Source organism: Streptomyces sp. NPDC006602 (genome assembly GCF_042870385.1).
Lineage (GTDB): Bacteria > Actinomycetota > Actinomycetes > Streptomycetales > Streptomycetaceae > Streptomyces.
Genome location: NZ_JBIAHG010000022.1, coordinates 56,509 through 145,927 on the forward strand (window position 1 = coordinate 56,509; position 89,419 = coordinate 145,927).

The window sequence follows — 89,419 nt, forward strand, 5'->3', positions numbered from 1 at the left end:
ACGGTGCGCTCGCTGCCGCCGGGGGCGATCATCACCATGGAGTACCGCGTGGGGCGGCTGAACTTCGAGGTGAAGGACGGACAGGTGGCCCGCGCCTGGAAGGGCTGACCCATCGACCTGATGACCCGAGGACCCGCCCACGGCGACGGCCCCGGCTCCTGGGAAGGAGCCGGGGCCGTCGCCGTGGGCGGGTGGGACGGTGCGTACCGGGCCCCGCGCTGCCTCGGATCAGCCGCCTGTCAGGGGACGGGCCGTCGAGGCCGTACCGCGCACGACGCGGTCGGTCGGAGCCGGGCGGCGACTGCCGACCGGGGTGACCGGTGTGCGTTCCGAGCGGGCCGTGTGCGGGCCCGGGGCCAGGTAGGCGGGCGCGCGGGCTGCCGCGGCACGGGCCGCCGTCTCGTTCTGGGAGGCCGGGCGCGGCTTGAGCCGCACAGGGGTCTCGACGGGCGACAGGGGCGCCGGTGCCGTCATGCCGCCGCGTGCGCGCCAGCGGTCGCGCAGATCGAAGATCCCGTCCTCGGCGCGGGCGATCAGTGGCTCGAACCACGGCAGCGCCAGCAGGACCAGCAGGCCCGCGACCCAGCCGAGGAGCACGTCGCTCAGCCAGTGCGTACCGAGGTAGACCGTGGCCATGCCGACGCCGAGCGAGGTCACCGCGGACACGGCGGACAGCCAGCGGCGAGCTCTCGGGGTGGAGGCCAGATAGGCCAGGATTCCCCAGGTCACGACGGCGTTGGCAGTGTGGCCGCTGGGAAATATATCGCCGCCCAGACCCATCTCGTTCGAACCGATGGCGGTCGCGTAGTGGGGTCCGAGTCTTCCCATGCCGATCTTGGCGGCACCCACCGTGATGTTCAGCAGCAGCAGCGACGCGCCCAGGGCCAGCAGCGGCCGCAGCGTGTGCTGCCGCCAGGAACGCCAGCCCAGCCAGGCCGCGACCATCACCGCGGTCGGGCCGCGCTGGCCGAGCACCACGTAGTAGTCGACGAACCAGTGGATGCCGGCCCACTGCTGGTACGGGCGGAAGAACATGACCTGCCAGTCGAGACGGACCAGCCATGAGGTGATCACCACGAGCCATACGATCGCCAGGTAGAAGGCCAGGGTTCCGGCGAGCAGCGCGACCCGGTGACGGCTCATTTTCGGCACGTCGATGTTGGCCGGCCGTTCCGGCTCCCGGTCCAGCCTCGCGAACACCCGGTCCAGACGGGTGAGGTTTAGTTCGGTACGCACCCAATCGACGTTACAGCGAGTGAGCTCAGGTCCCGGGCGAATCCACGGCTTTGTGATGACGATGTGATGTGGGATTCCTCTCAGGGAGAGGTTTACTTCCAGCGATTCCGTAATGTCGGCCGCCGGTGCCCGTCAATTCCTTTGATCGTTCTGGGTTGCGGTTTTATTTGGCTTATGAATTCGTTCACCAAATCATGGGGTGGAATTCTCCGGGCGCTCACGGTGTCCCGGCGGCGGTCACGATGGATGTCAGGGCGGGCCGGAGCCGTTCAGCCAGAACGCCCCGTACAGGGCCGATGCCGCGGCGACCGCCCCGATCACCAGGGCCGACCTGCGCGTACGCGGCCGGGCCAGGGCCAGGGCGAGCGGCAGCAGCAGGGGGAAGGCGGGCATCAGCAGGCGCGGTTTCGAGCCGAAGTAGCTCGACGCGCACAGGGCGAGGACGGTGACGACACCCGCGTACACCAGGAGCGGGAGCGGCTGACGCTGCCGTACACAGACGACGTACAGCCAGACGACCAGCCCGACCCCGACGATCAGCCCGAGGCCCGCCAGGGCCGACGGAAACGACGTGAACTTGTCGGCGACGAAGCGGGTGAAGGCCTGGCCGCCGTCGAATCCGTTGCGCCAGCCGGCCTGGACGTCGAGGTAGCCGAGCGGGCCCTTGCCGGTGCGGTGGCCGACCCACAGGACGTAGGCGGCGGCGCCGAGGGGAGCGAGGAGCATGCCGAGGGCGCGGCGTGCGCCAGGGGCGCGTCCTTCTGAGTGCGCGCTGTCCGGTCGCGCCGGGCTACGGTCCGGCACGGACGACGCAGTTGCGGCCGCGCTCCGGTCCCGCAGGAAAGCCGCGATCGCCGCCGCCCACACCGCGGCGACGACCGCGAGGCCCACCGGCCGGGTCAGGCCGGCCAGCAGGGCCAGGGTGCCCGCCGTCAGCCAGCGGCCGGTCAGGGCCGCGTACAGCGACCAGGCGGCCAGCGCCGTGAACAGCGACTCGCTGTACGCCATCGACTGCACGATCCCGACGGGGAGCACGGCCCACAGCAGCACCGCGCAGATTCCCGCCCGACGGCCGTAGACGTGATCGGTGACCGTGAAGATGCCCCAGGCCGCCGCCACCGAGGCGAGCAGGGCGACGGCGAAGCCCGCGTCGGCGTACGACAGCGGGGTCACGGCGGCCAGTAGCCGCTCCAGCCACGGCAGCAGCGGGAAGAACGCGAGGTTCGAGTGCACGTCGCCGTTCGGCAGGCGCACCTCGTAGCCGTAACCCAGCTCGGCGACCCTCGTGTACCAAAGAGCGTCCCAGCGGGCCGTCAGCAGCGTGTACGCGCTCTTGTCGCGCGCGGCGCTCCACAGGGCCAGCGCGAGCAGCCCCAGGGCGCGTACGGCCGCGTACCCGAGGAGGGCCGGCGCCGCCCGGCGCAGGCTCGGGGCGCCGGGCGGGGCCGCGCGCGTCTCAAGATCGGTCACGGGCCCGATTATCGACGGCGTACGGAACCGGACGGCCTGCCGGGGCGCGGTCGCGAGTGAGGGGAGTGGCGTACGCCACACGCGTTCCCCGCAACCTCTGAGAGGTCCGCCACTTGGTACCGGCACGAACTCGCGTACGCTGACGTGTCACTCGCCTTCGTTGCGCGGGCCGGAGACCACCGCTCCTCTCCGGCCGAGTCATGGGGAGTCCCCACCCCGTGAGCCCCGCCGAACGCGAGGGAACATCTGGGAGGTACGTACATGTCCGGGACGACCACGGCCGGCGCTGCGCTGCGCCGTCGGGCGGCCGGGGCCGGTGCCAACCGCTGGGTCGTCCTCGTGGTGCTCTGTGCCAGCCTGCTCCTTGTCGCCCTCGACGCGACCGTGCTGCACGTGGCGGTCCCCGCCGTCACCGAGGACCTGAAGCCCGGCGCGATAGAACTGCTCTGGATCGTCGACGTCTATCCGCTCGTCTGCGCCTCGCTGCTGATCCTCTTCGGCACCCTCGGCGACCGTGTCGGCCGCAGACGAGTTCTGTTGCTGGGATACGGACTCTTCGGCGTCGCCTCGGCCATGGCCGCCCTCGCCGACACCGCCCAAGTGCTGATCGTGGCGCGGGCGCTGCTCGGTGTCGGCGGCGCGATGATCATGCCCGCGACGCTGTCGATCCTCCGCCAGGTCTTCCCCGACCGGCGTGAGCGGGCGCTCGCGATCGGTATCTGGAGTGCGGTCGCGGCGGTCGGCGCGGCGGTGGGCCCGCTGCTCGGCGGCTTCCTCCTCGAGCACTTCTGGTGGGGCTCGGTGTTCCTCGTCAACATCCCGTTGATGCTGATCAGCCTGCCGATCGGGCGGTTGCTGCTGCCCGAGTCGAAGGGGAAGGGACACGGGCCCTGGGACGTGGTCGGGGCGCTGATGGCGGCGGCCGGGCTGTTCTGCCTGGTGCTGGGTGTCAAGCGGCTCGGCAGTGGGGATCTGGACCCGTTCACGCTGGTGCCGCTGGTGGTCGGTGCGGTGCTGATCGTCTTCTTCGTGCGGCGTCAGCGGCGCCGGGCGCATCCACTGGTGGACCTGCGGATGTTCGCGCGGCCGGCGTTCAGCACGTCGGTGGGGTGCATCGTGCTGGCGATGCTCGCGCTGGTCGGCCTCGAGCTGATCGCGGCGCAGTACCTGCAGCTGGTGCTGGGGCTGTCTCCGCTGGAGACCGGTCTACGACTGCTGCCGCTGACCGTCGCCGCTATGGCGGCGGGTCTTGCGGGGGCGCGGCTGCTGCGGCGGTTCGGGCCGCGGCGGATGGTGAGCTGCGGTTTCTGTCTGACGGCGGTGGCCGTGCTGCTGCTGACGGCGATGGGCGGCGAGGACAACACGGGTCTGCTGCTGTTCGGGTTCCTGCTGCTGGGCTTCGGGCTGGAGACGACTCTCTTCGGGGCGTACGAGTCGATGCTGAGCGAGGCTCCGCCGGAGCAGGCGGGTGGGGCGGCGGCGATAGGGGAGACGTCGTACCAGCTGGGCGCGGGCATCGGTATCGCGCTGCTCGGCAGCGTGATGAACGCGGCGTACGCGCCCGGGGTGTCGTCGGTGCCGGGGGTTCCGGCGTCGGCGTCGGCGTCGGCGGGACATTCGCTGGGCGAGGCGTACGAGGTTGCCGGGCGGCTCGGGGGGTCGGCCGGGGTGGCCCTGCGGCGGACGGCTCGGGACTGTTTCGTGCACGGGCTGCATGTGACGTTGCTGGTGAGTGCGGGGTTGTTGCTGCTGGGGGCGGTGATGGCGTTGCGGTTGCCGCGGGTCATGCAGTGCGGGGAGGTGGGCGCGGTGGAGGTGCCTGCACCTCGGGAGGTCGCGGAGTCCCGCGTCTCCGCCTGACGCAGGGCGTCTCCCACCCACGCACCGCCGTGACTGTCGGTCGAGAGGTGGAGCTCTCCTGTGGGGGTAGCACCCTCGGCGGCTGCGGGTCGTCTGTGGTGGGAGATGTCCTGGACGTGCGGGAGACTCCGTCGTAACGTCAGGGTCGGAAGCGCAACTAGCGGTGCTAGTTTTGAGAGGACGTGCTCATGGCCCCGTTCGACCCCGCCGACTTCCTCGGTATCGACGACCTGCTCGAGCCGGAGGACCTCGCCGTCAGGGAAACCGTGCGGGCGTGGGCGGCTGATCGCGTGCTGCCGTATGTCGCCGAGTGGTACGAGAGCGGGGAGTTGCCCGTCATCAGGGAGCTCGCCCGGGAACTGGGCGCCATCGGCGCGCTCGGGATGTCGCTCAGCGGGTACGGGTGCGCCGGTGCGAGTGCCGTGCAGTACGGGCTGGCCTGTCTGGAGCTGGAGGCCGCCGACTCCGGGATCCGGTCACTGGTGTCCGTGCAGGGGTCCCTTGCCATGTACGCCATCCATCGGTTCGGGACCGAGAAGCAGAAGCAGGACTGGCTCCCGCGCATGGCCTCCGGTGAGGTCATCGGGTGCTTCGGGCTGACCGAGCCCGACCACGGGTCCGACCCCGCCTCCATGCGGACGTACGCCAAGCGCGACGCTGGGGGTTCCTCCCGCTCGAGCGGAGCCGAGAGTGGGGGAGACTGGGTGCTGAACGGCCGGAAGATGTGGATCACCAACGGGTCCGTCGCCGGGGTCGCCGTGGTGTGGGCGCAGACCGAGGACGGGATTCGGGGGTTCGTCGTCCCGACCGACAGCCCCGGGTTCTCCGCGCCGGAGATCAAGCACAAGTGGTCCCTGCGCGCCTCCGTCACCAGTGAGCTCGTGCTCGACGACGTACGGCTGCCCGCCGACGCCGTACTGCCGGAGGTGACAGGGCTCAAGGGCCCTCTCAGCTGCCTCTCCCACGCCCGTTACGGCATCGTGTGGGGGGCGATGGGCGCGGCCCGCAGCTGCTTCCAGGCCGCGGTCGACTACGCGAAGACGCGGGAGCAGTTCGGGCGGCCGATCGGCGCCTTCCAGCTGACCCAGGCCAAGCTCGCCGACATGGCGGTCGAGCTGCACAAGGGGATCCTGCTCGCCCATCACCTCGGGCGGCGCATGGATGCCGGCCGCCTGCGTCCCGAGCAGGTCAGCTTCGGCAAGCTCAACAACGTCCGCGAGGCCATCGACATCTGCCGTACGGCCCGGACCATCCTCGGTGCCAACGGGATCTCGCTCGAATACCCCGTGATGCGGCACGCGACGAACCTCGAGTCGGTGCTCACCTACGAAGGCACCGTCGAGATGCACCAGCTCGTGCTGGGCAAGGCGCTCACCGGGCTCGACGCCTTCCGCTGAATTCCCCCAGCAGCGGCAGGGCCGGTGAGCGGCCCTGCCTCAGCTCTGATTGAAGAAACCGTCCGTGCGGTGCGCGGCCGGGTCGCCGTTCACGATCTCCGTGTTGGCGGGGGTCAGCAGGAACACCCGGGTGGACACGCGCTCGATCGAACCACGCAGGCCGAAGATCAGCCCGGCCGCGAAGTCGACGACGCGCTTGGCGTCGCCGGCCTCCATGGCCGTGAGGTTCATGATGACCGGGACGCCTTCGCGGAACAGTTCGCCGATGGCGCGGGCGTCCCGGAAGCTGTCCGGGGTGACCGTGCCGATCCGGCGGCCCTTCTCCTCGGCGACGTCCGAAGCCACCTTGACCCGCGGGTCGGTGACCCAGGCCTCCCCGGGCTGCTCGGTCCCTTCGGAGTAGTCGTCGTCGTAGTAACGCTCGTCATCGTTGTCGTCGACGAGGCCAAGCCAGGCACTTGCCTTGCGTACCGATCCCATGGACGCCTCCTCTCACAGCGGTCTTTTCTGCTTTCCGCATCCCTATGGTCATCCATGATGCGGACGTCGTGCCAAGTGGATAGACGCCGCGCGGGGGGTTTGTGACGGTACTGGTGCAGAGCGAATCCGTCGAGAGTCCAAGTGTCCCAAGGGTCGTTCCCCAAACGGCTGCTGACTGTGAGTGAAATATGATTCTTCACGGCGTATGGGTGATGGGCGGTGCGTACGGGTGAACACGGCGGTCGGTACGATGCCGCAGCTCACCGCAGTTCAACGCCGCAGGCACCACGGGGGATCATCGTGTTCGGAATCGTCAGGCCCTGCCGTCACCGGCTCTCAGAGAGTCTCAAAGCCCAGTGGATGGCGCATTTGTGCGGGCTGTGCCTCGCGCTGCGTAAGGACCACGGGCAGTTCGCCAGGGTCGTCACCAACTACGACGGCTTGCTGATATCGGTTTTGACGGAAGCTCAGGCCGAGAAGGACGGTGGCGGGCGCCGCACGGCGGGTCCCTGTCCGCTGCGCGGAATGCGTAGCGCGTCCGTCGCGCACGGTGAGGGCTCGCGGCTCGCGGCCGCCGTCTCGCTGGTGCTCGCCTCCGCCAAGGTGCGCGACCATGTCGCCGACGGGGACGGATTGCTGGCCCACGGCCCGGTGGCGCTCGCCGCGCGCCGGGTCGCCGCGAGCTGGGGCCGGGCCGGTGAACGGACCGGATCGGACGTCGGGTTCGACACCGCCCTGCTCGTCGACGCCGTGGACCGGCAGGTCGGCATCGAGGCGCTCGCCGGGCCGGGAACGCCCCTGCTCACGGTCACCGAACCGACCGAGACCGCGACCGCCGCCGCCTTCGCGCACACCGCGGCCTTGGCCGGACGGCCCGGCAACGCCGTACCGCTCGCCGAGGCAGGGCGCCTGTTCGGACGGCTCGCGCATCTCCTGGACGCGGTGGAGGACAGGGAGGCCGACGCCGCGTCGGGTGCCTGGAACCCGCTCACCGCCACCGGGACGCCCCTCGCGGAGGCCCGGCGGCTCGCCGACGACGCCTTGCACGGGATACGGCTCGCATTGCGGGAGGCCGACTTCACCGACCCGAATCTCGCGCACCGGCTGCTCGTGCACGAGCTGCGCACCTCCGTGGACCGGGCCTTCGGCATGGCCTCCTGCGCGCACGGGCGCGTGCCGTCGGGCGCGATGCCGTCCGGACCGTACGTTCCGCCCGGCGGGCCGGGAGCACCGCTGCCACCGCAGCCGCCCCGCCGCGACCGGCGCGGGCTGCTCGCCGGGTGCGCGGTGTGGATGGGGCTCGCCTGCACCTGCCAGATGTGCTGCGGGGAGTTCGACGACCCGTGGAGCCGGCAGCGCCGCGAAGGGCTGTGCACCAACGTCGACTGCAGCGGCTGCAGTGATTGCTGCAACTGCTGTGACTGCTGCGGGAACTGCTGCGGTGACGGCTGCGGCTGCGACGGCTGCGACGGGTGTGACTGCGACTGCTCCTGCTGAGCTGCCTGCGCCCCAGCCGTCCTTTGGGGGCGAGTCTTTGGGAGCGAGAAGCGCTGGGTGAGGGGAGGGGTGCGCGTGTGAAGGCGAGGAAGGAAGCGCGAAAGGCGCCCTACGGAATCAGGGCGCGCAGTGGGTCAGCTCAACAGGAAGAGGACCACACGCGACCGAAGTCGATGTGGGAGCGCTTGACCAGCCACTGCTGTGGATGCATGGGCCAAGTGGAACAGGCATACGGTTGCGCGTCAACCGACTTGAGACGTACGGCTCACAGTCTGGACAGCCTTGACAGTGAGGGGAAACGCACCCGTAGTCTCGAAGGGCGGCCCTGCTGAGGGGCTCGGCCGCATGCGTGTGAAGGCACCCGTCTGAGTTCGACGATCCATCGACTCGTTGCCACGGAGCCTTCGCATGTCCTCCCACGCCCTCGCCCAAGCCCCCGCCGCACCGGACACACCGGAGCACGCGGCCCCCCTGCCGACTCCGCGTCCAGGCGAGCGGGCCGCCCGATGAGGTCCTCCCTCGTGATCGTCGGTGCCGGGCCGCGGGGAACCGGCCTGATCGAGCGGATCGCCGCCAACGCGCCCGAGCTCTACGCCGGTTCAGGCCTCGACATCCACCTGGTCGACCCGCATCCGCCAGGCGCCGGACGCATCTGGCGCCCGGCCCAGTCGCCGCTGCTGTGGATGAACTCGCACGCCGAGGACGTCACCATGTTCACCGACGAGACGGTCGACATGGCCGGGCCCGTGCGGGAGGGCCCCACGCTGCACGAATGGGCCGGCATCGACGGCCGTACCTTCGCGGACCGGCGGCTCCAGGGCGCCTACCTGAGCTGGGTGCACGAGCGGGCGGTGGCCGCGCTGCCGCCGGGTGTCGTCGTCCACCACCATCCACGCCGTGCCCTGCGGGTCGGCGGACCGCCCGAGGGGCGTCAACAGGTGTGGCTGGAGGGCCGCGCGCGCCCGCTCCCCGCCGACCTCGTCGTACTCGCCCTCGGGCACCTGGACGCCGAACCGGACGACGAACAAAACGAGTTGGCGGCGTACGCCCGCGCACACGGCCTCGTCCACCTTCCGCCCGACTTCACTGCCGACAGTGACCTGTCCCCGCTCGGGCCCGGCGAACCCGTCCTCGTCCGCGGCTTCGGGCTCGCCTTCGTCGACCTGATGGTGCTGCTCACCGAGGGCCGGGGCGGGCGGTGCGTCGGGGACACGTACGTGCCTTCGGGCAAGGAGCCGGTGCTGTACGTCGGTTCGCGGCGCGGAGTGCCGTACCACTCGAAGATCGCCTACGACTGGACCGGTGAACGGCCGCCGCTGCCCCGGTTCTTCGGGCCCGCCGAGGTGGAGCGGCTGCTTGCCCGGCCGGGGGGCTTCGACTTCCGGCGGGACGTGTGGCCGCTGGTGGACAAGGAGCTGGGCTTCGCGCACTACCACCGGCTGTTCACGGTCCACCCGGAGCGGACGGCCGTGGCCTGGAGTGTCTTCGAGGAGAAGTACGCGACCGTCGACGACCCGGCCGGGCGGGCGGCCCTGGTCGCGTCCGCCGTGCCCGACCCCGCCGACCGGCTCGACCTCGCCGCGCTCGACCGCCCGTTGGAGGGGGTGCGGTACGGGTCCTACGAGGAGCTCCAGGAGGGCCTGCGCCGATATGTCCAGGGGGACCTGAATCGCCGGCACGATCCTTCGTACAGCCCCGACCTGGCCGTCTTCCTCGGGCTGCTCTCCGTCTACGGCCAGTTGGTCCGGCTCGGGGACATCGGGCCCTGGTGGCACGGGTTCTTCAGCTATCTGGCCTCCGGGCCGCCCGGGCCCCGGCTGCGGCAACTGCTCGCGCTGTCCCGCGCGGGCGTGGTGCGGTTCCTCGGCGCCGGCATGACCGTCAGTGCCGAGGGCGGGGTGTTCCGGGCGTCGAGCGCCACCGTGCCGGACTCCGTCGTCGAGGCCCGGGCGCTGGTCGAGGCGCGGCTGCCCGAGCCGACGGTCGCGCGGGCCCGTGACCCGCTGCTGCGCGAGCTGCACGCCGACGGGGTGGCCGAGACGCCGGACGGGCTGCTCCGGGTGGACCCGGTCGACGGGCGGATCCTCGACCGGGCCGGCCGGCCGCATCCCCGGCGCTTCGCCCTCGGACCGCACACCGACGGCCGTACCCCCGGCGCGTTCACCAGGCCGCGCACCGGCGGGCCCGCGTTCCGGCAGAACGACGCGACGGCCCGGGCAGCGCTGTCTTTCCTGAGCGCGCTCTTGGGCCGTGCGGCCGCCTGAGACACCCCCTTCTCCTGCCCTTCTCCTGCCAGGAATCCGTGCCTTCCTCTCCGGGGTCCTCCGAGGCCCACCAAGAAAGGGTTTCCCCCACATGACCTCATCGCACGGCCGGCGCCTGCTGCACCTGGCCGCCGCCGTCGACCAGCAGAGGGTGTACGACGCCGACTCCTACGTCGATCTGGCGCGGCTCGCCGAACGCGGCGGCCTCGACTTCGTGACCCTGGACGACAGCTTCGCCCGCCCGGGCCCCGACGCGCTCTGCGTCCTGTCCCGGCTGGCGCCTGCCACCAGCCGGGTCGGTCTGGTGCCCACCGTCACGACCACGCACACCGAGCCCTTCCACGTCCAGGCGGCCGTCGCGACCCTCGACTGGGTCAGCCGCGGCCGGGCCGGCTGGCGGCTCGGCGTGTCGACCGGCGAGGGCGAGGCCCGCCTCTTCGGCCGGCGGAACGCGGCCCCGGTGGAAGCGCTGTGGCAGGAGGCCGGCGAAGTCGCGGACGTGGCCGCGAAGTTGTGGGACAGCCGGGAGGACGACGTCGGGACACGGGACGTGGCGACCGGCCGTTTCACCGACCGGGCCAAGCTGCACCACGTCGACTTCACCGGCTCCACCTTCTCGGTCAGGGGTCCCTCGATCGTGCCGAGACCTCCGCAGGGTCACCCCGTGCGCGTGGTGGACGCCACCGAGAGCCACGCCCGGCGGACCGCCGCCCGGTACGCGGACGTGGCACTCGTCCGGGCCGTGAGTCCGGCGCAATTCGCTGCCGTACGGGACCAACTCCGGGACACCGCCTCGGCCTTCGGCCGGGACCCCGAAGACCTGCGGATCCTCGCGAGTCTCGTCGTCGACCTCGGTGGCGGCGAGTACGCGGCCGAGCCCGGCCACGGCGGGGGCGGCCCCCGGCAGACCGCCCAGGGCCCGCTGTACCGGGGCGGTCCCGTCGACCTCGCCGAGCTGATCGCGGCCTGGTACACGGACGGCACCACCGACGGCTTCCACCTCATGCCCGCCGAGCCCCGCCGTGACCTGGAGCGGCTCGTCAACGGCACGGTGGCGCTGCTGCAACACCGCGGTCTGTTCCGCACGTTCTACCCGGGCAGCACGCTCAGGGAGCACCTGGGCCTCGCCCGGCCCGCCAACCAGTACGCCGTGACAGGGGGAGCGTCATGACCGTACGGCAGCGATCCACGCGCAAGCGGATCCACCTTGCGGCGCACTTGCCGGGCGTCGACAATCCCACCGTCCGGGCCGATCCCCGCTCCCGGTCACAGATCGAGTTCCCCTCCTACGAGCACCTCGCCCACACGGCCGAACGCGGCCTGTTCGACTTCTTCTTGCTCGCGGAGGGGCTGCGGCCGAGTGAAGACGAGGGGCGGATCCGCGACTTGGACGTGGTGGGGCGTCCTGAGGCGCTCACCGTGCTGGGCGCCCTCGCCGGGGTGACCGACCGGCTGGGACTCGCCGTGACCCTCAACGCCACCTTCCACGAGCCCTACGAACTGGCCCGCAGACTGGCCACGTTGGACCACCTCAGCGGCGGTCGGGCCGCCTGGAACGTGGTGGTCTCCTCCGCCTTCACGGGAGAGAACTTCCGGCGCGGGGGATATCTCGACCGGGCCGACGATGCCTACGCCCGTGCCGCCGAATTCGTAGCCGCCGTGCGGGAGTTGTGGGGCTCCTGGACTCCGGACGGAGTCCCCCGCCCCTTCGCGCACCAGGGGCGGCACTTCGACATCGCGGGCGAGTTCGGCCTCCCGCGCTCGCCGCAGGGGCACCCGGTCGTCATCCAGGCGGCGGACTCGGAAGAGGAACGGGAGTTCGCCGCTGCCACGGCCGACGTGATCTTCAGCCGGCACGGGTCCCTGGAGGCCGGACGCGCCTTCTACGCCGATGTCAAGGGGCGCCTGGCGAAGTACGGCCGTACCTCCGACGACCTGAAGATCATGCCCGGCGTCACGGTCGTTCTCGGCGACACCGCCGCCGAGGCGCGGGAGCGGGCGGCCGGGATCCAGCGGCAGCAGGTCTCCCCGCGGAACGCCCTCCGCACGCCGGAGTGGATCTCGGACGTCGATCTGTCGTCCCACGACCCGGACGGTCCGCTGCCCGAGACCGGCCCGGTGGCGGAGCCGGCGATCACGCAGGAGCGGACCCGGCGCGCAGACAGCGTGGCGGTGGCCGAGAAGGGGCTCCCTCCGCTCGGGCGAACCCGGGAGTGGGGGAGTCCGGTGCCGGCGAAGGCGCAGGGGCTGTCCATCCGGCAGGCCGTGATCGAGGCGGGCGGCGGCCGGCAGCCCTTCGTCGGCACTCCGGAGACGGTCGCGGCCGAACTCGACCTGATCGTACGGCGGGACGCGGCCGACGGCTTCGTTCTCGTCCCGCACCTCACTCCCGGCGGGCTCGACGAGTTCGTGGACCGGGTGGTGCCGCTGCTCCAGGAGCGCGGCGCGTTCCGTACGGAATACGAGGGCACTACCCTGCGCTCACACCTCGGGCTCACCGACCCGGTAGGGAAAGGCTGATCACATGACGACGGACGCATCCGAGGGATCCGGCGCCTGGAAGCAGTGGCACCAGCACCGCGTCGAGACGGTGGCGGCGCCCTACGGACCGCTCGCGCTGACCGGCACACACTGGCTGGAGGACTATCCGGACGGGCGACTTCCGGACACCCCCGGCTCATGGAGCGTCGAGGGCGACGGGGTCGTTCTCACCGCCGCCGCCGGGGACGGTCTCACCGTGGACGGGCAGCCCTTCGCCGGTGCGGTGCGCCTCACCGCCGACGCGGGCCCTGCCGCTGCCGCCCGGGTGGCGTACGGCGAGCGGCGGCTGGTCGTGCTGGTGCGTGAAGGCGTGTGGGGCGTGCGCGACTTCGACCCCGGCTCCGCTGCCCACCGGGCCTTTCGGGGCATCGAGGCCACGCCGTACGATCCGCGCTGGTCGGTGCCGGGGCGCTTCACACCGTACGGCGAGGACCGCACCGTACGCGTCGAGAACGCGGACGGACGGGCGCGCGGTCTCGGCCTTGGCGGAGAGCTGGCCTTCAGTCTGGACGGGCGGGAACAGACGCTCCAGGTGAGCGTCCAGGGTGACGGTTCGCTGTGGGCGGTTTTCGGCGATGCCACGAGCGGCAACGGCAGTTATCGATTCCGGTTCCTGCGGCCCGCCGCACCCGACGCCGACGGTCGTACGACGGTCGACCTCAACCGGGCGCTGCTGCCGCCGTGTGCCTTCGCCGACCACTTCATCTGTCCCTTCCCGCCGCCGGGGAACATCCTCGACGTCGCGGTCGGGGCGGGGGAGCGCAACCTGCTCTGAGGAGCGGTCATCTCGCGTAGACCATAAAGGTCGTTTAAAGGTTGACGGCCGAAAGGCGCCCTTGCGCCTACCGGCCGTTCGGCCGAATATTCCCCACAGCGCTTGTCAGGAGCACGGCGTGTTCGGAATCCGGGCACCCGGCATCCTGGCTGCGCCTCACGGGCCCGACCCCACGAGGGCCCCCGACTTCCCATGTGGAGGAACGAAAAAGTGAGGATCAAGCGCACCACCCCCCGTAGCGGCATCACCAGACGGACCCGGCTGATCGCCGTGACCGCCGGCCTCGCCGCTGCCGCCGCGATCGCGGTCCCCAGCGCGAACGCGTCCGACGCCCCCACCACTTTCAGCGCCACCGCCCTGAAGAGCGCCAGCAGTTCGGTGCTCAAGGCCGACGTCCCGGGCACCGCCTGGGCGGTCGACAGCAAGACCAACCGTGTCGTCGTCACCGCCGACAGCACGGTCTCCCAGGCCGAGATCGCGAAGATCAAGGAGCAGGCGGGCAGCAATGCCGACGCGCTCACGATCAAGCGCACCACGGGCAAGTTCCAGAAGTACATCGCGGGCGGCGACGCCATCTATGCGAGTAGCTGGCGCTGCTCCCTCGGCTTCAACGTCCGTGACAGCTCGGGCAACTACTACTTCCTGACCGCCGGTCACTGCACCGACGGCGCGGGCACCTGGTGGTCCAACTCGAACCACACCACGACCCTCGGCACCACGGCGGGCTCCAGCTTCCCGACGAACGACTACGGCATCGTCCGGTACACCAACACGTCGGTCACCAAGTCGGGCACCGCCGGCAACACGGACATCACCAGCGCCGGCACCCCGAGCGTCGGCACCACGGTCACCCGTGACGGCTCGACCACCGGCATCCACAGCGGCCGGGTCACCGCCCTCAACGCGACCGTCAACTACGGTGGCGGCGACATCGTCTACGGCATGATCCAGACCACGGTCTGCGCCGAGCCCGGCGACTCCGGCGGCTCGCTGTACGGCACCAACGGTGTCGCCTACGGTCTGACCTCCGGCGGCAGCGGCAACTGCTCCTCCGGCGGTACGACCTTCTTCCAGCCGGTCGTGGAGGCCCTGAACGCCTATGGCGTGAGCGTCTTCTAGGACCTCGCCGCAGCAGTACCTCGAACACCAGGAACATCTGCAGCCGGCAGCAGACGAGCCCCCGCACGCAACTGTCGTGCGGGGGCTCGCCCTTGTTCCGCACCGGAGCTACCGTCGTCGTACAGGCGGTCGCATCGGACCCTGGGGGCCGGGATGGTCGAGGAGCTGGTGGCGGCGGGAGCGACGCTCGCGTCCGCCGGGGCGGTGTACGCGATGGCGGCGGCGCGGGTCGTCAAGCAGTACGAACGGGGTGTGGTCTTCCGGCTCGGCAAGCTCCGGCCGGAGGTGCGCGGACCGGGCTTCACCATGATCGTTCCGGGCATCGACAAGCTCCGGAAGGTCAACATGCAGATCGTGACGATGCCGGTACCCGGGCAGGAGGGCATCACCCGGGACAACGTCACGGTGCGGGTCGACGCCGTCGTCTACTTCAAGGTGACCGCGCCGGCCGAGGCGGTCGTCCGTGTGGAGGACTACCGGTTCGCGGTCGCGCAGATGGCGCAGACCTCGCTGCGGTCCATCATCGGCAAGAGCGAGCTGGACGATCTGCTCTCCAACCGCGAAAAGCTCAATGAGGGCCTGGAGTTGATGATCGACAGCCCGGCCGTGGAGTGGGGCGTCACCATCGACCGGGTGGAGATCAAGGACGTCTCGCTGCCCGAGACCATGAAGCGGTCCATGGCCCGCCAGGCGGAGGCCGACCGGGAGCGCCGGGCCCGGGTCATCAACGCCGACGCCGAACTCCAGGCGTCGAAGAAACTGGCCGAGGCCGCCAAGGAGATGTCCGAGCAGCCCGCCGCGCTGCAACTGCGGCTGCTGCAGACGGTGGTGGCGGTCGCGGCCGAGAAGAACTCGACGCTGGTGCTGCCGTTCCCGGTGGAGCTGCTGCGGTTCCTGGAGAGGGCGCAAGCGGGGCCTCCCGTGGCGCAGCAGCCGGGGCCTTCGGTGGCGCAGCAGCCGACGCCTCCGGGGGTGCCTCAGCCGACGCCTCCGGGAGTACAGCAAGCGACGCCTCCGGCGGTGCGACAACCGGAGCCTTACGAGGTGCAGCAACCGGTGCAGGAGCAACTTCCGCCCGTCGAGCCCCGGCCGAACTCCGGGGTGCGAGGGGCGATTTCAAGACAGGACTAGGCCTCACAGGCTGATGAAGGTTACTCGCGCGTAGTGTTTGCGGTGCGAAGGGCCTGGGGTGACCGTGGACAGTCAAAATCAAAAGGGCGCGCAACCGCGTTCTACGCGCGTCCGGAAGTCGACCTTGTGCGCCCCCTGTGGGGTTCGGAAGAGTGGGCGCTCGTCAACCAGCCTTCCGGTCCGCGAGGTCCCCACAACCTCCGGGCCGACCCCCCACAGGAGGACGCGAGTTGAAGCACCGACGCATACCCAGGCGGCGGGCCGCCGTGGCAGGTGCGGGAATCGCCGCACTGGTCGCCGCGGGAGTCACCTTCCAGACCGCGAACGCCAGCGAGCCTGCGAACACCCCTGAACCACAGGTCCTTTCGGCCCTGGCGGCCGGAAAGCTCGCCTCGACGCTCGGCCAGGACCTCGGCGCCGACGCCGCGGGCACGTTCTACGACGCGAAGACCAAGAGCCTCGTGGTCAACGTGCTCGACGCGGCCGCGGCCAAGACCGTCGAGGAGGCCGGCGCCCAGGCGAGAATCGTCGAGAACTCCCTCGCCGAGCTGAAGAGCGCCCGCGGCACCCTCAAGCAGGACGCGACCATCCCGGGTACCTCCTGGGCAACCGACCCGACCACCAACAAGGTTGTCGTCACCGCGGACCGTACGGTCTCCAAGGCCGAACTGGCCAAGCTGACCAAGGTCGTCGACGAGCTCGGCACCGCGGCCGAACTCAAGACGACGAAGGGGGAGTTCAAGCCCTTCGTCGCGGGCGGCGACGCCATCACCGGAAGCGGCGGGCGCTGCTCGCTCGGTTTCAACGTGGTCAAGGGCGGCGAGCCGTACTTCCTCACCGCCGGGCACTGCACCGAGGCCATCTCCACCTGGTCGGACTCCAGTGGCACCGAGATCGGCACCAACGAGGTCTCCAGCTTCCCGGACAACGACTACGGCCTGGTCAAGTACACCGCCGAGGTGGACCACCCGAGCGAGGTGGACCTGTACGACGGCTCCGCCCAGCAGATCACCGGCGCGGCCGCGGCCACCGTCGGCATGCAGGTCACCCGCAGCGGCTCCACGACCCAGGTGCACGACGGCACGGTCACGGGTCTGGACGCCACCGTGAACTACGGCAACGGTGACATCGTCAACGGCCTGATCCAGACCGACGTCTGCGCCGAACCCGGCGACAGTGGCGGCTCCCTCTTCTCGGGCAGCAGCGCGATCGGCCTCACCTCCGGCGGCAGCGGTGACTGCACCTCGGGCGGGGAGACCTTCTTCCAGCCGGTGACCGAGGCGCTGTCGGCGACCGGCACGCAGATCGGCTGACCCCGGCCCGTACCGGTAACCGGATCGCCTGATCCGGTTACCGCGGTTCGGTTTCGTGAAGTCCCGCCCCGCGCGCGAGGGGCGGGACTTCACGTCGTACGAGAACGGCTTGCGTGGGGGCCGCGAGCGGCACGGCCGCAACCAGGGTGCCCAACATAGTTCGGGGCACCCGGCTGGGCAGGAGTTCTGGCCACAGGAATCGCTCCCGCTCAGTCTTCAGGAGCGGTCTGCGTCATGCCCTCACGGTCCGGGCTGTGGGGCGTTTGTGCAGGTAGAAAGGGCCCGAACGGATGTAGCACACGTATTCGAGAATTGGTCTATGGTGGGGGTGAGGTGGTTGGGAACAGATGTTCGAGAGCTCGCCGGGCTCACGAGTGCGGGAGGTGCGTGTGCCGGGTTTCACGCATCTGCACACCGTCTCCGGGTTCTCCCTGCGATACGGAGCCTCACACCCGGAGCGGCTGGCCGAGCGCGCCTCCGAACGGGGCATGGACGCCCTCGCCCTCACCGACCGCGACACCGTCGCCGGCACGGTGCGCTTCGCCAAGGCCTGTGCGAAGGAAGGGGTCCGCCCGCTGTTCGGCGCGGACCTCGCGGTGGAGACACCCGGGGGCGAACGGCAGGAGCGGCGCCGCACCCCCGTGCGCGGAGGTGCCTTCATCGACGAGTCGACACCCCGCGTCACCTTCCTCGCCCGGGACGGCGCCCGCGGCTGGGCCGACCTGTGCCGGCTCGTCACGGCGGCGCACGCGGGGGAGGGCGCGCCCCTGCTGCCCTGGGCCGACAACAAGGCGGACGGCCTGACCGTCCTGCTCGGCCCCGCCTCCGACGTCGGCCGCGCCCTCGCCGCGGGGCGCCCGGACCGGGCCGCCCAGCTGCTGGCCCCCTGGCGGGAGGTATACGGCGACGCCCTGCGCCTCGAAGCCGTCTGGCACGGCCGCGAGGGCACCGGCCCCGGCTCCCTGCGCCTTGCCGCCCGTACCGTCGGCTTCTCCGCCGAGCAGCGGATCCGGCCCGTGCTCAGTAACGCCGTCCGCTACGCCGACCCCGGCCTCGGCCCGGTCGCCGACGTCCTGGACGCCGCCCGCCGCCTGGTGCCCGTCGACGCGACCGGGGAACTGGACTCCGGCGAAGCCTGGCTCAAGGACGCGGGCGCCATGGTCCAGGCCGCCGAGCGGGTCGTCGAGGCCGCCGGCTTCCGGCGCGACACCGCCCACCGCCTGCTGGAACAGACCCGGGCGACCGCTGCCGAGTGCCTGGTCGACCCCGAGGACGACCTCGGCATCGGCACCGTCCACTTCCCCGAGCCGCACCTGGTCGGCGCGGGCCGCCGCACCGCACAGCGGGCACTGGCCTCGCGGGCGGCGGCGGGGATGGTGCTGCACGGTTACGCCGGGAAGCGCCCGTACTGGGACCGGATGCACCAGGAACTGGACATCATCGCCCACCACGGCTTCGCCTCCTACTTCCTGACGGTGGCCCAAGTGGTGGACGACGTACGGGACATGGGCATCCGGGTCGCCGCCCGCGGCTCCGGCGCCGGTTCCCTCGTCAACCACCTCCTCGGCATCGCGCACGCCGACCCGGTCGCGCACGGGCTGCTGATGGAGCGCTTCCTGTCCAAGGAACGGATCGTCCTGCCGGACATCGACATCGACGTGGAGTCCGCGCGCCGCCTGGAGGTCTACCGCGCGATCATCGGCCGGTTCGGCACCGAGCGGGTCGCGACGGTCGCGATGCCGGAGACCTACCGGGTGCGGCACGCGATCCGTGACGTCGGCGCGGCCCTGTCCATGGACCCGGCCGACATCGACCGCATCGCCAAGTCCTTCCCGCACATCCGCGCCCGCGACGCCCGCGCGGCCCTCGACGAACTGCCCGAACTCAGCCAGTTGGCGGGGGAGAGGGAGCGGTACGGCGGGCTCTGGGAACTGGTCGAGGCCCTCGACGCCCTCCCGCGCGGAGTCGCCATGCACCCCTGCGGGGTCCTGCTCTCCGACGCCTCCCTGCTCTCCCGTACGCCGGTCATGCCGACCAGCGGCGAGGGGCTGCCCATGGCGCAGTTCGACAAGGACGACGTCGAGGACCTCGGGTTGCTCAAGCTCGACGTGCTGGGCGTGCGGATGCAGTCGGCGATGGCGCACGCGGTCGCGGAGGTGGAGCGGGCGACGGGGGAGCGGATCGACCTGGACGCGGTGCAGGGCGGCGACCCGGCGACGTACCGGCTCATCCGTTCCACCGAGACCTTGGGCTGCTTCCAGATCGAGTCGCCGGGTCAGCGGGACCTGGTGGGGCGGCTGCAGCCGGCCACCTTCCACGACCTGGTCGTCGACATCTCGCTCTTCAGGCCCGGTCCGGTCGCCGCCGACATGGTGCGGCCGTTCATCGAGGCACGGCACGGACGGGCGCCGATCCGCTATCCGCACCCGGACCTGGAGAGGCCGTTGAAGGAGACGTACGGTGTCGTCGTCTTCCACGAGCAGATCATCGACATCGTCGACATCATGACCGGCTGCGGGCGCGGGGTGGCGGACCAGGTGCGGCGCGGGCTGTCCGACCTGGAGTCGCAGGGGCGGATCAGGATCTGGTTCGCGCAGCACGCGGCGGCGAAGGGCTATGACGCAGAAACGATTCAGCGGACCTGGGAGATCATCGAGGCCTTCGGCTCGTACGGCTTCTGCAAGGCGCACGCGGTCGCCTTCGCCGTACCGACATACCAGTCGGCATGGCTGAAAGCGCATCACCCGGCCGCCTTCTATGCCGGACTGCTCACGCACGACCCCGGGATGTACCCGAAGCGGCTGCTGCTGGCGGACGCGCGGCGGCGCGGGGTGCCGATCCTGCCGTTGGACGTGAACAGGTCGGCGGTCGCCCACCGTATCGAACTGGTGTCTGAATCAAAGGCGTGGGGACTGCGGTTGGCCCTCTCCGACGTCCACGGCATCAGCGAGGCCGAGGCGGCGCGGATCGCGGACGGGCAGCCGTACGCCTCGCTGCTCGACTTCTGGGAACGGGCCCGCCCGAGCCGGCCGGTCGCCGGGCGGCTCGCGCAGGTCGGCGCGTTGGACGCCTTCGGTGCCAACCGCCGTGATCTGCAACTGCACCTGACCGAGCTGCAGCGCGGCGCCCGGGGCGCGGGCGGCGGTCAGCTCCCGTTGGCCGGTGGGCGGAAGACCGCACCCGCCGGGCTGCCCGACCTCTCCCCGGCGGAGAAGCTGAGTGCCGAGCTGGGTGTGCTCTCCATGGACGCCTCACGCAACCTGATGGACGATCACCGGGCGTTCCTCGACGAGCTGGGCGTGGTGTCGGCGCGGCGGCTGCGGGAGGCGCGGCACGGGGAGACCGTACTGGTCGCGGGCGCCAAGGCGGCCACCCAGACGCCGCCGATCCGGTCCGGCAAGCGGGTCATCTTCTCCACCCTGGACGACGGCACCGGCCTGGTCGACCTCGCCTTCTTCGACGACTCCCACGACGCCTGCGCGCACACCGTCTTCCACTCCTGGCTGCTGCTGGTGCGCGGGGTGGTGCAGCGCCGCGGCCCGCGCAGCCTCAGCGTGGTGGGCTCGGCCGCCTGGAACCTCGCCGAACTGGTTGAACTGCGAGCCGAGGGCGGGCTCGACGTGGTGGCGGCACGGCTGGCGGAGCCCATGCCGGAAGGAGGCGGCGATTCGACGGGCGGCAGGCGAATCCAGATGCCCACCGGATACGAACTGCATCCGTGGGCCGATCTGCGCCCGGCGGGCGAAGAGCCCGCGAAGGTACGGAAGTTGTGGCATCAGAGTCCGGGGAGTGCGGGATGACCATCCTCTGCGTACGTTTCCAGCTGCCGCCGACGCACGAGGCGGCCCTGCCGGGGCTGCTCGGATTGCTCGAGGAGTTCACGCCCGTCGTCGAGGCGCTGCCGCCGGACGGGGCACTGGCCGATCTGCGGGGCGCCGAACGCTACTTCGGGCGCAGCGCGGTGGAGCTGGCGTCGGTGATCCGGGTCCGGTCGCTCGCGCTGTACGGCGTCGACTGTGTGATCGGCGCCGGGCCGGGCCCGATGCTGGCCCGCATCGCGCTGCGCGCTGCCGAGCCGGGGGTGACCTGCGCGGTGCCCGAGGACGCCGTCGAGGAGTTCCTCGCGGGGAAACCCGTCGCCGCGCTCCCCGGCGTCGGCGTCGCCACCGCCCGCACGCTGGGCGAGTACGGCCTCGACACCCTCGGCCTGGTCGCCGCCGCACCCCTGTCGACACTCCAGCGTCTGGTCGGTGCGAAAACAGGCCGTGAACTGCACGAGAAGGCGAACGGCATCGACCGCGGCCGGGTCGTGCCGAACGCCGTGTCCCGTTCCCTGGCCGCCGAACGTCCCTTCGACCGGGACGAGCTGGACGCCGACCGGCACCGCCGTGCCCTGCTCTCGGCCGCCGAGGAACTGGGCGCCCGGCTGCGCGCCCTCGACAAGGTCTGCGGCACCCTGACCCTCACCGTGCGCTACGCCGACCGCTCCTCGACGAGCCGCACCCGCACCCTCAAGGAACCGACCGCGCACTCGGCCGCGCTGACGAAGGCGGCCTACGGCATGTACGAGGCCCTCGGCCTCCAGCGCGCCCGGGTCCGCTCGGTCACCCTCCGCGCCGAGGCCCTCGGCCCCGCCGAACAGGCCTCCTACCAGCTCGCCTTCGACCCCGTGGACGAGAAGGCCCGCCGCATCGAGGAGGTCGCGGACCGCGCCCGAGCGAAGTTCGGGCCGCGTGCGGTGATGCCTGGGACGCTGGCCGCGTAGGGATCAGTTGGCCCACGGGGGTGTGATCCGGGTGCCGTCGGCGAGTTCCGCCTCCAGGCCGATGGAGGTGGTGACCCAGGAGGTGGCGACCTCGGTCGTCGGGTTCTCGACGGCGAGGGTCGACCCGGGGTTGATGATCACGGTGTCGCCCGCGGTGACGCGGTGGGTGTGGCCGTCGAGGGTCATCAGCAGTTCGCCGCTGAGCACATGGAAGATCTCCTCCCGGTTGACGGTGTGCGCGGGGGCCTTGGTCCCCGCCGGGATCTCGCCGCGCCAGGCGCACAGTTCCTTGCTGCCGGTCAGGGGAGTGGCGTGCGAGACGAAGCGGGCGCCGTGGATCTCGTGGGTGACGGCTTCGGACGGGCGGATGACGGGCATGGGCTCTCCGATGGATAGATGGTCAAGCTGCTTGACTACTTCTTGGTTCATAGTCAAGCAGCTTGACCATCCAGTCAAGAGTGTTTCAATGCCTCCGTGGAGAACTCCGAAGCCATGGCCCTGTCCGCCGCCCTGCTCGCCGTCGCCGGTGAGCTCACGCAGCGCATCAACGAGGGTGTCGTCGCCCGTGGCTTCGACGGGATCAGGCCCGCGCACGGCTTCGCGTTCGTCCGGCTCACCCCGGACGGGGCGACGGTCACCGAGCTCGCGGCCCACCTCGGGGTGACCAAGCAGGCCGCCAGTCAGCTGGTCGACGAGATCGTGCGCAAGGGGTACGCCGAGCGCCGTCCGCATCCCGGCGACGCCAGGGCCCGGCTGGTCGTGCTGACCGGGCGGGGTTGGGCCTGCACCCGTGCGGCGGAGGAGGCGGCCGCGGAAGCCGTGGGTGCGTGGGTGGCGCTGCTCGGTGAGGGTGAAGTGCGCGCGTTGCGCGACCGATTGGGGCGCATTGCACCCTATGGTCCCATCAAGCCCGCCTGGTGACGATTCGTCAGTGCCTTATCAGTGGCTCCAGTCGTCGATGGTTACCACTGGAAGTTTTTACTGACGCGTAACTTCACAAGTGCACTACTCGCCCGTAACTTGACGAGTGAACAGCATCCTCGTGATCCGGATCACAGGGCGTAGAGCCGTCGCAACTCCCTTGAGCCGCAAGGAGATCACACGATGCTGCCCTGGAACCGAGTGCTCAGACCCCTCACCGCGCTGCTGCTGACCGCCGCGGTCGCCGTCGTCCCCGCCACCACCGCCCAGGCCGCCGATGCCCCCAGCCGCGGCTGGAACGACTACACCTGCAAGCCGTCCACCGCCCATCCCCGCCCCGTCGTCCTCGTCCACGGGACCTTCGCCAACTCCGTCGACAACTGGCTGGGTCTCGCGCCGTACCTCAAGAACCGCGGTTACTGCGTCTTCTCGCTCGACTACGGCCAGCTCCCCGGTGTCCCCCTCATCCACGCCCTCGGCCCCATCGACAAGTCGGCCGAACAGCTGAAGACCTACGTCGACAAGGTGCTCGCCGCGACCGGCGCCGCCGAGACCGACCTCGTCGGCCACTCGCAGGGCGGCATGATGCCCCGCTACTACCTGAAGTTCCTCGGCGGAGCCGCCAAGGTCAACGCCCTCGTCGGCATCGCGCCCAGCAACCACGGCACCACGCTCTCCGGGTTCACCCACCTCCTGCCGTACTTCCCCGGCATCGAGGACCTGCTCACCACCAACACCCCCGCCCTGGCCGACCAGGTCGCCGGCTCCGCCTTCCTCACCAAGCTCAACGAGGGCGGCGACACCGTGCCGGGCGTCCAGTACACGGTCCTCGCCACCAAGTACGACGAGGTGGTCACGCCGTACCGGAGCCAGTTCCTCAGCGGATCCGGCGTGCGCAACGTCCTGCTCCAGGACCTGTGCGCGCTCGACCTCTCCGAGCACGCGGTGATCGGGCTGCTCGACCGCGTCGCCTTCCACGAGGTGGCCAACGCCCTTGACCCGGCGCACGCCACCCCGACCACCTGTGCGTCGGCGGTCGACTGAGTGCCGCCGGGGCCTGTCCGGCCTGAGCCGCCGGTCAGGCCCCGGAACCCCTCGATCAGCGACCGTGCCGACCGCCGCTCACCGCACGCCGGCGGACCGAGGCGAACAGGACCGCCGAGCCGAGCGCCAGCGTCGCCGCGCCGCCCACGGCGAGGTACGGCGTGCTGCTGTCGCCGCCTGTCTCGGCGAGGTTCTCGGTGCTGTCGGCCGCCTGCGGCTCGTTCGGCACGGAGCTCTCGGCCCGCGCGACCGGTTCCGCTTCCTGCCGCGCTTCTTGCTGCGCTTCCGGCTGCGCCGACGTGCCGGCGTCCTGGTCACCGTGGCCGTCGTGCTCGACCGTCGACTTGTCGCCGCCGTCCTCGATCTGCTCCTCGGAGGGTGCGGAGGCGGTCGGGACGGGCGACGCGCTGCTCGTCGTACCCCCGTCGCCGCTGTTCCCGCTGTCGGTGCTGCCTCCGAACGCCACGTCCGAGCACGAGTAGAACGCCTCCGGGCTGTCCGAGCGCTGCCAGATCGCGTACAGCAGCTGCTTGCCGGAGCGTTCGGGGAGGGTGCCGGAGAAGGTGTAGAAGCCGCCGGACGCGGCCGGGTCGGTGACCGTCGCCACCGGGTCGCCAAGGTCCAGGTCGTCCCAGGCGAGCGGCCGCGCCGGGTCGTAACCGGCCTTGGTGATGTACACCTTGAAGGTCCCCTTGTGCGGGGCGGTCACGCGGTACTTGAAGGTGTACGACCCACTGCTCACGCTCGTCGCCGGCCAGTCGGCGCGGGCCAGGTCGAGCCCCTTGAACTCGGCGTTGTTCGCGCTGCACAGCCTGCCGTCCGGGATCAGCGCCTGGTGCTGTCCGTCCGCGTTGCCGATGCGGATGCCGTTCCAGTCGTAGAGCGCCTGCGTGCCGCCGGCCGCGACCGCCGCCCCGCACGCGTCCGACGCCGGGCTCTCGGGACCTTCCGCGTAACACTGGGCGACCCGGCTGACCGGGTCGCCCATCGACCCGTGCGCGGACGCGGGGGCCGCGCCGAGTGCGGTCAGGGCGAGCGGGGCCAGGCCGAGAGCGGCGACGGTGGCGGCCTTGCGGCGTGCGGGCATGGGGGATCTCCTCGGAACCGGAACTGATGGGTGCCGGATCAAAGAAACCGTGAAAATGCCTGCTGGGGGCGGCCGGTGGCGATCTTTATGGCCGCCTTAAGGGAGTGCTGAGACTGAGATCAGGTAGGAGCATGCACCCATGACGAACGAGGAGATCCGGCCCGCCACGGCAGCCGACGTGCCCGCTGTGAAAGCCGTCACCGACGCCGCGTACCACCACTACATCGAGCGCATCGGGAGACTGCCGAAGCCCATGGAGGCGGACCACGCGGCGAACGTGGCCGAGGGGAAGGTGTTCGTGACGGGGGAGCCAGTGATCGGGCTGGTGGTGCTCGAGGAGTACGAGGACCACCTGTACCTGGACAACATCGCCGTCCACCCCGACGCGCGCGGACAGGGCGTGGGGGGACGGCTGCTGCGTTTCGTGGAGGCACGCGCGCGTGCGCTGCGTCTCCCCGAGGTCAGGCTCTACACGAACGCGATGATGTGGGAGAACCAGAAGATCTACCCGAAGTACGGGTACGAGGTCGTGGGGCGGCACGTCGACGGGCCGTACGACCGCATTCACTACCGAAAGCGGCTGGACTGAGGGAGCTTGTGCCCCTCACCCGTCCGGCCACCATGTGCGTGCGATGTCCTTGCGGATCTCCGGACGTCCCGAGGGGCGCTCGTCGGCCTCCTCGCGGACCTGGCGGGAGTCCGTCTTCTTCAGGGGCTTCTGCACGGTCATACGGCGCATGGCTGCCTCCTTCGAGGTCTACCGAGTTCCGCGTTCTCACGGAGGTAGACCCGTTCAGGGAGAGTTCCTCATCGGTTGCCGTTCTGTCAGTGGCGGCTGTCACGATTCGACTGTCAGTGGCGGGTGTCACTCTTGGGCGCATGACGAACGAGAGTGACGGCACGACCTCGGCGGATGTCGACTGGGACGCACAGGCAGCCACCTTCGACGACGAGCCCGACCACGGCCTGCGCGACCAAAGAGTGCGCCACGCCTGGGCCGGGCGGCTGCGCGACTGGCTGCCCGAGCGCCGCTGCGACGTCCTCGACCTCGGCTGCGGCACCGGAAGCCTGTCGCTCCTCGCGGCCGAACAGGGACACCCGTCACCGGCGTGGACAGCTCCCCGGCCATGGTCGACCTGGCGCGCGCCAAGCTGGCCGGCCGTGACGCCGTGTTCCTCGTCGGTGACGCCTCGGAGCCGCCCGTGGGCGAGGAGCGCTTCGACGTCGTGCTCGTACGGCACGTGCTGTGGGCGCTGCCCGACCCCGGCCGCGCCCTGCGGCACTGGCGGGAGCTGCTGCGTCCGGAAGGGCGGCTGGTGCTGGTCGAGGGCGTGTGGGGGACGGCCAGCCCGGTGGGCATACCCGCCGACCGGCTCACCGCACTCCTCGCGCCGCTCGCCGGGCAGGTGCGCATGGACCGGTTGTCGGACGACGCGCTGCTGTGGGGGCGGGACGTGGCGGACGAGCGCTATGCGGTGGTGGCGGTGGTCGGCTGAGAGCGGGTCACATGAGGAGAGTGCCGAGGGCGGGTCACGCGAGGAGAGTGTCGAAGTCGCCCGCTCGCGCCAGCGACTCCAACTCGTCGAGGGCGGCCACGGCGGCGGCCGCGGCAGCCGGATCCCGGTCCGCCAGACCGCTCTGCGCGAACTCGTCCTCGTCCAGGCGGATCACGTCCGTTCCGTCGGCGGAGAGCCACAGGTCGAGGTCGAGATCCTCCACGACGACTTCGGCGCCGGACCGGGTGGCCGGGCGGGCGACGTCGCAGTACCAGCCCTTCAGCGCGCCCGTGGAGTCGCGGACCTCCTTCACCGAGTACCAGCGGTCCCGCCAGTAGTACTCGGTGAAGACGTCGCCGGGCTCGAAGCGGACGAAGCCGAAGTCGCGGACGCTCCCGCCGGCCCAGGGGGCGCGGACGGCGAGCCGCGTGCCGTCGTCGTCGAGGAGTTCGGCCTCGTAACGGATCTTCGTACGGCCCGCCTTGACGAGGACGACCTCCAGGAGCAGCGAGGACTCAGCCGAGTTCGCGGACATACCGCACCTCCGTAGCGCAGATTTCGTACCCGAACCACTTGTTGATCGCGATCATCGGGCTGTTGCCGGTGTCGTTGCCCGTGAACGCCTCCGTGAATCCGGCCGCGCGGGCGCGGTGCAGGGAGTCGTTCTTGGCGAGCTTGGCCAGGCCCTGGCCGCGGAAGGCCCGGGCGGTGCCGGTCATGACGGTGCCGTAACGGGTGCCGCCGTCCGTGCGGGCCATGCTGAAGGCGGCGGGGCGGCCGTCGGCCACGGCGACCGAGGTCAGCTCGGGGCTGAAGAGAGGGTGGCGCCAGGTCTCCTCCAGCCAGGCCTCGTAGTCGGTGAACTCGTAGGCGATGTCGCTCGGTTCGTCCGACATCGTCTCCGAGTCCAGCTCGAACAGCGGGCGCGGATCGGTTGCGAAGTCGGCGCCCGTGCGGAGTTCGACGCCTGGCGGAACGGACTGGAGCGGCGGCAGGGTGCCGTTCGCCAGGTCCAGGCGGAGGAAGTGCGCGGAGCGGCTTTCGCGGTAGCCGTGCCGCTCGGCGAAGGCGCGGTTGCCCGGCTCGTCCAGGACCCAGGCGAAGAGCTTGGCCGCGCCCCGGGCTGCCAGGTGCTCCTCGGCGGCGCGGACCAGCAGCGAGCCGGCGCCGCGGCGCGTCCGGCCCGGGTGCACATAGACGTTGACATAGCCGAGGCCGGGCTCCGGACTGTCGTGGACGATCCCGACCTGGGCCGTGCCGATCACCTCGCCGTCCTCCTCCGCGACCAGGGGCCGGTAGTGGGCCTCGGGGCGGGCGTGAGCGAGGTCGTAGGCGAGGGAGTCCGGGGTGACGAGGAAGAAGGGAAGCGCGAGATGGCGGACGCGGGCGAAACCCTCGACGTCGGCTCGGACCTCGGGAGCGAGGTCGCGCACGATCACAGTCATGTACGCGCACGCTACGGGGGAGATGCACCGCGGTGCCTCTCATTTTCGGGCGGGTGCGGGACAATCACCCCGTGACCTTGAAGATCCACATCGATGACAGCGCCCCGCCGTACGAGCAGGTGCGGGCGCAGATCTCCGAGCAGGCGCGGTCGGGAGTGCTGCCGGTCGGGTACCGGCTGCCCACCGTGCGAGGGCTTGCCGAGTCGCTCGGCCTCGCCGCGAACACGGTCGCCAAGGCATACCGGGCGCTGGAGGCGGACGGGGTGATCGAGACGCGGGGGCGCAACGGAACGTATGTCGCTGCCGCGGGCTCGGCGGCGGAACGGGAAGCCGCGCTGGCTGCGCAGGCGTACGTCGAGCGGGTGCGACGGCTCGGGTTGAACGAGGATGCGGCGCTTGTCGCGGTGCGGGATGCTCTGCGGGCGGCTTACGGGGAGGGTTGAGCCGGCTTCGGCACCTCCCCCACTTGCGGCGGAGGGGAAAGAGGAACCAGCGGCGCAGCGGAGTTTCAGGTCCGCTCGAGGTGTTCCGGGACGCGGGTGACCTCCAAGCCCTCCGCCCGTGCCGCCCTCGCGAAGGTCATCGCGTCCTCCACTGCCGCGCCCGTCGGGTCGTTGTTGAAGTACGCGTACACGTCCTGCCTGTCGGACCACGACTCCGCGATCCGCTCGGCCCAGGTCTTCAGGGACTGTCGGCCGTAGTGCGGCCACGCGCGGGCGCGGCCCACGTGGAAGCGGACGTAGCCCCAGTCGGCGGTGCGCCAGAGCGGGGTCGCCGGGCGGGAGCGCACGTCGGCCCAGCACAGGGCCGCTCCTCGCGCCTCCAGCACCTCGCGCACCTCGTCCGTCCACCACGAGTCGTGGCGTGGTTCGACCGCCACCCTCGTGCCCGCCGGGAAGCAGGACAGGCAGGCATCCAGCAGCCCCGCGTCCGCACGCAGTGTCGGTGGCAGTTGGAGCAGGACCGGGCCCAGGTGGTCGCCCAGGCCGGCCGCGTGGCTCATCAGGCGCTGCACCGGCTCCTCGGGGTCCCGCAGCCGCTTGATGTGGGTCAGATAGCGGCTGGCCTTGACCGCGACGACGAAGTCCGGCGGGGTGCGCTCCCGCCAGGCCTCGAAGGTCTCCCGGGTCGGCAGCCGGTAGAAGGCGTTGTTGATCTCGACCGTCGCGAAGCGCGTCGCGTACTCCTCCAGCCACAGCCGGGTGGGGCACCCGGCGGGGTAGAGGACGCCCCGCCAGTCCTTGTACTGCCACCCCGACGTGCCGACGAACAGGGTCATACCCTCATCAAACCACTACAGGTACAGGCCCGCGTCCGCCCCCGTCCGCGGGTCCGGCACCGACGTCGGCGAGGTCCCCCGGCGCAGCGCGTACAGCTCCGCCAGCGTCGCGCCCTCGCGGCTCACGCCCTCCTCGGTGCCCAGCCAGTTCACTGCCTCCCGGCGGGTCAGCGGACCCACCTCGATGCGGGCCAGACAGCGGCCGGGCCGGACCACTGCCGGGTGCAGGCGCTCCAGGTCCTCGTTGGTGGTGACGCCGACCAGGACGTTGCGGCCCTGGCCGAGCAGACCGTCGGTCAGGTTGAGCAGCCGCGACAGGGCCTGGCCCGCCGTGTGCTTCGCCTCCCCGCGGATCAGTTCGTCGCAGTCCTCGAGCAGGAGCAGCCGCCAGCGGCCCTTGCCCGCGGCGTCCTCCTCGCCGATCGCGATGTCCATCAGGTAGCCGACGTCGGAGAAGAGGCGCTCCGGGTCCAGGACGCAGTCCACCTGGCACCAGTCCCGCCAGGAACGCGCCAGCGTCCGCAGCGCCGACGTCTTGCCGGTGCCCGGCGGGCCGTGCAGGAGCAGCAGCCGGCCCGCGATGTCCTTGGGGGTCGTCTTCATCACGCGGTCCATCGCGTCCGCGACCGGTGCCGTGTAGTTGCCCCGCACCTCGTCCCAGGTACCCGCGGAGATCTGCCGGGTGGTGCGGTGCGGGCCGCGCCGCGGAGAGACGTACCAAAAGCCCATGGTCACGTTCTCCGGCTGCGGCTCCGGTTCGTCCGCCGCGCCGTCCGTGGCCTGGTCGAGGACCTTCTCGGCCAGCTCGGGGCTGGTCGCCGTCACGGTGACGTCGGCGCCGCGGTTCCACCGGGAGATCAGCAGCGTCCAACCGTCTCCCTCGGCGAGCGTCGCGCTGCGGTCGTCGTCGCGGGCGACGCGCAGCACCCGGGCGCCCGCGGGCAGCAGCGTGGCCCCGGACCGGACGCGGTCGATGTTGGCCGCGTGCGAGTACGGCTGCTCGCCCGTCGCGAAGCGGCCGAGGAACAGCGCGTCGACGACGTCGGACGGAGAGTCGCTGTCGTCGACGTTGAGCCGGATCGGCAGAGCGTCGTGTGGGTTTGCAGACATGCCGCCATGATCGGGCACCAAGGCGCCCGTCGCACCGGATTTCCGCAGCCCGTCCCGGTATTCCCGGACCTGTGCGCCCGCTCGGGTGCCCTTCGGCCGGGGTTCGGGGTCGTCCCAGGGAAGGTGCGGCACGGCTGTGTGCCCACGACATCTGCCACACGCGCCGCCGATCCGGCTACCGTTGCCCCTGATGGGACGTCATGGGTGGAATTCGGGGGTGGTGCGGTGGCGGCTCACCGCGCTGCTCGGTGTCGGCGTGGCCGCTCTGGCCCTGGTGGTGACCCTCCTCAACACGCTGCCCGGGGGCTCGGGCACCGAGGGCACCTCGCGCGACGGCGACAAGGTGCACGGCACGCCCACCGCTACGCCGGACGCGACCCGGCCGGACGTGGGCTGGGGCTTCACCCACACCCAGTTCAGCGCCGACGAGGGCGGTGCCGCCGCCGTCGAGCGTGTCGAGGGCCGGCTGTCCGCGGACGGCGGCCTGCCGCAGATCCAGCACCTGATGGGCTGGGGCGCCGACAACCCCGAGCCGGTGAAGGGGCGTTACGACTTCGAGGCGATGGACCTGCGCGTCGACTTCATGCGCGCGTCCGGCGGCACGCCCGTCATCACCCTGTGCTGCGCCCCCGACTGGATGAAGGGCGGCAAGGCGGGTGTCGACAACACCGACTGGAGCCAGTCCGCCCTCGAGACCGCCCCCGACCGTGAGCACTACCAGGACTTCGCCGATTTGGCCGCGACCGTCGCCAAGCGGTATCCGGACGTACGCCACTTCATCGTCTGGAACGAGTTCAAGGGCTTCTGGAACGACGCCGAGGCCCGCTGGGACCACGAGGGGTACACCGAGTTCTACAACCTGGTCTACCAGGCGCTGAAGAAGGTCGACCAGGACATCATGGTCGGCGGACCTTACTTGGTCATGGACAGTCTCGACCCGAGGTCGCACGAAGCCTCCGCGACCTTCAAGGGCCCCTGGGGCGCCATGGACCAGCGGGTCCTGAACGCCTTCGAGTACTGGAACAAGCACAAGGCGGGCGCCGAGTTCGTGGTCGTGGACGGGTCGAGCTACACGCAGGACGACGAGTTGCTGCCCGACGAGTTCGCGGCCACCGACAAGTTCACCGCGGTGGGCGACTGGGTGCGGGCGCGGACCGGTGATCTGCCGCTGTGGTGGGCCGAGTACTACGTCGAGCCGGCCGACGGCAACGACGAGCGCGAAGGCTGGTCCGAGACCCGCCGCGTCGCCGTCCAGGCCGCCGGGATGATCGCCATGGTCAAGGGCGGCGCCTCCTCCGGCTTCTACTGGAACCCGGAGAAGGAGAAGGGCACCGACTGCCCCGGCTGCCTGTGGACCCCCACCCACAGCCGCAGCGGCGGCGAGAAGCTGCCCATGTACGACCTGGTCTCGCGCTTCAGCCGCGAGTTCCCGCCGGACACCGCCTACCGGACGGTGCCGGTCGACTCGCCCGACGTCCGCGTCCTGGCGACCGACGAGGTGATCCTGGTCGTCAACACCCTCGACCGCTCGACCAGCGCGAAGATCGACGGCAAGAGGGTCGGGATGCAGGCGTACGAGGTGAAGTGGCTCGACCGAAAAGCCGGCTGAACCACCTCACCACGTCACTTCATGGTCAGGAACCGCTGCACCAACGCGGCCAGGAACACCGCCAGCAACGGCAGTGAGAACCAGAAGCTGCTCTGCAGCCACCGCAGTTGCCGCACACTCGGCCGCACGGCGACCCGTACGACCTCGCGAGCCGACAGCAGCACGATCAGCGCCAGTGCCGCGAGCGCCCCGACGACCGACCACGGCGTCCACGTCACCTGCGGCCCGATCGGACCCGGGTCCGCGGCCGGGACCTTGCCCTCGGGCTGCTTCGCCAGCGCGTACATCGTCACGTCGTCGTTGACGAAGACCTTCTTCAGTTCCTTCCGCGCGTCCAGGTTCTTGATCAGCCGCGGCTCCCAGCCGGCCGAATAGCCCACGTCCAGCCGGAGATAGACCACCTGACTGCGGTTGATCATCAGGTACGAGTTCGGGCCCGCGTCCTTGAGCGCCTTGACCAGGCCGGACACCAGCACCGGGTCGGTCGGCGCGAGCGTGGGCAGGTACTCGACCTTCTCCATGTCCCTCGAGCCCCATGGCAGCGACGGCGTCACCACGTTCACCGTGTCGTTGCTCAGCCACAGCAGACGTGCCGTCGGATCGTCGTGCGCGTACACGTACTCCATGGCGGCGATCTCGCCCGGCAGGGTCCGCTCGAAGGGCTCGTTGCCCCACCGGGCCACCAGGAAGCCGCCGATAAGCATCAGGCCCGCCATCAGCGCGGCCACCGGGGCGAGGCTCACCCGGTCCTTGTCACGCTCCTTGGCCGTGACGCCGGTGCGCGGGAATAGGGCGAGTCCGGCCAGCAGGGCCGCGCCCGGCAGGGCGAACATGAAGACCCGCAGGGCCATCTCACCGCCGTACGACTGCATGCCGAAGCCGAGGAACGGCACGAAGGTGAGGACCAGCAGCGACCGCTCGCGGTACTTGTTCTCGCGCCGCCGGTACCAGCCGTAGCAGGCGAAGGCCATCACACCGCCGGCGAGCAGCACGCGCGCGTACAGGACGAGTTTGTGGGTCGAACTGCCGCCCTCGATACGGCCGGACACCGACGACGACACATTGCCGCCGACCCCGCCGACCCCGCCGAACATCTCGTTGAAGTGTCCTGACCAGTACGGCTCGGCCATGAAGCCCACCCAGACGGTCACCAGGACGCCGAACAGAACGGGTAGCCCACGCAGTTCGCTGCGGCCGACCAGGACGAGCACCGTCAGCACGCCCAGCATCACGAACGGGGTGAGCTGGTGGGCCGGGACGCTCGCCGCGAACAGGCCGATCACCACCATCAGCAGCACGGCACGCTGCCGCCGGTCCGTCGGCTCGACCTCGATCTCGCCGGGGCGCCGCTTGGTCCAGATCACGCCCGGTGCCCGGAACCAGACGAGCAGGATCGCCACGAAGACCAGGTAGAGGAGATACGTGAAGCCCTGCGGGGAGAAGTAGTCCTGGCCGACCCAGCCGCTGAGCACGAAGATCCAGATGCCGGTCCACTTGGCCCGCCAGCTCGCCCGCATCGAGCGCACGAGCAGGAACATCGGCGCCAGGTAGAGGAGTTGGATTGCCAGCGGCCACCAGCGGATGACCTCGGTGAAATCGTCGACCCCGCAGGCCTTCAGCACGAAGGCGGCGGCCGCGAAGAAGCCCGGCCAGCTCCAGCGCGCGTCCAGGTCGGGCACCGCGGACCCGGTCCGGTCGATGTAGTCGAGGAAGCCGAGGTGCTGCCAGGCGGTCGCGAAGCGGGGCTCGGTCTCGATCACGGCGGGCAGCGCGTGCAGCGAGACCACAGTCGCCAGCAGCGTGACCAGCAGCAGCGCCCGGTGCTCGCGGCCCAGCCACAGCAGCGAGGCGAAGACCACGACCAGCAGCCCGGCGCCGAGCAGCGTGGCCTTCGGCAGCACGGAGATCAGCCCGAGCCCGCCCATCCGGTCCAGGTCGGCCTCGCCGAGCCGCACCGCGGGCACCCAGTACAACAGGAGCGCGGCGGTCAGCAGACACCCGAGGACCACACCGACACGGGTGGGCAGCAGACTCGCCCGCCACGACAGCGGCTGCGCTTCGGGCTCCGGTGCCTCTTCCCCCACGACCTCTTGTCCGACCTCTTGCACGGCCTCTTCTACGTCCGCCTCCCGCTCCTCGAACGGCGCGTCCACCTCCGCCTCGAGAGGCCCCGACGACGCCTCAAAGCCAGGTTCCCGCGCCTCGACCGGCAGCCCCAGCTCGCGCTTGCGCGCCCAGGTGGGCCGGTGGTCCTCGGGCACCACGGGCGTGCCCGTGGGCGGGGTGCCGGGACCCGGCCGTACGTCGGGCCGGCGTTCCAGGTGGTCGAAGTCGACGTGGATGCCCAGGGCGAGGGTGTCCTGGTCGAGCCCCCAGCCGGGCCCGCGCTTGTGCGGCGCCGGGGCGGGGACCTCGCGCGCCCCCAGGTCGGCGAGGTCCCCGTCGGGTGCCGCGCCGTCGGCGACGGCGGCGTCCGACGCACCCCGGACGATCTTGTACAGCCTGGGTGCGGCGAGTGCGACGATGACCGCGAGGGCCGAGATCTCCGCGACGCCCGCGCCGGTCAGCCCCATGCGGGGGAGCAGCAGCAGCGTCAGGCCGAGCACCAGGAGGCACAGCAGGCCCTGCAGCCAGGCGAGTCCGGCGGTGCGGCTCTGCGCGCGCAGCACCGCGAAGTACGTCTCCATGACGACCCGCAGGAGCCCGCCGACCGCGAACCAGCGCAACAGCGGGGTGGCCGCGTCCGCGTAGCCCGCGCCGAAGACGCCGAGGATCCACGGCGCCCCGAAGAACAGCACCCCGGCCACCGGCAGCATGATCCGCGCCATCCGCTTCAGCGCGGCCCGGGTGTTGGAGGCCAGCCGCCGCGGGTCGTGCGAGCCCTCGACGGTCAGGGAGGCGCCCATGTTGATGGCGAGCAGGTTGACCGTGCCGCCGATGGTGGCGGTGATGTAGAAGTACGCGTTGTCCTCGGAGCTGACCTGCGAGGCGATGATCACCGGGATCAGGTAGACCACGGCGAGCGAGAACAGCGAGCCGGTGTAGTCACCGGCCAGGAACCGCCCGATCTCCTTCCAGGAGGGCGGATGCGCGTGCTCCGGGGTGGCCTTCACCTGCCGGGGCACCAGGCGCCGGAACACCAGCCAGCCCAGCGGCAGCACGGAGAAGGCGATCGCCGCGACCCACGACACGAACACGCCGCTCGTCGGGACGGCCACCGCGAACGCGACCAGCAGCCCCAGCTTCACCGCGGAGAACACGGTGTTGCCGACCGGCACCCACAGCGCGCTGCGCAGCCCGGTCAGCACCCCGTCCTGCAGCGTGAGCAGGTTCCAGGCGACGATGGCCACGACGAAGCCGAGCCCGTTGACCGGCCCGTTCAGGAAGCGGTACGACGGACCCCACATGTCCAGCGTCAGCAGGAAGACACCCGCGGCCAGCGCCACGACCACCGAACTGCCCGCGTACGTGCGGAGGATCAGCCGCCCGGTGGCCCGGCCCGCGACCGGTATGAAGCGGGCCAGCGCCCCGGTCAGGGTCACCGCGGTCAGACCCGCCAGGAGCTTCATCGCGGCGATCGCGGCGGAGCCCTGGCCGACCGCCGCCTCGGAGTAGTAGCGGGCCGCGGCCAGCCAGAACCCGAGGCCGAGCACCGCGGAGATGCCGGTGTTGAGCATCAGGGCGTAGGCGTTGCGGAACAGCGGGCTGCCCCCCGGCGACCGGCCCAGCCCGGGCAGCCGGAGCCGGCGCCCCGACTGCTCGGGCGCCCCGGTCGCGGGCGAGGTGTCCTCGGTCGTGGTCGTGGTGGTGTCAGACACGGGAACGGATGGCCTTCCGGCGGACCTGACGTGCTCTGCGGACCAGGGCGTACCCCTTGGTGAGGGCACGGTCCTTGGCGAAGTTCCGGGCGATCGCACGGCCCTCGACGAGCCGCTCGAACTCCTCGACGCCCGTGCTGCGGCGCACGGTGACCCGTTGCAGGGCGTACGGCCCCTGGCGGCGGCGCGCGAGGCTGTTGCCGACGGCGAGCGCCTGGCCGTACCCCGTCTCCCGCACCGCCTGCCGCACCCGGCGGCTGGAGTAGCCGTACGGGTAGGCGAAGGAGGCCGGGACGGTGCCGAGTTCGTCGGTGACGATCTCCTTGCAGTGGATCAGCTCGTGGCGCAGCGCGGCGTCGTCGAGCTGGTCCAGCTGCGGGTGGGTGTGGCTGTGCCCGCCGATCTCCACGTCCGCCGCGGCGAGCTCGCGCACCTGGTCCCAGTCGAGCATGGTGTCGAGGCTGCCGCCGGTGTCGTGCGGACCGCGGATCCAGCCGGTGGAGACGAACACCGTGGCGGCGAAGCCGTGCTTGGCGAGGACGGGCAGGGCGTGCCGGTGCACGCCCTCGTAGCCGTCGTCGAAGGTGATCAGGACGGGTCGCGCGGGCAGCGGTCGGCCACCGCGCCAGCGGGCGGCCAGATCGGCGGTGGTGACCGGGGTCAGTCCCAGGTCACCGATGAGCGCCATCTGGGCCGCGAAGCCTTCGGGTGTGACCGACAGTTCGCGAGTGGCCTCGTTCGGGTCGGTGGCGATCGCGTGGTACATGAGGATCGGCACGGGTGCCTCAGTCATGTCTTCCCCCCTCGCTGTCCGACAGCCGAGCCACCGAGAAGGTTGCCCCGCCCCGGCGCGCCCGGACACTTCCCACCACGTACCCGCCCGCCGCCGTGAGCACCCCGGCCACGATCGCGCCCGCCCGGCCCGCACCGCCCGGCCGGGCCAGCAGGGCGTCCCGCAGCCCGCGCGCCACCCCGGCCGGCAGGACCCGGGTGGCGTACCGGCGCTCCGACTCCAGCCCCTTGTCGGCGCCGACACTTCGCGCCACCAGGGCCTTCGACAGACCCTCGGCGTACGCGCGCGTGCGGAAGTACCCGAAGTGCTCGCGCGCTTCGGGCACCCGGTGGTGGATCACCGCCCGGTCGTCGATCAGGAGGACGGCGTCCGGCCGGGCCCGGGTGAGGCGGATGCACAGCTCCGTCTCCTCGCAGCCCAGCGGCCGTTTGTCGCCGTCGCGTCCGATGCCGGTGGCGAAGCCGCCCGCCGCGTCGAAGGCGCTGCGCCGGAAGGACGCGTTGCCGCCGAGCACGTTGCGCACCTTCACCAGGCCGGGCGGCAGCCCCTTGTACGTGCAGCCCACCACCCAGTCGAACTCCGCGGGGAACCAGTCCGGCCGGCGCCCCGACGCCCAGATCGGCTCCGTACGACCGCCCACGGCCATCACCCGCGGATCGGCGTACGCCGCGGCGAAGTGCGCGAGCCAGTCCCGCTCGGCGACGGCGTCGTCGTCGAGGAAGGCGATGACCTCACCGCGTGCGGCGGCGATGCCGGTGTTACGGCCGGCGGACAGGCCGCGGGGACCCGCGTTGGCGAGCACCCGCACCACCGTGCCTGCTGCGGACTCCTTGTACTCCTTGTACTCCTTGGTGAGCCGGTCCAGGAGCGCCGCGTTGTGGTCGACGACCAGCAGGGTCTCCAGGGCCGGCCGGGACTGCGCCCGCACCGAGGAGACCGCCGCGAGGATGTCCTCCCAGCGGTCCTCGGTGTAGACGCAGATCACGACGGAGATGTCGGGACCGCTCAAGACACGTCTCCCCGGACCGGGTCGACCATCGGGGACTGGTGCGTTCGGCTGCGCAGCGCACGCCGGTTGGAGCGCTCCCGCAGGATCACCTTGAGCACCCTGATCCCGTCCCGCACGGCTCGCAGGTTGCTCGTGCCGTGGATACGGAGGTACTCGTGGCTGGGTATCTCCTGCACCTTGAGCCCTGCCTTGACGACCCGGATGTTCATCAGGGTCTCGACCTCGAAACCGGTGCAGTCGAGGTCGATCTTGTCGAGGCAGTGCCGCCAGAAGGCGTTGTAGCCGTAGCAGAGATCCGTGTAGCGGGCGCCGAACTTGCGGTTCACGGCCGTGCACAGCGCCCAGTTGCCGAGCTTGCGGATGAAGGTCATGTCGTCGGTGCCGCCGCCGTTGGCGAAACGGGACCCCTTGGCGAAGTCCGCGCCCGACACGAGGGCGGAGACGTACGACACGATCTCGTTGCCGTCGGCCGAGCCGTCGGCGTCGACCATCACGATGATGTCGCCGCTGCAGGCGTTGAACCCGGTGATCAGGGCGTCGCCCTTGCCCTTGCCGCGCTGTTCGACGACCTTGACGTCCGGCCACAGCTCCCGGGCGACCTCGACGGTGTTGTCGGTGGAGTTGCCGTCCACCAGGACCACTTCGTGGATCCAGTCCGGAAGGGTCTTGAAGACGTAGGGGAGATTCTCCGCCTCATTCATGGCGGGAATCACCACGCTCACCGGCGGCGCGATGGCCAGGTGAGAGGAGATCGGTCGGTAATGGCTGGCTACTAAGGCGTCCTGGCCCGATGTGGCCGGTCGCAGATCGAAGCTCATGAGTCTGGTCCCTCTCGTCCGGTGGACCGCCCGCCCCTGGGCGGCCCGCTCTGTGTCCGGTTCGAAAGGGGGGTTTCTCACGCACGGCGCCACGGAATGGAACTCCGTACCCGCCGGGTGAGCTGGCAAAGCTGGCCGGCCCCCGAAATCGGTTGCCGACCGCGCGGCACGACTCGGTCACAAGTACGGTCACCGAGCACGGCACCCCCCTACCGCGCCCCGCGCCGGGCCATCGCGGTCCTTGAGCCCTCCCCTGGAGCCGCGTAGTGATGGACCGATGCGGGTGAGATGTACGACGGTATTGACGATTGAACCCGTATGGCAAGACCTATAACGAGGCCTCACGTTTTTGTTGGTTTGACCGTTACCGACGGGACGAACGGAACTTTCCCGCCCGTTTGAGCAGTCTGTCGGCCGGCTCGAACAGTTCCGGCCGGGACACCACCGCGTTGCGCAGTGCCCGTACGGGGGCCCGGCGGACGCGATGTCCGACCGCGACCGGGTGACGCCTGGTCACCCACCCCTCCGACACGTGCAGCTCACGCGTCTTCAGGGAGTCCTTGTACTCCTTCTGGCCCCGCCCCAGATCGAGATAGGCGATGCCGTCGGCGGCGGCCGCCTCGGCCATCCGCAGATGCAGCACCAGGCCGGGGGAGTATTTCGAGAACGCCGGGTCGTACGCCGGGAACCAGCATGCCAGCACCCGCTCGGTGCGCAGCCCGAAGTGCGCGGCGATCGGCTTGCCGTCCGCGTACAGCACGGACAGGATCCCCGCGAACGACTCGGAACGGGTGTGGAACAGGTGCTGCACGAGCTGGGTGATCCAGTCGTGCGCGAAGCGGTCGCTGCGCCCGGTCCTGCGGTACTGCGCGGACTTCCAGTTCATCAGGGTGCGCAGGGCGGCCGGATCGCGTTCGTCGTGCACGTACGTCACCTCGCCCACGTCCCGGCTCAGCCTGCGCTCCTTGGCCAGTGTGGTGCGGGTGAACTTCGGTGACTGCTGGCGGAGCTGGGTCAGATAGGCCTCGTAGCCCTGGTCCACGTCCATCACCGGCGACGGGAAGGTGCCCGTTGCCCCGGCCTCGAACGCGCTCTGCCCCTCCACCAGGTGGTCGAACTCCCACAGGGCGAGTCCACAGGCCCGCAGCAGCTCCCGGGCGTCCCAGGTGAAGCCGGGCCGGTGCACCACGCCCTGCGCGTCGGAGACGCCGAGCCCGATCGCCCGGCCGATGCCACTGGCGGTCCGCTGGTACGGGAAGAACGCGGCGACGTCGCCGGCCTCCCGCGCCACCGCGATCCGTACCCCGCGCCGGTACCTGCCCACCGCGAGCGTGAACTCGGGGGACAGGAACGGGTTCGCCAGCTCCGGCGAGCCGAGCAGATGGGCCTTGGACTGCATCGCCGTCCACGCCGTCCGCTCGGCCGAGCTCAGCTCGCCGGTACGGTACACGCTGATGTCCACGTCAGACGCCCTGCCTTGTCGTCGTACGGCCACGCGGCCGTCGTAGCAGAACCAGGAGAAGAAGAACACAGCTGATCGCGGTCACGGCGACGATCCCGCCGCGCACCGACCAGACGTGCAGGGCCAGCATGCCCTGGGCGACCAGCATGTCGACGACGACCGAGCCCGCGAGCGCGGCGATGGTCCGGCCGAACGGTTCGAGGCCGCGCAGCGCGGCGGCGATGGCCGCGGCAGGTGCCGCGAGCAGGAAGAACAGCGTGAGCGGTCCGCGCAGGGGTGAGTCCGAGCCGGCGAGTGCGAGGACCGCGCCGAACCCCCCGACGGCCGTCCCGGCACCCGCGAGCAGCGGCGCCAGGTCCCTCCCCGGTCCTGGTCGCGCCCCCTCGGCGCCGTCCGCCGACGCTGTTGAAGATGTCTTGCCACGTATGGTCTGCATTGGCGACTTTGCCCCCCGAAGCGCCGGATGCCGGGCTTCAATGTCGCGCAGTCGCGCGGGGGCCGTCAAGATGCCGAAACCCTCGGCACGGGCGGAATCGGATTCGGTGCACGCGTTCCCCGAAGGCGACCTGCGCCTCCGGGGAACGGCCGTTCAGATCAAGCGAGTTGCTGTGACGGGGCTCACGGCACGATCTTCAGCAGCCGGTTCGGGGAGCCGGTGCCCGCGCTCGTGACCTTGCCGGTGGTCGAGCCGTTGACGAGCGCGGTGGCGACCTGGGCCGGGGTGGACGAGGTGTGGTTCGCCAGGTAGACCGCGGCGGCGCCCGCGACGTGCGGTGTCGCCATCGACGTACCGGAGATGGTGTTCGTCGCGGTGTCGCTCGTGTTCCAGCCCGCCGTGATGGAGGAGCCGGGAGCGAAGATGTCCAGGACCGAACCGTAGTTCGAGTAGCTGGCCTTGGCGTCGGTGCTGGTGGTGGCGCCGACCGTGATCGCCGAGGCGACGCGGGCCGGGGAGTACGAGGAGGCGTTGGCGCTGCTGTTGCCGGCCGCGACGGCGTAGGTCACGCCGCTCGCGATGGAGTTGGCGACCGCCGTGTCCAGCGTGGTGGAGGCGCCGCCGCCGAGCGACATGTTGGCGACCGAGGGGCCCGAGTGGTTGTCGGTCACCCAGTTGATGCCCGCGATCACGCCGGCGGTAGTGCCGGAGCCGGCGTTGTCGAGCACGCGGACCGCCACGATCTTCGCCTTCTTGGCGACGCCGTAGGTCGAGCCCGCGATGGTGGTGGCCACATGGGTGCCGTGGCCGTTGCCGTCGGAGGCGGTGGTGTCGCCGTCGACCGCGTCGTAGCCGTACGAGGCACGGCCGCTGATCTGGGAGTGGGTGATCCGCACGCCGGTGTCGATGACGTACGCCGTCACACCGCTGCCGCCGGTGTCCGGGTAGGTGTACGTGCCGGACAGCGGCAGCGAGGTCTGGTCGATGCGGTCCAGGCCCCAGGGGGCGCTGGACTGCGTGGTGTCGGTGAGCTGGACGCGCTGGTTCTGCTCGACGACGGCCACCGACGGGTCGGCGGCGAGTCTCTTGGCCTCGGTGGCGGAGAGGGTGGCGGTGTAGCCGTTCAGCGCGGCGCCGAACGTCTTCTTCACCGAGCCGCCGTACTCCTTGATCAGGCTCTTGCCCGCGCCGGAGGACGCCTTGAAGCCGGCGTCCTTCTTGAGCGTGACGATGTAGCTGTCCTTGATCGCCGTGGGGGATCCGGCGGCCAGGACCTTGCCCTCGGCCGGGGCGGCCTGGGCGGGGAGGGTGGTGAGTCCGCCCACGAGGGCGGCGGTCGCCAGGCTGGTTATCGCGGCGAGCCGGACCTTGTTGCTACGCAGTTGTGCCATTCGAGGGAGTCCTCCTCATAGGCGACGCGTGCCTGGGTGGGGCGCGCGTCCGTGGGGGGTGCGCGCGTCGTCGCACGCACGGCCGTGGAGCGTCGCGTTCCGCCCCATGGCTGAGTAAAGAATCAGTGGTCTACGGGTGTAGATCAAGGGACTTGAGGCTCTGTCACATGTTTGTCATGGACGCGTAATTGAACGTGTCATGAACGCGCCTGAAAAGTCTTGGCATGGACACTTCCCGTCAACACGCGTAGTTGGTACGACGGTTGTGGCAGAGATCCTGCTAAAGGGAGGTTCCATGAGACGTTCCCGATTTGCCGCTTACGTCGGCTCGCTCCTCCTCGCCACCGTCACCGCCCTCACCGGGGCCACGACCGCGCAGGCATCCCAACTCGCCGCCCCCGGCGGCTATGTGGCCCTCGGCGACTCCTACTCCTCCGGGGTGGGCGCCGGCAGCTACCTCTCCGCGAGCGGCGACTGCAAGCGCAGCACGAAGGCCTATCCGTACCTCTGGGCCGCCGCCCATTCACCCTCGTCGTTCGACTTCACCGCCTGCTCGGGCGCCCGAACGGGTGATGTTCTGGCGAGTCAACTCACCCCGCTCAACGCCGCAACCGCCCTCGTCTCGATCAGCGTCGGGGGCAACGACGCCGGTTTCGCCGACGTCATGACGACCTGTGTGCTCCAGTCCGACAGCGCCTGCCTCTCCCGGATCGACACCGCGAAGGCGTACGTCGACTCGACGCTCCCCGGCAAGCTCGACAGCGTCTACTCGGCGATCCGCTCCAAGGCGCCGAGTGCCCGTGTGGTCGTGCTCGGTTACCCCCGCTTCTACAAGCTCGGCTCCACCTGCGTCGGCCTCTCCGAGACCAAGCGGAAGGCGATCAACGGCGCGGCCGACTATCTCGACACCGCGATCGCCAAGCGCGCCGCGCACTTCGGCTACGTCTTCGGCGACGTCCGCACCACCTTCACCGGCCACGAGATCTGCTCCGGCAACTCCTGGCTGCACAGCCTCAACTGGCTCAACGTCGGCGAGTCGTACCACCCCACGGCGGCCGGCCAGTCCGGCGGCTACCTGCCGGTGCTCAACGGTCTGGCCTAGGGCCTGACCGTCACGAGGAAGGCGAAGCGGAAGCGGAGGCCCCGTCCGACGGGGTCTCCGTCACGCAGGTCAGTGAGAACGGCACCGAGTTGGACGTCGTCTCCACCGGAGAGCGGACCTCGACACTGATCTCGTTCTCGAGGCTGCCGTTCTCGTCGTTCGTCGTCACGAACGCCGTGTCCTGCTTGGTCAGGCCGCCACCCTCCGGGAACGAGAGGGTCTTCCACCCCTGATCCATGATCTGGCCGTCCTTCGACACCCAGCGATACGTCACCTCCGACGGCAGGCTGCCCACCGTGAGCGTCGCGGTGAAGGCGGGCGCCTCGCCCTGCGGGGGCGGGCAGATGCCGGTGTACTCCGTGTGCGAACCGGCCAGCGTGACCTTCACCGACGGGGGCGGGGCGGCCGTCGTGGGGCTGCTGCTCGGGCTCGGGCTCGGACTCGGGGAGCGGCTCGGCTCGGCCGTGTCACTCCGGTCGGGATCGCTCACCGACGGCGAACCAAGACCGGATGTCTCACTCTTGGGGCCGCCGGCCTCATCGCCGTCGTCGCGGTTGAGCAGCGCGTAAGTCAGTCCGGCGATCGCCAGCGCGAGGGCGGCGAGGCCGGCGATCAGAACGAGGGCGGCGCGGCGGTTGCGGCGGGGCTGTTCGGCCGTGGTGGTCGTGCCGGGTCGTGTCCAGGGCGGCGGAACCGGTGCCGTCGGCGGTGACTGGTCGTGGGTGGGCTGGTGCGTCGGCTGGTACGGCGGCTGCTGGTGTGCGGCGATCGTCGGGGCGTAGGGGAAGGCCTGCACGGCGTCCTCGCCGAGTGTGCCCCCGGCGCCGATCACCCGCAGATCCTGCTCGGCCCGGTCGGCGGGCAGCCGCTCGGCCGGGTCCTTGCGCAACAGCCCCTCGATCACGGGGGCGAGCGGACCGGCTCGGTGCGGCGGCGGCAGCTCCTCGTCGACGATCGCGCGCAGGGTACTGAGCGGGGTGTCCTGCCGGAAGGGCGAGTTGCCCTCGACCGCCGCGTACAGCAGCACGCCGAGCGACCACAGGTCGGACTCCGGGCCGGGCTTGCGGCCCAGCGCCCGCTCCGGTGCCAGGAACTCGGGTGAGCCGATGACCTCGCCGGTCATCGTCAGCGCGGAGCTGCCCTCGACCATGGCGATGCCGAAGTCGGTGAGCACCACGCGTCCGTCGTTCGACATCAGGACGTTGGCCGGCTTCACGTCCCGGTGCAGCACCCCGGCCTCGTGCGCGGCCCGCAGCGCGGACAGCACCTCGGCGCCGACGTGTGCCGCACGCTGCGGGGAGAGCGGGCCCTCCGCCTCCAGGAGCTCGGCCAGCGAGATGCCGCGGACCAGCTCCATGACGATCCAGGGACGGTGGTCCTGGGTGGCCACGTCGTACACCGTGACCACGTTGCGGTTGGAGATCCGGGCCGCCGCCCACGCCTCCCGCTCCAGCCGCGCGTACATCCGCTCGATGTCAGCGCCCGGCAGTCCGGAGGGCGCGCGTACCTCCTTGACGGCGACCTCGCGGTTGAGCAACTCGTCGCGGGCGCGCCACACCGTCCCCATGCCGCCCTCGCCGAGCGGGGACAGCAGACGGTAGCGGCCCGCGATCAGACGTTCACTGCCCGATTCTTCGGACACGGGCGCCCCCTCTTCGCATCCGCGAGATTTCTCCCCAAAAGTAGCTCAGCCGAGTGCGGATGCCGCCCCCTTGAGCACCAGTCCGGCCCCAAGGGCCACGACGACGAGCGCGGACCCCAGGGGCAGGACCCGGCGGACCAGGGCCGTCAGCGGGCTGCTCGTCCAGCGCGGGCGTTTGTCCAGCACCCGGGTCACTCCGGTACCCAGCTTGACGACGGCGAAGCCGGCCGCGGTGAGGGTGAGGGCGAGCCCGACGCCGTACGCCACGACGAGCACCAGCCCGAACCATGCCTGCCCGAGCGCCGCCGCACCGACGAGCACGACGACGGCGGACGGACTCGGCACGAGGCCGCCGGCGAAGCCGAGAAGGATCGTGCCGCGGAGGGTGGGGGCGGTGGCGTGGGTGTGGGTGAAGCCGCCGTGGGTGTGTTCGACGGTGTGGGGGTGGGCGTGGGGATGGCCGCCCTCGTGATCGGGGTGGGGATGGGGATGGGGGTGCGGGTGGTCGTGCGTGTGGCGGGTGGGACTGGCCTGGCTGTGGGCGCCGACCAGGACCGGGGTGCGGTCATGGGCGTGCTCGCCGTCGTGCGGGTGCGGGTGCGGGTGCGGGTGTCCGTGATCGTGTGGCTGGTCGTGGTCGTGGTCGTGATCGTGGTCGTGCGGGTGGGCGTGTCCGCGTGCCTGCGGCCGGTTTCGCCAGGCCCGTCGTAGCAGGGTCGCGCCCGCCACCGTCACCAGGACCCCGCTCGCGATGCCCAGCCAGGCGATCACCGAGGGGGCCGCCGCCGAGCCGGCCGTGACGAGGAGGCCGAGGGCGACCACGCCGAGGGTGTGGGTGACCGTCACCGAGGCGGCGAGGGGCAGGACGTCCTTCATGCGGGCCCGCCCGCCCCGTGCCGCGGCCACGGCCGCCATCAGGGTCTTGCCGTGGCCCGGCGCCAGGGCGTGCAGCGCGCCGAGGGCGACCGCGACGAGCATGGCGAGCGCGGCGAAACCGACGGTGAGGTCGTGGCGGGCGACCAGGGAGTCCAGGGCCCGGGTCCAGCGGTCGGCGCCGCGCGGCAGGACGGAGGCGGCGGGCGCGTCCGCCTGCTCCTCGGCGAGGGCCGGGCCGCCGGGGCGTACGCGCAGGGCGGCGGTGGTGGTGTCGGCCGGGGAGGAGAGCAACTCCCGGGGGTACTCGGTCAGTTCGCGGGACAGCGACTTCGTCGGTACGTCCGACTCCGTGAGCGTCGTGCGGTCGCCGCGCGCGGTGATCTCCCGCCAGCCGGGGCCGGAGTCCGTGGCCGAGCTGCGGAAGCCGAGGGTGACCGTGTCGTCCTCGGGGAGCGGCGCCGTGAGGCGGCACTCCACGCGCAGGGTGTCGAGGCCGGCCTGGCCGGGCCGCACGCGCGCGTGGCTGCTTTCCGCGGTGAGGGCGACCGTACGCCCGTCGACGGTGGCCCGGCTGTCGTCGGCGGCCCGCGCACACCGCTGCCGGGCCCACTCGGTCATCCCCAGCTTCTCGATGTCCGGTCCGGCCTGCGTCGCCGGGATCTCGGCGAGGTCCTCGACGTGGTCGACGCGCAGTTCGCCGGGGGCGGTGACGAGACCGTCGTAGTGGTTGACGGTGAAGTTGCCGAGGGGATGGGCGGCGGCGGTTGCCGAAGGCACGAGCACCAGCGCGCAGGCCGCCGTGAGGACGGCCGCGGCGGGGGCGAGGACGCGACGGACGCGACGGACGCGACGAGGGGGCCGGGGCTTCACTTGGTGGCCTCCAGCGTCTTACGGGCCTCACGGGCGCCCAGGGGCGAGAAGCCGGGGTTGAGGTCCAGGGCCGCCTTCAGGTGGGTGCGAGCGTCCTTCTCGTTGCCCGTCGCGTGTTCGATCACGCCGCGGTGGTAGAGGAAGGCGGCGTTGCGGTAGCCGGTGGCCGTCGCCCGGCGGGCGTACGGGAGGGCCTCCTCGTCGCGGCCGTTGACGTGCAGGGCCCAGGCGAGGGCGTCCGCGGTGTGCACGGTGTGGCGGCGGGCCCATTCGGCGCGGGCCGCGCGCAGGGCCTCGGCCTGGTCGCCGTGGTCGGCGGCGGCGAGCGCGGTGTCGAGGTCGGCGTTGACGCCGCCGGCACGGGCGAGTGCCGTCCAGGCGTCCACGAGGGCGTACTGGTCGCCGGCCTTCGCCCGGTCGCCGTCGGCGCCGCGGGCCTCGTACAGCTCGCCGAGTTCGACGAGCGGTCCGGGCAGTGGGTAGCGGGCCACCACGGCCTCCATGCCCTTGATCGCGGTGGCGCGGTCGCCGTTCGCGGCCTGGGTGCGGGCGCGGCCCTCCAGGGCGGGCAGGTAGGTGTCGTCGGCGGCGAGGGCGCGGGCGTAGTGGTTCAGGGCACTCACGTACTCGCCCTGGTTCCATGCGAGTTGGCCGAGCGCGGTGGCCACGTACGCCACGTCTCCGGGGGTGGTGGCGGAGGCGAGCGCCTGCTCCAGCACCCGGCGCGCGGTGCTCACGTCGCCGCGCAGCTCGTGCACGTACGCGTACCGCGTGAAGACGGGGATGCCCGGTCGGCGTGTGTCCGCGAGGTCGGCGGCCTTCGACGCGTCGTCGTAGCGGCCCAGTTCGACGAGCGCGTCGATACGGGAGGACAGGGCGCGCTCGCTGTAGGGATTCTGCTCCAGGGCCTGGTCGGCGTACGTCAGCGCGTCCGCGAACTCGTGGCGGGCCGCGGCGAGGGCGGCGCGGCCGGTGAGAGCCTGGACATTGTCCGGCTCCAGGCCGAGGGAGCGCTTCAGGGCCCGCTCGGCCTGCGGATAGCGGGACGGGTCGCCCTTGGTCCTGGCCTGCTCGACATAGGCGAGACCAAGAGTGGCCCAGCCGCCGAAGTCCCGTGGCTGCGAGCGCAGGTGACCCTGCAGCGCGGTGATGCTCGCGTCGAGGTCACCGCCGGTGAGCAGTTCGGGCGACAGGGCAGCGGGTGCGGAAGCGACCGCCGCCGATCCGCCGTCCCGCACGGCACCGACCGCGATGGAACCGGCGGTGAACGCGATGGCCAACAGCACCGCACTGCCGGCGAGTCGAGCAGTCCGCCAGCGCCGCCCGGCATCCCCGACCCGCCGCACGGCGGCGACACGCTGGTCGACGGAGGCGGACCCGTCGGAACCGACCCCACCCACGGTCTTCGCGCCCGCCCCGGGGACGCCGGGATCCGCATCGCCTTCCGGGGCGGGGGACTCCGGGGCGGCTTGGGCTTTTGGCGCGTCGTCCGTCCCTGGCCGAGGCCCGCCCTCCGGCGCGGGGGCCTCCGGCGCGGCTCGGGTGCCGGGCTGGGGGCCGGTCGGCGCGGCTTCCGGCTCCGGCCCGGGTGCGGTCCCCGGCCGGGCCGCTTCCACGTCGTCCGGTGCGCTGTCGTTCGTACGCCGGGACATGCCCTCTCCTCGGTCGGCTCGGTGTGAAGGAAGCTGCGGCGCGGCCCGCGCCGTGGGGGATGGTGGGTGCGGGCCGCGCCAGTCGGTGGAGAGTACGGATCAGTACGCCCGGCCCCTCATCCGGCGCCACCACATGAGGGCCGTGCCGATCAGGAGGATTCCGGCCGCGCCGGCGCCCGCGGAGGCGGCGATCAGTGTGGTGTCGTCGGAACCGCCCGCACCGGCCGGCTGAAGCGCGTCGCCGATCTGGCTGCGGACGTCGTTGCCGTCGGTCGTGCCCTTGGCGAGCGGGCCGCGGGAACCCTCGGTCGGGAGGGCGACGTACGGGAAGGCCTGCTCGAAGTCCTTGTCGTTCTTGTCGACGGCGTCGCCCAGGTCGTTCTTGGCGCCGAGCAGTTCACCCTCGACGACCTGGAGCGAGGCGTCGATCACGTCGTCGCTGAGGCGGCGTCCGTTCGGGAAGCCCGCGTTGTCGCCGTCGAGGACGCCGAGGCGCTTGGGCTCGTGCGTCGGCTTGATCGAGGTGTTCAGGCGCAGTTCCTCCGCGGCGCGCACGTGCGGCGGCTGGTTGAGGCCCTTCACGCCCTTGAGGAAGACGTCGACGAGGTCGTTGCGCGGCTCGTCGGGCGCGTCGATCTTGTAGATCGCCTCGATGAGCTTCGGCAGCTCCGGGTTGGTCACGTTCTTGAGGAACTGGCCGTCGTCCCAGGGCGCGGACGCGTTGAACTTGTCCTTGTCCTTGATCGGGTTGACGACCTCGTTGACCAACGGCATACCGAGTCGCGAGACCTGGGAGTAGTAGCCCTGCGCGTTCTTGCGCTGGGTCGTCGACCAGATGCCGACGATCGGCTGCTCCGCCGACTCGGTGAGCATGTGGGTCGGGACCTGGAGGGCGATGGAGTTGACGTTGTAGCCCTTGAGCGTGTCGTTGCCGACCTCGGTGAGGTTCCCGCCGTACAGCAGGTCGAAGACGCGCAGGTCCAGGAAGAACGGGTCGTCGGCCTGGCCGGCGAACGTCGTCGAGCCGCCGGGCAGCTCGTGCACCGCCTGGTCGCGCAGCTTGGCGTAGTCCGGCATGGACGCCTTGCCGACGTTCGACGGCGCCACCGGCACGTCGTCGGCGACCTTCGTCTTCGACACCAGACGCTGGTGCTTCAGCTTTATCAGCTCGATGTCGTACGTCTGCGTGATGTTGAGGTCCGGGTCGTCGAGGCTCTCGACCGGCCCGGTGTTGTACAGGAACGTCTTCTTGTTCTTGACGTGCGTCTTGAAGGTGAAGCGGTACAGCAGTTCGCCCTGCGCGTCACCGTTGTTGTCGATGTGGAGGTCGTACTGCGCGTCCTCGGCGAACGGGAAGAAGTTCGGACCGCCGGCCGGCTCCTCGAAGGGGATCCAGTTCGCCACGATCGTCGTCGTGTCGGGCTTGTCCGGGCTGACGAACGCGTACACGTCCGTGTTGTCGTACTGGGGCTGCCCCGAGATCAGCGGGGCCTCCCGGTGGCTGGAGGCGGCGGCCGCCCCCGGTTCCAGCGCGGTCACGCCGGCGGCTGCGAGCCCCCCGGCGGCCAGCGCGCCACATACGAGGGTCGCGAGGTGCTTGCGTCCCGCACCGCTCCTGGAGATAGGTGTCATGCCGTCCGTCCTCAGTCCCAACTTGCCTGACGCCGGGGATTCGGAGCGGGGGGCGGGCCGGATTGGTCGAATCTGAAAAGTCTTTTTCTGCCTGCTCGACCCGCGTTTTCGGCCCGCTGATCCGTAACCCCATCCGGAGGTGTGTTCGTTGCGAATACCGCGTGGGACGGGGCGGGCCGGGTGCGGCATGCGGAGAGGGGGAGCCGGGGTGGAGGCGGACGAACTGCTGGTGCTCGTGGCAGGCGGTGACCAGAAGGCGTTCGAGGAACTGTACGGACTGGTGTCCGGGCCCGTGTTCGGGCTCGTGAGACGGGTCGTACGGGATCCGGCGCAGTCGGAGGAGGTGTCGCAGGAAGTGTTGCTCGAACTCTGGCGGTCCGCCGGGCGGTTCGACCCGGGTCGGGGCAGCGCCCTGTCCTGGATCCTCACCCTCGCCCACCGCCGGGCCGTCGACCGGGTGCGCAGCGCCCGCGCGGCCGGCGAGCGCGAGCAGCGCGAGGCGAGGCGTTCCCACCACCCGGCCTTCGACCAGGTCACCGAGGAGGTGGAGGCCGGCCTCGAACGCGAGTGGGTGCGCCGCTGCCTGGACCGCCTCACGGCCCTGCAGCGCCAGTCCGTCACCCTCGCTTATTACGAGGGCTATACGTACCGTGAAGTGGCCGAGCGGCTCTCGTTGCCGCTCGGCACGGTGAAGACACGGATGCGTGACGGGCTGACCCGCATGCGCGACTGCCTGGGAGGTGTGGCGTGAGCCTCTTCCGCCGAGAGGACCTCCACTCCCTGGCCGCGCCCTACGCCCTGGACGCCCTCGAACCCGACGAGCGCCGCCGTTTCGAGAAGCACCTGAAGAAATGCGACAGCTGCGCCGCCGAAGTGCGCGCCCTGGCCGAGGACGCCGTCCGGCTCGCCTGGTCGGAGGCCGCTCCGCCGCCGGCCGCGATGCGTGAACGGGTTCTGGCCGCCGTACGCGCGACTCCCCAGGAGTCCGCCCGGCAGGACGTGACACGCGCGCGTACGCCCCAGTTGCCGCCGCACGTGTGGGGCATGCAGCCGCCGCCGCGCACTCGTGAGCGGCGGCGGACCCCCCTGTTCGTGCCCTTCGCGACGGCCACCGCCGCCGCGGCCCTCGTGGTCGCGTCCCTGTTCGCCGTCCAGGCGGGGCAGACGGAGGACCAGTTGAACGCCGAGCGGGCCCAGGCGCGTGAGATCGCCCACGTTCTCGCAGCTCCCGACGCGCGTGCGACGACGGGCCGGGACACCGAGGGCCGCAGTATCGGAGTGATCGCCTCCGCATCGGAGGGGAGCGCGGTCGTCACCCTGAGCGGATACGGCGACCTGCCGAGCGACCGCGTGCGCCAGCTGTGGCTCATGCGCCCCGACGCGCAACCGCGCTCCCTGGGCCTCTTCGACGACGACACGCCCTTGGTCGCGTCCGGTCTCGACACCTCCGCCACGTCACTCGCTGTGACCGTCGAGCCCGACGGCGGATCACCGCAGCCCACTACCCAGCCGGTTGTCCAACTCGCCCTGAAATCGGTTGGATTCGGAGAGTGATCGAAGAGGGGTCGTCAACCTCCTTATGGGGAAGGTGAATCCTGTGACCGCGATACACGAGTGCCCCAAGGGGGCGATAGGGTTACCCTGCCCGGGCCGGGTGGACTCGTACGGGTGGGGAGTGACATGGAACAGATAACAGTGAGCAGCAGGGCGAGGGTCCCTGCGATCACGTGCGGGAGCAGCGCGACCAGTTCGCGCCTCGACCGCCATCTCTCGGTGCTGGGCGGTCCTGCCGTCCCCCAGCGGGAGACAGTCGAGGCGACCTCTTTGATGCGTGAGCTGACCGCACGTGACACACGCGAGCGCAGCCCCAGGGGTGCGCGAGTGAGGCGGCTCTCGCTGTTCGCACCACTGCGCCGACTGAGCCGTTCGCTGTTCGGCGGGCGCTGAGCCTCAGCGTTCGGAGTTCCTGCACCCGCGCTCAGGCGGGCACACCGTCCCGGAGCAGTGCTGCGATCCCGTCGTCCGTCATCCCCACGGCATGCAGCGTGCGTCCAGGTGTGTCCGCCGGGCGCGGGTGCGTCTCCTTCCCACTCACCTCCCGCCTGCCCCGCGTACGTTGCGGTCCCAAGTTGCCTCAACCGGTCCCGCACATCCAGGAGTTCAGCGCTCGCCGTGCGCGTACCGCCGCACGGCGAGCGGCACGAACACCGCGAGGAGGACCGCGCACCAGGCCAGCGACCCGGCGACGGGATGCGCCACCGGCCAGGCCGCCCCCTCCGGCACGGGAGCGTTGCCGAACAGGTCCCGCAGGGCCGTCGTCACCGCGCTGATCGGATTCCACTCGGCGACCGTCCGCAGCCAGCCCGGCAGCCCGTCGGCCGGGATGTACGCGTTCGACAGCAGCGGCAGCAGGAAGGTCGCGCCGCCGAGCTGGCCCGCGGCCTCCTCGTTGCGGGTGAGCAGACCCAGGAAGATCCCGATCCACGTGGTGGCGAACCGGAACAGCAGCAGTAGGCCGAAGGCGCCCACCGCCTCCAGAGCGCTCCCCTCCACCCGCCAGCCCACCGCGAGCCCGACGAGCAGCAGCGGCACCGTCCCGGCCGCCGTGACGACCAGGTCCGCCACCGCCTGCCCCAGCGGCACGGCCGCCCGGCTCATCGGCAGCGTGCGGAAGCGGTCCATCACGCCGCGGTGGGTGTCCCCGGCCGCCTGGAACATCCCGGTCATGATCCCGTTGGCGGCGGTCGCCACCAGCAGGCCGGGCAGCAGGAACGCGCGGTAGTCCTCGCCCGGCATGGCGAGGGCGCTGCCGAAGACGTAGCCGAAGAACAGCAGCATGCTGATCGGCATGGTCTGGGTCAGGATCAGCAGGCCCGGGTTGTTCCGCATCCGCCGCAGCTGGCGGCCCAGCATCGCGGTCCCGTCGTAGGCCAGTGTGGTCATGCCGCACGCTCCTTGTGGTCGTTGTGACCGTCGTGGTCGTCGTGGCCGTCGGTGAGTCGGAGGAACACGTCGTCGAGGGTCGGCGGGCGCAGGCTCGCGTCCAGCAACGGCACGCCCGCCGTGTCCAGTTCGCGCACCAGGCGGGGGAGCGTGAGCGTCGAGTCCCGGCTGACCGTGCCGACCGCATTGCGTTCCCGGTCGAACGACGGCTGGGTGCCGGTGAGTTGATCCAGCACGTCTGCCGCCTTCCCCATCACGTCGGCATGCGCGACGACGACCTCGACATGGGTCCCGATGAGCGACTTGAGCTGGGCCGGTGAGCCCGTGTGTGCGACCCGCCCCCGGTCCACCAGGGCGATGTCGTGGGCGAGCTGGTCGGCCTCCTCCAGGTACTGCGTGGTCAGCAGCACGGTCGTGCCGTCCGCGGTGAGGTCGCGCACGGCGGCCCAGATCAGGTTCCGGCTGGCCGGGTCGAGTCCGGTGGTCGGCTCGTCCAGGAACAGCACCTCGGGGCGGCGTATCAGGCTCGCCGCCAGGTCCAGCCGGCGCCGCATTCCGCCCGAGTACGTGGACGCGGGCCGGTCGGCGGCCTCGGTCAGCCCGAAGCGGTCCAGGAGCTCGCCGGCCCGCTCGGCGGGTCCTGGCACCCGGTGCAGCCGGGCGAACAGGCGCAGGTTCTCGCGCCCGGTCAGGTCCCCGTCGACCGACGCGTACTGCCCGGTGACGCCGATCCTGCGCCGTACGGCCGCCGCTTCCCGTACGAGGTCGTGGCCGGCGATCCGCGCGGAGCCCGCGTCGGGGCGCAGCAGCGTGGTGAGCAGTCGCACGGCCGTGGTCTTGCCCGCCCCGTTGGGGCCGAGGATTCCGCAGACGGTGCCGGTCGCCACCGCGAGATCCAGGCCGCGCAGGGCGTGGACGGCCCCGAATCGCTTCTCCAGACCTTCACTAAGTACAGCGTACGTAGTAGTCATGCACCGACCATAGCGCACTACGTACGCTGTACGTAACTAGGATGGTGGCCAGAGGTGATGATCGATGGCTGGCCGAGCGGCCGTACCCGAAGTGATCTGGGCCCGTCCCGAGCGGACGGGCCGGGGGCCGAAGCCGGCGTTCACGCGCGCGGACGTCGCGGCGGCGGCCGTGCGGATCGCCGACGCGCAGGGGCTGGACGGCGTCTCCATGCGGCACGTCGCGGCCGAACTGGGCTGCGGAACGATGTCGCTGTACAACTACGTGCCGCGCAAGGAGGACCTGTACGAGCTGATGCTGGACGCGGTGGGCGCCGAGCACCAGATGGGCGAGCCGTCGGGCGACTGGCGCGCCGACATGCTCCGCAACGCCCATGAGACCCGTGCCATCATGCGCCGTCACCCGTGGGTGCCCCGCCTGATGGCGGGGGTCTACGGCTTCAGCCCCAACACCCTGCGCTATCTGGAGCACTGCCTGGCCTGCCTCGAACCGCTCGAGCAGCCGTACAGCATCAAGATGGAGCTGGTCGCGCTGCTCAACGGCGTCGTGACGACGTACACCGCGAACGAGCTCGCCACCGCCGAGCGCACCCGCTCCATGCCCTGGTCCGAGGAGGAGGAGAACGCGGTCCGTATCGCCTACCTCGGCAGCCAGGTGGCCACCGGTGCCTATCCGCGGCTGGCGGCTGCCTTCATGGAGGACTCGGGGCCGATCGAGCTGGAGGCGGTGTTCGAGCGGGCCCTCCAGCGGGTCATGGACGCCTTCGAGCCGAGGGGGTAGAGGCCAGGTCCAGGTCTAGATCAGGGTGAACTGGCCTTCCGGGCCTTCCTCGTGGTGGTCGAAGACGGACGCCGGCCTGCGGGCCGACTCCGGCACCGGCAGCACGCCCGCCTTGCGCAGCTCCCACGCGGTGATCGGCGCCGTCACCGTCAACTCCTGCTGCCGCGGCCTCAGTTCGGCCAGCAGTGCCAGCACCGTGATCAGTTCCAGCAGCTCCGAGGTCCACGCCTGCGGCCATGTCGTCGGGCGGATCGCCTCCAGGGTGCCCGGTTCCGGCTCGGCGGTGCGGGTCGTGAACCACTGTTCCAGTACGCGTGTTCCGCCCACCTCGAAGTCCCAGGACTCCGGCGGCACCGGAGAGACGCGGCCCTCGTCGAGATGCAGGGTCTCCGCGTCGCGGTCGTAGTGCACCGAGAGGGGACGGGTGGGCAGGGGTGCGCGGACGTACGGGCGGCGGCCGCCCGGCAGCTTCGGGCGGCTGCCGTCGCGGCGCATCAGCCACAGGACGCGGTGGCCGAGTTCGACGCCGTGCGCCCACAGTCCAGGGTCCTCGGTGAGGGGGACGGTGAGGCCGGGGCGTACCGCCGTCACGGTCCAGGCCAGGAGGTCCTCCGGGGTGGGGGAGAGGCCGAGACGGGCGGACAGGTGGTCCAGCAGGCCCGGTGCGAGGTTGGGCTCCGCGCCGCCGGGGCGGCGGTACAGGGGCCGGATGCGGCCGGGGCGGTGAAGGGGGAGCAGGGAGGTGGCGAGGAGGAGGTGGCCGGGGGTGTCCGGCGACTCCGTGACGAAGATCTGGTGCTCGTCCGCCACTCGCCACAGCTCGGGCCGGGCCGCGTCGATCAGCCGGTGGTCGGGGATCAGCCACTGTTCGTCGAAGGGCGCGTGCAGCACCCGTACGGGCTCCGGGCACGGTCCCGAGGCACGGACCAGCTTGTCCGTGCTGCCGGACTGGCCCGGCAGCTGGCCGACCGCCGAACGCAGACTCCGCGAGCGGGTCGGCTGGAACAGGGCCTCCCGGTCCGGCCCCTCGGCCTTCATCAGGGCGTCCCAGCGGGCCCTGAGGGATGCGGCATCGGGACCCGTCGGCCACCCCCGGCCGAGCCGCGGCGGTGCGACGGACCACGGCATCAGGTCCGCCAGCGGCGGAGCATCGTCGCGCGTCACGCTGGGAATGGTACGACGTACCGCCGACAGGCAGTGGCAGACAGTGAGGTCAGGTGGCGTCCAGCGTCACCGTGAAGGAGAAGCGGTCGCCCCGGTAGTGGATGACCGCCGCGTCCAGCACCTGCCCGTCGGTGTCGTAGGTGACGCCCGTGTAGTGCAGGATCGGGCTGAGCAGCGGGACTTGGAGGAGACGGGAGGTCTCCGGGTCCGCCAGCCGGGCCTGAACGGTGTCCGTGATGCGGCTGATGTCCACCCCTACGACATCCCTGAGCACCTTGGTCATCGGCCAGCGGACCAGATCGTCCGGGTCGATGCGCGCGGCGAGTTCGGGACGGACGTAGTTGCGGGCGTGGTTGGTCGGCTCGCCGGTCTTCTCGTCGCCGCGCAGGCGGTGGTACGTCGCCACCTCGGCGAGATCCGGGTAGTACTCGGCGAGTTCGGCCGGCACGGGGGCCATGCCGTGGTCGAGCAGCCGGGTCGCCATGCCGGACTGCTGGGCCACGATCGCGTCGACCGAGCCGAGCAGCCGCACGGGGGCGCCCCGGCGGGCGTCCGGGTCGATGAACGTGCCGCGTCTGCGGTGGCGCGTGATCAGGCCTTCGTCCTCCAGCTCCTTCAGCGCCTGCCGCATGGTCAGCACGCTCACCCCGTAGTGCCCCGCCAACTGCTCCTCGGTGGGCAGCCGCAGCGGGTCCAGTGGTGAGCGGCCCAGTATCGAGGCACGCAGCGACTGCGACACCTGGTACCAGAGCGGCAGTTTGCGGTTCAGGACGATCGAGTCCGGGGCGAAGGAGGTCACGGGGCCATCCGTACCGGTAGGCAATCTTGAGTGCAAGGGGCGGAAACCCGGTAGGGACTCCTCAGCGCAAGGGGCGGAAGTGCCGCTCCAGGCCCTGCCACACGTCGTCGTAGCCCTGTTGCAGATGTTCCGCCCGAGCCGCGTGCGGGGTCAGGGTGACCGGCCAGCGGGTCTCGAACATGAACGCCAGCCCGTCGTCGACCTTCTGCGGCCCGAGCTCGGCGGCGCTCGCCCGGTCGAAGGTGTCCCGGTCCGGCCCGTGCGCCGACATCATGTTGTGCAGGGAGCCGCCGCCGGGCACGAAACCCCCCGGACCTGAGGTCTTCGCGTCGTAGGCGCCCTCGATGAGCCCCATGTACTCGCTCATCACGTTCCGGTGGAAGTACGGCGGCCGGAAGGTGTCCTCGCCCACCAGCCAGCGCGGTGCGAAGACGACGAAGTCGACGCCGGCCAGGCCGGGGGTGTCCGACGGCGACGTCAGGACCGTGAAGATCGACGGGTCGGGGTGGTCGTACGAGATGGTCCCGAGCACATTGAAACGGCGCAGGTCATAGACGTAGGGCACATGGTTGCCGTGCCAGGCGACGACATCGAGCGGCGAGTGGTCGTACGTGGCCGTCCAGAGGTTGCCACAGAACTTGTTCACCACCTCCACCGGGCCCTCGACGTCCTCGTAGGCGGCGACCGGCGCGCGGAAGTCCCGGGGACTGGCGAGGCCGTTGGCGCCGATGGGGCCGAGGTCGGGGAGGCGGAACGGCGACCCGTAGTTCTCGCACGCATAACCGCGGGCCGACGCATCCAGCAGCTCCACGCGGAAGCGGACCCCACGGGGGATCAGCGCCACATGTCCCGGCTCCACGTGCAGCAGCCCGAACTCCGTGCGCAGCAGCAGCCCGCCGCGTTCCGGCACGATCAGCAGCTCGCCGTCCGCGTCGCTGAAGACGCGGTCCATCGAGGAGTCGGCGTGGTACAGGTGCACGGCCATGCCGGTGCGCTGGGTCGCGTCGCCGTTGCCGCCGAGGGTCCACAGGCCGGCGAGGAAGTCGGTGCCCTCCGTGGGCTCGGGCAGGGGGTCCCAGCGCAGCCGGTTCGGGTCCGGCTCGGACTGGGTGAAGGGCGCCGTGCGAAGCCGGCCGTTGTGCGTGCGGGTGAACGCCGGGTGCGCGGCAGAGGGGCGGACGCGGTACAGCCACGAGCGGCGGTTGTGGGCCCGGGGCTCGGTGAACGCCGTACCGCTGAGCTGCTCCGCGTACAGCCCGAGGGGGGCGCGCTGGGGCGAGTTGCGGCCCTCGGGCAGTGCCCCCGGGACGGCCTCCGAGCTGTGCTCGTTGCCGAAACCGGAGAGGTAGGTGAGTCCCTCGGCGGTCTTCCGCGCTGCCCCACGCTCGAACCCGCTCGCGCGGGAGGTACCCCCATCGCTCATGATCGCTCCCTTGCGCTCCGATTCCTATGTATCACCGTAGGATTGCGTTTTCTCGGACGCAAGAGGGCCGCGGCGACCTCCTGGCGCCGCCTCTCGTCCTGCGGGCCTCCTCTCGGAGGACGAGGGGGGCGGCCGGAACCAGACTCCAGGGGGATACGAGGTGTCGTACCGGTGTTCTAGGCTCGCGGCATGTCGTGGACGCGGGCACTTCTCGCCGCGCTCGCCGTCTGTGTCCTGCTGCTGACCGGATCCGCGGGCTGCGGAACCAGTGGTACGGATGAACAGAAGAACGGCGGCGACTCGCCCGCACCCGTGGGCAAGGTCCTCAAGGACACGGACCAGGAAGGTCGCCACTACCGGGAAGTGGGCAAGAAGGACGCGCCCGACGTCGGCATCGAGGTGCAGCCGAACGCCGACGACAGCTGGCGCGTCCGGCTGACCCTCGAGGACTTCCGCCTCTCGCCCGCCGGCGCGAAGGCGAAGGCGGTGGCCGGCCGCGGGTTCGTCCGCCTGTTCGTGGACGATCGCCCCGTCGCCCGGCTGCGCACCCTCGAGTGCCGCCTCTCCGCCCGCTTCGTCCCACACGGCACCCATCACGTCACCGCGCGCCTGTACGCCGACGACGGCACGGTGTGGGCCGTGGACGGCGAGCCGGTCGAGAGCACGGCGGACATCACGGCGTCGTCGCTGTCGGCGCCGTCGGGGACCGGCGGGTCGCCGGACCCCGACGGGACTGCGAGCGGCGCGCTGAGCGCACCGGGCCCCACGTTCCGTACTGAGGGGCGAGGTTCCCCGGACCGCGGCGGAAAGGCATCATGAAGCCCGTGCCCCAAGCGACATCGCTCCGCCGAGCGCCCGTGCAGCGGCGCAGTGCCGAACGGCTGACCAGGATCCTCGACGCCTGCGCCGACCTCCTCGACGAGGTCGGCTACGACGCCCTCAGCACCCGTGCCGTCGCCCTGCGCGCTGGCGTCCCCATCGGCTCGGTCTACCGCTTCTTCGGCAACAAGCGCGCGATGGCCGACGCGCTCGCCCAGCGCAACCTGGAGCACTACACCGTTCGCGTCACCGAGCGCCTCCAGGAGGCCGGCGAGGGGGGCTGGCGGGCGGCCATGGACGCCGTACTCGACGAGTACCTGGCCATGAAGCGCACCGCACCCGGCTTCACCCTCGTCGACTTCGGCAACCAGATCCCGGTCGGCTCCCGCTACGCCGAACCCAACCACCGCGTCGCCGACCGCCTCACCGACCTCCTCTCCGGCTACCTCGACCGCGAACCGGACGAGGACCTGCGCCGTACCTTCCTCGTCGCCGTGGAAGCCGCCGACACCCTCGTCCACCTCGCCTTCCGGGTCGCTCCGGAGGGCGACGAGAAGATCATCGGGGAGACCCGGGAGCTGCTGCGGGCGTACTTGGCGCGCGTGCTGGACTGACGGCTCGCGAATTCCCGACGTCACCCCCGACGAACCCTCCCCTCCATGCGTACCGGTCGGTATGCTCGGCCGGAGTTCGAGCGTCACTGTCGCCGCCATCCTCCGGGAGGACCCGTGTCCACCATCGACTCCCGCACCGCCCTGCGCATCTGCCCCCTCTGCGAGGCCACCTGCGGCCTCACCCTCACCATCGAAAGGACCCGGGTGACCGGCGCCCGTGGTGACCGGGACGACGTGTTCAGCCGCGGGTTCATCTGCCCCAAGGGGGCCTCCTTCGGGGCCGTCGACGGCGATCCCGACCGGCTGCGCACCCCCCTGGTGCGCAAGGACGGCGAGCTGCGCGAGGCCACCTGGGAGGAGGCCTTCGACGCGGTCGCCGCCGGGATCCGGACCGTCGTCGAGCGGTACGGCGCGAACTCCGTCGGCGTCGTCCTCGGCAACCCCAACGTGCACACCATGGCCGGCGCGCTCTACCCGCCGGTGCTCCTCGCGGGCCTGGGCACCCGCGGCGTCTTCACCGCGTCCACGGTCGACCAGATGCCCAAGCACGTCTCCAGCGGCCTGCTGTACGGCGACGCCAACGCGATCCCCGTACCGGACCTCGACCACACGGACCACCTGCTGTTGCTCGGCGCCAACCCCCTGGAGTCCAACGGGAGTCTGTGCACCGCCCCCGATTTCCCCGGCAAGCTCAAGGCGCTCAAGGCCCGCGGCGGCACGCTCACGGTCGTTGATCCCCGCCGCACCCGCACCGCCAAGCTCGCCGACCGGCACATCGCGATCCGGCCCGGCACCGACGCCCTGCTGCTCGCGGCGATGGCTCACGTCCTCTTCGAGGAGGGCCTCGTGGACCTCGGTGACCTGGCCCCCCATGTGCAAGGGGTCGACGAACTCTCCGCATCCGTACAGGACTTCACCCCCGAGGCCGTGGCCGACGCCTGCGACGTGGACGCCGTCACGATCCGCACCCTCGCCCGCGAACTCGCCGCCGCCCCCACCGCCGCCGTATACGGCCGCATCGGCAGCTGCACAGTGCCCCACGGCACCCTCGCCAGCTGGCTCGTCGACGTCCTCAACATCCTCACCGGCAACCTCGACCGCCCCGGCGGCGCCCTCTTCCCGCAGGCGGCCACCGACAGGACGCCGCGCCCCGCCGGGCCCGGCCACGGCTTCGCTCTCGGGCGCTGGCGCTCCCGGGTCAGCGGTCACCCGGAGGCGAAGGGGGAGCTGCCGCTCTCCGCGCTCGCCGAGGAGATCGACACGGCCACCGAGGAGGGGGAGCCGATCCGCGCGCTCGTCGCCGTCGCCGCCAACCCGGTGCTGTCCGCCCCCGACGGCGACCGGCTCGACAAGGCCCTGGACTCGCTCGACTTCATGGTCAGCGTCGACCCGTACCTGAACGAGACCTCGCGCCACGCCCACGTCGTGCTGCCGCCGCCCCCGCCCTCCCAGAGCCCGCACCACGACTTCGCCTTCAACACCCTCGCCGTCCGCAACCAGGTCCGCTACACCCGCCCCGCCGTGCCCCTGGAGCCCGGCCGGATGGCCGAGACCGAGATCCTGGCCCGGCTGATCCTGGCCGCGACCGGCATGCACGGCGCCGACCCGGCCGCCGTAGACGCGATGGTCATCGACCAGACCCTCGGCAAGGCGGTCAAGGAGCCGCACTCCCCGGTCCACGGCCGCGACCCCCGCGAACTCGCCGCACAGCTCACCGGTGGGACCGGCCCCGAGCGGCGGCTCGACCTGATGCTGCGCCTCGGACCGTACGGCGACGGTTTCGGCGTACGACCTGACGGACTGAGCCTGGAGAAACTGCTCGCACATCCGCACGGCATCGACCTCGGGCCGCTGAGCCCGCGCCTGCCGCAGCCGCTGAAGACCCCGAGCGGCAAGGTCGAGCTGCTGCCGCAGCCGATCGCCGGCGACCTGCCCCGCCTCCGCCGGGCCCTGCACGAGCGACCCGCCGGCCTCGTCCTCGTCGGCCGCCGCCATCTGCGCTCCAACAACAGCTGGATGCACAACGTGCCCGCCCTGACCGGTGGCACCAACCGCTGCACCCTGCACATCCACCCCGAGGACGCCGAACGGCTGGGCGTACGGGACGGGGCACCCGTGCGCGTCAAGGGCGCCGGGGGAGAGGTGACCGCCCCCGCCGAGGTCACCGACGGCGTGCGCCGGGGAGTGGTGAGCCTGCCGCACGGCTGGGGTCACGACCGGCCCGGCACCCGGCTCAGCCACGCCGCCGCCGACCCCGGAGTCAACGTCAACCAGATCCTCGACGGCAGCCAGCTCGACCCCCTCTCGGGCAACGCCGTCCTCAACGGAGTGCCCGTCGAAGTCGCCGCCGTGACCGAAAAGTTCCCCGCTCTGACCTGAGCAAAGCTGTGACCAGGAGTTTTGCGCTTATTGCTCGCACGTCAACGTCTTGTTAACGCCATTTGACGCGGCCTAACGTCATCGCACCGCCGGCCCTGGTGGGAGTTCAAGGGCGAACGTTAGGTATCCACTCATGTTGACCATCCTCGGCTTCGCCATGATCGCGACCTTCCTGGTCCTGATCATGCTGAAGAAGATGTCGCCGATCGCGGCGCTCGTACTGATCCCGGCACTGTTCTGTGTGTTCGTGGGAAAGGGCGCCAAGCTCGGTGACTACGTCATCGACGGCGTCACCAGCCTCGCCCCCACCGCGGCGATGCTCATGTTCGCGATCGTCTACTTCGGTGTGATGATCGACGTCGGCCTCTTCGACCCGGTCGTGCGCGGGATTCTGAAGTTCGCCAAGGCCGACCCGATGCGGATCGTCGTCGGCACCGCCGTACTCGCCGCGATCGTCTCGCTCGACGGCGACGGCTCGACCACCTTCATGATCACGGTCTCGGCGATGTACCCGCTGTACAAGCGCCTCAAGATGAGCCTGGTCGTGATGACCGGTGTCGCCGCCATGGCCAACGGCGTGATGAACACCCTGCCGTGGGGCGGCCCCACCGCCCGCGCCGCCACCGCGCTCAAGCTGGACGCCAGCGACATCTTCGTCCCGATGATCCCGGCCCTGCTGGTCGGCCTCCTCGGCGTCTTCATCCTCTCCTACGTCCTCGGTGTGCGTGAGCGCAGGCGGCTGGGCGTGCTGACGCTGGGCGAGGTCCTGGTGGAGGAGAAGGCCGAGGAGAAGGAGACCGAGACGGTGCTCGTGGGCGCCGGCGGCTCCGGCGACGCCAAGGCACCCGCCCGCACCGGCGGCGCCGGCTCCGGCACCGACGCGGCGGACGACGACGAGGACGACGACTTCCAGGGCCTCGACCAGAACCGGGCCACCCTGCGTCCCAAGCTCCTGTGGTTCAACGCGCTGCTCACGGTCGTGCTGCTCACCGCCATGATCATGGAGTACCTGCCGATCCCGGTGCTCTTCCTGATCGGCGCCGCGCTCGCGCTCACCGTGAACTTCCCGCACATCCCCGACCAGAAGGCCCGCCTCGCCGCCCACGCGGACAACGTCCTCAACGTCTCCGGCATGGTCTTCGCCGCCGCCGTCTTCACCGGCGTCCTCCAGGGCACCGGCATGGTGGACCACATGGCCAAGTGGATGGTGGACGTCATCCCGGAGGGCATGGGCCCGCACATGGCCCTCGTCACCGGCGTCCTGAGCCTCCCGCTCACCTACTTCATGTCCAACGACGGCTTCTACTTCGGCGTCCTCCCGGTCCTCGCCGAGGCCGGCGCGGCGCACGGCGTCTCGCCGCTGGAGATGGCCCGTGCCTCGCTGGTCGGCCAGCCGCTGCACATGTCGAGCCCGCTCGTCCCGGCCGTGTACGTCCTGGTCGGCATGGCCAAGGTCGAGTTCGGCGACCACACCAGGTTCGTGGTCAAGTGGGCCGCGCTGACATCTCTGATCATCCTCGGGGCAGGGATCCTCTTCGGGATCATCTGATGGACCCCTCGACCGACTCTCCATGGAGGGAACGACCGTGAGGCCCGGTGGGAACCGCGGCTGGCTGCTCCGCCTCGTCATCGCCTTCAGCTTCGCGCAGGGGGCGGTGTCGATGGCCCGGCCCGCCGTGTCCTACCGGGCCCTCGCGCTGGGCGCGGACGAGCGGGCGATCGGCGTGATCGCGGGTGTGTACGCGCTGCTCCCGCTCTTCGCCGCGGTACCGCTGGGCCGCCGCACCGACCACGGCCGCTGCGCCCCACTGCTGCCCGTCGGCGTGGCCTTGATATCCGGCGGCTGCGCATTCAGCGGCCTCGCCAACTCCCTCTGGGCGATGGCGATCTGGAGCGGGGTGATGGGCCTCGGCCACCTCTGCTTCGTGATCGGCGCCCAGTCGCTCGTGGCCCGCCAGTCCGCCCCGCACGAACAGGACCGCAACTTCGGCCACTTCACCATCGGCGCCTCCCTCGGCCAGCTCGTCGGTCCGATGGCGGCGGGCGCGCTGATCGGCGCCCCGGACATGGCGGGCACCAGCGCACTCGCCCTGCTCGTCGCGGGTGCGGGAGCCGCGGTCGCGTTCACGTCGCTGTGGCGCATAGAGGACCGTACGACGGTCAAGTCCCGTCCGGGACAAGGCGACCGCGTCCCCGTCCAGCGCATCCTGCGCGCCGGGGGCGTACCCGCGGGCATCTTCATCAGCCTCTCCGTGCTCTCCGCGACCGACATCCTCACCGCCTACCTCCCGGTGGTCGGCGAACACCGTGGGATCGCCCCCTCCGTGATCGGCCTCCTGCTCAGCCTGCGCGCCGCGGCCACCATCGCCTGCCGCCTGGTGCTGACGCCGCTGCTGCGGCTGCTGGGCCGGGCGCTGCTCCTCACCGTCACCTGTCTGCTGGCGGCCGTGCTGTGCGCCGGCATCGCGCTGCCGGTGCCGGTGTGGGCGCTGGCCCTGATACTCGCCGCCCTCGGCTTCTGCCTCGGCGTCGGACAGCCGCTGTCCATGACGACGGTCGTCCAGGCCGCCCCCGACGGCGCCCGCTCCACCGCCCTCGCCCTGCGCCTGACCGGCAACCGTCTGGGCCAGGTCGCCGCGCCCGCCGCGGCGGGCCTGATCGCGGGAATCGGGGGGGTGGCGGCGCCGTTCGTGATGCTCGGCGCGCTGCTGCTCGTGTCCTCCGGGGTCGCGCTGCGTTCGCCGGGCGGGCCGACCGGGGGGCGGGCGCCGGACGCCGAGCCCCGCAGGGCGGCGGTCGCACTGGACCGGAAGAGGGATGTCTGACGGGAGGTAGGGCGCTGCTCCCACCATCCGCGGCGCGGACGTGAAAAAGAGTCAGATCAACCGGGATTTGTATGAAAATGTTCTGACTCAGAGGGGCCTGTATGTCCACCGCGCTTCTTCCGCGCCGCGCCGGCACGCGCACCGCCGTCCTCGCGGCGCTCACCGTCACCGTCGGCGCTCTGGCGGGGACGACGCCGGCCGTCGCCGTGCCGGCCGCGCCCAGTGACCCCGACACCGTCAGGATTCACAGCGTGGAGGCGTTGCGTACGACGCCACCCGGCGACACGAAGGACGAAGAGAAGGTCTGCAAGTTCTACATCGACGCCACCGGGTTCGACATCAACCAGGCCGTCAAGTGGTCCGTCGTGACGCAGCCGCTCGTGCCGGGCGGCGCGACCCGCGACGGCCTTCTCGATCTCCCGGACGGCACGGGCAGCAGCGAGATCGTGTCGCTGCCCGACGGCATCCACAAGCTCACGTGGAACTTCGTCGGCGCGGCTGGTGCGGGCAAGACCAAGGTGTTCACGGTCGATTGCCCGGCGTCGACCACGTCCTCGGCCCCCAACGGCGGTCCGCCCGCCGCCGGCGGCCTCGCCCGCGCCGACGCCTTCACCCCGGTCGCCGGTGCCGCCGCCGTGGGCCTGGCCGCCCTCGGCGGGGTGGCCTGGTTCCGGCTCGCCGCTCGTATGGCGCCGCGTGTGCGCGGCCGCCCGGAGCCCGCGCGGCCGCCCGGGCGGCCGCGACCCGTCGGCCCCCGCCGCCCCCCAGGTCCGGCCGACGCCCGCCCCCGCCCCCGCACCGCCCCCTGCCACGCTTCCGCGCCACCCGACTGGCCATCCCCTACCTGGACCTCGAGGCCCCGGGCACGGCCCTCCGGCTCGCCCGGCGCCTCCCCACGCCCCCCGGACGACCGTCCGAACCTGGTGGGCTGGTACGCAGACGGCCCGTGCGGCGAACCCGGCAGGACCGCCCGCGCCCGCTGAACGTGGCCGTCCGCTTTCTCACCGACTGGACCGGAGTGCCGGATCCCGCCCCCTCTCTTCCCCCGACCGGGCACCGTCCGTTAACTTCCGTGACGCACAATCCCGTACGACCCGCACGGGACTTTCGACCGCGGAGCACCAGCGCCCAAGTCAGCCCCCGGGGGCCCTGCCATGACACGCGCCATCTCCCTGCACGACGTGAGCAAGACCTACACGCGAGGCGTCCGCGTGGTGGACCGGCTGTCGCTGGACATCGCGCCCGGCGAGTTTCTCGTGCTGCTCGGCCCCTCCGGCTGCGGCAAGTCCACGGTGCTCAGAATGATCGCCGGCCTGGAGGAGATCACCGGGGGGCAGCTGCTGCTCGACGGCGAGTACGCCAACGACCTGCTCCCCTCCGAGCGGGACATGGCGATGGTCTTCCAGAACTTCGCTCTCTACCCGAACATGACGAGCCGCGGCAACATCGGCTTCCCGCTGCGCATCGAGGCACCCGGCGAGGACCCGAACCCGCGCGTGGACGCCACCGCCCGCATGCTGGGCATCGAGGACCTCCTGGACCGCCTGCCCGCCCAGCTCTCCGGCGGCGAACGCCAGCGCGTCGCCATGGGCCGGGCGATCGCCCGCCACCCCTCCGCCTTCCTGATGGACGAACCGCTGTCCAACCTGGACGCCAAGCTTCGCAACCACCTGCGCGCCGAAATCGCCGCCCTCACCCGGCAGCTGGGCGTCACCACGGTGTACGTCACCCACGACCAGGCCGAGGCCATGTCGCTCGGCGACCGGGTCGCCGTCCTGCGCGGCGGGGTACTCCAGCAACTGGACACCCCCCGCAGGGTGTACGCGCTGCCGCGCAACGTCTTCGTCGCCGCCTTCATCGGCACCCCGCGCATCAACCTCCTGCGCGGCCTGGTCCGCGCCCCGCTGGACGGCGCGATGACCATCAGCCTCGGCAAGCAGTACCTGCGGCTGCCCGAGCCCCTCTGCCTGGACCACCAGCTGCTCCGCGTCCAGCAGGGCCGCGAGGTCATCGTCGGCCTGCGCTCGGAGGCCGTCCGCATCGCCAAAGCGGCCGACGCCCGCCCCGGCGAGGTGGCGATCAGCGGGCTGGTCGAGCACGTGGAGTTCCAGGGCCACGAGGTCCTCGTCCACTTCAACACCGGCTCCCGCCCGGCCCTCGTACCGGACCTGGAGGCCCCACGCCCCGCCGCCCCCGCGGACCGGCGCCGCCGCCGCGAGGGCACGGTCCTGGACCGCTTCCGGGAGCGGGCGGGCGCCCTGCGCGCCGGCCCGGTGGTGGTCCTGGACGACCCGACGGATGCCGCCCCCGAACCCGCCCAGGCCGACGGCCGTCTCCCCGGCGACCTCGTCGTGCGCACCACCCCCGACATGGACCTCCGCCGGGGCATGCACGTCCCCCTCCTCGTCGACATCGCCCATCTGTTCGTCTTCGACCAGCACGGCGAACGTATTTCCCCGGCCCCGGCGCGGCTGCCCGACCTGGATGAGTGACGCCCGCCAGGTATGGGCACATGAACGTTCGGCTGACCCGGACACGGGCCATCATCACGACCGCCGCCGTCCTGCTCCACCGACGCGCAGTTCACGCGCTTCGTCGTCCGGAAGGGGCAGGAGGCCGTGGCGAGGGTGGACGACAGGGTGCGGGTCGACTTCTGATGGCGTGAGGTGCCCGGCCGATCCCATGAACGTCTGGCGCCCAAAAACTAACGCCGCTAGTTTATGTGGCGGACGACGCAGCCCCGCCCAGGAGGACGCACGATGAAGGCACACGACGGCATGTACATCGACGGTGAGTGGCGCCCCGCCACCTGCCCGGACTCGATCGAGGTCGTGAACCCGGCCGACGAACAGGTCGTCGGACGGGTCCCGGCAGGCAGCGCCGAGGACGTCGACGCCGCCGTACGGGCCGCCCGTGCCGCCCTTCCGGGCTGGGCCGCGACCGCCCCCGCCGAGCGGGCCGCGCGCCTGGCCGCCCTCCGGGACGTCCTCTCGGCCCGCAAGGACGAGATCGCCGAGACGGTCACCGCCGAACTCGGCTCGCCCCTGAAGTTCTCGCAGGCCGTCCACGCGGCCGTGCCGATCGCCGTCGCCGGTTCCTACGCCGAGCTGGCGACGACGTACGCCTTCGAGGAGAAGGTCGGCAACTCGACCGTCCTCCACGAGCCCATCGGCGTGGTCGGCGCGATCACGCCCTGGAACTACCCCCTGCACCAGATCGTCGCCAAGGTGGCCCCGGCGCTGGCCGCGGGCTGCACGGTGGTCCTGAAGCCCGCCGAGGACACCCCGCTCGTCGCCCAGCTCTTCGCCGAGGCGGTCCATGAGGCGGGTGTCCCCGCGGGCGTCTTCAACCTGGTCACCGGCCTCGGCCCGGTCGCCGGACAGGCCCTCGCCGAACATCCGGACGTCGACCTGGTCTCCTTCACCGGCTCCACGGCCGTCGGCCGACAGATCGGCGCCACGGCCGGTGCCGCCGTCAAGAAGGTCGCCCTCGAACTCGGCGGCAAGTCCGCCAACGTCATCCTGCCGAGCGCCGACCTGGCCAAGGCGGTCAACGTCGGCGTCGCCAACGTCATGTCCAACTCCGGGCAGACGTGCAGTGCCTGGACGCGGATGCTCGTACACCGGGAGCAGTACGACGAGGCCGTCGAGCTGGCCGCCGCGGCCGCCGCGAAGTACGGCGACCGCATCGGCCCGGTCGTGAACGCCAAGCAGCAGGCACGGGTGCGGAGTTACATCGAGAAGGGCGTGACGGAAGGCGCCCGGCTGGTCGCGGGTGGACCCGAATCCCCCCGCGAACAGGGGTACTTCGTCAGCCCCACCGTCTTCGCCGACGTCACCCCTGACATGACCATCGCCCAGGAGGAGATCTTCGGCCCGGTCCTGTCGATCCTCCGCTACGAGGACGAGGACGACGCCCTGCGCATCGCCAACGGCACGGTCTACGGCCTCGCGGGCGCCGTCTGGGCCGGCGACGAGGAGGAGGCGGTGGCCTTCGCGCGCCGCCTGGAGACCGGGCAGGTCGACATCAACGGTGGACGCTTCAACCCCCTTGCTCCCTTCGGCGGTTACAAGCAGTCGGGCGTCGGCCGCGAACTCGGCACGCACGGCCTCGCCGAGTACCTCCAGACCAAGTCCCTGCAGTTCTGAGGAGCGTTCACGTGGTTCGTGCCGCCGTACTCCCCGCCGTCGGCGCTCCTCTGGAGATCGCCGAGATCGACCTCCCGGACCCCGGCCCCGGCCAGGTCCGCGTCCGGCTCGCCGCCGCCGGGGTCTGCCACTCCGACCTGTCCCTGTCCAACGGCACCATGCGCGTCCCTGTCCCCGCCGTCCTCGGCCACGAGGGCGCCGGCACGGTCGTCGCCGTCGGCGAAGGGGTCACGCACATCCGTTCCGGCGACGCCGTGGTCCTCAACTGGGCGCCGTCCTGCGGAAGTTGCCACGCCTGCTCACTCGGCGAGGTCTGGCTGTGCGCCAATGCGCTGAACGGCGCCGCCGATGTGTACGCGCGTCGTACGTCCGACGGCGGCGACCTCCACCCCGGTCTGAACGTCGCCGCGTTCGCCGAGGAGACGGTCGTCTCGGCGGCCTGCGTCCTCCCGGTCCCGGACGGCGTCCCCCTGGCCGACGCCGCCCTCCTCGGCTGCGCGGTCCTCACCGGCTACGGCGCCGTCCACCACTCGGCACAGGTCCGCCCGGGCGAGACGGTCGCGGTGTACGGCGTCGGGGGAGTGGGCCTCGCCGCCCTCCAGGCGGCCCGGATCGCGGGCGCGTCCAGGATCGTCGCGGTCGACGTCTCCCCGGAGAAGGAGGAGCTGGCGCGAGGCGCGGGCGCCACCGACTACGTCGTGGCCTCCGACACCACCGCACGCGAGATCCGCGCCCTCACCGACAAGCAGGGCGTCGACGTGGCCGTCGAGTGCGTGGGCCGAGCGGCGACGATCCGCACGGCCTGGGACTCCACCCGCCGGGGCGGCCGTACGACGGTCGTCGGCATCGGCGGCAAGGACCAGCAGGTCACCTTCAACGCCCTGGAGATCTTCCACTGGGGCCGGACCCTGGCGGGCTGCGTCTACGGCAACTCCGACCCTGCCCGGGACCTGCCGGTGCTCGCCGAACACGTCCGGGCGGGCCGCCTGGACCTGGGCGCGCTGGTGACGGAACGGATCGGCCTGGAGGGCATCCCGGCGGCGTTCGAGAACATGCTGGCGGGGAAGGGCGGCAGGGCGCTCGTCGTGTTCTGAGGCCTGTGGGGCGCCCGGAGCCCTCAGGTGCTCCGGGCAACCTTCCCGCACGACCGTTGACCACATACCGTCCGGTCAGTATGTTCCCGGGAACGTCCCCACCGCACCCACCGGAGCGTGCACGCATGGACACAGCACCACCCGCTCACCCCGCCGGCACCTCGATGGCCGTCTCCGGCTACATCATCGGGCTCGCGGTGATCGCCCTGCTCTCCACCAAGGTCCTTGCGGACCGGGCTCGTTCACGCTGACGGCCCGGCCGCCTTCTGGGCCCGCGGCTCCGCAGCCGCTCCCGGAGCCGCGGGCTTCGGCGTGCGCGAGCGCGACACCGCGACTCCGGCCAGGCACAGCAGTCCGCCCGCCAGGGTGAGCAGCCCCGGCACCTCGCCGAGCGCCACCCACGACATGAGGACGACCAGGGCGGGCACGGCGTACGTGGTCGCGCCCATCCGGCTGGCGGTCGTCCGGGACAGGGCGTACGCCCACGTCGTGAAGGCCAGCGCGGTCGGGAACACGCCCAGATACGCCATGTTGAGGGTCGCCGAGACCGGCGCGTCGGCGGCCTCGTGGACGAGCTGACCGGCGAAAGGCAGACACACCACGGCCCCGACCAGACACCCGAACGTCGTCACCTGCAACACGCTCGCCCGGCCCAGGGCGGGCTTCTGCGCCACGACTCCGGCCGCGTAGCCGACCGCGGCGAGCAGACACAGCACCACGCTGAGCACCGACGACCCGCCGCCGCCCGACATCGACAGCCCGACCGTGACCGCACCCGCGAACGACACCGCCATCCCCGCGAGCAGCCGCGGCGGCATGACATCCCCCAGCAGCCGTGCACCCAGCAGGGCGATCAGGATCGGCCCGATGTTCACGACCAGGGCCGCCGTACCGGCGTCCACCTGCTGCTCGCCCCAGTTCAGGGCCACCATGTAGAAGCCGAACCACAAGACCCCGGATATCGCGATCCCCCGCCACGCCGACCGCGGCGGCAACCCCTCCCGCCGCACAAGACAGATCACCCCCAGCGCCAGCGCCCCCGCGAGCAACCGCCCGAGCGCCAAGGCCCCCGGCGAGTACGCCTCACCCGCACTGCGGATCGACACGAACGCGGAGGCCCACAGCACGACGGTGACGGTGGCGGCACCGGCGGCGAGTAGCTGGGAACGACGGGCGGGTCGATCCGCAGTGCGGGAGAGGCTCATCATGCTCCAGAGGCTAGAAGGGAAGTGGGGTCGAGGGCTCGCGGATTTCGGACGTCGAAGGGGGCCGGGTAACAGGCCGTGTCACTGGGCATGGGAACCGCGGTGCCTGGAAGCGGCGTGCAACCGCGCCCCCCAGGGCCTGCGGTGCCCGGCAAGCGGGCCTGCGCCGCACCCCCCAGGGGCGCGGGGAACTGCGCGACCAGCCCGCACGCACCCGCACCCGGCACACCGCACAAGCGCCCACCCCCGCAGCCGCCCGCCCAAGCTCAGCGCAGCGCAACCGCCGAGATCCCCAGCAGCTCCGACAGCGCCCGCTCACCCGCCGCCGTCACCTTCACCGCCCGCTCGGACCCGATACGCACGCACCACCCCGCGTCCAGGGCGTGCCGGCACAGCGCCGCACCCGCCACACCCGCAAGATGAGGCCGACGTTCCGTCCAGTCCAGGCAGGCACGGGCAAGCGGGCGACGGCTCGTACGGTCGAGGCGGATTCCGGCGGCGTCGAACCAGCCCAGACCCGCGTCCGTGAGCGCGAAGCCGGTGTCCTGGCGGAGCAGTTCCCGCGACGTCAGGGCGTCGGTGACCGCGATGCCGAGCCGCCCCGCGAGATGGTCGTAACAGGTGCGGCCGCGGGCCATCGCCGACCCGGCGCTGGACTCGCGCAGGTTTCGGGGCCGTACGGCATCGCCGCCGGGGGCGACCTGCGCGGCGAGGTCCTCCACCAGCTGGGCGACCCGCGCGTCGGCCAGGCGGACGTACCGGTGCCGCCCCTGACGCTCCTCGGCCAGCAGCCCGCCCGCCACGAGCCTGCCGAGATGCTCGCTCAGCGTCGACGCGGCGACGCCCGCGTGCCGGGCCAGTTCACCGGCGGTCCACGCCCGCCCGTCCAGCAGCGCGAGCAGACACGCTGCCCGGGTCTCGTCGGCGACGAGACCGGCGAGACGGGCCAGTGGGGCCGCCCGTGGGTCCTTGGTGGTCATGCCTTCCAGCATGGAGCACGGACACTTCGGCGCCGGCCGAACTATGCGGTGCGCCGCACCTGGTCGTACTGCTGCACCAGCCCGTCCAGCAGCGCGGTCAGCCCCGTTTCGAAGGCCCGCTCGTCGATCTTCTCCTGCTGCTCGGCGAGGAGGTGGGCCTGCCCGAGGTGCGGGTACTCGGCGGGGTCGTACGCGCCGGCGTCGTCCACGAAGCCCCCGGCGAAAGAGCCGAGCGCGGAACCCATGACGAAGTACCGCATCAGCGCGCCGATGGAGGTGGCCTGCGCCGGCGGCCAGCCCGCCTCGACCATCGCGCCGTAGACGGCGTCGGCGAGACGGAGCCCGGCCGGGCGGCGGCCGGGGCCGCGGGCCAGCACCGGGACGATGTTCGGATGGTCCCGCAGAGCCGCCCGGTAGGAGACCGCCCAGTCGTGCAGCGCGGTCCGCCAGTCCCGCCCGCCCTCGAACATCGACAGGTCGACCTGCGCGCTCACCGAGTCGGCGACCGCCTCCAGGATCTCGTCCTTGGTGCGGAAGTGGTTGTACAGCGAGGGCCCGCTGACCCCGAGCTCGGCGGCGAGCCGACGCGTGGAGACGGCTGCCAGGCCCTCCGCGTCCACCAGCACGCGGGCGGCCTCGACGATCCGGTCGGTACTGAGGAGGGGCTTGCGCGGTCGGGCCATGGCGCACATAGTAGGGCTGCGGAAAGAAACTAGCAGTGCTAATTTAAATGTACGGCCTCACGTGGGGGGACTGGACATGAACCTCGAGCTCAGCGAGGAGCAGGCGGCCGTCCGGCAGCTGGCCAGGGACTTCGTGGACCGCGAGATCGCCCCCCACGTCATCGCCTGGGACCGCGCCGAGGAAGTCGACCGCTCGATCGTCAAGAAGCTCGGCGAGGTCGGCTTCCTGGGGCTGACCGTCGACGAGGAGTACGGCGGCTCGGGCGGCGACCACCTCGCGTACTGCCTGGTCACGGAGGAGCTCGGCCGCGGCGACTCCTCCGTGCGCGGGATCGTCTCCGTCTCACTCGGGCTGGTCGCCAAGACCATCGCCGCGTGGGGAAGCGAGGAGCACAAGCGGCAGTGGCTGCCGGGCCTCACCTCCGGCGCGTACGTCGGCTGCTTCGGCCTCACCGAGCCGGGCACCGGGTCCGACGCGGGCAACCTCTCCACACGCGCGGTGCGCGACGGCGACCACTGCCTCCTCACCGGCACCAAGATGTTCATCACCAACGGCACCTGGGCCGACGTCGTGCTCCTGTTCGCCCGCTCCACCGACGCCCCCGGCCACAAGGGCGTCTCCGCATTCCTCGTCCCGACCGACACCCCCGGCCTGACCCGCCGCACCATCCACGGCAAGCTGGGCCTGCGTGGCCAGGCGACGGCGGAGCTGGTCCTCGAGGACGTGCGCGTACCCGCCTCCGCGATGCTGGGTGCGGAGGGCAAGGGCTTCTCGGTCGCCATGTCGGCCCTGGCCAAGGGCCGGATGTCGGTGGCGGCGGGCTGCGTCGGCATAGCGCAGGCGGCCCTGGACGCGGCGGTCCGGTACGCGACCGAGCGCGAACAGTTCGGCAAGGCCATCGCCCACCACCAGCTCGTCCAGGAACTGATCAGCGACATCGCCGTCGACGTGGACGCGGCCCGCCTGCTGACGTGGCGGGTGGCCGACCTGATCGACCGCGGCCTGCCCTTCGCCACCGAGTCCTCGAAGGCCAAACTCTTCGCTTCGGAGGCGGCCGTCCGTGCCGCGAACAACGCCCTCCAGGTCTTCGGCGGCTACGGCTACATCGACGAGTACCCGGCGGGCAAGCTGCTGCGGGACGCCCGCGTGATGACCCTCTACGAGGGCACCAGTCAGATCCAGAAGCTGGTCATAGGCCGGGCCTTGACGGGGATCTCGGCGTTCTGAGGTCTTCTGAGGTCTTCTGAGGTCTTCTCTGAGTACGCCTCTGAGTACTTCGGCGGATGTGGCACGGCCCACGTCCGCCGATCCTTGTCCCCATGAGTGACACACAGGGCAAGCAGCAGAACACGGCCGCCTTCTACGGACAGGCCGTCGCGTCCTTCTCCGTGGCCATGGCGGCCACCGGCATAGGCATCTACAACCTTCACGGTGACGCCTGGGTGCGCGGCTTCCTCGCGATCGCCGTCCTGTACCTGGTGACCTCCACCTTCACTCTGTCGAAGGTGATCCGGGACCGCCAGGAGGCGGCGAGCGGGGCGTACAACCCGTTCGAGAAGCTCTGAACCCGTTCCGCGCAGCGCTGAGCGGCCGCGCTAAGCGCCCGCTCACCTTCGGCGGTATGGTGTGGGTCGTACAGCGGAGAGGGGTCAGTGATGAGTACGGCGGAGGAGACGGCCGGCGGCGAGACGTCGGCGTGGGGCGAGGTCACGCCCGACGCGGCCCGGCGGCTGCTCGTCGCCGCGGTGGAGGCCTTCGCCGAGCGCGGCTACCACGCCACGACGACCCGTGACATCGCGGGCCGCGCGGGCATGAGTCCGGCCGCGCTCTACATCCACTACAAGACCAAGGAAGAACTGCTCCACCGCATCAGCAGGATCGGCCACGAGAAGGCCGTGGAGATCCTGCGGGTGGCGGCCGGCGGTGAGGGCAGCGCGGCCGAGCGGCTCGCCGACGCCGTCACCTCCTTCGTCCGCTGGCACGCGGGTGGTCGTACCACCGCGCGGGTCGTGCAGTACGAACTCGACTCGCTCGGCCCGGACGCCCGCGCCGAGATCCTCGCCCTGCGCCGACAGTGCAACGCCGAGGTGCGCGGCATCCTCGAGGACGGCGTGGCGACCGGCGAGTTCGACGTCCTCGACGTCCACGGCACGACGCTCGCAGTGCTCTCCCTGTGCGTCGACGTGGCCCGCTGGTTCAACGTCAACGGTCCCCGGACCCCCGAGGAGGTCGGCGAGCTCTACGCCGACCTCGTGCTGCGGATGGTGGGGGCGAAGTAGCCCGCCGGCGCGTCAGAGGTAGTACCGGGACACGGACTCCGCGACGCACACCGGCTTGTCCCCGCCCTCGCGCTCCACGGTGAAGGCGACGGTCACCTGCACGCCACCCGGCACATCGTCGACGCCGGTGATGGCGGCGGTCGAGCGCAGCCGGGAGCCGACCGGGACCGGAGCGGGGAATCGGACCTTGTTCGTCCCGTAGTTGACGCCCATCTTCACGCCCTCGACCTTGATCAGCTGGGGCCCGAAGAGCGGGAGCAGGGACAGGGTCAGGTAACCGTGCGCGATGGTTGTTCCGAACGGCCCCGACGCGGCCCGCTCCGGATCGACGTGGATCCACTGGTGATCACCTGTGGCCTCCGCGAACAGGTCGATCCGCTTCTGGTCGACCTCCAGCCAGTCGGTGTACCCCAGCTGCTCGCCCACTGCACCCTTCAGGTCGTCGGTGGACGCGAAGATCCTCGGCTCTGCCATGTCCCGGCCTTTCGTGTGATGTCTAAGCGACTGCTTAGCATGGTCGGCCGCGCACCTCATGTCAACGGACCGGCACGATGAGCGGGTGGGTAGGCTTCCAGGGGTGCCCCAGATCCACGAGAAGATCCATGAGCTCACGGTCGGCCAGCTCGCCGCCCGCAGCGGCGCCGCCGTCTCCGCCCTGCACTTCTACGAGTCCAAGGGCCTGATCAGCAGCCGCCGCACCACGGGCAACCAACGCCGCTACTCCCGGGACACCCTGCGCCGGGTCGCCTTCGTCCGCGCCGCCCAACGCGTCGGCATCCCGCTCGCCACGATCCGCGAGGTCCTCGCCCAGCTCCCCGAGGAACGCACTCCCACCCGCGAGGACTGGGCCCGCCTCTCCGAGGCCTGGCGCTCCGAACTCGACGAACGCATCAGGCAACTCAACCGCCTCCGCGACCACCTCACCGACTGCATCGGCTGCGGCTGCCTCTCCCTGGACACCTGCGTCCTCTCCAACCCGGACGACGTGTTCGGCGAACGGTCGACGGGGTCGAGGCTGATGGCGGAACACGGCGGGGACCGGCCGAAGCCGCAAACGCGCGAACGCGCCCCGGAGGACAGCCGCTGACCGCCGCACCCGGCGCCTGTGCGTGCGCCGACTGGGGGCTCCGCCCGCAGACCCCCGGGCCTATGCCCACCCACCACCCGACTCGGTCGGACAAACCCTGACCGCCGCCCGACCGCCACCGGCGCCGCAAGGTGGACGCTCCCGCACCCGCGTACGGCGCGAAGGGGCCGTGTCCGGGAGGGCCGCCCACCGTCCGGCTAGGTGGGTCGAGGTAATCATGGGCAAGGTGGACGCTCCCGCACCCGCGTACGGCGCGAAGGGGACGTGTCGGGGGGTGTCCGCCCGCAGGGTTGGCGCGTCAACACCGTCACGTTGGTGAGCGACCGATTCCGCGCCGTTCCGAGGACGGACACCCCCCGACACGGCCCCGACCCCAACGAAACCGAAGGCACTACAAGCACCATTGGACCAGCCCCTCCGCCACCAACTGTGCGTTGGACAAGGCCCGTCGCCCGTCCGGCAGGACCAGCGTGTCCTCCAGCCCTATGCGGGTCGCCAGCCCCAGCCGCCCGGCCAGCCGCAGCACCGGCCACGCCCCGCCGCCCTCACCGTGCAGCAGCACCGGACGCCCATGCGCGGAACCCAGGTCGGCCAGCAGGACACGCGCGGTGCCCGCGCCGTTTCGGACGCCGGGTCCGTCACCTCCGCGAGCACCCGCAGCACCTCAGGGCCGACCGACGAGACGGCGAACCGAGCCGCGGCGTCCGTACCCGACCAGATGCCGGCCTCGACCCCCACCCCGAGGTCGATCAGCGCGGCGGCCACCTCCTCGGCGCCCGGCTCGTGCCAGTTGACCGAGGCGTGGTCGGGCAGGACGGTCCAGCTCCGGACCCGCTCCAGTCGAGCCGCCGGCTCAGGCTCCGCCCAGGCACCGGTGGTCACACCGACCGGCACCGACACCCGCGCACGTATCGCCTCCACAGTGGCCGCGACCACGCGCGGCGACAAACTGTCCTGCCCGCAGGGCGTCTTGGGATGGACATGGACATCCGTGGCCCCGGCCGCGACGGCCTCCGCCGCGGAGTCGGCCAACGCCTGCGGCGTGAGCGGCACCACCGCACCGTCGGCGGCCCCGCGCGGTCCGTTCAAACACACCTGCACCACGTCTCGATGGTGCCAGTCACCACTGACAGAACAGGGGGTGCGGCATCCCCGGCGCACCCCCGCACGCACGGTTCCCTAGGAATCTCCGACCAGTTCGACCAGTTCGACCAGTTCGGTCAGCGCGGTCAGGCCGACACGAGCAACCGTCCGCGCCTGGCGTCCGCCAGGGCCTCGGGTGTGAGCACAGGACGCGGTACGAGAATTCCACAGTCCGTGCAGACCGGACCCGTAGAGGGTTCGTGGTCCAGTTCGTACTTCCAGACGAGGCGCTCCCCGCCGCACACCGGGCACTCGGCGCCCGGCTTTCGCTCCAGCGCGGAGATCAGCCGGCGCAGCACCTCCGCCAGCGGCTCGTGCGGATGGACCCGTGGGTCGTCGCACCAGGCGACTCCGAAGCCGCCCCAGGTCAGCCGGTGCCAGTCGTCCACGGTGCCGGGCCTGCGCAGCCCGTCGTGCTTCTCCTTCTTGCGTCGCTCGGCGAATCCGACCTCGTAGGCCAGCCAGACCGAACGCGCCTCTTCCAACTCCTCCAGTGCGGCCACGAGCCGCGCTGGGTCGGGGGACCGGTCCTCGGGACCGAACCCGGCCCGGGAGCACAAATGGTCCCAGGTCGCCCTGTGCCCGTAAGGGGCGAACCGCTCAAGGCACTTGCGCAGCGAGTAACGCCGCAGCGCCAGATCGCATCGCGGATCGCGCACCTGTCTCGCCAGACTCCGGAAACCGGCCATCGCCCTGCACCTCCGTCACACCTGCACCTGTACTTCGGTCAGTTCGGCGTCGTCGTAGGGACGTTGCCGAATAGACGTATCGACAAGCGATTCGGCTCCATCCGATTTCCGATGCCCCCCATAACCGATGCCGCCGACTTGCCGCCGACCCTGATCCACCCTCACCTCGATCCTCACCGACTCTGAAAAGTGACGCATGTTCATCTTCAATCCCGGGGATACCGGCGGTAACATCCGGCCCACCCCCGTCGGTAGGAGTTGCCATGCCTCGGCGCACCTCACGCACCGCACTCGACAGACTGAGAACTCCCGGCGGAATCCCCGGGTTCCTGAAGACCGCATCCGTATGCGCCCTGATTGCCGGACTTTTGTCCCCGCTTTCCCAGGCAGCCGCGGCAGCGGACACGGCGGCCGTCGCGACCGCCGCGGCAGCGGACACGGCGGCCGTCGCGACCGCCGCGGCGAACGACCACTGCGGCGGCCAGTGTTCCGACATCCTGCCGCCCGGCCAGAACGGCAACGCCACCCTCGCGCAGATCCTGCTCAACCAGGCGTTCGGCACCCAGCCCGATCACGCCGAGGACCAGCTCGGCCCGTACGCCAACCTGGCCAAGGGCTATCCCGCGCTCACCAACGCCACGATCAACAACTTCTTCAACGACGCGTCTTTCGGGGTCAACGCCGATCAAGTCGCCTCCACGGTCAAGCCCGCCGGTCGCAGCGACGTGACGATCGTCCGCGACAAGAAGACGGGCGTACCGCACATCACAGGTACCACCAGATACGGCACGGAGTTCGGAGCGGGCTATGCCGCGGCTGAGGACCGGCTGTGGCTCATGGACGTCTTCCGCCACGTGGGACGCGGTCAGCTGACCCCCTTCGCGGGCGGCGCCCCGTCCAACCAGGGCCTGGAGCAGCAGTTCTGGCGCACCGCCCCGTACACCGAGGCCGATCTCCAGGCGCAGATCGACAACGCGGTCGCCACCAACGGAACCCGCGGCAGGCAGGCCCTCGCCGACGTCAACGCCTACGTCGCCGGCATCAACGCCTACATCGACGCCTCCGACAGCGGCCGCTACTTCCCCGGCGAGTACGTCCTGACCGGTCACAAGGACTCCGTCACCAACGCCGGCACGATCGACCACTTCAAGGCCACCGACCTGGTCGCGCTGGCCTCGGTCATCGGCGCGCTCTTCGGTTCGGGAGGCGGCGGCGAGGTCAACAACGCCCTCTCGCTGATGGCCGCCCAGCAGAAGTACGGCGTGACCGAGGGCACCAAGGTCTGGGAGTCCTTCCGCGAACGCAACGACCCCGAGGCGGTCCTCACCGTCCACGACGGCAGCTTCCCGTACGCGTCCGCACCCGCCGACCCGCAGGGCGAGGCCCTGCCCGACCCCGGCTCGGTGGCCGAGGAGCCACTGGTCCACGACGCCACGGGCACCGGCGGCGACGCGAGTGCCAGGGCCGGTTCCGCCACGGCGACCGCGACCGCCCTCAGCTCGGCCAGGCGCGGCATGTCCAACGCCCTCGTCGTCAGTGGCGACCACACGGCGAGCGGCCACCCGATCGCCGTCTTCGGCCCGCAGACCGGTTACTTCGCCCCGCAGTTGCTCATGCTCCAGGAGATCCAGGGCCCCGGTCTCAGCGCCCGCGGCGCCTCCTTCGCGGGCCTGAGCATGTACGTCGAGCTCGGCCGCGGCCAGGACTACGCGTGGAGTGCCACCACCTCCGGCCAGGACATCATCGACTCCTACGCCGTCGAACTGTGCCAGGACGACTACCACTACCTCTACCGCGGCACCTGCACCGCGATGGAGAAGATCGAGCAGAAGAACGCCTGGACCCCGACCACGGCCGACGGCACCGCGGCCGGGTCGTACACGATGCGGGTCTGGCGTACGAAGTACGGCCCCGTCGAGTACCGCGCGACCGTAGGCGGCAAGAAGGTCGCCTACACCATCCTGCGCTCGTCCTTCATGCACGAGGCCGACTCGATCATCGGCTTCCAGATGCTGAACGACCCGGACTACGTCAACAGCCCGCAGACCTTCCAGAGCGCGGCGCAGCACATCAACTACACCTTCAACTGGTTCTACGCCGACTCCGAGCACACCGCGTACTACAACAGTGGCGACAACCCGGTGCGCGCGACCGGCGTCGACGCCGAGTTCCCGGCGTGGGCGCGGCCGGCGTACGAGTGGCGGAACTGGGACCCGACGACGAACACCGCGCAGTACACCCCGGCCTCGGCCCACCCCAACTCGATCGACCAGGCCTACTACGTCTCCTGGAACAACAAGCAGGCCAAGGACTACACGACCGCCTCCTGGGGCGACGGTTCGGTCCACCGCGGCAATCTCCTCGACGACCGGGTGAAGAAACTGGTCGCCGCGGGCGGGGCCACCCGGACCTCGCTGGTGAAGGCGATGGCCGATGCCGCTCTGGCCGACCTCAGAGCGGAGGACGTGCTGCCGGACCTCCTGAAGGTGGTCAACAGCTCCACGGTGACCGACTCGACGGCCGCCGCGGCGGTGAGCAAGCTCCAGGCATGGGTGACGGCGGGCACCAAACGCACGGAGACGACGGCCGGTTCGAAGACGTACGCCAACGCCGACGCGATCCGCATCCTGGACGCATGGTGGCCGCTGCTGGTGAAGGCCGAGTTCGAACCGGGCCTCGGCAGCGACCTGTACACCGCCTTCACCGGCAACCTGCCCGTCGACGAGACCCCGTCAGCCGCCCACGGCCCGACCGGCGCGCACGCGGGCAGCTCCTTCCAGTACGGCTGGTGGAGCTATGTCGACAAGGACATCCGGGCCGTGCTGGGCGAGTCGGTCCAGGGACCGCTCGCGCACAAGTACTGCGGCGGCGGCAGCCTCAGCGCCTGCCGGGACCTCCTCATCAGCACGCTGAAGGAGGCGGCCGGCAAGACCGCGGCCCAGGTCTACCCCGGTGACGACCTGTGCTCGGCGGGCAACCAGTGGTGCGCCGACTCGATCGTCCAGCGCACGCTGGGCGGCATCAAGCACGGCAACATCAGCTGGCAGAACCGGCCGACGTTCCAGCAGGTCGTGGAGTTCACGTCACACCGTTAGGGCACCACCGGCGGCGGGTCAGCGGATGCGGCCCGCCGCCACCACCAGCTGCGCCAACTCCCGGTGCAGGATGTCGCTGTGCGCACCGGACGGCGCCCCACCCCGTTTGACCACCCGGGCAGCGTCTACGTTCACACACCCCGAGGTGGGCAGCTTGACCTTCAACGCGGCGGCGAGCTCGAACGCCTGCGTGCCCGGCACCGCCTGCACGCCGTCGTACCCCATCGCCCCCCACTTGGCCCCCAGGCCACGCGCGAGGGCCAGTTCGGCGGCGACCCCCTGTGCGTCGCCCGCCATCCGCGAGGCCAGCGGATAGATCGACCCGAGGGCCGAGTCGTGCCGGGAGTGGCAGCACACCAAGGGGCCGTCGATCCGTAGGTGCTGCCCCTGAAGCACCCCTCCCGCGCGCGGGTCGTGCGGCAGCCGTGCCGCGAAGGCGTAGTGCGAGAAGGCCCCTTGGAGCAGCGTCACGGACTTCACGGTACGCACGCCCTCCGGCAGCCCGCGCAGCGCGAACGAGACCAGCCGTGCGCCGAAGCTGTGCCCCACGAGGTGCACCCGCACCTTCGGCGCCTTCGCGGCCAACTGCCCGATCACCCGCCCCAGTCCGCGCTCGCCGACGGTCCCCGCTCGCCGCTTCATGGCGTAGTACGTCGCCTGGCGCAACAGCTCGTGCGCGCCGTCCCACGGGTTGGGCAGCGAGAACTGGGCCGCACCGCCCGGGGATTCGAGATCCGCCAGCGCCCGCGCGAACTCCTCGCAGATCTCCGCCGTGGACCCCGAGAACATCAGAGGCTCGTTCTGCGGCACCCCCTCCGCCAGAGTGTCCGCCGCGAACAGCACCTGCGGCCCCGGCGGCACCACGTCCACCAGGAGTCGCACCAGCCGCCCGAACTCCTCCAGCTCACTCGCCTCGCGCGGCTGCTGGTCCAGCATCCGCGCGACCTGGTCGATCACGGTCGCCCGCCCGGGAAAGGTCTCCAGCAGCGCGTGCCGGCTGTCCTTGTCGAGCGCGGGCCGCGGGGGCAGCTCGGCGGCCACGGCCCGCGGGAAGTCCGGGATCGGCTCGTCGGAGAACCGCATGGAGGGCCATACGACACCCACGTACCCGAGCCTGGCCGCCGGGGCGAGCGCCGGGATCGGCGCGAAGAAGCGGCTGTAGAGCCGGGTCGCCCCCGAACGGTCGCTGTTCCAGCCGTGCGAGAAGACCACGAGGTCGCGCACGTCGTGTTCCGCGACCCCGGCCAGCAGCCGGTCGCGCTTCCCGCCGTCCGTGTCCCCGTCCGCGTCGAAAGTGAGCTCCCAGTACGGGCTCACGCTCATTGCCGGCTCCACCATGACAAGCCCCCTCGTCCCCCGGAGTGGTGCGATGTGCGCGCATCGTCCTGCTACCGGTCGGAGTTGGCCATACGTCATGACTCATACGGGTGATTCATCAGCTCACCGGTAGACGAGGTACTCCCGCCGCACCCTCCGGAACGCCGCCAGCTCCTCCTCCCAGCCCGCCACGACCTCGTCGGCCCCCGCCCCCGCCTCGATCATCGTGCGCACCAGCGTGGAACCCGTGAGCTTGTCGATCCAGTTGTCCGAGCGCCAGGCGAACCCGCTCCACACCTTCTTGGCGGTCACCAGAAGCGCGATCCCGGTGCGTACCGGGTCGTAGGCGTCCCGGTCGTGCACATGGACCTGCACGCCCCCGATCGTCTTACCCTGGAACTTGGAGAAGGTGGGTGCGAAGTACGCCTCCCTGAAGTGCACCCCGGGCAGCCCGAGTTCGTTCGCCGCCACGGCCCACCGCCCGTCGAGGCCCTCCGCGCCGAGCAGTTCGAAGGGCCGGGTCGTGCCGCGCCCCTCCGACAGGTTCGTCCCCTCGAAGAGGCAGGTTCCCGAGTACACCAGGGCGGTCTCCGGAGTCGGCATGTTCGGGCTCGGCGGCACCCAGGGCAGTCCCGAGTCGTCGTACCAGTCGGACCGCTTCCACCCGCTCATCAGCACGACGTCCAGCTCCACCGGCGCGGCCAGGAACTCCCCGTTGAACAATCGCGCCAGCTCCACGACCGTCATCCCGTGCGCCTGCGAGACCGGCTGCCGTCCGACGAAGGTCGCGAACTCCTTGTGCAGTACGGGACCCAGCGCCGCCCGCCCGGTCACGGGGTTGGGCCGGTCCAGGACCACGAACCGTTTGCCGGCGAGCCCGGCGGCCTCCATGCAGTCGTACAGCGTCCAGATGTAGGTGTAGAAGCGCGCGCCCACGTCCTGGATGTCGAAGACGATGGTGTCCACACCGGACGCGGTGAAGATCTCGGCGAGCGGCTGGCCGCTCTTCAGGTACGTGTCGTAGACGGGCAGCCCGGTCGCCGGGTCGTCGTAGCGCCCCTCGGAGCCGCCCGCCTGCGCGGTGCCCCGGAAGCCGTGCTCGGGGCCGAAGACGGCGACCAGGTCGACACGGTCGTCGGCGTGCATGACGTCCACGATGTGGCGTACGTCTCTGGTGACGCCGGTCGGGTTGGTGACGATGCCGGTGCGCCGGCCGCTGAGCTCGGAGTAGCCGTGCGCTGCGAGGCGCTCGAAGCCGGTTTGCCTTCGGCGGTCGGCCGGGGAAGCCGGGGACGCCGTGGGGAGCGCTGCTGTTGCCGTTGTTGCGGCGAGGAACGTCCGTCTGGGCAGGTGCATGTGACCTCCTTCAACGTGGACGTCGGCATGGGCACGGTATTCGCTCCCGCGGGTTGTGTGGAAGCTGCGGGTAGTCCGTGGCTGGTCGCGCCCACGCGGCGGAGCCGCACATTGACACAGCCCCGAGCCCCTCAGGGCGTTGCAGTGACCCCTTCCTCTCAACATACCGACCGGTTAGTCTGGCCGTTGCGGGGGCAGAGCCGAATCTTGTCGTGCCGAAGGAGACCGATGGTGGAAGCCGTGCAGGATGCGGGAGTGGTCGTCACCGGAGCGGGGGGCGGCATCGGGGCCGCGCTGGCCCGTCGCTTCGCTGCCGAGGGGGCCCGGGTCGTCGTCAACGACCTGGACGCCGACCGGGCGAAGGCCGTCGCCGAGGAGATCGGCGGCATCGCCGTGCCGGGCGACGCCTCGGCGATCGTCACCGAGGCGCGTGAGGCGCTCGGCGGCACGGTCGACGTCTACTGCGCCAACGCGGGCGTCGCCTTCGAGGGCCAGGGCACCGGCGAGCCCTTCGACGAGCGGCCCTGGGCGCTGTCCTGGGACGTGAACGTCATGGCCCACGTCCGTGCGGCCCACGAACTGCTCCCGGGCTGGCTGGAGCGCGGCAGCGGCCGTTTCGTCTCCACCGTCTCCGCCGCCGGACTGCTCACCATGATCGGCGCCGCGCCCTACAGCGTCACCAAGCACGGCGCGTACGCATTCGCCGAGTGGCTGTCGCTGACGTACCGGCACCGCGGTCTGAAGGTCCACGCGATCTGTCCGCAGGGCGTGCGCACCGACATGCTGGCGGCCACCGGCAGCGCGGGCGACCTGGTGCTCCAGCCGACCGCGATCGCTCCGGCGGAGGTCGCGGACGCCCTCTTCAAGGGCATCGAGGAGGACCGCTTCCTGATCCTGCCGCACCCCGAGGTCGCCGGGTACTACCAGGCCAGGGCCGCGCATCCCGACCGCTGGCTGACGAACATGAACCACCTCCAGCAGAAGTGGGAGGCGACCCCGTGACCGGCTCCCGCTACGCGGCCAAGCCCTGGCTCGGCCTGCTCAACGACGCCCAGCGCGCCCCGATCGACCCCGAAGACTCGCTGGTGCACGCCCTGCTCCAGGCCGTCGCCGAGACCCCGGACCGCACCTTCCTCGCCTACTTCGACGGCCGCCTGACCTACCGCGAGGTCGACGAGCTGAGCGACTCTGTCGCCGGCCACCTCGCCGCCCGCGGCCTGGAGCGCGGCGACCGTGTGGCGATCCTGCTGCAGAACTCCCCGCACTTCGTGCTCGCCCTGCTGGGAGCCTGGAAGGCGGGCGCGATCGTCGTGCCCGTCAACCCGATGTACAAGTCGGGGGAGGTCGGGCACGTCCTGCGGGACGGCGAGGTGGCGGCGCTGGTCTGCTCTGACCGGGCGTGGGAGACGTATCTGCGCGACACGGCGGCCGACTCGCCGGTACGGATCGTGCTGACCGGCTGTGAGCTGGACTTCCAGACCCGCCAGGACGCGCGCGTGCTGACCTTCGAGCGGCTCCCGCAGGCAGCGGACGCCGACGACCTGACGGCCGTCGCCCGCGCCGGTCACAAGGCGCCCGGGGACCGCGACCCGGTCCCCGCCGACATCGCCCTGATCAGCTACACCTCGGGCACCAGTGGCGCCCCCAAGGGCGCCACCAACACGCACGGCAACATCATGTACAACGCCGAGCGGCAGCGGACCGCCCTGGCGCTGCCCGAGGCGCCCGTCTACTTCGCGATGGCGCCGCTGTTCCACATCACCGGCATGGTCTGCCAGCTCGGCGCGTGCCTGAACAGCGCGGGCACGCTCGTCCTGGCGTACCGCTTCGACGCGGGAGTCGTCCTGGACGCCTTCGCCGAGCACCGGCCGCACTACACGGTCGGCCCCTCGACCGCCTTCATGGCCCTGGCCGCCCATCCCGCGGTCACCCCGGACCACTTCTCGTCCTTCGTGAACATCTCCTCGGGCGGCGCCCCCCTGCCGCCCGCCCTGGTGGAGAAGTTCCGGGCCGGCTTCGGGCCGTACATCCGCAACGGCTACGGGCTCACCGAGTGCACCGCGCCCTGCGCCTCCGTACCGCCGGACCTTCAGGCGCCCGTCGACCCGGTCTCCGGGACGCTGGCCGTGGGCTCGCCCGGCCCCGACACGGTCGTACGGATCGTCGACGACCGGGGCGCCGAGGTCCCCTTCGGGGAACAGGGCGAGATCCTCGTACGAGGGCCGCAGGTCGTCCCCGGCTACTGGCGGCGCCCCGAGGCCACCGCCGAGACCTTCCCGGACGGCGAGCTGCGCACCGGGGACATCGGGTTCATGGACGAACAGGGCTGGCTGTACGTCGTCGACCGCAAGAAGGACATGATCAACGCGTCCGGCTTCAAGGTGTGGCCGCGCGAGGTCGAGGACGTGCTGTACACCCATCCGGCGGTGCGCGAGGCGGCCGTCGTCGGCGTCCCCGACGGGTACCGCGGGGAGACCGTCAAGGCGTACATCAGCCTGCGTCCCGGTGCCGAGACGGACCCCGGTGCGCTCGCCGCGTACTGCAAGGAGAGACTGGCCGCCTACAAATACCCGCGTCAGGTGGAGATCCTGCCCGACTTGCCGAAGACGGCTAGTGGGAAGATCCTCCGGCGGGAACTGCGTTCCCGCCCGAACGGCTAGACGCAGCAACAAGCGGCTAGACACAGCAACAGAAGAAAGACTCGGAAGGCAGGTGGCGCCAGTGCCCAGGACGACGGACGGAACCCCCGTACCCCAGCGGCTGCTGGCCGCCGCCACCCGGCTCTTCGCGGAGCAGGGCTACGACCGCACCTCGGTACAGGAGATCGTCGAGGCGGCCGGCGTCACCAAAGGGGCGCTGTACCACTACTTCGGCTCCAAGGACGATCTCCTGCACGAGGTGTACGCGCGCGTGCTGCGCGTCCAGCAGGAGAGACTCGACGCGTTCGCGAACGCCGACGAGCCGATCGAGAAGCGCCTCAGGGGGGCGGCGGCCGATGTCGTCGTCACCACCATCGACAACCTCGACGACGCGTCGATCTTCTTCCGCTCGATGCACCACCTGAGCCCCGAGAAGAACAAGCAGGTACGCGCCGAGCGCCGGCGCTACCACGAACGCTTCCGCGCGCTCGTCGAAGAGGGTCAGGAGGCGGGAGTGTTCTCGAAGGCGACTCCGGCCGACCTGGTCGTGGACTACCACTTCGGCTCGGTCCACCACCTGTCCACCTGGTACCGCCCCGACGGCCCCATGAGCCCCCAGGAGGTCGCCGACCACCTGGCCGACCTCCTGCTGCGCGCGCTGCGGCCATAAGAGAATGGGTAAGGGGCGATCGCAAAAAAGCGATCGCCCCTTGCCCATGTGCTCACAGGTACTTCTTCAGCTCCCGCCGCGCCAGCGACCGCTGGTGCACCTCGTCCGGCCCGTCCGCGATCATCAGCGTGCGGGCTCCGGCGTAGAGCTCGGCCAGCGGGAAATCCTGGCTGACGCCGCCCGCGCCGTGCAGCTGGATGGCCCGGTCGATGATGTCGACGACCGCGCGGGGCGTGGCGATCTTGATGGCCTGGATCTCGGCGTGCGCGCCCCGGTTGCCGACCGTGTCCATCAGCCAGGCCGTCTTCAGCACCAGCAGCCGCAGCTGCTCCACGGTGACCCGCGCGTCGGCGATCCAGTTGTGGACGACGCCCTGCTGGGCCAGCGCCTTGCCGAACGCCGTACGGGACACGGCCCGTCGGCTCATCAGCTCGATCGCCCGCTCGGCCATGCCGATCAGCCGCATGCAGTGGTGGATCCGGCCGGGCCCGAGCCGGGCCTGGGCGATGGCGAAGCCGCCGCCCTCCTCGCCGATCAGGTTGGACACCGGCACGCGCGCGTGGTCGAAGATCACCTCAGCGTGTCCGCCGTGGTAGTGGTCCTCGTATCCGAAGACCTTCATCGCCCGCTCGACGGTCACCCCGGGGGTGTCACGAGGCACCAGCACCATCGACTGCTGACGGCGGATGTCGTCCCCGTCCGGGTCCGTCTTGCCCATCACGATGAAGATCTTGCAGTCCGGGCTCATCGCCCCGGAGATGTACCACTTGCGGCCGGTGACGACGTACTCGTCGCCGTCCCGCTCGATCAACGTGGTGATGTTCGTGGCGTCCGAGGAGGCCACCTCCGGCTCGGTCATCGCGAATGCCGAGCGGATCTCACCGGCGAGCAGCGGCTCCAGCCACTGCTTCTTCTGTTGCTCGTCGCCGAACTGGGTCAGTACCTCCATGTTGCCGGTGTCCGGAGCCGCGCAGTTCGTCACCGTGGGCGCCAACTGCGGGGAGCGGCCGGTGATCTCGGCGAGCGGCGCGTACTGGAGGTTGGTGAGGCCGGCGCCGTACTCGGTGTCGGGCAGGAAGAGGTTCCACAGGCCCTGCCTGCGTGCCTCGGCCTTCAGCTCCTCGACCACGGCCGGGGTGTCCCACGGCGAGGCGAGCAGGGCGCGCTGCTCCTCCGCGACCGCCTCGGCCGGGTAGACGTGCTCGTCCATGAAGGCGAGCAGCTTGGCGCGCAGCTCCTCGGTGCGTGCGTCGAACGCGAAGTCCATGTTCTGTCAGCCTTCCTGAAGAGTGGTCAGGCCGTGCCCGATGAAGACGGGGACCAGGTCACCGATGCGGTCGAAGCCCCGGCCGACCGTCTGGCCCAGGGTGTAGCGGTAGTGGATGCCCTCCAGGATCACGGCGAGCTTGAACCACGCGAACGCCGTGTACCAGGCGACCGCGGAGACGTCGCGCCCCGAGCGCGCCGCGTACCGCTCGATCAGCTCGGCGGGGCTCGGGTGCCCGGCGGCCTCGGCGGTCGTGGACACGGGGGAGTCGGGCGAGCCGAGCGGAATGCTGTACATCACCAGCAGGCCGAGGTCGGTGAGCGGGTCGCCGAGGGTCGACATCTCCCAGTCGAGGATCGCCTTGATCTTGTCGTCGTCGCCGACCAGGACGTTGTCGAGCCGGTAGTCGCCGTGCACGACGGCCGGGGCGGGGGACTGGGGCAGCTGCCGGCCGAGAGCCGCGTGCAGCTCGTCGATCCCGGCCAGCTCACGGTTGCGGGAGGCGTCCAGCTGCTTGCCCCAGCGCCGCAGCTGCCGGTCCAGGAAGCCCTCCGGGCGACCGAACTCGCCGAGGCCCACCTCGGCCGGGTCCACCGCGTGCAGTTCCACGAGCGTGTCCACCAGGGCCAGCACGGCGCCCCGGGTGCGCTCCGGCCCGAGCGGGGCGAGCTGGTCGGCCGTGCGGTACGGCGTGCCGTCCACGAACTCCATCACGTAGAACGGCGCTCCCAGCACCTCATCGTCCTCGCACATCAGCACGGTGCGCGGCACGGGCACGTTCGTCGGCTGCAGCGCGCTGATCACCCGGTGCTCACGCTTCATGTCGTGCGCGGTGGCCAGGACATGGCCGAGCGGGGGCCGCCGTACGACCCACTTCGAGGCGCCGTCGGAGACCGCGTAGGTCAGGTTCGACCGTCCGCCCTCGATCAGCCGACCGGTCAGGGGGCCGTGCACCAGGCCGGGCCGCTCACGGTCGAGCAGGCCGCGCAGCCGGTCGAGATCGAGGCCGGGCGGATGGTCGGGGCTCATCGTTGCTCCTACGGACGGGTTAACACGACGGGACCAATGATGCCGACCGGTCGGTATGTCGTCCAGTAGTGGAGCGGAACGTGATCGGAGCCACGATAGGCCGACAGCCCCCCGAACAGGGCGCCGGAGAGCTGTCGGAGCGACTTCTCAGCCAGGTCGGCTCAGTGGTCGTCCCAGTGACCCTCGTGCTCGGCGTGCCGATGCCCGTCGTGGAGATAGTCCACGTGGTCGCCGTGCAGGACGCTCGCGTGCCCGCAGTCCTGGCCGTGCCGGTGGTCATGGCCCTCGTGCGAGACATGCCCGGCGGTTTCGCACTCGTCCCAGTGACCGCCGTGCTCACGGTGCATGTGCCCGTCGTGCGCGTAGTCGACGTGGTCGTCGTGCGGCACCTCGGCGTGGCCGCAACCCGGGCCGTGCGTGTGCGTATGAGAGGCGTGTTCCTGGTGGAGGGTGGTCATGGCGCTCACCTTCGAAGCTGCGGGTGGAGATGACGTCGGACAGGCTGCCACGCGAACCCCGCGTATCCGACGATTCCGGCCTGCGTGGCGTCCGGGTACCCCCGCCGCCCGACCACCACCGGCGTCGCAGCAAGGTGGGCGCTCCCGCAGGCGCGTACGGCGGCAAGGGGACGTGTCGGGGGGTGTCCGCCCGCAGGGTTGGCGCGTCAACACCGTCAAGTTGG

77 protein-coding genes and 2 pseudogenes (1 of these 79 cut by a window edge) are annotated in these 89,419 nt (G+C 71.1%); 42 read left to right on the forward strand and 37 right to left on the reverse strand.

Annotated elements, in window-relative coordinates:
* Positions 1–108, forward strand: the final stretch of a protein-coding gene (locus tag ACFYO2_RS36100) for an I78 family peptidase inhibitor (protein ID WP_388357857.1). It extends 108 nt beyond the left edge of the window; only the last 108 of its 216 coding nucleotides appear in the window; its start codon lies beyond the left edge, outside the window; its stop codon occupies positions 106–108.
* A 120-nt stretch (positions 109–228) separates the two neighbouring features.
* On the opposite strand, the gene ACFYO2_RS36105 is transcribed toward ACFYO2_RS36100, so the two are convergent.
* Both ACFYO2_RS36105 and ACFYO2_RS36110 read right to left on the reverse strand, forming a co-directional pair.
* Positions 229–1,236: a phosphatase PAP2 family protein gene (locus tag ACFYO2_RS36105; RefSeq protein WP_388357859.1), complete on the reverse strand. Its 1,008-nt coding sequence runs from the start codon at positions 1,234–1,236 to the stop codon at positions 229–231.
* 249 nt (positions 1,237–1,485) lie between these two features.
* Positions 1,486–2,706 carry a hypothetical protein gene (locus ACFYO2_RS36110; protein ID WP_388357862.1) on the reverse strand — a complete coding sequence of 407 codons (1,221 nt, stop codon included), beginning with the start codon at positions 2,704–2,706 and terminating at the stop codon, positions 1,486–1,488.
* Positions 2,707–2,967: 261 nt separating this feature from the next.
* Here ACFYO2_RS36110 and ACFYO2_RS36115 point away from each other — a divergent pair, with 261 nt between their 5' ends.
* The gene (locus ACFYO2_RS36115; RefSeq protein WP_388357865.1) at positions 2,968–4,566 is read left to right on the forward strand and encodes an MFS transporter; all 1,599 of its coding nucleotides are present in this window, start codon (positions 2,968–2,970) and stop codon (positions 4,564–4,566) included.
* 188 nt (positions 4,567–4,754) lie between these two features.
* Positions 4,755–5,963, forward strand: coding sequence for an acyl-CoA dehydrogenase family protein (locus ACFYO2_RS36120; protein ID WP_388357868.1), 1,209 nt, complete (start codon positions 4,755–4,757; stop codon positions 5,961–5,963).
* A gap of 39 nt (positions 5,964–6,002) precedes the next feature.
* On the opposite strand, the gene ACFYO2_RS36125 is transcribed toward ACFYO2_RS36120, so the two are convergent.
* Positions 6,003–6,443: a cell division protein SepF gene (locus tag ACFYO2_RS36125; RefSeq protein WP_388357871.1), complete on the reverse strand. Its 441-nt coding sequence runs from the start codon at positions 6,441–6,443 to the stop codon at positions 6,003–6,005.
* A 300-nt stretch (positions 6,444–6,743) separates the two neighbouring features.
* Here ACFYO2_RS36125 and ACFYO2_RS36130 point away from each other — a divergent pair, with 300 nt between their 5' ends.
* From ACFYO2_RS36130 to ACFYO2_RS36175, 10 genes are all read left to right on the forward strand, one after another.
* Positions 6,744–7,940 carry a DUF5685 family protein gene (locus ACFYO2_RS36130; RefSeq protein WP_388357874.1) on the forward strand — a complete coding sequence of 399 codons (1,197 nt, stop codon included), beginning with the start codon at positions 6,744–6,746 and terminating at the stop codon, positions 7,938–7,940.
* 506 nt (positions 7,941–8,446) lie between these two features.
* Positions 8,447–10,204: an FAD/NAD(P)-binding protein gene (locus ACFYO2_RS36135; protein WP_388357877.1), complete on the forward strand. Its 1,758-nt coding sequence runs from the start codon at positions 8,447–8,449 to the stop codon at positions 10,202–10,204.
* Between the two features lie 91 nt (positions 10,205–10,295).
* Positions 10,296–11,375, forward strand: a complete 1,080-nt coding sequence (locus tag ACFYO2_RS36140) for an LLM class flavin-dependent oxidoreductase (protein ID WP_388357880.1) — start codon at positions 10,296–10,298, stop codon at positions 11,373–11,375.
* Positions 11,372–12,724: an NtaA/DmoA family FMN-dependent monooxygenase gene (locus ACFYO2_RS36145; RefSeq protein ID WP_388357883.1), complete on the forward strand. Its 1,353-nt coding sequence runs from the start codon at positions 11,372–11,374 to the stop codon at positions 12,722–12,724. Before ACFYO2_RS36140 ends, ACFYO2_RS36145 begins: the two co-directional genes overlap by 4 nt.
* A 4-nt stretch (positions 12,725–12,728) precedes the next feature.
* On the forward strand, positions 12,729–13,520 hold the full coding sequence (locus ACFYO2_RS36150) for a DUF1684 domain-containing protein (RefSeq protein ID WP_388357886.1): 792 nt from the start codon (positions 12,729–12,731) through the stop codon (positions 13,518–13,520).
* Positions 13,521–13,730: 210 nt separating this feature from the next.
* Entirely contained in the window at positions 13,731–14,639 is a 909-nt protein-coding gene (locus tag ACFYO2_RS36155) for a S1 family peptidase (protein WP_388357889.1), read from the forward strand.
* Between the two features lie 153 nt (positions 14,640–14,792).
* Positions 14,793–15,770, forward strand: coding sequence for a slipin family protein (locus tag ACFYO2_RS36160; protein ID WP_388357891.1), 978 nt, complete (start codon positions 14,793–14,795; stop codon positions 15,768–15,770).
* 230 nt (positions 15,771–16,000) lie between these two features.
* Complete coding sequence (locus tag ACFYO2_RS36165; protein ID WP_388357893.1) at positions 16,001–17,083, forward strand: S1 family peptidase; 1,083 nt, start codon at positions 16,001–16,003, stop codon at positions 17,081–17,083.
* Between the two features lie 389 nt (positions 17,084–17,472).
* Entirely contained in the window at positions 17,473–20,883 is a 3,411-nt protein-coding gene (locus tag ACFYO2_RS36170) for a DNA polymerase III subunit alpha (protein WP_388357896.1), read from the forward strand.
* Positions 20,880–21,848: a hypothetical protein gene (locus tag ACFYO2_RS36175; protein ID WP_388357898.1), complete on the forward strand. Its 969-nt coding sequence runs from the start codon at positions 20,880–20,882 to the stop codon at positions 21,846–21,848. Before ACFYO2_RS36170 ends, ACFYO2_RS36175 begins: the two co-directional genes overlap by 4 nt.
* A 3-nt stretch (positions 21,849–21,851) precedes the next feature.
* Here the strand turns inward: ACFYO2_RS36175 and ACFYO2_RS36180 are convergent, their stop codons facing one another.
* Positions 21,852–22,226: a cupin domain-containing protein gene (locus ACFYO2_RS36180; protein ID WP_388357899.1), complete on the reverse strand. Its 375-nt coding sequence runs from the start codon at positions 22,224–22,226 to the stop codon at positions 21,852–21,854.
* Between the two features lie 96 nt (positions 22,227–22,322).
* Between ACFYO2_RS36180 and ACFYO2_RS36185 the strand changes: the two genes are divergently transcribed.
* Both ACFYO2_RS36185 and ACFYO2_RS36190 read left to right on the forward strand, forming a co-directional pair.
* Positions 22,323–22,769, forward strand: coding sequence for a MarR family winged helix-turn-helix transcriptional regulator (locus tag ACFYO2_RS36185; RefSeq protein ID WP_388357902.1), 447 nt, complete (start codon positions 22,323–22,325; stop codon positions 22,767–22,769).
* A 183-nt stretch (positions 22,770–22,952) separates the two neighbouring features.
* Positions 22,953–23,813, forward strand: coding sequence for an esterase/lipase family protein (locus tag ACFYO2_RS36190; RefSeq protein ID WP_388357905.1), 861 nt, complete (start codon positions 22,953–22,955; stop codon positions 23,811–23,813).
* A gap of 55 nt (positions 23,814–23,868) precedes the next feature.
* Here the strand turns inward: ACFYO2_RS36190 and ACFYO2_RS36195 are convergent, their stop codons facing one another.
* Complete coding sequence (locus ACFYO2_RS36195) at positions 23,869–24,900, reverse strand: lytic polysaccharide monooxygenase (protein ID WP_388357908.1); 1,032 nt, start codon at positions 24,898–24,900, stop codon at positions 23,869–23,871.
* 139 nt (positions 24,901–25,039) lie between these two features.
* Between ACFYO2_RS36195 and ACFYO2_RS36200 the strand changes: the two genes are divergently transcribed.
* Positions 25,040–25,489, forward strand: coding sequence for a GNAT family N-acetyltransferase (locus ACFYO2_RS36200; RefSeq protein WP_388357911.1), 450 nt, complete (start codon positions 25,040–25,042; stop codon positions 25,487–25,489).
* 15 nt (positions 25,490–25,504) lie between these two features.
* Here the strand turns inward: ACFYO2_RS36200 and ACFYO2_RS36205 are convergent, their stop codons facing one another.
* The gene (locus tag ACFYO2_RS36205) at positions 25,505–25,639 is read right to left on the reverse strand and encodes a hypothetical protein (RefSeq protein ID WP_388357914.1); all 135 of its coding nucleotides are present in this window, start codon (positions 25,637–25,639) and stop codon (positions 25,505–25,507) included.
* Between the two features lie 140 nt (positions 25,640–25,779).
* Between ACFYO2_RS36205 and ACFYO2_RS36210 the strand changes: the two are divergent.
* Positions 25,780–26,396 (forward strand): annotated as a pseudogene (locus ACFYO2_RS36210) (class I SAM-dependent methyltransferase).
* Positions 26,397–26,430: 34 nt separating this feature from the next.
* On the opposite strand, the gene ACFYO2_RS36215 reads toward ACFYO2_RS36210, so the two are convergent.
* Entirely contained in the window at positions 26,431–26,931 is a 501-nt protein-coding gene (locus ACFYO2_RS36215) for a DUF402 domain-containing protein (protein ID WP_388357917.1), read from the reverse strand.
* Entirely contained in the window at positions 26,912–27,841 is a 930-nt protein-coding gene (locus tag ACFYO2_RS36220; protein ID WP_388357920.1) for a GNAT family N-acetyltransferase, read from the reverse strand. The genes ACFYO2_RS36215 and ACFYO2_RS36220 overlap by 20 nt, the downstream gene beginning before the upstream one ends.
* A gap of 71 nt (positions 27,842–27,912) precedes the next feature.
* On the opposite strand from ACFYO2_RS36220, the gene ACFYO2_RS36225 reads away from it, so the two are divergent.
* Positions 27,913–28,284: a GntR family transcriptional regulator gene (locus tag ACFYO2_RS36225; protein WP_388357923.1), complete on the forward strand. Its 372-nt coding sequence runs from the start codon at positions 27,913–27,915 to the stop codon at positions 28,282–28,284.
* Positions 28,285–28,349: 65 nt separating this feature from the next.
* On the opposite strand, the gene ACFYO2_RS36230 is transcribed toward ACFYO2_RS36225, so the two are convergent.
* Positions 28,350–29,120 (reverse strand): DUF72 domain-containing protein, encoded by a 771-nt coding sequence (locus tag ACFYO2_RS36230; RefSeq protein WP_388357926.1) that lies wholly within the window; start codon positions 29,118–29,120, stop codon positions 28,350–28,352.
* 15 nt (positions 29,121–29,135) lie between these two features.
* Positions 29,136–30,230, reverse strand: coding sequence for a DUF5925 domain-containing protein (locus ACFYO2_RS36235; RefSeq protein WP_388357928.1), 1,095 nt, complete (start codon positions 30,228–30,230; stop codon positions 29,136–29,138).
* A 190-nt stretch (positions 30,231–30,420) separates the two neighbouring features.
* On the opposite strand from ACFYO2_RS36235, the gene ACFYO2_RS36240 reads away from it, so the two are divergent.
* Positions 30,421–31,839 (forward strand): xylan 1,4-beta-xylosidase, encoded by a 1,419-nt coding sequence (locus ACFYO2_RS36240; protein ID WP_388357930.1) that lies wholly within the window; start codon positions 30,421–30,423, stop codon positions 31,837–31,839.
* Positions 31,840–31,853: 14 nt separating this feature from the next.
* On the opposite strand, the gene ACFYO2_RS36245 is transcribed toward ACFYO2_RS36240, so the two are convergent.
* The 7 genes from ACFYO2_RS36245 to ACFYO2_RS36275 all read right to left on the reverse strand — a co-directional run bounded on the left by ACFYO2_RS36245 (position 31,854) and on the right by ACFYO2_RS36275 (position 41,566).
* A complete protein-coding gene (locus tag ACFYO2_RS36245; protein ID WP_388357933.1) occupies positions 31,854–35,657 on the reverse strand; it encodes a lipopolysaccharide biosynthesis protein in 3,804 nt (1,267 codons plus the stop codon).
* Positions 35,650–36,450, reverse strand: coding sequence for a polysaccharide deacetylase family protein (locus tag ACFYO2_RS36250; protein WP_388357936.1), 801 nt, complete (start codon positions 36,448–36,450; stop codon positions 35,650–35,652). The genes ACFYO2_RS36245 and ACFYO2_RS36250 overlap by 8 nt, the downstream gene beginning before the upstream one ends.
* Positions 36,443–37,459 carry a glycosyltransferase family 2 protein gene (locus tag ACFYO2_RS36255; protein ID WP_388357938.1) on the reverse strand — a complete coding sequence of 339 codons (1,017 nt, stop codon included), beginning with the start codon at positions 37,457–37,459 and terminating at the stop codon, positions 36,443–36,445. Before ACFYO2_RS36255 ends, ACFYO2_RS36250 begins: the two co-directional genes overlap by 8 nt.
* Positions 37,456–38,277 carry a glycosyltransferase family 2 protein gene (locus ACFYO2_RS36260; protein WP_388357940.1) on the reverse strand — a complete coding sequence of 274 codons (822 nt, stop codon included), beginning with the start codon at positions 38,275–38,277 and terminating at the stop codon, positions 37,456–37,458. Before ACFYO2_RS36260 ends, ACFYO2_RS36255 begins: the two co-directional genes overlap by 4 nt.
* Before the next feature lie 364 nt (positions 38,278–38,641).
* A complete protein-coding gene (locus ACFYO2_RS36265) occupies positions 38,642–39,739 on the reverse strand; it encodes a GNAT family N-acetyltransferase (RefSeq protein ID WP_388357942.1) in 1,098 nt (365 codons plus the stop codon).
* Position 39,740: 1 nt separating this feature from the next.
* Positions 39,741–40,175 carry a hypothetical protein gene (locus ACFYO2_RS36270; protein WP_388357945.1) on the reverse strand — a complete coding sequence of 145 codons (435 nt, stop codon included), beginning with the start codon at positions 40,173–40,175 and terminating at the stop codon, positions 39,741–39,743.
* 182 nt (positions 40,176–40,357) lie between these two features.
* Entirely contained in the window at positions 40,358–41,566 is a 1,209-nt protein-coding gene (locus ACFYO2_RS36275) for a S8 family peptidase (RefSeq protein ID WP_388357948.1), read from the reverse strand.
* A gap of 295 nt (positions 41,567–41,861) precedes the next feature.
* Between ACFYO2_RS36275 and ACFYO2_RS36280 the strand changes: the two genes are divergently transcribed.
* Positions 41,862–42,668 (forward strand): SGNH/GDSL hydrolase family protein, encoded by an 807-nt coding sequence (locus ACFYO2_RS36280; RefSeq protein WP_388357950.1) that lies wholly within the window; start codon positions 41,862–41,864, stop codon positions 42,666–42,668.
* Positions 42,669–42,678: 10 nt separating this feature from the next.
* Here ACFYO2_RS36280 and ACFYO2_RS36285 read toward each other — a convergent pair whose 3' ends face one another.
* From ACFYO2_RS36285 to ACFYO2_RS36300, 4 genes are all read right to left on the reverse strand, one after another.
* Entirely contained in the window at positions 42,679–44,310 is a 1,632-nt protein-coding gene (locus tag ACFYO2_RS36285; protein WP_388357953.1) for a serine/threonine-protein kinase, read from the reverse strand.
* A 45-nt stretch (positions 44,311–44,355) separates the two neighbouring features.
* Entirely contained in the window at positions 44,356–46,056 is a 1,701-nt protein-coding gene (locus tag ACFYO2_RS36290) for a nickel transporter (RefSeq protein ID WP_388357956.1), read from the reverse strand.
* Complete coding sequence (locus tag ACFYO2_RS36295; protein WP_388357958.1) at positions 46,053–47,708, reverse strand: tetratricopeptide repeat protein; 1,656 nt, start codon at positions 47,706–47,708, stop codon at positions 46,053–46,055. The genes ACFYO2_RS36290 and ACFYO2_RS36295 overlap by 4 nt, the downstream gene beginning before the upstream one ends.
* A 99-nt stretch (positions 47,709–47,807) precedes the next feature.
* Entirely contained in the window at positions 47,808–49,340 is a 1,533-nt protein-coding gene (locus tag ACFYO2_RS36300; protein WP_388357961.1) for a DUF4331 domain-containing protein, read from the reverse strand.
* A 208-nt stretch (positions 49,341–49,548) separates the two neighbouring features.
* Here ACFYO2_RS36300 and ACFYO2_RS36305 point away from each other — a divergent pair, with 208 nt between their 5' ends.
* From ACFYO2_RS36305 to ACFYO2_RS36315, 3 genes are all read left to right on the forward strand, one after another.
* A complete protein-coding gene (locus ACFYO2_RS36305; protein ID WP_388357963.1) occupies positions 49,549–50,091 on the forward strand; it encodes a sigma-70 family RNA polymerase sigma factor in 543 nt (180 codons plus the stop codon).
* Positions 50,088–50,894 (forward strand): anti-sigma factor domain-containing protein, encoded by an 807-nt coding sequence (locus ACFYO2_RS36310; RefSeq protein ID WP_388357965.1) that lies wholly within the window; start codon positions 50,088–50,090, stop codon positions 50,892–50,894. Before ACFYO2_RS36305 ends, ACFYO2_RS36310 begins: the two co-directional genes overlap by 4 nt.
* Positions 50,895–51,020: 126 nt before the next feature.
* Entirely contained in the window at positions 51,021–51,287 is a 267-nt protein-coding gene (locus ACFYO2_RS36315) for a hypothetical protein (RefSeq protein WP_388357968.1), read from the forward strand.
* Positions 51,288–51,500: 213 nt separating this feature from the next.
* Here ACFYO2_RS36315 and ACFYO2_RS36320 read toward each other — a convergent pair whose 3' ends face one another.
* Both ACFYO2_RS36320 and ACFYO2_RS36325 read right to left on the reverse strand, forming a co-directional pair.
* The gene (locus tag ACFYO2_RS36320; RefSeq protein ID WP_388357970.1) at positions 51,501–52,283 is read right to left on the reverse strand and encodes an ABC transporter permease; all 783 of its coding nucleotides are present in this window, start codon (positions 52,281–52,283) and stop codon (positions 51,501–51,503) included.
* Complete coding sequence (locus tag ACFYO2_RS36325) at positions 52,280–53,254, reverse strand: ATP-binding cassette domain-containing protein (RefSeq protein ID WP_388357972.1); 975 nt, start codon at positions 53,252–53,254, stop codon at positions 52,280–52,282. The genes ACFYO2_RS36320 and ACFYO2_RS36325 overlap by 4 nt, the downstream gene beginning before the upstream one ends.
* A 64-nt stretch (positions 53,255–53,318) precedes the next feature.
* Between ACFYO2_RS36325 and ACFYO2_RS36330 the strand changes: the two genes are divergently transcribed.
* The gene (locus tag ACFYO2_RS36330; RefSeq protein ID WP_388357975.1) at positions 53,319–54,032 is read left to right on the forward strand and encodes a TetR/AcrR family transcriptional regulator C-terminal domain-containing protein; all 714 of its coding nucleotides are present in this window, start codon (positions 53,319–53,321) and stop codon (positions 54,030–54,032) included.
* 15 nt (positions 54,033–54,047) lie between these two features.
* On the opposite strand, the gene ACFYO2_RS36335 is transcribed toward ACFYO2_RS36330, so the two are convergent.
* The 3 genes from ACFYO2_RS36335 to hmgA form a co-directional block, all read right to left on the reverse strand.
* Positions 54,048–55,205: a type ISP restriction/modification enzyme gene (locus tag ACFYO2_RS36335; RefSeq protein ID WP_388358072.1), complete on the reverse strand. Its 1,158-nt coding sequence runs from the start codon at positions 55,203–55,205 to the stop codon at positions 54,048–54,050.
* 40 nt (positions 55,206–55,245) lie between these two features.
* Entirely contained in the window at positions 55,246–55,995 is a 750-nt protein-coding gene (locus ACFYO2_RS36340; RefSeq protein WP_388357978.1) for a GntR family transcriptional regulator, read from the reverse strand.
* 61 nt (positions 55,996–56,056) lie between these two features.
* A complete protein-coding gene (gene hmgA, locus ACFYO2_RS36345) occupies positions 56,057–57,418 on the reverse strand; it encodes a homogentisate 1,2-dioxygenase (protein WP_388357981.1) in 1,362 nt (453 codons plus the stop codon).
* Positions 57,419–57,607: 189 nt separating this feature from the next.
* Here hmgA and ACFYO2_RS36350 point away from each other — a divergent pair, with 189 nt between their 5' ends.
* From ACFYO2_RS36350 to ACFYO2_RS36395, 10 genes are all read left to right on the forward strand, one after another.
* Positions 57,608–58,237: a hypothetical protein gene (locus tag ACFYO2_RS36350; RefSeq protein WP_388357984.1), complete on the forward strand. Its 630-nt coding sequence runs from the start codon at positions 57,608–57,610 to the stop codon at positions 58,235–58,237.
* A complete protein-coding gene (locus ACFYO2_RS36355) occupies positions 58,234–58,851 on the forward strand; it encodes a TetR family transcriptional regulator (RefSeq protein ID WP_388357987.1) in 618 nt (205 codons plus the stop codon). The genes ACFYO2_RS36350 and ACFYO2_RS36355 overlap by 4 nt, the downstream gene beginning before the upstream one ends.
* A gap of 45 nt (positions 58,852–58,896) precedes the next feature.
* Positions 58,897–61,230, forward strand: coding sequence for a molybdopterin oxidoreductase family protein (locus tag ACFYO2_RS36360; protein ID WP_388357990.1), 2,334 nt, complete (start codon positions 58,897–58,899; stop codon positions 61,228–61,230).
* A gap of 133 nt (positions 61,231–61,363) precedes the next feature.
* Positions 61,364–62,779, forward strand: coding sequence for a CitMHS family transporter (locus tag ACFYO2_RS36365; protein ID WP_388357993.1), 1,416 nt, complete (start codon positions 61,364–61,366; stop codon positions 62,777–62,779).
* Between the two features lie 37 nt (positions 62,780–62,816).
* Positions 62,817–64,055: an MFS transporter gene (locus ACFYO2_RS36370; protein ID WP_388357995.1), complete on the forward strand. Its 1,239-nt coding sequence runs from the start codon at positions 62,817–62,819 to the stop codon at positions 64,053–64,055.
* Between the two features lie 101 nt (positions 64,056–64,156).
* Positions 64,157–65,038, forward strand: coding sequence for a hypothetical protein (locus tag ACFYO2_RS36375; RefSeq protein ID WP_388357998.1), 882 nt, complete (start codon positions 64,157–64,159; stop codon positions 65,036–65,038).
* A 171-nt stretch (positions 65,039–65,209) separates the two neighbouring features.
* Positions 65,210–66,547 (forward strand): ABC transporter ATP-binding protein, encoded by a 1,338-nt coding sequence (locus ACFYO2_RS36380; RefSeq protein WP_388358001.1) that lies wholly within the window; start codon positions 65,210–65,212, stop codon positions 66,545–66,547.
* A gap of 267 nt (positions 66,548–66,814) precedes the next feature.
* On the forward strand, positions 66,815–68,203 hold the full coding sequence (locus ACFYO2_RS36385; protein WP_388358004.1) for an aldehyde dehydrogenase family protein: 1,389 nt from the start codon (positions 66,815–66,817) through the stop codon (positions 68,201–68,203).
* Positions 68,204–68,214: 11 nt separating this feature from the next.
* Positions 68,215–69,297 (forward strand): Zn-dependent alcohol dehydrogenase, encoded by a 1,083-nt coding sequence (locus ACFYO2_RS36390; protein ID WP_388358007.1) that lies wholly within the window; start codon positions 68,215–68,217, stop codon positions 69,295–69,297.
* A gap of 125 nt (positions 69,298–69,422) precedes the next feature.
* The gene (locus ACFYO2_RS36395) at positions 69,423–69,548 is read left to right on the forward strand and encodes a hypothetical protein (RefSeq protein ID WP_388358010.1); all 126 of its coding nucleotides are present in this window, start codon (positions 69,423–69,425) and stop codon (positions 69,546–69,548) included.
* On the opposite strand, the gene ACFYO2_RS36400 is transcribed toward ACFYO2_RS36395, so the two are convergent.
* The 3 genes from ACFYO2_RS36400 to ACFYO2_RS36410 form a co-directional block, all read right to left on the reverse strand.
* The gene (locus tag ACFYO2_RS36400) at positions 69,540–70,505 is read right to left on the reverse strand and encodes a DMT family transporter (protein WP_388358012.1); all 966 of its coding nucleotides are present in this window, start codon (positions 70,503–70,505) and stop codon (positions 69,540–69,542) included. The genes ACFYO2_RS36395 and ACFYO2_RS36400 overlap by 9 nt on opposite strands.
* 263 nt (positions 70,506–70,768) lie before the next feature.
* Positions 70,769–71,482 carry an ArsR/SmtB family transcription factor gene (locus ACFYO2_RS36405; protein WP_388358015.1) on the reverse strand — a complete coding sequence of 238 codons (714 nt, stop codon included), beginning with the start codon at positions 71,480–71,482 and terminating at the stop codon, positions 70,769–70,771.
* A 41-nt stretch (positions 71,483–71,523) separates the two neighbouring features.
* A complete protein-coding gene (locus ACFYO2_RS36410) occupies positions 71,524–72,165 on the reverse strand; it encodes a TetR/AcrR family transcriptional regulator (RefSeq protein ID WP_388358018.1) in 642 nt (213 codons plus the stop codon).
* Between the two features lie 76 nt (positions 72,166–72,241).
* On the opposite strand from ACFYO2_RS36410, the gene ACFYO2_RS36415 reads away from it, so the two are divergent.
* The 3 genes from ACFYO2_RS36415 to ACFYO2_RS36425 all read left to right on the forward strand — a co-directional run bounded on the left by ACFYO2_RS36415 (position 72,242) and on the right by ACFYO2_RS36425 (position 74,445).
* Positions 72,242–73,393 carry an acyl-CoA dehydrogenase family protein gene (locus ACFYO2_RS36415; RefSeq protein ID WP_388358021.1) on the forward strand — a complete coding sequence of 384 codons (1,152 nt, stop codon included), beginning with the start codon at positions 72,242–72,244 and terminating at the stop codon, positions 73,391–73,393.
* Between the two features lie 92 nt (positions 73,394–73,485).
* Positions 73,486–73,731 carry a YiaA/YiaB family inner membrane protein gene (locus ACFYO2_RS36420; RefSeq protein WP_388358023.1) on the forward strand — a complete coding sequence of 82 codons (246 nt, stop codon included), beginning with the start codon at positions 73,486–73,488 and terminating at the stop codon, positions 73,729–73,731.
* 90 nt (positions 73,732–73,821) lie between these two features.
* On the forward strand, positions 73,822–74,445 hold the full coding sequence (locus ACFYO2_RS36425; RefSeq protein ID WP_388358025.1) for a TetR/AcrR family transcriptional regulator: 624 nt from the start codon (positions 73,822–73,824) through the stop codon (positions 74,443–74,445).
* Positions 74,446–74,457: 12 nt separating this feature from the next.
* On the opposite strand, the gene ACFYO2_RS36430 is transcribed toward ACFYO2_RS36425, so the two are convergent.
* On the reverse strand, positions 74,458–74,919 hold the full coding sequence (locus ACFYO2_RS36430) for a MaoC family dehydratase (RefSeq protein WP_388358027.1): 462 nt from the start codon (positions 74,917–74,919) through the stop codon (positions 74,458–74,460).
* Between the two features lie 103 nt (positions 74,920–75,022).
* Here ACFYO2_RS36430 and soxR point away from each other — a divergent pair, with 103 nt between their 5' ends.
* Positions 75,023–75,532, forward strand: a complete 510-nt coding sequence (soxR, locus tag ACFYO2_RS36435; RefSeq protein ID WP_388358030.1) for a redox-sensitive transcriptional activator SoxR — start codon at positions 75,023–75,025, stop codon at positions 75,530–75,532.
* 391 nt (positions 75,533–75,923) lie between these two features.
* On the opposite strand, the pseudogene ACFYO2_RS36440 reads toward soxR, so the two are convergent.
* Both ACFYO2_RS36440 and ACFYO2_RS36445 read right to left on the reverse strand, forming a co-directional pair.
* A pseudogene (locus ACFYO2_RS36440) lies at positions 75,924–76,636 on the reverse strand (3-keto-5-aminohexanoate cleavage protein).
* Positions 76,637–76,761: 125 nt separating this feature from the next.
* Positions 76,762–77,364 carry a hypothetical protein gene (locus ACFYO2_RS36445; protein ID WP_388358033.1) on the reverse strand — a complete coding sequence of 201 codons (603 nt, stop codon included), beginning with the start codon at positions 77,362–77,364 and terminating at the stop codon, positions 76,762–76,764.
* Positions 77,365–77,627: 263 nt separating this feature from the next.
* Here ACFYO2_RS36445 and ACFYO2_RS36450 point away from each other — a divergent pair, with 263 nt between their 5' ends.
* Positions 77,628–80,459, forward strand: a complete 2,832-nt coding sequence (locus ACFYO2_RS36450) for a penicillin acylase family protein (protein WP_388358035.1) — start codon at positions 77,628–77,630, stop codon at positions 80,457–80,459.
* Positions 80,460–80,477: 18 nt separating this feature from the next.
* On the opposite strand, the gene ACFYO2_RS36455 is transcribed toward ACFYO2_RS36450, so the two are convergent.
* The gene (locus tag ACFYO2_RS36455) at positions 80,478–81,797 is read right to left on the reverse strand and encodes a serine-threonine protein kinase (RefSeq protein ID WP_388358037.1); all 1,320 of its coding nucleotides are present in this window, start codon (positions 81,795–81,797) and stop codon (positions 80,478–80,480) included.
* Between the two features lie 102 nt (positions 81,798–81,899).
* Positions 81,900–83,132 (reverse strand): exo-beta-N-acetylmuramidase NamZ domain-containing protein, encoded by a 1,233-nt coding sequence (locus tag ACFYO2_RS36460; protein WP_388358039.1) that lies wholly within the window; start codon positions 83,130–83,132, stop codon positions 81,900–81,902.
* 228 nt (positions 83,133–83,360) lie between these two features.
* Here ACFYO2_RS36460 and ACFYO2_RS36465 point away from each other — a divergent pair, with 228 nt between their 5' ends.
* The 3 genes from ACFYO2_RS36465 (at position 83,361) to ACFYO2_RS36475 (ending at position 86,441) form a co-directional block, all read left to right on the forward strand.
* Positions 83,361–84,134 carry an SDR family oxidoreductase gene (locus tag ACFYO2_RS36465; protein ID WP_388358041.1) on the forward strand — a complete coding sequence of 258 codons (774 nt, stop codon included), beginning with the start codon at positions 83,361–83,363 and terminating at the stop codon, positions 84,132–84,134.
* Complete coding sequence (locus ACFYO2_RS36470; RefSeq protein ID WP_388358044.1) at positions 84,131–85,792, forward strand: class I adenylate-forming enzyme family protein; 1,662 nt, start codon at positions 84,131–84,133, stop codon at positions 85,790–85,792. The genes ACFYO2_RS36465 and ACFYO2_RS36470 overlap by 4 nt, the downstream gene beginning before the upstream one ends.
* A gap of 61 nt (positions 85,793–85,853) precedes the next feature.
* Positions 85,854–86,441, forward strand: coding sequence for a TetR/AcrR family transcriptional regulator (locus ACFYO2_RS36475; protein WP_388358047.1), 588 nt, complete (start codon positions 85,854–85,856; stop codon positions 86,439–86,441).
* Between the two features lie 52 nt (positions 86,442–86,493).
* Here the strand turns inward: ACFYO2_RS36475 and ACFYO2_RS36480 are convergent, their stop codons facing one another.
* The 3 genes from ACFYO2_RS36480 to ACFYO2_RS36490 all read right to left on the reverse strand — a co-directional run bounded on the left by ACFYO2_RS36480 (position 86,494) and on the right by ACFYO2_RS36490 (position 89,195).
* Entirely contained in the window at positions 86,494–87,708 is a 1,215-nt protein-coding gene (locus ACFYO2_RS36480) for an acyl-CoA dehydrogenase family protein (RefSeq protein ID WP_388358050.1), read from the reverse strand.
* A gap of 6 nt (positions 87,709–87,714) precedes the next feature.
* Positions 87,715–88,737, reverse strand: a complete 1,023-nt coding sequence (locus tag ACFYO2_RS36485; RefSeq protein ID WP_388358053.1) for a phosphotransferase family protein — start codon at positions 88,735–88,737, stop codon at positions 87,715–87,717.
* Between the two features lie 161 nt (positions 88,738–88,898).
* Complete coding sequence (locus ACFYO2_RS36490; protein ID WP_388358056.1) at positions 88,899–89,195, reverse strand: hypothetical protein; 297 nt, start codon at positions 89,193–89,195, stop codon at positions 88,899–88,901.
* Between the last annotated feature and the right edge of the window lie 224 nt (positions 89,196–89,419).

Bases quoted from the DNA above. Each gene is read 5' to 3' on its own strand.
- hmgA (WP_388357981.1), bottom strand. From the start codon at position 57,418: ATGAGCGATGGGGGTACCTCCCGCGCGAGCGGGTTCGAGCGTGGGGCA.
- ACFYO2_RS36315 (WP_388357968.1), top strand. From the start codon at position 51,021: ATGGAACAGATAACAGTGAGCAGCAGGGCGAGGGTCCCTGCGATCACG.
- ACFYO2_RS36395 (WP_388358010.1), top strand. From the start codon at position 69,423: ATGGACACAGCACCACCCGCTCACCCCGCCGGCACCTCGATGGCCGTC.
- ACFYO2_RS36240 (WP_388357930.1), top strand. From the start codon at position 30,421: ATGGGACGTCATGGGTGGAATTCGGGGGTGGTGCGGTGGCGGCTCACC.
- ACFYO2_RS36410 (WP_388358018.1), bottom strand. From the start codon at position 72,165: ATGGCCCGACCGCGCAAGCCCCTCCTCAGTACCGACCGGATCGTCGAG.
- ACFYO2_RS36325 (WP_388357972.1), bottom strand. From the start codon at position 53,254: ATGACTACTACGTACGCTGTACTTAGTGAAGGTCTGGAGAAGCGATTC.
- ACFYO2_RS36150 (WP_388357886.1), top strand. From the start codon at position 12,729: ATGACGACGGACGCATCCGAGGGATCCGGCGCCTGGAAGCAGTGGCAC.
- ACFYO2_RS36190 (WP_388357905.1), top strand. From the start codon at position 22,953: ATGCTGCCCTGGAACCGAGTGCTCAGACCCCTCACCGCGCTGCTGCTG.
- ACFYO2_RS36375 (WP_388357998.1), top strand. From the start codon at position 64,157: ATGTCCACCGCGCTTCTTCCGCGCCGCGCCGGCACGCGCACCGCCGTC.
- ACFYO2_RS36270 (WP_388357945.1), bottom strand. From the start codon at position 40,175: ATGCAGACCATACGTGGCAAGACATCTTCAACAGCGTCGGCGGACGGC.
- ACFYO2_RS36140 (WP_388357880.1), top strand. From the start codon at position 10,296: ATGACCTCATCGCACGGCCGGCGCCTGCTGCACCTGGCCGCCGCCGTC.
- ACFYO2_RS36220 (WP_388357920.1), bottom strand. From the start codon at position 27,841: ATGACTGTGATCGTGCGCGACCTCGCTCCCGAGGTCCGAGCCGACGTC.
- ACFYO2_RS36380 (WP_388358001.1), top strand. From the start codon at position 65,210: ATGACACGCGCCATCTCCCTGCACGACGTGAGCAAGACCTACACGCGA.
- ACFYO2_RS36355 (WP_388357987.1), top strand. From the start codon at position 58,234: ATGAAGCCCGTGCCCCAAGCGACATCGCTCCGCCGAGCGCCCGTGCAG.
- ACFYO2_RS36180 (WP_388357899.1), bottom strand. From the start codon at position 22,226: ATGCCCGTCATCCGCCCGTCCGAAGCCGTCACCCACGAGATCCACGGC.
- ACFYO2_RS36115 (WP_388357865.1), top strand. From the start codon at position 2,968: ATGTCCGGGACGACCACGGCCGGCGCTGCGCTGCGCCGTCGGGCGGCC.
- ACFYO2_RS36420 (WP_388358023.1), top strand. From the start codon at position 73,486: ATGAGTGACACACAGGGCAAGCAGCAGAACACGGCCGCCTTCTACGGA.
- ACFYO2_RS36365 (WP_388357993.1), top strand. From the start codon at position 61,364: ATGTTGACCATCCTCGGCTTCGCCATGATCGCGACCTTCCTGGTCCTG.
- ACFYO2_RS36135 (WP_388357877.1), top strand. From the start codon at position 8,447: ATGAGGTCCTCCCTCGTGATCGTCGGTGCCGGGCCGCGGGGAACCGGC.
- ACFYO2_RS36460 (WP_388358039.1), bottom strand. From the start codon at position 83,132: ATGCACCTGCCCAGACGGACGTTCCTCGCCGCAACAACGGCAACAGCA.
- ACFYO2_RS36350 (WP_388357984.1), top strand. From the start codon at position 57,608: ATGTCGTGGACGCGGGCACTTCTCGCCGCGCTCGCCGTCTGTGTCCTG.
- ACFYO2_RS36195 (WP_388357908.1), bottom strand. From the start codon at position 24,900: ATGCCCGCACGCCGCAAGGCCGCCACCGTCGCCGCTCTCGGCCTGGCC.
- ACFYO2_RS36445 (WP_388358033.1), bottom strand. From the start codon at position 77,364: ATGGCCGGTTTCCGGAGTCTGGCGAGACAGGTGCGCGATCCGCGATGC.
- ACFYO2_RS36455 (WP_388358037.1), bottom strand. From the start codon at position 81,797: ATGGTGGAGCCGGCAATGAGCGTGAGCCCGTACTGGGAGCTCACTTTC.
- ACFYO2_RS36400 (WP_388358012.1), bottom strand. From the start codon at position 70,505: ATGATGAGCCTCTCCCGCACTGCGGATCGACCCGCCCGTCGTTCCCAG.
- ACFYO2_RS36230 (WP_388357926.1), bottom strand. From the start codon at position 29,120: ATGACCCTGTTCGTCGGCACGTCGGGGTGGCAGTACAAGGACTGGCGG.
- ACFYO2_RS36465 (WP_388358041.1), top strand. From the start codon at position 83,361: ATGGTGGAAGCCGTGCAGGATGCGGGAGTGGTCGTCACCGGAGCGGGG.
- ACFYO2_RS36430 (WP_388358027.1), bottom strand. From the start codon at position 74,919: ATGGCAGAGCCGAGGATCTTCGCGTCCACCGACGACCTGAAGGGTGCA.
- ACFYO2_RS36295 (WP_388357958.1), bottom strand. From the start codon at position 47,708: ATGTCCCGGCGTACGAACGACAGCGCACCGGACGACGTGGAAGCGGCC.
- ACFYO2_RS36160 (WP_388357891.1), top strand. From the start codon at position 14,793: ATGGTCGAGGAGCTGGTGGCGGCGGGAGCGACGCTCGCGTCCGCCGGG.
- ACFYO2_RS36330 (WP_388357975.1), top strand. From the start codon at position 53,319: ATGGCTGGCCGAGCGGCCGTACCCGAAGTGATCTGGGCCCGTCCCGAG.
- ACFYO2_RS36360 (WP_388357990.1), top strand. From the start codon at position 58,897: ATGCGTACCGGTCGGTATGCTCGGCCGGAGTTCGAGCGTCACTGTCGC.
- ACFYO2_RS36415 (WP_388358021.1), top strand. From the start codon at position 72,242: ATGAACCTCGAGCTCAGCGAGGAGCAGGCGGCCGTCCGGCAGCTGGCC.
- ACFYO2_RS36425 (WP_388358025.1), top strand. From the start codon at position 73,822: ATGAGTACGGCGGAGGAGACGGCCGGCGGCGAGACGTCGGCGTGGGGC.
- ACFYO2_RS36125 (WP_388357871.1), bottom strand. From the start codon at position 6,443: ATGGGATCGGTACGCAAGGCAAGTGCCTGGCTTGGCCTCGTCGACGAC.
- ACFYO2_RS36300 (WP_388357961.1), bottom strand. From the start codon at position 49,340: ATGACACCTATCTCCAGGAGCGGTGCGGGACGCAAGCACCTCGCGACC.
- ACFYO2_RS36405 (WP_388358015.1), bottom strand. From the start codon at position 71,482: ATGACCACCAAGGACCCACGGGCGGCCCCACTGGCCCGTCTCGCCGGT.
- ACFYO2_RS36205 (WP_388357914.1), bottom strand. From the start codon at position 25,639: ATGCGCCGTATGACCGTGCAGAAGCCCCTGAAGAAGACGGACTCCCGC.
- ACFYO2_RS36490 (WP_388358056.1), bottom strand. From the start codon at position 89,195: ATGACCACCCTCCACCAGGAACACGCCTCTCATACGCACACGCACGGC.
- ACFYO2_RS36145 (WP_388357883.1), top strand. From the start codon at position 11,372: ATGACCGTACGGCAGCGATCCACGCGCAAGCGGATCCACCTTGCGGCG.
- ACFYO2_RS36260 (WP_388357940.1), bottom strand. From the start codon at position 38,277: ATGAGCTTCGATCTGCGACCGGCCACATCGGGCCAGGACGCCTTAGTA.
- ACFYO2_RS36280 (WP_388357950.1), top strand. From the start codon at position 41,862: ATGAGACGTTCCCGATTTGCCGCTTACGTCGGCTCGCTCCTCCTCGCC.
- ACFYO2_RS36250 (WP_388357936.1), bottom strand. From the start codon at position 36,450: ATGACTGAGGCACCCGTGCCGATCCTCATGTACCACGCGATCGCCACC.
- ACFYO2_RS36485 (WP_388358053.1), bottom strand. From the start codon at position 88,737: ATGAGCCCCGACCATCCGCCCGGCCTCGATCTCGACCGGCTGCGCGGC.
- ACFYO2_RS36320 (WP_388357970.1), bottom strand. From the start codon at position 52,283: ATGACCACACTGGCCTACGACGGGACCGCGATGCTGGGCCGCCAGCTG.
- ACFYO2_RS36175 (WP_388357898.1), top strand. From the start codon at position 20,880: ATGACCATCCTCTGCGTACGTTTCCAGCTGCCGCCGACGCACGAGGCG.
- ACFYO2_RS36235 (WP_388357928.1), bottom strand. From the start codon at position 30,230: ATGTCTGCAAACCCACACGACGCTCTGCCGATCCGGCTCAACGTCGAC.
- ACFYO2_RS36200 (WP_388357911.1), top strand. From the start codon at position 25,040: ATGACGAACGAGGAGATCCGGCCCGCCACGGCAGCCGACGTGCCCGCT.
- ACFYO2_RS36450 (WP_388358035.1), top strand. From the start codon at position 77,628: ATGCCTCGGCGCACCTCACGCACCGCACTCGACAGACTGAGAACTCCC.
- ACFYO2_RS36120 (WP_388357868.1), top strand. From the start codon at position 4,755: ATGGCCCCGTTCGACCCCGCCGACTTCCTCGGTATCGACGACCTGCTC.
- ACFYO2_RS36480 (WP_388358050.1), bottom strand. From the start codon at position 87,708: ATGGACTTCGCGTTCGACGCACGCACCGAGGAGCTGCGCGCCAAGCTG.
- ACFYO2_RS36215 (WP_388357917.1), bottom strand. From the start codon at position 26,931: ATGTCCGCGAACTCGGCTGAGTCCTCGCTGCTCCTGGAGGTCGTCCTC.
- ACFYO2_RS36275 (WP_388357948.1), bottom strand. From the start codon at position 41,566: ATGGCACAACTGCGTAGCAACAAGGTCCGGCTCGCCGCGATAACCAGC.
- ACFYO2_RS36385 (WP_388358004.1), top strand. From the start codon at position 66,815: ATGAAGGCACACGACGGCATGTACATCGACGGTGAGTGGCGCCCCGCC.